Origin of the sequence: Cellulophaga baltica (genome assembly GCF_018861125.1) — a bacterium.
GTDB classification, from domain to species: domain Bacteria; phylum Bacteroidota; class Bacteroidia; order Flavobacteriales; family Flavobacteriaceae; genus Cellulophaga; species Cellulophaga baltica_A.
This window is the reverse complement of the sequence record NZ_JAHKQN010000019.1, coordinates 158,849-274,191: the sequence shown is the minus strand read 5'-3', so window position 1 is coordinate 274,191 and position 115,343 is coordinate 158,849. Positions and strand designations below refer to the sequence as shown.

General features: G+C 30.0%; 93 protein-coding genes (1 of these 93 cut by a window edge). 29 read left to right on the top strand and 64 right to left on the bottom strand.

Annotated features, from left to right (window positions below; translation table 11 throughout):
- Together KO500_RS10295 and KO500_RS10290 are read left to right on the top strand one after the other, a co-directional pair.
- On the top strand, positions 1–725 hold the 3' end of the coding sequence (locus KO500_RS10295; protein WP_215956456.1) for a DUF294 nucleotidyltransferase-like domain-containing protein. 1,207 nt of this gene lie to the left of the window's left edge; only the last 725 of its 1,932 coding nucleotides appear in the window; its start codon lies beyond the left edge, outside the window; it ends in the stop codon at positions 723–725.
- Positions 725–1,384 (top strand): 3'-5' exonuclease, encoded by a 660-nt coding sequence (locus KO500_RS10290; RefSeq protein ID WP_215956455.1) that lies wholly within the window; start codon positions 725–727, stop codon positions 1,382–1,384. The genes KO500_RS10295 and KO500_RS10290 overlap by 1 nt, the downstream gene beginning before the upstream one ends.
- A gap of 283 nt (positions 1,385–1,667) precedes the next feature.
- On the opposite strand, the gene KO500_RS10285 is transcribed toward KO500_RS10290, so the two are convergent.
- Both KO500_RS10285 and KO500_RS10280 read right to left on the bottom strand, forming a co-directional pair.
- Positions 1,668–2,618: a phosphoribosylaminoimidazolesuccinocarboxamide synthase gene (locus tag KO500_RS10285; protein WP_215956454.1), complete on the bottom strand. Its 951-nt coding sequence runs from the start codon at positions 2,616–2,618 to the stop codon at positions 1,668–1,670.
- Between the two features lie 34 nt (positions 2,619–2,652).
- Positions 2,653–3,606, bottom strand: coding sequence for a PhoH family protein (locus KO500_RS10280; RefSeq protein WP_215956453.1), 954 nt, complete (start codon positions 3,604–3,606; stop codon positions 2,653–2,655).
- A 128-nt stretch (positions 3,607–3,734) separates the two neighbouring features.
- Between KO500_RS10280 and KO500_RS10275 the strand changes: the two genes are divergently transcribed.
- Both KO500_RS10275 and dnaN read left to right on the top strand, forming a co-directional pair.
- Positions 3,735–4,565: an SAM hydrolase/SAM-dependent halogenase family protein gene (locus KO500_RS10275; protein WP_215956452.1), complete on the top strand. Its 831-nt coding sequence runs from the start codon at positions 3,735–3,737 to the stop codon at positions 4,563–4,565.
- A 325-nt stretch (positions 4,566–4,890) separates the two neighbouring features.
- Positions 4,891–6,009, top strand: coding sequence for a DNA polymerase III subunit beta (dnaN, locus tag KO500_RS10270; RefSeq protein ID WP_215956451.1), 1,119 nt, complete (start codon positions 4,891–4,893; stop codon positions 6,007–6,009).
- A gap of 84 nt (positions 6,010–6,093) precedes the next feature.
- Here the strand turns inward: dnaN and KO500_RS10265 are convergent, their stop codons facing one another.
- Complete coding sequence (locus tag KO500_RS10265) at positions 6,094–6,432, bottom strand: DUF4870 domain-containing protein (protein ID WP_215956450.1); 339 nt, start codon at positions 6,430–6,432, stop codon at positions 6,094–6,096.
- Positions 6,433–6,501: 69 nt separating this feature from the next.
- A complete protein-coding gene (locus tag KO500_RS10260; protein ID WP_215956449.1) occupies positions 6,502–6,993 on the bottom strand; it encodes a hypothetical protein in 492 nt (163 codons plus the stop codon).
- Positions 6,994–7,195: 202 nt separating this feature from the next.
- Here KO500_RS10260 and mnmE point away from each other — a divergent pair, with 202 nt between their 5' ends.
- Positions 7,196–8,608, top strand: a complete 1,413-nt coding sequence (gene mnmE / locus KO500_RS10255) for a tRNA uridine-5-carboxymethylaminomethyl(34) synthesis GTPase MnmE (RefSeq protein ID WP_215956448.1) — start codon at positions 7,196–7,198, stop codon at positions 8,606–8,608.
- 120 nt (positions 8,609–8,728) lie between these two features.
- Here the strand turns inward: mnmE and KO500_RS17345 are convergent, their stop codons facing one another.
- From KO500_RS17345 to KO500_RS17500, 13 genes are all read right to left on the bottom strand, one after another.
- Positions 8,729–9,820 carry a hypothetical protein gene (locus tag KO500_RS17345; RefSeq protein WP_252732478.1) on the bottom strand — a complete coding sequence of 364 codons (1,092 nt, stop codon included), beginning with the start codon at positions 9,818–9,820 and terminating at the stop codon, positions 8,729–8,731.
- Positions 9,821–10,114: a hypothetical protein gene (locus KO500_RS10245; RefSeq protein ID WP_215956447.1), complete on the bottom strand. Its 294-nt coding sequence runs from the start codon at positions 10,112–10,114 to the stop codon at positions 9,821–9,823.
- A 284-nt stretch (positions 10,115–10,398) separates the two neighbouring features.
- Positions 10,399–10,962, bottom strand: coding sequence for a DUF6642 family protein (locus KO500_RS10240; RefSeq protein ID WP_215956472.1), 564 nt, complete (start codon positions 10,960–10,962; stop codon positions 10,399–10,401).
- Between the two features lie 85 nt (positions 10,963–11,047).
- On the bottom strand, positions 11,048–11,830 hold the full coding sequence (locus tag KO500_RS10235) for an alpha/beta fold hydrolase (protein WP_215956446.1): 783 nt from the start codon (positions 11,828–11,830) through the stop codon (positions 11,048–11,050).
- Between the two features lie 126 nt (positions 11,831–11,956).
- On the bottom strand, positions 11,957–13,648 hold the full coding sequence (locus KO500_RS10230) for a bifunctional alpha/beta hydrolase/class I SAM-dependent methyltransferase (protein ID WP_215956445.1): 1,692 nt from the start codon (positions 13,646–13,648) through the stop codon (positions 11,957–11,959).
- Positions 13,645–14,955, bottom strand: a complete 1,311-nt coding sequence (locus KO500_RS10225) for a phosphatase PAP2 family protein (protein ID WP_215956444.1) — start codon at positions 14,953–14,955, stop codon at positions 13,645–13,647. The genes KO500_RS10230 and KO500_RS10225 overlap by 4 nt, the downstream gene beginning before the upstream one ends.
- A complete protein-coding gene (locus tag KO500_RS10220; protein ID WP_215956443.1) occupies positions 14,937–15,692 on the bottom strand; it encodes an SDR family NAD(P)-dependent oxidoreductase in 756 nt (251 codons plus the stop codon). The genes KO500_RS10225 and KO500_RS10220 overlap by 19 nt, the downstream gene beginning before the upstream one ends.
- 42 nt (positions 15,693–15,734) lie before the next feature.
- Positions 15,735–16,796 carry a patatin-like phospholipase family protein gene (locus tag KO500_RS10215; RefSeq protein ID WP_252732477.1) on the bottom strand — a complete coding sequence of 354 codons (1,062 nt, stop codon included), beginning with the start codon at positions 16,794–16,796 and terminating at the stop codon, positions 15,735–15,737.
- Between the two features lies 1 nt (position 16,797).
- The gene (locus KO500_RS10210; RefSeq protein ID WP_215956442.1) at positions 16,798–17,610 is read right to left on the bottom strand and encodes a phosphatidate cytidylyltransferase; all 813 of its coding nucleotides are present in this window, start codon (positions 17,608–17,610) and stop codon (positions 16,798–16,800) included.
- Positions 17,600–18,202, bottom strand: coding sequence for a CDP-alcohol phosphatidyltransferase family protein (locus tag KO500_RS10205; protein ID WP_215956441.1), 603 nt, complete (start codon positions 18,200–18,202; stop codon positions 17,600–17,602). The genes KO500_RS10210 and KO500_RS10205 overlap by 11 nt, the downstream gene beginning before the upstream one ends.
- Positions 18,203–18,404: 202 nt before the next feature.
- Positions 18,405–20,195 carry a ribonucleoside-diphosphate reductase subunit alpha gene (locus tag KO500_RS10200; protein ID WP_215956440.1) on the bottom strand — a complete coding sequence of 597 codons (1,791 nt, stop codon included), beginning with the start codon at positions 20,193–20,195 and terminating at the stop codon, positions 18,405–18,407.
- Complete coding sequence (locus KO500_RS10195; RefSeq protein ID WP_215956439.1) at positions 20,196–21,470, bottom strand: ribonucleotide-diphosphate reductase subunit beta; 1,275 nt, start codon at positions 21,468–21,470, stop codon at positions 20,196–20,198.
- On the bottom strand, positions 21,412–21,534 hold the full coding sequence (locus KO500_RS17500; RefSeq protein ID WP_289847663.1) for a hypothetical protein: 123 nt from the start codon (positions 21,532–21,534) through the stop codon (positions 21,412–21,414). The genes KO500_RS10195 and KO500_RS17500 overlap by 59 nt, the downstream gene beginning before the upstream one ends.
- A gap of 374 nt (positions 21,535–21,908) precedes the next feature.
- Here KO500_RS17500 and KO500_RS10190 point away from each other — a divergent pair, with 374 nt between their 5' ends.
- The 3 genes from KO500_RS10190 to KO500_RS10180 all read left to right on the top strand — a co-directional run bounded on the left by KO500_RS10190 (position 21,909) and on the right by KO500_RS10180 (position 25,739).
- A complete protein-coding gene (locus KO500_RS10190) occupies positions 21,909–23,138 on the top strand; it encodes an imelysin family protein (protein ID WP_215956438.1) in 1,230 nt (409 codons plus the stop codon).
- A gap of 92 nt (positions 23,139–23,230) precedes the next feature.
- Positions 23,231–24,667, top strand: a complete 1,437-nt coding sequence (locus tag KO500_RS10185) for a di-heme oxidoredictase family protein (RefSeq protein ID WP_215956437.1) — start codon at positions 23,231–23,233, stop codon at positions 24,665–24,667.
- A gap of 1 nt (position 24,668) precedes the next feature.
- Positions 24,669–25,739 carry an imelysin family protein gene (locus KO500_RS10180; protein WP_215956436.1) on the top strand — a complete coding sequence of 357 codons (1,071 nt, stop codon included), beginning with the start codon at positions 24,669–24,671 and terminating at the stop codon, positions 25,737–25,739.
- A 75-nt stretch (positions 25,740–25,814) separates the two neighbouring features.
- Here KO500_RS10180 and KO500_RS10175 read toward each other — a convergent pair whose 3' ends face one another.
- The 16 genes from KO500_RS10175 to KO500_RS10100 all read right to left on the bottom strand — a co-directional run bounded on the left by KO500_RS10175 (position 25,815) and on the right by KO500_RS10100 (position 45,864).
- Positions 25,815–28,253, bottom strand: a complete 2,439-nt coding sequence (locus KO500_RS10175) for a TonB-dependent receptor domain-containing protein (protein WP_215956435.1) — start codon at positions 28,251–28,253, stop codon at positions 25,815–25,817.
- Complete coding sequence (locus KO500_RS10170) at positions 28,234–29,595, bottom strand: HTTM domain-containing protein (protein WP_215956434.1); 1,362 nt, start codon at positions 29,593–29,595, stop codon at positions 28,234–28,236. Before KO500_RS10170 ends, KO500_RS10175 begins: the two co-directional genes overlap by 20 nt.
- Before the next feature lie 2 nt (positions 29,596–29,597).
- Positions 29,598–30,740, bottom strand: coding sequence for an imelysin family protein (locus tag KO500_RS10165; RefSeq protein WP_215956433.1), 1,143 nt, complete (start codon positions 30,738–30,740; stop codon positions 29,598–29,600).
- Between the two features lie 29 nt (positions 30,741–30,769).
- Positions 30,770–31,990 carry a DUF4856 domain-containing protein gene (locus tag KO500_RS10160; protein WP_215956432.1) on the bottom strand — a complete coding sequence of 407 codons (1,221 nt, stop codon included), beginning with the start codon at positions 31,988–31,990 and terminating at the stop codon, positions 30,770–30,772.
- 134 nt (positions 31,991–32,124) lie between these two features.
- Complete coding sequence (locus KO500_RS10155) at positions 32,125–33,609, bottom strand: cryptochrome/photolyase family protein (RefSeq protein ID WP_215956431.1); 1,485 nt, start codon at positions 33,607–33,609, stop codon at positions 32,125–32,127.
- 5 nt (positions 33,610–33,614) lie between these two features.
- Positions 33,615–33,743 (bottom strand): DUF2256 domain-containing protein, encoded by a 129-nt coding sequence (locus KO500_RS10150; protein ID WP_215956430.1) that lies wholly within the window; start codon positions 33,741–33,743, stop codon positions 33,615–33,617.
- 17 nt (positions 33,744–33,760) lie between these two features.
- The gene (locus tag KO500_RS10145) at positions 33,761–34,879 is read right to left on the bottom strand and encodes an FAD-binding domain-containing protein (protein WP_215956429.1); all 1,119 of its coding nucleotides are present in this window, start codon (positions 34,877–34,879) and stop codon (positions 33,761–33,763) included.
- Between the two features lie 191 nt (positions 34,880–35,070).
- Positions 35,071–35,259 carry a hypothetical protein gene (locus KO500_RS10140; protein ID WP_215956428.1) on the bottom strand — a complete coding sequence of 63 codons (189 nt, stop codon included), beginning with the start codon at positions 35,257–35,259 and terminating at the stop codon, positions 35,071–35,073.
- Between the two features lie 12 nt (positions 35,260–35,271).
- Complete coding sequence (gene larC / locus KO500_RS10135; RefSeq protein WP_215956427.1) at positions 35,272–36,543, bottom strand: nickel pincer cofactor biosynthesis protein LarC; 1,272 nt, start codon at positions 36,541–36,543, stop codon at positions 35,272–35,274.
- Positions 36,540–37,199 (bottom strand): nickel pincer cofactor biosynthesis protein LarB, encoded by a 660-nt coding sequence (gene larB / locus KO500_RS10130; protein WP_215956426.1) that lies wholly within the window; start codon positions 37,197–37,199, stop codon positions 36,540–36,542. Before larB ends, larC begins: the two co-directional genes overlap by 4 nt.
- Entirely contained in the window at positions 37,192–37,989 is a 798-nt protein-coding gene (larE, locus tag KO500_RS10125; protein ID WP_215956425.1) for an ATP-dependent sacrificial sulfur transferase LarE, read from the bottom strand. Before larE ends, larB begins: the two co-directional genes overlap by 8 nt.
- Before the next feature lie 53 nt (positions 37,990–38,042).
- Positions 38,043–39,509 carry an aldo/keto reductase gene (locus KO500_RS10120; protein ID WP_215956424.1) on the bottom strand — a complete coding sequence of 489 codons (1,467 nt, stop codon included), beginning with the start codon at positions 39,507–39,509 and terminating at the stop codon, positions 38,043–38,045.
- Positions 39,510–39,741: 232 nt separating this feature from the next.
- On the bottom strand, positions 39,742–41,073 hold the full coding sequence (locus KO500_RS10115) for a TolC family protein (protein WP_215956423.1): 1,332 nt from the start codon (positions 41,071–41,073) through the stop codon (positions 39,742–39,744).
- Positions 41,074–41,102: 29 nt separating this feature from the next.
- Positions 41,103–44,198: an efflux RND transporter permease subunit gene (locus tag KO500_RS10110; protein ID WP_215956422.1), complete on the bottom strand. Its 3,096-nt coding sequence runs from the start codon at positions 44,196–44,198 to the stop codon at positions 41,103–41,105.
- 2 nt (positions 44,199–44,200) lie between these two features.
- A complete protein-coding gene (locus tag KO500_RS10105) occupies positions 44,201–45,259 on the bottom strand; it encodes an efflux RND transporter periplasmic adaptor subunit (protein WP_215956421.1) in 1,059 nt (352 codons plus the stop codon).
- 2 nt (positions 45,260–45,261) lie between these two features.
- The gene (locus KO500_RS10100; RefSeq protein ID WP_215956420.1) at positions 45,262–45,864 is read right to left on the bottom strand and encodes a TetR/AcrR family transcriptional regulator; all 603 of its coding nucleotides are present in this window, start codon (positions 45,862–45,864) and stop codon (positions 45,262–45,264) included.
- 222 nt (positions 45,865–46,086) lie between these two features.
- Here KO500_RS10100 and KO500_RS10095 point away from each other — a divergent pair, with 222 nt between their 5' ends.
- Positions 46,087–47,049, top strand: coding sequence for an endonuclease/exonuclease/phosphatase family protein (locus tag KO500_RS10095; RefSeq protein WP_215956419.1), 963 nt, complete (start codon positions 46,087–46,089; stop codon positions 47,047–47,049).
- Positions 47,050–47,185: 136 nt separating this feature from the next.
- Positions 47,186–48,157, top strand: a complete 972-nt coding sequence (locus KO500_RS10090) for a helix-turn-helix domain-containing protein (protein ID WP_215956418.1) — start codon at positions 47,186–47,188, stop codon at positions 48,155–48,157.
- Positions 48,158–48,175: 18 nt separating this feature from the next.
- On the opposite strand, the gene KO500_RS10085 is transcribed toward KO500_RS10090, so the two are convergent.
- The 10 genes from KO500_RS10085 to KO500_RS10040 are packed head-to-tail and all read right to left on the bottom strand — an operon-like array spanning position 48,176 to position 60,719.
- Positions 48,176–49,084 carry a sterol desaturase family protein gene (locus tag KO500_RS10085; RefSeq protein ID WP_215956417.1) on the bottom strand — a complete coding sequence of 303 codons (909 nt, stop codon included), beginning with the start codon at positions 49,082–49,084 and terminating at the stop codon, positions 48,176–48,178.
- 1 nt (position 49,085) lies between these two features.
- Complete coding sequence (locus tag KO500_RS10080; RefSeq protein ID WP_215956416.1) at positions 49,086–50,126, bottom strand: alpha/beta hydrolase; 1,041 nt, start codon at positions 50,124–50,126, stop codon at positions 49,086–49,088.
- 1 nt (position 50,127) lies between these two features.
- Positions 50,128–51,225 (bottom strand): heparan-alpha-glucosaminide N-acetyltransferase domain-containing protein, encoded by a 1,098-nt coding sequence (locus tag KO500_RS10075; protein ID WP_215956415.1) that lies wholly within the window; start codon positions 51,223–51,225, stop codon positions 50,128–50,130.
- A 9-nt stretch (positions 51,226–51,234) separates the two neighbouring features.
- Entirely contained in the window at positions 51,235–51,816 is a 582-nt protein-coding gene (locus KO500_RS10070) for a nitroreductase family protein (RefSeq protein WP_215956414.1), read from the bottom strand.
- A gap of 51 nt (positions 51,817–51,867) precedes the next feature.
- On the bottom strand, positions 51,868–53,679 hold the full coding sequence (locus KO500_RS10065; RefSeq protein ID WP_215956413.1) for an IucA/IucC family protein: 1,812 nt from the start codon (positions 53,677–53,679) through the stop codon (positions 51,868–51,870).
- Between the two features lie 9 nt (positions 53,680–53,688).
- Complete coding sequence (locus KO500_RS10060; protein WP_215956412.1) at positions 53,689–54,258, bottom strand: GNAT family N-acetyltransferase; 570 nt, start codon at positions 54,256–54,258, stop codon at positions 53,689–53,691.
- 5 nt (positions 54,259–54,263) lie between these two features.
- A complete protein-coding gene (locus KO500_RS10055; protein ID WP_215956411.1) occupies positions 54,264–56,681 on the bottom strand; it encodes a GNAT family N-acetyltransferase in 2,418 nt (805 codons plus the stop codon).
- A 3-nt stretch (positions 56,682–56,684) separates the two neighbouring features.
- Positions 56,685–57,863, bottom strand: coding sequence for an MFS transporter (locus KO500_RS10050; protein ID WP_252732476.1), 1,179 nt, complete (start codon positions 57,861–57,863; stop codon positions 56,685–56,687).
- A gap of 10 nt (positions 57,864–57,873) precedes the next feature.
- Entirely contained in the window at positions 57,874–59,199 is a 1,326-nt protein-coding gene (locus KO500_RS10045; RefSeq protein WP_215956410.1) for a lysine N(6)-hydroxylase/L-ornithine N(5)-oxygenase family protein, read from the bottom strand.
- Between the two features lie 2 nt (positions 59,200–59,201).
- Positions 59,202–60,719, bottom strand: coding sequence for a pyridoxal phosphate-dependent decarboxylase family protein (locus KO500_RS10040; protein WP_215956409.1), 1,518 nt, complete (start codon positions 60,717–60,719; stop codon positions 59,202–59,204).
- A gap of 145 nt (positions 60,720–60,864) precedes the next feature.
- On the opposite strand from KO500_RS10040, the gene KO500_RS10035 reads away from it, so the two are divergent.
- Entirely contained in the window at positions 60,865–61,458 is a 594-nt protein-coding gene (locus KO500_RS10035; protein ID WP_215956408.1) for a DUF6134 family protein, read from the top strand.
- Between the two features lies 1 nt (position 61,459).
- Here the strand turns inward: KO500_RS10035 and KO500_RS10030 are convergent, their stop codons facing one another.
- Both KO500_RS10030 and KO500_RS10025 read right to left on the bottom strand, forming a co-directional pair.
- Positions 61,460–62,374 (bottom strand): hypothetical protein, encoded by a 915-nt coding sequence (locus tag KO500_RS10030; RefSeq protein WP_215956407.1) that lies wholly within the window; start codon positions 62,372–62,374, stop codon positions 61,460–61,462.
- Between the two features lie 231 nt (positions 62,375–62,605).
- Positions 62,606–64,021: a carbon starvation CstA family protein gene (locus KO500_RS10025; RefSeq protein ID WP_215956406.1), complete on the bottom strand. Its 1,416-nt coding sequence runs from the start codon at positions 64,019–64,021 to the stop codon at positions 62,606–62,608.
- 409 nt (positions 64,022–64,430) lie between these two features.
- Here KO500_RS10025 and KO500_RS10020 point away from each other — a divergent pair, with 409 nt between their 5' ends.
- The 3 genes from KO500_RS10020 (at position 64,431) to KO500_RS10010 (ending at position 70,689) form a co-directional block, all read left to right on the top strand.
- Complete coding sequence (locus KO500_RS10020; protein ID WP_215956405.1) at positions 64,431–69,422, top strand: DUF4132 domain-containing protein; 4,992 nt, start codon at positions 64,431–64,433, stop codon at positions 69,420–69,422.
- 120 nt (positions 69,423–69,542) lie between these two features.
- Positions 69,543–69,959, top strand: coding sequence for a hypothetical protein (locus KO500_RS10015; protein WP_215956404.1), 417 nt, complete (start codon positions 69,543–69,545; stop codon positions 69,957–69,959).
- 109 nt (positions 69,960–70,068) lie between these two features.
- On the top strand, positions 70,069–70,689 hold the full coding sequence (locus KO500_RS10010; RefSeq protein ID WP_215956403.1) for a hypothetical protein: 621 nt from the start codon (positions 70,069–70,071) through the stop codon (positions 70,687–70,689).
- Positions 70,690–70,756: 67 nt separating this feature from the next.
- On the opposite strand, the gene KO500_RS10005 is transcribed toward KO500_RS10010, so the two are convergent.
- From KO500_RS10005 to KO500_RS09990, 4 genes are all read right to left on the bottom strand, one after another.
- Positions 70,757–72,673 (bottom strand): OmpA family protein, encoded by a 1,917-nt coding sequence (locus tag KO500_RS10005; RefSeq protein ID WP_215956402.1) that lies wholly within the window; start codon positions 72,671–72,673, stop codon positions 70,757–70,759.
- A gap of 11 nt (positions 72,674–72,684) precedes the next feature.
- Complete coding sequence (locus KO500_RS10000; RefSeq protein WP_215956401.1) at positions 72,685–73,605, bottom strand: PorP/SprF family type IX secretion system membrane protein; 921 nt, start codon at positions 73,603–73,605, stop codon at positions 72,685–72,687.
- Between the two features lie 57 nt (positions 73,606–73,662).
- A complete protein-coding gene (locus KO500_RS09995; RefSeq protein WP_215956400.1) occupies positions 73,663–76,686 on the bottom strand; it encodes a gliding motility-associated C-terminal domain-containing protein in 3,024 nt (1,007 codons plus the stop codon).
- Positions 76,687–76,903: 217 nt separating this feature from the next.
- Positions 76,904–77,398: a CAP domain-containing protein gene (locus KO500_RS09990; RefSeq protein WP_215956399.1), complete on the bottom strand. Its 495-nt coding sequence runs from the start codon at positions 77,396–77,398 to the stop codon at positions 76,904–76,906.
- Between the two features lie 469 nt (positions 77,399–77,867).
- Here KO500_RS09990 and KO500_RS09985 point away from each other — a divergent pair, with 469 nt between their 5' ends.
- Positions 77,868–79,652, top strand: coding sequence for a hypothetical protein (locus KO500_RS09985; RefSeq protein ID WP_215956398.1), 1,785 nt, complete (start codon positions 77,868–77,870; stop codon positions 79,650–79,652).
- A 79-nt stretch (positions 79,653–79,731) separates the two neighbouring features.
- Here the strand turns inward: KO500_RS09985 and KO500_RS09980 are convergent, their stop codons facing one another.
- The 9 genes from KO500_RS09980 to KO500_RS09940 all read right to left on the bottom strand — a co-directional run bounded on the left by KO500_RS09980 (position 79,732) and on the right by KO500_RS09940 (position 90,173).
- Entirely contained in the window at positions 79,732–81,156 is a 1,425-nt protein-coding gene (locus KO500_RS09980) for a TolC family protein (RefSeq protein WP_215956397.1), read from the bottom strand.
- Positions 81,143–84,361 (bottom strand): efflux RND transporter permease subunit, encoded by a 3,219-nt coding sequence (locus KO500_RS09975; RefSeq protein ID WP_215956396.1) that lies wholly within the window; start codon positions 84,359–84,361, stop codon positions 81,143–81,145. Before KO500_RS09975 ends, KO500_RS09980 begins: the two co-directional genes overlap by 14 nt.
- A gap of 16 nt (positions 84,362–84,377) precedes the next feature.
- Entirely contained in the window at positions 84,378–85,463 is a 1,086-nt protein-coding gene (locus KO500_RS09970; RefSeq protein ID WP_252732475.1) for an efflux RND transporter periplasmic adaptor subunit, read from the bottom strand.
- Between the two features lie 158 nt (positions 85,464–85,621).
- Complete coding sequence (locus tag KO500_RS09965) at positions 85,622–86,035, bottom strand: hypothetical protein (RefSeq protein ID WP_215956395.1); 414 nt, start codon at positions 86,033–86,035, stop codon at positions 85,622–85,624.
- A gap of 223 nt (positions 86,036–86,258) precedes the next feature.
- Positions 86,259–87,284: a transporter gene (locus KO500_RS09960; RefSeq protein ID WP_252732474.1), complete on the bottom strand. Its 1,026-nt coding sequence runs from the start codon at positions 87,282–87,284 to the stop codon at positions 86,259–86,261.
- Positions 87,244–88,281 (bottom strand): cytochrome-c peroxidase, encoded by a 1,038-nt coding sequence (locus tag KO500_RS09955; protein ID WP_215956394.1) that lies wholly within the window; start codon positions 88,279–88,281, stop codon positions 87,244–87,246. Before KO500_RS09955 ends, KO500_RS09960 begins: the two co-directional genes overlap by 41 nt.
- A 71-nt stretch (positions 88,282–88,352) precedes the next feature.
- On the bottom strand, positions 88,353–89,144 hold the full coding sequence (locus KO500_RS09950; protein WP_215956393.1) for an MbnP family protein: 792 nt from the start codon (positions 89,142–89,144) through the stop codon (positions 88,353–88,355).
- A 168-nt stretch (positions 89,145–89,312) separates the two neighbouring features.
- Complete coding sequence (locus KO500_RS09945; protein WP_215956392.1) at positions 89,313–89,522, bottom strand: hypothetical protein; 210 nt, start codon at positions 89,520–89,522, stop codon at positions 89,313–89,315.
- Positions 89,523–89,714: 192 nt separating this feature from the next.
- Complete coding sequence (locus KO500_RS09940; protein ID WP_215956391.1) at positions 89,715–90,173, bottom strand: COG2426 family protein; 459 nt, start codon at positions 90,171–90,173, stop codon at positions 89,715–89,717.
- Between the two features lie 71 nt (positions 90,174–90,244).
- Here KO500_RS09940 and KO500_RS09935 point away from each other — a divergent pair, with 71 nt between their 5' ends.
- The gene (locus tag KO500_RS09935) at positions 90,245–90,985 is read left to right on the top strand and encodes a tyrosine-protein phosphatase (RefSeq protein ID WP_215956390.1); all 741 of its coding nucleotides are present in this window, start codon (positions 90,245–90,247) and stop codon (positions 90,983–90,985) included.
- 47 nt (positions 90,986–91,032) lie between these two features.
- Here KO500_RS09935 and KO500_RS09930 read toward each other — a convergent pair whose 3' ends face one another.
- The 4 genes from KO500_RS09930 to KO500_RS09915 form a co-directional block, all read right to left on the bottom strand.
- On the bottom strand, positions 91,033–93,393 hold the full coding sequence (locus KO500_RS09930; RefSeq protein WP_215956389.1) for a GumC family protein: 2,361 nt from the start codon (positions 93,391–93,393) through the stop codon (positions 91,033–91,035).
- Positions 93,394–93,479: 86 nt separating this feature from the next.
- Complete coding sequence (locus KO500_RS09925; protein ID WP_215956388.1) at positions 93,480–94,232, bottom strand: polysaccharide biosynthesis/export family protein; 753 nt, start codon at positions 94,230–94,232, stop codon at positions 93,480–93,482.
- A 33-nt stretch (positions 94,233–94,265) separates the two neighbouring features.
- Entirely contained in the window at positions 94,266–96,182 is a 1,917-nt protein-coding gene (locus KO500_RS09920) for a polysaccharide biosynthesis protein (protein ID WP_215956387.1), read from the bottom strand.
- The gene (locus KO500_RS09915) at positions 96,183–97,310 is read right to left on the bottom strand and encodes a DegT/DnrJ/EryC1/StrS family aminotransferase (protein ID WP_215956386.1); all 1,128 of its coding nucleotides are present in this window, start codon (positions 97,308–97,310) and stop codon (positions 96,183–96,185) included. It abuts the gene before it with no gap.
- Positions 97,311–97,563: 253 nt separating this feature from the next.
- On the opposite strand from KO500_RS09915, the gene KO500_RS09910 reads away from it, so the two are divergent.
- From KO500_RS09910 to KO500_RS09890, 5 genes are all read left to right on the top strand, one after another.
- The gene (locus tag KO500_RS09910) at positions 97,564–98,850 is read left to right on the top strand and encodes a nucleotide sugar dehydrogenase (protein WP_215956385.1); all 1,287 of its coding nucleotides are present in this window, start codon (positions 97,564–97,566) and stop codon (positions 98,848–98,850) included.
- Between the two features lie 20 nt (positions 98,851–98,870).
- Positions 98,871–99,884, top strand: a complete 1,014-nt coding sequence (locus KO500_RS09905) for an NAD-dependent epimerase (RefSeq protein ID WP_215956384.1) — start codon at positions 98,871–98,873, stop codon at positions 99,882–99,884.
- A gap of 22 nt (positions 99,885–99,906) precedes the next feature.
- Positions 99,907–101,235 carry a UDP-glucose dehydrogenase family protein gene (locus KO500_RS09900; RefSeq protein ID WP_215956383.1) on the top strand — a complete coding sequence of 443 codons (1,329 nt, stop codon included), beginning with the start codon at positions 99,907–99,909 and terminating at the stop codon, positions 101,233–101,235.
- Positions 101,236–101,405: 170 nt separating this feature from the next.
- The gene (locus KO500_RS09895; RefSeq protein ID WP_215956382.1) at positions 101,406–102,041 is read left to right on the top strand and encodes a hypothetical protein; all 636 of its coding nucleotides are present in this window, start codon (positions 101,406–101,408) and stop codon (positions 102,039–102,041) included.
- 19 nt (positions 102,042–102,060) lie between these two features.
- Positions 102,061–103,941, top strand: a complete 1,881-nt coding sequence (locus KO500_RS09890) for a right-handed parallel beta-helix repeat-containing protein (protein WP_215956381.1) — start codon at positions 102,061–102,063, stop codon at positions 103,939–103,941.
- Between the two features lie 244 nt (positions 103,942–104,185).
- Here KO500_RS09890 and KO500_RS09885 read toward each other — a convergent pair whose 3' ends face one another.
- Complete coding sequence (locus KO500_RS09885; protein ID WP_215956380.1) at positions 104,186–105,577, bottom strand: right-handed parallel beta-helix repeat-containing protein; 1,392 nt, start codon at positions 105,575–105,577, stop codon at positions 104,186–104,188.
- 181 nt (positions 105,578–105,758) lie between these two features.
- Positions 105,759–107,030 (bottom strand): right-handed parallel beta-helix repeat-containing protein, encoded by a 1,272-nt coding sequence (locus tag KO500_RS09880; protein ID WP_215956379.1) that lies wholly within the window; start codon positions 107,028–107,030, stop codon positions 105,759–105,761.
- Positions 107,031–107,199: 169 nt separating this feature from the next.
- On the opposite strand from KO500_RS09880, the gene KO500_RS09875 reads away from it, so the two are divergent.
- The 8 genes from KO500_RS09875 (at position 107,200) to KO500_RS09840 (ending at position 115,287) form a co-directional block, all read left to right on the top strand.
- Positions 107,200–108,306 (top strand): glycosyltransferase family 4 protein, encoded by a 1,107-nt coding sequence (locus tag KO500_RS09875; protein ID WP_215956378.1) that lies wholly within the window; start codon positions 107,200–107,202, stop codon positions 108,304–108,306.
- Positions 108,307–108,313: 7 nt separating this feature from the next.
- Positions 108,314–109,654, top strand: a complete 1,341-nt coding sequence (murJ, locus tag KO500_RS09870) for a murein biosynthesis integral membrane protein MurJ (RefSeq protein WP_215956377.1) — start codon at positions 108,314–108,316, stop codon at positions 109,652–109,654.
- On the top strand, positions 109,647–110,765 hold the full coding sequence (locus tag KO500_RS09865) for an O-antigen ligase family protein (RefSeq protein WP_215956376.1): 1,119 nt from the start codon (positions 109,647–109,649) through the stop codon (positions 110,763–110,765). Before murJ ends, KO500_RS09865 begins: the two co-directional genes overlap by 8 nt.
- Positions 110,740–111,273, top strand: coding sequence for an acyltransferase (locus tag KO500_RS17495; protein WP_215956375.1), 534 nt, complete (start codon positions 110,740–110,742; stop codon positions 111,271–111,273). Before KO500_RS09865 ends, KO500_RS17495 begins: the two co-directional genes overlap by 26 nt.
- Before the next feature lie 8 nt (positions 111,274–111,281).
- Positions 111,282–111,866, top strand: a complete 585-nt coding sequence (locus tag KO500_RS09855; RefSeq protein WP_215956374.1) for a serine O-acetyltransferase — start codon at positions 111,282–111,284, stop codon at positions 111,864–111,866.
- A gap of 1 nt (position 111,867) precedes the next feature.
- Entirely contained in the window at positions 111,868–112,929 is a 1,062-nt protein-coding gene (locus KO500_RS09850) for a glycosyltransferase (RefSeq protein WP_215956373.1), read from the top strand.
- A gap of 9 nt (positions 112,930–112,938) precedes the next feature.
- Positions 112,939–114,039 carry a glycosyltransferase gene (locus KO500_RS09845; RefSeq protein WP_215956372.1) on the top strand — a complete coding sequence of 367 codons (1,101 nt, stop codon included), beginning with the start codon at positions 112,939–112,941 and terminating at the stop codon, positions 114,037–114,039.
- Between the two features lie 111 nt (positions 114,040–114,150).
- A complete protein-coding gene (locus KO500_RS09840; protein ID WP_215956371.1) occupies positions 114,151–115,287 on the top strand; it encodes a glycosyltransferase family 4 protein in 1,137 nt (378 codons plus the stop codon).
- The last annotated feature ends 56 nt before the right edge of the window (positions 115,288–115,343 follow it).

Genomic DNA, 115,343 nt, shown 5'->3' with positions numbered 1-115,343 from the left:
TACCAAAAACTACGCACTATTTTTTAAATTTAGCCAAGGCTATTACAAAAAGACTAAATACCATTGGTTATGATTACTGCCCTGCAGAAATGATGGCTTCTAGTCCGCAATGGTGTTTAAGTTTAAGTGAATGGAAAAAAACGACTTCACATTGGATTATAAACCCAGGTATTGATGAAGTTTTACTAGCCGCCATATTTTTTGATTATAATGCTGTTTATGGTGACAACACCTTGTCTCATAAACTATCTGACCATATATTCTATACAGTAAAAAAATACCCAATATTCTTTGTACATTTAGCAAAAGGAGCATTACAAAACCCCTCGCCTACTGGATTCTTTAGACAGTTTTTAGTAGAACAAGATGGAGCTCACAAAGATTCTTTTGATGTTAAAAACAGAGCATTGAGGCCTCTGACTGATGCTGCAAGAGTACTTATATTATCCCACTCCATAAAATCTATAAACAACACAGCTGAACGTTTTGAAAAATTAGCAGAATTAGAACCGAATAATAAAGACGTTTATTTAGCCTGCTCTTACGCATCAAAAGCATTACTAAAATTTAGAACAAAACAAGGGTTACGACATAATGATTCTGGTAGGTTTATAAACTTAAAAACACTATCAAAAGAAGAAAAAATTAAACTAAAACGGACTTTTAAAACAGTTAAAGCTATTCAAGATTTAGTTACATTAAGGTTTCAATTAAAAACAATTTAATGTTCAATTTTTTTAAAAAAACACCTGCTGATTTACCCGATTATTGGAAAGCTTATGAGAAGTTGTTTCTACAAAAAACACCCGACCAACTTGATGAGGTAAGGTTTGTGGTACTTGATACTGAAACTACGGGTTTTGATTACGAAAATGATCGCGTACTCTGTATTGGTGCTATTGAACTAATAAACAAAAACATTCCTATTAAAAACGGATTTGAAATCTATATTCATCAAGAAGTATACGATAAAGAAACAGCTAAAATTCATGGTATTTTAAAAAAAGGAGTCATACCAAGACTGACAGAGCTTGAAGCTTTAAAACAGTTTTTAGCCTATTTGGGCAATAGCATTATTATTGCTCACCATGCCATTTTTGATATTACCATGCTAAATAAAGCTCTAGAAAGAAATGGATTACCTAAACTTAAAAATAGGTATTTAGACACTTCTACACTATATAAAAAAACCATTATAAAAAGTAATTTGCTTTACAAAAAAGAAAGTTATTCTCTTGATGATTTGGCAGATAACTTCAGTATATCAAAAAAAGACAGGCATACTGCAATGGGAGATTCATATATTACGGCTATTTTATTCTTGAAAATAGTGCAAAAATTAAAAGCCAAAAAAGAGATTACACTTAAATATTTATTCAAATAACAGACTTTAAATGGAAAATTCACTGAATTTCAATCGTTTAAACACTTAATTATTGGTTAAAATACACTTTTCTTTAACTTTTTTAACTATATTCACAATCAATAATTAAAAGTACGATTATGAATACCCCCCTAAAATTGAGAAGTTTAATCTATTTATTATGCTTTATAGCATCTGCAGTTTTATATCATTTTGCGATATAAATACAAAATCAAATGATATAAAAAAAGCAGGCTAATACTTAGTTATTAGTCTGCTTTTTTATGGTATTATTTTAAGCTTATTATTTGGCCAAATAAGCCAATACATTTTTTTCAATTCGTTCTTGAATATTTGAAATATCAGCTTTTATAAAAGTTTCTCCTGTTATGTTTTCAAATAACTCAATGTACCTTTCTGAAACAGAAGTAATATATTCATCAGTCATTTCAGGTACTTTTTGCCCTTTTAAGCCTTGAAATTCATTAGAAATTAACCATTGACGAACAAACTCTTTAGATAATTGTTTTTGAGCTTCGCCCTTATCTTGTCTTTCTTTATAACCTTCAGCATAAAAATAACGAGAAGAATCTGGCGTATGAATTTCATCAATCAATACTATCTTACCGTCTTTAGTTTTTCCGAATTCATATTTTGTATCTACTAAAATAAGCCCGCGTTTTGCAGCTATTTCCGTACCTCTTTCAAATAAAGCTTTAGTATACTTTTCAAGAATAATATAATCTTCTTCTGAAACTATATTATTTTTTAAAATATCTTCTCGAGAAATATCTTCATCATGATCACCCATTTCTGCTTTGGTAGCAGGGGTAATAATAGGCTCAGGAAACCTATCATTCTCTTTCATTCCTTCAGGCATAGGCATACCACAAAGCATTCTTTTACCAGCTTTGTATTCGCGTGCCGCATGACCAGACATATAACCTCTAATTACCATTTCTACCTTAAAAGGCTCACATGCATGACCAATTGCAACATTTGGGTCTGGTGTAGCAGTCAACCAATTCGGTACTATGTCAGCAGTATCTTCCATCATTTTTGTAGCAATCTGATTTAGAATTTGCCCTTTATACGGAATTCCTTTGGGCATCACCACATCAAAAGCAGAAAGCCTATCTGTAGCAATCATCACCATCATATCATTCTCAAGGCGATAAACCTCTCTTACTTTCCCTTTGTAAACATTTACCTGACCTGGAAAATTAAAGTTTGTATCTATAATTGTATTGCTCATTATTCGTAATTATTCTGTTTTCAGATTACTAAAATTAATTTTGATGTTCTATACCTTTATAAGCTTCAATTACTTTCTTTACTAATTTATGACGAATTACATCTTTATCATCTAAATAAATAATTGAAATTCCTTCTAAATTCTGTAATACAAGCAACGCTTCTTTTAAACCAGAAATAGTTCTTCTTGGCAAATCTATTTGACCAGGATCACCAGTGATTAAAAAGCGTGCATTTTTACCCATTCTAGTTAAAAACATTTTCATTTGGGCATGCGTAGTATTTTGTCCTTCATCTAAAATTACAAAAGCGTCATCTAGGGTCCTACCACGCATAAAGGCTAAAGGTGCAATTTGTATGGTACCGTTTTCAACATACATTGCTAATTTTTCTGGAGAAATCATATCACGTAAAGCATCATACAAAGGTTGCATGTACGGATCTAATTTTTCTTTCAAATCACCTGGTAAAAAACCTAGGTTCTCCCCTGCTTCAACCGCAGGCCTCGTCAATATTATTCTCTTAACTCTTTTTTCTTTTAATGCTTGTACAGCTAAGGCTACACCAGTATATGTTTTACCAGTACCAGCCGGGCCAATAGCAAAAACCATATCGTTTTTACGCATGGCATCAACCAATTTTCGTTGGTTTACTGTTTGCGCTCTAATTAAACGACCACTTACACCATGTACAATTACTTCACCACTACTTTCTGATGATGTTAAATCATCATCATCAGTACTCATTAATAAACGCTCAATGGCATTCTCAGTAAGTTTATTGTATTTTAAATAATGCGCAGTTAGCATTTTAAAACGTTTGTCAAACTCTTCTAAAAGTTCATCGTCACCGTAGACTTTAATTTTACTTCCTCTTGCTACAATTTTAAGCTTTGGAAAGTACTTTTTAATTAAGTCAATGTTTTCATTTTGCTGTCCAAAAAAATCTCTTGGACTAATTTCCGTAAGTTCAATTATCAGTTCGTTCAAAGATTCTCGGATTTAATTACTAGCCTTATAAATATTAATTTTTGTTACTTTAAAAAATGTGTAATTTTGTTTAACAAACTTAAGTAAAAATCAGTTTGATAAAGTAAAAAACATATCAACAGTCATATATGGCAATTATTACATTAACTACTGATTTTGGGTATAAAGATCATTTTATTGGCGTTATTAAAGGAACTATTTATAGTGAGTTAGCTGATGCTAAAATTGTTGATATCTCAAATGAAATAAATCCTTTTAACATACCCGAATGTGCCTATATTTTAAAAAATTCATATAAAAGTTTCCCAAAGGGAAGTATACATATTGTTGGTGTAGACTCAGAGCTTACACCTGAAAATCAACACATTGCAGTATATGTTGATGGACACTATTTTGTATCTGCAAATAACGGAGTTATCTCATTAATTACATCAGAAATTACACCAGATAAAGTGGTGAAAATTGATTTAAACTTACAAGAATCAAGTGCATTCCCTGAGCTAGATGTATTTACAAAAGTAGCTTGCCATATTGCACGTGGTGGCACGCTTGATGTTGTTGGTAAAAACTTTGACAACTTAAAAGATATTAGAGAATTTGCTCCTAGAGTTCTAGAAAATGGCAAGATTATTATAGGGAGTGTGATTTACATTGATAATTTTGGCAATGTTATTACGAATATTCAAAAGCATGTTTTTGAAGCTTACAGAGGTGGTCGTGATTTTGTTTTAAATGCCCGAAATAAAAAAATAACCAAAATACATAACAAGTATAGTGATATTATAAATTTTGATTTGGAAAAAAGTAAAAGAAAAGCTCCTGGAGACCTTTTGGCTTTATTCAATTCATCAAAATATATTGAGCTTGCTATTTATAAAAGTGATTTAAATACGGTTGGTGGTGCATCAACCTTATTAGGTTTAGATTATAGAGACACAATCAGTATAGAATTTATTTAATAGAGCCTTATTGCCTATAATTTTGAGATACTTATAAACATCTCTAAAATTTAATAACAAAAACGAGACGGAATAATTTACGGTCAATAATAAGTTTTTACTTTGATTTACAGTACTATTAGCGTCTTTTTCATACATTTATATGTATAAAAAATAGATGTTTTAAAGGTTGAATAGTGTTAATAAGTTTGTTTCATTAAAAACAACAATTAAAATATCTTTGTTAATCTAGCAAAGCATATGTTTTTGAAGGTTTTTCTTATTAAGACAATTCAAATTTCAAGTGTTTTTTAGAACTAAAAAGAGAAACAAAATATATAAAGGAATGAAATTTATAGTATCTAGTACATATTTACTTAAACAATTACAGGTTTTAGGTGGTGTTATTAACAATAGTAATACCTTGCCTATTCTAGATAATTTTCTGTTTGATTTAAAGCAAAACGAATTAACAGTTTCTGCTTCAGATTTAGAAACAACCATTAGCGCAGTATTAAATGTAGATTCTGATAATGAAGGATTAATTGCTGTACCTGCGAAGTTATTATTAGATATTCTTAAAACATTTCCTGAACAACCATTAACTTTTGTAGTTGATGATAATAATACTGTTGAAATTAGTTCAAACCATGGTAAATATGCATTAGCATATGCTGATGGCGCTGAGTTCCCTAAAGCAGTAGAACTTTCAAACCCAAGTTCAACTACTATAATAGGTGATATTTTAGCAACTGCTATTAATAAAACAATATTTGCTGCAGGTAACGATGATTTAAGACCTGTAATGAGTGGTATTTTCTTTCAGTTTTCACCTGAAAGTTTAACATTTGTAGCAACTGATGCGCACAAATTAGTAAAATACCAAAGAACAGATTTAAAAGCTTCACAAGTAGCAGAATTTATTATGCCAAAAAAACCTTTAAACCTTTTAAAAGGTATTTTAGGTGGTAGCGAATCTGATGTTACTATTGAGTATAATGAGAGTAATGCTAAATTTAGCTACGAGAATATTGAGCTTATCTGTCGTTTAATTGATGGTAAATATCCTAATTACGAAGCTGTAATACCAAAAGAGAACCCTAACATGCTTTCTATTTCAAGAAATCAATTGTTAAGTTCTGTTCGTAGAGTTTCTATTTTCTCAAATAAAACAACACACCAAATACGTTTAAAAATAGCGGGTGCAGAATTAAATATATCTGCTGAAGATATTGACTATAGCAATAAAGCAGAAGAACGTTTAACATGTTCTTACCAAGGTGATGATATGCAAATTGGTTTTAACTCAAGATTTTTAGTTGAAATGTTAGCCAACTTAACATCTGACGATATTTCAATTGAAATGAGTTTACCAAATAGAGCTGGTATTTTAACACCAGTTGACGGATTAGATGAAGGGGAGTTAGTTACAATGCTTGTAATGCCAGTAATGTTGAACAATTAACCAACCATTTTTATATATTCTAAAAAATCCCAATTACAATTGTAATTGGGATTTTTTTATTCATTAAAGCGTATTATTTCTGTATTACAAAAACTTAATACTCATTGGGTAATAAGGTTCTTGCCCATTACTTACACGTACCGCATTCACTATTGGGAAAACAAATAATAGAATACTAACACCTAGTATTCCTAAAAGTCCTAAACCGAACAATAGTATTAACGGAACACTTAATATTAAGTATAGAAACATGCTAATTCTAAAATTAAGAATAGCTTTTCCGTTTTCATCCATATTTGCAATGGAATCTTTTTGTGTTAACCATATAATTAATGGAACAATAAACCCACCACAACCAGTAATTACATCTAATAACTGACTAAGGTGGGTTATAATTAAAAGTTGTTTGTTTTCTTTCTGCATGATATTAGTTTTTAGATTGATGTACTAATAAGACGCACCAGAAACAATTTTGTTACATTAAATTTTAAATTATAGTTTACTTTTCAACTTTCTAAGCTTCTCTTTGTCTTTTAAAATAGAAGTCTTTTCTTTTGAAATTTTCTCGTTTAACTTAGCTTCATCAACAGGAGATAACTTACCCTTAATTTTATTTTTTTCTAATTTAGTTTGAAGACTTTGTATTTTCATCTCACTTTTAGAAATATCACCTTTTTTACTCTCTATGCTCTTTTTAAGTTTAGCTGTTTTTTTTGCTTCATTATCTAACTTTTTTTGAGCTTTTTCAGCTTTTTTCTGTTCTTTAGCTTCTTTTTTAGCCGCTTTAGCTGCCATTTTTGCTTCCTCTGCCTCCTTTTCTGCTTGAGCTATCTTTTCTAAAGCTATGGCTTCTTCTGCGGCCGCAGTAGTCACTAATGAATCTTTTTGTTGTTCTGTAACAGGGTTTGGCACCTCTGATTCTTGGCCAAATGTTGCATTTAATGTTGCAACTGTTAGTATTGCAAATAAGAATACTTTCTTCATAATTTTAATTTATTTTAATGTTAATGGTTAGGCGAAGATATAAAATAGTATTCCATAATAATTTAAAAAATTACAATGATTTTATCGTATATATTCACATCCAACAAATCAAAAGCTATGCCAATCATTCTTTTAAAAACTAAATAACACAACCATTTAAAGCCTCATTTCTATTTCTTATTTTTGCATCTAAATTATTTCTATGTTTTCAAACGAATCTATTATTGCATTAGCAACTCCTGCAGGTGCTGGCGCAATTGCAGTGATACGTATTTCAGGAAAAGATGCGATAAAAATTGCATCAAAACACTTTCTATCAAAAAGAGGTAAAAAACTTGAAGAACAAAAAACGCATACTATTTTATTAGGTCATATTGTAGATGGCGATAGAATATTAGATGAAGTTTTAGTTTCCATTTTCAAAGGCCCTAATTCATATACAGGTGAAAACATAGTAGAAATATCATGTCACGGTTCAACATATATTCAACAAGAAATAATACAGTTGTTTTTACGTAATGGTTGTAAAACTGCCGATGCTGGTGAATTCACTCTACGTGCTTTTTTAAATGGAAAAATAGATTTAAGTCAGGCAGAAGCAGTTGCCGATGTTATTGCTTCTGATAATGCTGCAAGTCATCAAATTGCCATGCAACAGATGCGTGGTGGTTTTAGTAGTGAAATTAAAGAATTGAGAGCTGAATTAATGAATTTTGCCTCACTTATTGAATTAGAACTTGATTTCGCAGAAGAAGATGTTGAGTTTGCAAACAGAACCCAATTTCAAGATTTAATTAATAGGATTACACTTGTATTAAAACGATTAATTGATTCATTTGCGGTTGGTAATGTTATTAAAAACGGAATTCCTGTAGCCATAGTTGGTGAGCCTAATGTGGGAAAATCTACACTTTTAAACTCTTTATTAAATGAAGACAGAGCCATAGTTTCTGATATAGCAGGTACTACGCGTGATACTATTGAAGATGAAATTTCTATTGATGGTATAGGTTTCAGATTTATTGATACTGCAGGTATTCGTGAAACAAAAGATGTAGTTGAAGGTATTGGTATAAAAAAGACTTTTGAAAAGATAAAACAAGCACAAGTTGTGCTATACTTAGTTGATGGTTCTTTACTTTCTACGGCAAATGAAATAGAAACTCTAAAAATAGAAATTGAAAAAATTAAAAATCAATTTCCGCAAAAAGCAATTTTGCTTCTAATAAATAAAGCTGATAAAATTTCTACTTATAACACGACTTTAATTACTTCAGAATTAACCTCAATATCTAAACAGTTAAAAACAATATTTATTTCAGCAAAAACTGGTCAAGGTGTTGAAGATCTTAAAAGTGAATTATTGAGTCTTATTAATACCGGCGCACTTAGAAACAACGAAACAATTGTTACCAATACACGCCATTACAATTCATTACTAAAAGCTTTAGAAGAAATACAGAAAGTACAATTTGGAATGGATTCTGGTTTCTCTGGCGATTTATTAGCTATTGATATTCGTCAAGCTTTATTCCATTTTGGTGAAATTACTGGAGAAATATCTAGTGATGATTTATTAGGCAATATTTTTGCTAATTTCTGTATTGGAAAGTAATTTATCGAGTTAGTAAGCTACATGTTTTTGTCACAGTATTAAACATTACTAAAAATAATGAGGCAATAAGAATTTGTTTTTTAATAATTATATATAATTTATTTGGGTGATTTTTTGTTTTTATATTGATTTTTCTTTTTCAAAAATATACAATGTGTTATCTCCGCTAAGTTGATATAGCTTATTATTGGCTAGTTGAGGAATATCAGTTTTTACCCAATCTCCTTCAAACCTATAGTGCCAATCTATTTTTAGTGTTTTTTTATTAAATGCAACAATACATTGCGGTATATAGTCTAAACCTAACTCTAAACGGTTCATTTCTGCTATAGTATAAATGTGAGTTTCATCTTCTGCATAGCCAGTACTCCATCTAAAACCAGAAAATATGTGCTCTTCTAAAGTTTTTTTTAATGATTGATAATCTGCTCTGCCTGTAACTAAATCTATTGTTACTAAAAAAGCACCTGCTAAGTGGTATAGGTACGATTTAGAGATATCTAACTGAAAACCATCAGTAGAAGGTATTTTATGTTGCAAACGCCCTTGAAAAGCAGAACTTCCATAACCAGGCAATGCTTGCCATTTTCTATTTAGTTCACCTGTTTTACTATTAATATCTAAAACCAATTGTCCAGAACACGCAACTAGTATAGAGTTCTGCCAAGCACCTATAAATTTATGAACTTCATAATTTTGCAAGTTGCCATCTCTGTCTTCAAACTTACCTAGGGTTTCTAAATTGAATTGCCAAAGAAGTTCTGGTAAATCAATAGTTTTTAAAGATATCGTCTTTTTATTTTTTATTTGAATTAGAAAATTTTTATGTCTGTAAAACCCGCCAATTACATTAGGGAGTTGTTTAATTTCTGAAAAATTTGAAGTTGAATATAAGAACAAATCACTCTCCCATTCATTATTTGCATTTTTGAAAATTTTTTTCGAGGTCAAAAAATCACCTTCAAATTCATTTTTTTTATAAAAAATACAGTTCGTAACTTTCTTTTTATTAGTTTTTAAATCAACAAAATTAGTTGTATTATTTTTAGGATGATAATAAAGATAATTTTCAAAAAACATCCCAGAGAATTGATAGTTATCATCTATTAATTTATCATTTAAAAAAAGCTCTCCTTTTATGTTTGAATAAGATAAACTTTCATTTTTAACATTATACTCTTCCACATTTTTTATTATCATTATAAATTTCATCTATTGGGTTTTAATAAAATTATATATTTTAGAATTTACATTACCAACTAAAGTTATAAAATCATTTTCTGCTAAATTTTTAATTTGACTTTGCGATAAATTTGGAGGGTAATTTGATAAATCAAAGAGATCATTTTTTAAACTGTTATTACTCCAAATAGTGGTAAAGATTTGTTCTTGAGTTAGCCCATTTTGTTTATTGTTATTTAAAAATGCTTTTTTCCAAAGTTCTTTTAAATTATTTTTATCAGCATTTTTTCTAAGAGGATTTACTTTCCATTCATAATCTGACAATTTAGTTTTTACAGAAAATGCACCCTCTGCACCAAGTACCTGTTCTATTTCTTGTTTTGATAATTTGCCTCCGCTAGCGCAATCATCTTGCTTGTTCCGTTAAACCAACTAAAAGTTCTATTAATAATCATATATCAATATTTAAAATGGTTTGGTCATCTTGGTAATTTCTAGCGCTATTATATTACCTGTCTACAGGATTAGTTACAAAACCAGACTCCACAGGTTAACGTACTGCTTAATCGTTACAGAACAAGCGTGACGTTCACATTAGTGGGTGGTATTTAATAATACAACCTAAAATCGAGTAGCTTACATAGTTTAAAATGCTTTTGAAACATTAGCTCTACAACTTCTGATAAATCATCATTTTCTTGGTAGGCGCTAAAAAAGAGTCTATCAATAGTATTTACACTTGATATTTCATTTACGTTAGTTCCGTAACCTGAAATAGCTCGCGCTCCTGTAACATCTAAAAAATACTGAGATTCTTCATCAGTTAAATCTAAAATTTTCTTATTTGAAAAATGAATCACTTTACCACTCATTCTACCTTCAAAAATTTCGGCAACCTCTTCTATACTGTAATAATAATCATTCAACAGAATGTTATTAGGTGCACCATCCATAACAAGGTAGATAATCTCATAATCTTTAAAATTATGGTCATCATAAAGTAAATTATTCAAACTATCTTCTAGACCTTCAATTGTATCACAAGCTTTATAAATGCTTGATATTTTTTGTTTTAAAGCAATATCTTCAAGTGTATTTATAACTTCAGTAGTATCATCAACATCAATATCAGGAACACCTTCAAGACAGAAAATAAATTTTTCAACATCCATAAATTCAGTTTTCATTTAAGTTTCAAAAATATAATATTATCATTTTATGATGTTGCAGCTAGCCGATTTAATTAGCTATAATTATTTAATATTTCAACTTAGAGATTCGTTTAATTTGTCTTGCCAATTTTCTTGGAGATTCCATCGGTATCAAATGCCCTACTCTATTCAAAACTAGTATACTTGGTTTAACTAGGTTAGGCATCACTTCTTTATAAATAGCATCTATTGAAATTGCAGGGTCTTTTTTTGAACAAATAACAAAAGTTGGAATATCTAAAGTAGCTATCCTTTCTGAAATATCCTCATTCATACCTTCTGTAATCCACCATTTCCACGCTTTACTATCTATTCGCAATTGAGACTCAATAGCATACTCTCTTTTTTCTTTTTTTAATTTTCTCTTTGTTACTTTCTCAACAGTATTAATAGCCTCTTCCCTATTCGGATGATTCAACATGCGCTCTTTTTCTTCATCTGGCATATTTTCTACAGTCGGTGGAGACGGAGCTATAAGAACAATTTTTTTAGGTTTTTCACCCATCATTATTTGTGCCGCATATAAAGCAAGCTTACCTCCCATGGAATGTCCACAAAGTATATAGTCTTCAACACCTAATTTTTCAATCTGTTGATTTATAAAGTTTGCATACGAATAAATACTAAGCTCCTCTAAATTCTCTGTATTATTAAACCCTGGAAGGTTAAGTAATACGCAGGTATATTTTTTTGAGAGTCTTTTTACCAACCACTTCCAACTACCAGCATCGCCACCAAAATAGTGTACAAATACTATGTGTTTTTTTCCTTTCCCTACTATTTTATAAGGTGCTTTTTGCGGTGTATCAACTTGTATATCTTTATTCATCTTCAATTCTTATTTGCTTTAAAATTTGAAGATAAATTATAAAACAACAACCATTAACAGTAATGGTGTTTCGTGTTAAAGAATGATTGAAATGAGTTATATCTAGATAAATAATGAAAAGTACATCTAATTAACCTTAGCTGATGAAACTGTAAATATTCCAAAATCATCAATAAGCATAGTTTCTTTTGCTATGTTATTATAAGACATTAATCTATCTAACTCTTTCTGAGAACGTCTTCGCATTACCCAGCTTTTCTTTTGATGACTATTTAAAACATAGGCAATCATTTTCAATTGCGGATGCCAAGGTTGCCCTGTATATATAACATTTGAATTATTTTCAGTGATAGCTTCAATTCCTGCAAGCGCTATACTTGCTAACTCATTATCTCCGAAAAGCTCTAAAATACCCGATATAATTACAATATTAGGTTCAAAATCAATCTTTTTGTAGGTTTCTGAATCAAAACAGTCATAATTAGTAAATCGTACATTTTGATATTTTTTCGCTTCAATAACTTGTTGCCCTATTTCAATATTATCTTGAACAAATTCGTTAATTACAATTTCAGCAGCTGGATATTTATCTTTTATATCAAAAAGATAATTACCCGTACCACCAGCAATATCTAATATTTTTATTGAACGACCTTCTTTTTGTAACTTCTCAATATTTTTTTCAAGCAATTGTAGTAAATGTTGCTTTCTAATTCTGATACCTCGCCAACCTATAGCTTCAAGATAGTTTTTATCCATCATTTTACCAAAGCCTAATTTTCCTTTTGGTGTATTATGATATACATAATCTAAAGAAGCTCCAGAATCAAAACCATGTTTTATACCAATTGCCATTCCGTCACTAAATTTGCCAATTTTACTCAGAGACCATTTTTGAAATTTAAAGTTCAAATTATTCCCCTCATTATTTTGTAAGCTTATATTTTCGGTTACAGAAAATTGATCAGGCAAAAGACTTGCCTGTTTTTGTGGTTGATTAAATGCTTTTACTGTAAAATCTTTAATTTTAGTATACACTAAATCTTTTTCTTTCTCAAATAATATTCCGTGAAAAAAATTAGGTAAAACTTCTAGCTCTTTTAATTCTGTATCTAGTTTATTAAAAAATATTTTCTGATCAATATTAAAAACAACTTTATCTTTTTCTGCTGATAAAATAAGTGTTGGCGTATCAATTGCTGCCGCATCTTCTACTAAACGTTTTCCCGCATCTGCTAAATCAATTAATAATCGCGCATCAATTTCTCTTGTTATTAGCGTATCAGTATCATACGCTTTCTGTTGTTCTACATCATGCGTAAGCATTGTAGATTTTACATAACTTTTGATAATTAAGTTTTTATTTAATTTAGTACCTAGCGTAATCATTTCATTTGCTAAGGGAACTATTAAATTAATTCTAAAAGCAGGTGCTAATAAGGCCATTCCTGCAATATTAGGTGCATAGTCATGTACCCAAGCTGAAGCTACAACACCACCAATACTATTAGCTACTACAAAAATATCAGTACTATTTATATTATAATTTACTTCTAAATACTGGGAAAAAGCATCTAAATCTCTCACATAATCCATAAAAACAGATGATGTCTCTGTTTTTGTATGGCCGTGCCCACGAAGGTCAAATGCAAAAATATTATAATCTGAAAATATAGAAGCTGTAGCAAAATCATTTAAACGTTCAGAATGTTCATGTCCGCGATGAATAACAACCATACTTTTCTGTGATGGCTTAAAATTCCACTTGCGATAAAAAATTTCACTTCCATCAAAACTATTAAAATGTCCTGTGCTCATATATTAAATGTCTTTAAAAAATCGTGTAAATAACTATGTAGTATAGCGTTTTTATGTGTATGTTTTATTTTTGCGATTGCTTGTGTTGTAGGTAAAGATAAAATATTTTTTATTAGAAGAATTCCTACAAAAGTACTTCTTGTAAATCCCATTGTACAATGAACAAGTATCTTTCCATTATGCGGAAGGTGTTTATAGTTTTTGGATATTTCTAGTACTATTCTTTTAATCTCTAACGCATCAAAGGCACCTACATCTAACATAGGAACAGAGAAATATTGAGCTATATTTTTGATTTTATTATCTTCTTCTAACTCAGCAGAAAAATCGTAAACTAATGTATTTTGATTCACTTTAAAATTCAGAATCTCCTCTTTATCTAATCTTGATGAGATGTATATTTTAGGTAAAATTTCAATAGGTTTTTTATTCTTCCTTAAAAATTTCCAGAATAACCAATAGACTGCTAAATAAGGAAAATAGAATGTTTTTTTATACCAAATAATACTCCCTGATACATTTTTTAAAAAACGAGTAGTATTCTTTTGATAATGATACCCAACTATAAATAAGACCAAAGAAGGCCAAAATAATAGTAACCAAAAAGAACTACAAAACTCAAATAACAATAAGGCAACCAGAATGATAATCCATCCGAAGAGAAAATAATAATTAGCGATATGAAAATTTCTAAATTGAAAATTATTCTTCTGAGCTGGAAAAATAACGAAGCTCACTTGAGCCAAAATAGCCCCAGTTACAACATCAAATAAATGGTGTTGGTATGTTGTAAGTGTTGACACCCCTAATAAGACAAACCAAATAGCTAATACTGTACGCCATTTTGTTTTATAAACCCTAAAAACTGACCAAAAAATAAACGCAAAAGCAATATGTAATGAGGGGGCTTCATTATAAGGGGAATCTGTTATTTCTATAAATTGAAAGAACCATTTAAAAAAAGTATCACTGGTTGCTGATTTTATCAATGAAAACTTTAAAGGATATAAAAAATAACATATTCCTGCAACTGTAATGATAAATAGTATTCTTTTCGATAGTACACTTAATTGCTCTTCAGTTTTACAACAGAAAAAAACAGCAATAAAAAAAATACCACTTGATAAATAAGGGATTACTGTCCAAGGTAAAAAAGGAGTGTATTTTTCAAAACTAAAAACAAATGAAGGCACATAAGTTAATGAAGAAGTATACCAAGTCATAAAATTATAAACTACAGAAAAAAAGATTGAGCTTATAATAACTGACGTAACTTTTTTCTTTAGATCTATTTTTGTTTCATCCATTTGGCTTTTCTAAACATTATTAGATTAAGTAATGATGAGGGCAAAATGGACAAAAATTGCATTAACCATTTCATTTTAGTTGGAAAAATAATTAGTTTTTTTCGTTTATCAATAGCATCTGCAATAATTAAAGTTGCAATATCTACATCTACTATAAATGGTTTTTTAGATAAGTCTCCGGCATTTAAATCTCTTAATTTTTGAGTATTTATATACCCAGGAGCAATAGTTGTTACGGAAATTCCGAATGGCTTTAATGCACGATTATAAGCACTTGCAATTTGAATCACAGAACGTTTTGTTTTTGTGTAGAGACTAGAATTTTTATAATCCAAAATTCCGGAAACAGAAGCTATAACTGCGATACATCCTTTTTTTTGACGAATCATAATATTTCGTGCAACTTCAAAACAATTAGTCGTTCCTAAAATATTGGTTCTAAGCATTTGTGAGGCTTCATTATAGCTAATTTCTCCTGCAACATCTTCTGCATAACTACCCGCACAATTAATAAATATATCTAAAACATCACTGCTATTTACAAACGTTTTAACTACTTTTTCTACTGAAGTTATATCAGATACATCTGCTTCATATATATTTAACGCTAACGAAGATTTTTTAGAAACTTTATGTATATCCCTACCACAAACACCTACACGATTACCTTTTGACAGGTAATGCATGGCTAACGAATATCCTATTCCAGAAGTGCCGCCAGCAATAAACACATTCATATTATTTGTAGTGTTTTCATTAATTTATAAATATATAATTTACTAAATACTTTCTAATTTCTTTTGTTGTTTAATACTCTCAATGGTTTGTTTATATCCATAATTCCACTGCAAATCCATATCCTTTTTAAACGCTTCATAACTTTTTGGGTAATCAAAACAAACTTCTAAATTTTTCCAATCTATTTTCTTTTTTATATAATGACCTTCTAATTCATTTTTAATATTTCTAGTATCAATTTGAAAATCAGGTTTCTGATTTTGAACCTCGGTTAATCTCTTATTTCCACTATATCCTAAAACAGCACGAATTAATGATTCTTCTACAGTACTATATACTTGTTTGTTTTCTATAACGACATTTTCAGCAATATGACTAGCCAATTCAATTGGGATCAAATCTATCGCTCCGCCCGCATAATGCTTATTTTCTAACACAGCTGGAGCTACATAAAACATATCTGAAACTGAAACCCGTGTACTCATTAACATAGATACATCTGTTTTTAATTTTGATGCCACTGTTACTGCACTATTTATATAATTATTGGTGGTTATAACAATTTTATCTAAATTAATCTTTTTTGCTGTTTCTGCATCTGTGAAAATTACCTTCTGATATAGTTTTTTGTTATTCCTTTTTTCTCCTTTTGATTCTATATTAAATAATATTTCAGAACCAATAATAAGTGTTGGAATATTTATAGAAAACTGTGTGTGTTTTAATGACGGAAAATCTTCAGTAAAATCATCTGATATTTCAGCTAGGTAAGTACTAAAAACATCTTCAGTAAATGGAGCATTTCGTTTATCAAAAACTTTTTTTAGTGAAAGAAGACCTATTTTAGACAACTTTTTTTGTGCTGTTAATCGTGGTCTCGTAGCAAAACGATAGTACTCTTCTGATTTTAGATATTCTTTACGTGACTGGTTGCTAGGGAATGTATTGATTACTGTTGACGCAAAAGCTCCACCACATGTAGCTATAAGAACATCTGGTTTCATATTCAATTGTTCTAAAGCTGCATACATGCCTAAATAAATCATCACTCTTGTTCCTCCACCAGATACTATAAAAGCAGTATTAAATTTAGTATCCATCATGTTAATAATTTAAAAGTAATGGCAACATCCAAAAGAAAATTGGAGCATTAAAAATAAGGCTATCCATTCTATCTAACAATCCACCATGACCTGGTAGTAAATTTCCGGTATCTTTTACATTTGTTTTTCTTTTTATAAAAGACATAAATACATCTCCAAAAAAGCCAAAAACTCCTAATATGAAACTTAATACTGTATTGCTAATTATTGATGAGGGTAATAAAAAATAACCTAAAACATTACTCAATAAAATGGTTACAAACACACCACCTATTAAACCTTCCCATGTTTTATTCGGACTAATTTTTGGCATTACTTTAAACTTGCCAAAAAGTTTACCCATAAAATACTGAAACACATCATTCAATTCAGTAACTACCACTAAAAAAACAAGTGCTTTTACTCCCAAAAAACTCTCACGCACCAATAATAAATGAGGAAAAATAGTGAGACTTAAAAGAAACCCTAAAACTATACCTAAAAGTTGTTTTCGTGTGACTTTCTTAGCTAATATAATGACAATCGCACCTAGCACTAATTGAAACGGAGAAATAAAATAAGTATTAAGATCTAAGAACAGTAACAAAAATAATTCTGAAATTCCTATAATCAGAGATGTTAGCATCAAATTAATTTTAATGTCAAACATTCTCAAAACCTCATAAAAAACTTGATAACCTATCCAAGCTATAAAAAATTTCATAGCAATTGGGTGAGAAATAGAAACTGTAAAAACAAATACAATGTATAGCCAAGTTTTAACTCGTAATGGAACATCTGCAAATTTGTTTTCAGTAATAATTTCAGGCTTCATTCAATGCTTTCTTTAAACGTGTAAAACTGCTCACTATCAATAATAAAATTATTATCCCAAATATATAAGTAGAAAAACCTGAAACATCTACACCAAAAAATAAAATAAGGCCATAAACCCCTAAAAGTAAAGCTCGGTCACTTTTACCCATTGGGCCATCGTATCTACGCTCACCTCCTATTGCTTTGCCTAATAATCCTGCAAATTCATTTATAACACTAAGTGTTATAAATACTACCACTAAATACAAACTTTCTGATTGAAATTTTAATAAAGGAAAAAATATAATTACATCAGAAACTATATCTCCGACTTCATTTAAAATCTCACCCAATTTACTCATTTGGTTGAATTTTCGTGCCATCATACCATCTAGGGCATTTAAAGCCATTCGCAATAAAAGGCCAATTGGTAAACTCAAGAAAAACCAATTATAAGCATCTGCATTCCAAAATAATAATGCTATAATTAAGGATAATATAACAGAGCCAATCGTAATCTGGTTTGCTGTTATTTCTCGTTGGTGCAAAAAAACTAAAACAGGATTTAAGAGTTGTTGAAACTTGGGTTTTAATTTATATATCGAAATCATTAAAACAATTGTTTAAACTCAAATGTAAGTCTTTTACTAATAAAAGCATAAAATACTATTGCACCTTCTATAATTCAACTCATTAAAAAAACAAGGCATTAAAATAATACAATTCAAAAAAAACTGCTTTATAAACTAAAACAAGTATAAATACCAATTATAGCTTACAAAGCAGTCTGTATAGAATTTTTTAAGATGTTAATTACGCTTCACAACTAGCACAATCTTTCTTTTGTTTAAATTTTTGTGCGGCATTCATACTATGCTGGTAGTAAAGTGATTTTAAACCAAGTTTCCATGCGGTAACGTGGATTTTATTAATCTCTTTTACTGGCATATCAGGATGCACAATTATGTTTACAGATTGACCTTGGTCAATATGATTTTGTCTGTTTGCTGCTTGATAAATGATATCCATCTGATCAATTTCAGAATATGTTTTAAACACTTCTTTCTCTAAATCTGATAAGAAGTCTAAATGCTGTACTGAACCATCACGCTCTCGAATGCTATGCCATACTGCAGTTACATTCTGGCCTTTTTCTTCTAACAACGCTACTAAGAAAGGATTCTTAATCGTAGTTTTTACTTTAGCAATATCTTTCACATAAATATTAGACCAAATTGGCTCAATACCTTGTGATACTTGACCTAAAATAAACGCTGAAGATGTTGTTGGTGCTACTGCATTTAATGTAGAGTTACGTCTTCCGTACCCTTTAAGAACTGCAGGCTCACCAAATTTACCAGCTAACTCTTCAGATGCTTTGTATGATTTAGATTTTATAGTTCTAAAAATCTCATTGTTTAAATCGTAAGCTTCTTGGCTATTAAAAGGTAACATTTTAGATTGTAATAATGAATGCCAACCTAATACACCAAGGCCTAATGCACGGTTATCTTTAGCAAAATTATAAGCACGTTCCATAAACAAGAACGTTTGTCTATCTTCTCTACTATCAGAGTCACGATATACTTCTAATTTTTCAAGAAACTCTGTAATTACAGCATCTAAGAAATATACCATTGTTTCAACAGCATCGGTATCTTTCCATTTATCATAATGCATAACATTTACAGAAGAAAGTACACATACGAATGACCAATTGTCATTTGAAGGTAACATAATTTCAGTACATAGGTTACTTGCATAAACAGTATGGTTATTATCTTTATAAACATCTGCAGCACCTTCGTTAGCATTGTCTTTAAAGAAGATATAAGGGTATCCCATTTCACCTCTACGTTGCAATACTTTTGCCCAAATAGAACGCTTTTCAGTATCACCATCAACCATTTGTTGCATCCACTCGTTGGTTACCGTAACACCATGTGTTAATTCTTGAATAGGATTACCTTCAGTACCAATTTCTAAGAACTCCATAATGTCTGGGTGCTCAACTGGTAAATATGGAGAAAAACGTCCACGACGAACAGAACCTTGACTAACAACATCTACCATTGATTCGAAAAGTTGCATAATATGCACAGCACCAGAAGCCTGACCATTATTTTTAACTTCCGCACCTCTATGTCTAATTTTACCAAAATAACCAGAAGTACCACCTCCCATTTTAGACATCATACCAACTTCCGACTGCGTATATAAAATATTACCCATATCATCGTCAATATGCGAACCAAAGCAACTAATTGGTAAACCTCTTTCTTTACCAAAATTAGACCACACTGGCGACGCTAAAGAATAATACCCTTCAGACATATAACCATAAAACTTATCTGAAAAACCAGGCATATCTAATAGTTTTTCTGCTCTATCAGCTATTTCACGTATACGTTGTTCAGCAGTTTCACCTCCTGTTAAGTAGCCTGAATCTAAAAAATTACGGCTATGTTCTGTTAACCATTCAAAACCACCTGATTCTGAATTTTGCTTATGACTTTTAAGCGCTTCAATTCTTGCTTTTACAAGTTGTTCGCTATCGCTAATTTTTGTCTCTGTGTTCCCTTGGGTAGTGTTTAAGTCTTTCATCTAAAATAGGTCGTCGCTAGTTATACTTTGTGTTCTTTTACTATAATTGATAGATCTCTTCACGAAGAAATCACCATGCTTAGTTCCAATAATTTCATCATCAAACCATTCTGTTTGTGACAATAATTCTTCATTTACTTCAAATACTTTATCAATACCAATACTCTCTAGTGAGTTATTAAATCTGTTTTTAATAAATTCATTAATAACATCTTTTGGCAAGAAATCAAGTTCTCCTTCTTCAAAAATCCAATCAACAACATTACTTTCTGCAACAAAAGCATCTTTACATATTTGTTGTATTAATTTGTTATAATCTGCATCAAACCAATCTGGATTTTCATCTTTAATAATTTTGATAATATCAATACCAAAATCACCATGTATTTGCTCTTCTTTTGAAGTTGCTTCTACTACATTAGAAACTCCTTTTAGCATATTCTTATGCTTATTAAAGGCCATGATAATTAAGAATTGAGAAAATAATGATACGTGCTCAATAAACAGAGAGAATAAAAGTATAGACTCTGCATACTCCTTATTATCTTCACTTTTAGCATTTTTTAATGCAGTTTCTAAATACTGCACTCTTTTCATTATTACAGGCTTTTTCTTTAAATTTTTGAACTCATTATTTAAGCCTAAAATTTCAAGAAGATGTGAATAAGCATCTGCGTGGCGCACTTCACTTTCTGCAAAAGTTGCTCCAACAGATCCTATTTCAGGTTTTGGCATTTTGTGATAAATATCACCCCAAAAACTTTTAACAGCTACTTCAATTTGAGAAATAGCCAACATTGTATTTTTAATAGCACTCTGTTCAACACCTGTTAAACGGGCTTTAAAATCTTGAATATCACTTGTGAAATTAAATTCTGAATGTATCCAATATGAGTGACGTATTGCTGGTACATATTCATACAACTGTGGATACTCATATGGTTTTAAATTAATACGCTTTTCAAATATATTTGTCTTTCTTTTTTGTGTTTGTTCGTTACGATATAGTATGTACGCTTTTGCAACATCAAAAAAGCCAGCTTCCATTAATTTTGTCTCTACAAAATCTTGAACTTCTTCAACAGTTGGTGTGTAATTTTCAACAGAATTATTACGCTCTAACAATGCTTCATGCACCGTATTTGAAATTTTTTCTGCATCAGAAAGGTCACCATGATCAACTGAAGTCATTGCCTTTAATATAGCATTTGATATTTTATGTAACTGAAAGGGTTTTGTTGTAAAATCCCTCTTTATAAGGTGCGTAATTTTCATGTGATGATGCCGGAATTAAAAATGGTTCTGTTTTGAGAGTATAAAGGTCTAAAGTATTTGCCATTTTTCAACCAAAAGTTGCATTAGCTTTTCCACAGTTTTATTAACAATTTGTAAATAAAAAATTAAACTCACTTTAAATCAATACATTAAACAGAACAAGTAAAGTATTAATCGAAGTATATTTTTTTTCATTAAAAAAAATTATATTTTAAAGTTTTCACCTTAACATTTATGTATTATAGTATAAAATCGCCTTAAAAACCTAAGCATTTAGGTATGAAATAATTGCAAAAAATATGTTAGAATAATTAAATAGTTATATCTAAATTTTAACATAAATACACATACTTTTTTTAACTTTTATTTTTATAAAGTCTAAATAAGCATTAATATTGCTTAAAATTATTTTAACTCAGTCTAAATAAGAAAAAATAAATGACTAATTATCTTAAACTTTTAGGAAAGTCTTCATTAGTAATGGCTTTAGTATTTACTAGCTGTAGTAGTGACGATGATAACTCAACTGATGACGACTCATCATCAGCAGTTACAAACACAGAATTTATTGCAACTTATGCTACAATTGCGGCAACAAATTACAATGATTCTTATACATCAGCAGTAAGTTTACAAACTGCAGTAAATGCATTTTTAGAAACACCTTCAGAAGAAACACTTGAAGCTGCAAGAGATGCTTGGTTATATGCTCGTGATTTTTACGGACAAACAGAAGCTTTTAGAGAAGCTAACGGACCAATTGACAACGAAGAATTATTAGCTACTGAAGGGCAAATTAACGCTTGGCCTTTAGACGAAGGTTATATTGATTATGTTTCTACAGGAGATGGTGAAACAGTACAAAACGGAATTATTGGTGACGAAACTTTTGAATTAACAGAAGAAAACTTGATCAATAATAATGAAACACCTAATGATGATTCTATTTCTGTAGGTTGGCACGCTATCGAGTTTTTACTTTGGGGGCAAGATTTAAACTACGACGAAGAAACTGGAAACTATGATGATTTTTCAGGATCAGGTGAAAGACCTTTTACTGATTATACTATCGAAGAAAACGCAGACAGAAGATCTATTTACTTACAAATTGTAACTGATTTATTAGTGAATGATTTAAAAGATTTAAGTGATACCTGGGAAGATGGTGGATCGTACAGAGTAACTTTTGAAAATTTAGAAGAAGAAACTGCTTTAACTAATATTTTAAATGGTATAGGTTTTATCTCTAACGGTGAAGTTGCTTTAGAAAGAATTGATCCTGCTATTGATGAAGGTCAAGAAAATGAGCACTCTTGTTTTTCTGATAATACAAACCAAGATATGTGGGCTAACGTAAACGGAATTAACAATGTTATACAAGGTTCTTATACTTCATTAAATGGTACAGTTATTACAGGAACTTCATTAATTGACTTAGTTGCTGTTCAAAATGAAACTACGTCTGATGATCTTGAAACTGCAGCTGATAATACACTATCTAAATTAGATGTATTATTAGGTCTTGATAAAAACTTTGATGAAATTGTAAGTGAAGAGACTTTAGGTTCTGGCGGACCTGCAGGTGAATTATCTTCTGCTTTAAAAAATCAAGGTACTGCAATAGCAGATGCTGCTTCAGAATTAGGCATAAGCATCACTATTAACTAATTATACTTTTAAGGGTATATTTTTATAATTACTATGTTTAGTGAAAACTGAAACCTTTTATTAGGTTTCAGTTTTTTAAGGTTAAAATAACTATGAGGAATATTTACATTACCATCTTTATATCATTACTTATATTTTCATGTTCTAGTGATGATGGTCTTGTTTCTATAGATGAAGAAGCAGAAGAAGCAACATTTATTGCATTAAATTATGTTGAAGGAGAAGAGAACTTAGTTTCTGACCTTTCAATTGAAGCTTTCACGGCTGATAAAGCCTTTGGTAGAGCTATTCCTGATTTAAGCGAATTAGAACTTTCCTTTTTTGGTGTTGGTAACGCCATGTTTGATCAAAGTTGGGTGTCAGCACCTGCAACTACAACATCAAGAGATGGATTAGGACCTATATTTAACGCAAGGGCATGTAGTGCTTGCCATTTAAGAGACGGTAGAGGTATGCCAATTACTGAAACAGGTACTGCTTCTGAAGGGTTTTTATTGCGTTTAAGTGCTGGAAATGATTTAATTACAGGTCCTATTAAATTTTCAGGGTATGGTGACCAACTACAAGATGATGCTAACTTAACTTTTGATGCCGAAGGAACAATTAATGTTACTTTCGAATACATTAACGGTACTTATGATGATGGTGAAACCTATGAGTTAAGAAAACCAATTTATACTATTACCAATGAAAATTATGGTAGTATAGCGGGTGCTGAACAATCTCCAAGAGTTGGACAACAAGTTATTGGTCTTGGTTTTGTTGATGCACTTTCTGATGCAAGTATTCTTGCTAATGCAGATGAAGGTGATTCGGATGGTGATGGTATTTCTGGTAAAGCTAATTATGTATGGAATGTTAGTGAAGAAAAAACAACTATTGGTAAATTCGGATGGAAAGCAAATCAACCCTCACTAGAGCAACAAATTGCAGCTGCTTTTAATGGTGATATGGGGTTAACAACTTCTATTTTTCCTGAAGAAAATTGTCCTGATGGAGTTGATTGTTCAGAATTATTTAACGGTATAAACGAAGGTGAAACTGTAGAAGTAAATGACACACAGTTTAGCAGAATAATGGTATATCAAGCTGCTATTTCTGTTCCTATCAGAAGAGATTATCAAGATATTGATGTTTTAAAAGGCAAGCTTCTTTTTAATGATTTGGCTTGTGTAAAATGTCATATTGATGAATTTACTACTAGTGATTATGAATTGTTACCGCAGATGTCAAATATTACTATAAGGCCTTATTCTGATTTTTTATTGCACGATATGGGTGATGATTTATCTGATAACAGAGCAGATTTTTTAGCAACAGGAAATGAGTGGAGAACACAACCTTTATGGGGCTTAGGGATGATTGAAACAGTCAATGATCATACTTTTTTACTACATGATGGTAGAGCTCGTAGCATAGAAGAAGCTATTTTATGGCATGGTGGCGAAGCAGAACAAGCTAAAGAAGATTTTGTCGCATTATCTGCTATTGAGAGACAACAACTACTAGACTTTTTAAACTCATTATAAAATGAAAAAATACCTATTATCAAGTTTTTGCATCTTGTTATTTACATTTTCTTGTAAAAATGACGATACAACTACCACAGCAGAGCCATTAGATGATTTTTACGAAAATTTTTACACAGCAAACATCTACCCTGCCATCATTGATTTTCAAACGAATATCTCAACAGAAATTGATTACATCAATCAGTTTAACGAAAATCAAACGGCAGAAAACTTAACACTATTACAAGATCAATGGTTGATAAGTGCACAATCTTATTCAAAATTAAGAGCTTATAATTATGTACCCGTTAAACAAAACTTTTATGACACTAATATTTACAATTTTCCGGTAAATACAGCTATTATAGAAACACTTATCGAAGAAGAAGCTACTTATGACACAAGTTATATTAGTGTAAAAAGCACCACTTCAAAAGGCTTAGGTGCTATGGAGTTTTTATTATTTAATGAGCATGATACAACTGAAGCTTTAGCGTTGCTGCAAGATAATGAATTTAGAGTAAATTATTTGCTTGGTGTTGCATATGAAGTTCTTAGACAAACAGAATTATTACTAGATTTTTGGGAGAATGATTATAAAACAGAGTTTGCAAATTCTGATGGTGATGCCTGTACAAGTAATGCACGTTGTTTAGCATTCAACCAATTAATAAACATATTAGATGTTATTAAGGTAACTAAAATTGGAAAACCTGCAGGCTTAGAGAGTTCTGATAATATAGATCTTGAAATATTAGAGGCCTTTAGAAGTAAAACATCTTTAGAGCTTATTAAATCTAGTATTGAAGAAGTTGAATATATTTATAGTTTAAGCGATGTGAACTTTGCTAGTATTGTTGATGAAATTGATGATACACAAGAATTATCTGGCTTAATTGCTTCAAGCTTTGAAGATGTATACACCAGCATTGATGCTATTGATACTAGCTTATACGATGCAATTACAGCAAACCCAGAAAAGGTTGAAACTTTATACAATGCGCTTGGTGATCTTACTGTATATTTCTCTGTAGATGGCGCTAGCTTATTATCTGTTACGGTGTTACCTACTGATAATGATGGTGACTAATTAGATAAAAACATTTAAAAAAAGCCTGTTGTATAAGTTATACAGCAGGCTTTTTAAATAGAATACAATAGCTTTTTAAAATTTAATTTCTAAAGTAGCATAATAGTTTCTTGGTGTCGCTGGTATAATTCCAGGACCAGGATAACCAGTTGCTCTACGCGTAAAGTAACTGTTATCTAACAAATTATTTATACCAGATTCCAAACGAAAATTACTAGAAAATTTATACGATAACGACAAATCTAAAATATCATAACTAGGTATTGCACCAATCACGTTTACATTATTTTCTGGATCATATGGTGAATTTGTTACATCAGTAAATTGTTCACTGACAAAAGTATATTGTAAGCTTGACAATAGGTTTTTCCACCCAAAACTAACTCCCGTTTTTAAATTAAACCTTGGTATATATTCCACCTCATTACCAGCTACATTTACTTCATCTGATTTTAAGTATACAGACTCTGTAATTGCTAAATTTGAAAATACATCAAACTTGATATTATTGTTTTCCTTAAAGTAAGTTTCTTTAATACTCCATTGTAATAAAGACTCCAAACCGTAAATTAAAGCTGTACCTGTGTTTTTTCTAACCCATTGAGCTCTATCATTTAGCACCTGCCCTATTCTATTATTATAATACAAGGCAAACACATTCGCATCATATGAAAAACTTTTATCAATACGACCTCTAACGCCTAAATCTGCTGTAAACCCTTTTTCATCAGTAATATTCTCATCAATAAGAAAAGATGGATTTACTGTTCTAATATCAGAAAAAGTAACAGATCTATAATTTTGAGATATATTCCCGTACAACTCAAATACCGTTATTGGTTTATAACTCACTCCTAAACCAAACAACACAAAGTTTCTAACAAATAGATTGTTATCATCAATAAATGTATCAGAAGTAGCATCATAATAACTCCCTTTAGATTCCGTCTTAATATGTTCAAACCTAAAACCTGGTGTTAAACTTACAAACTCAGTTACATTAAATATATGCTCACCAAATATTGAAGCATTGAAATTAGGAAAATCAAAATCGTTTTGATTTGGGTAAGTTGCGTCATCAACAAAATTAAAATCAGCATCAGCTCCTGTGCTTCCCGGCCCTTGTCTTTGGCTATTGTTAGCCTTGTAAATTTTAGCTCCTAGTAAGTAATATTGTTTTTTATCAGCAATAGTATAGCTTGATAAAAACCGAGCTTCTGCTCCGTAATTATTAAAATTACCCACTAATAAATCACGTTCAAAAACATAATTACCATCTTCATCAATTTCATCAGCATTGGTACTAAATAAATTTGGAGAAACTTGATACGGATTTCCTCTAAAACCAACAGCTTTTCGTGATGCATCTAAAGCAAATAAACTTAAAGATAATTTTGACACTTCGTTAAAATTGTGATTGATTTTAAAATTATATAATTTCCAATCTACATCAAACCAATTACGTTCTAAATAACTTTGTGTTGGGTCTTCTAAAAATTGAACATCAGATAAACCACCAGGTTGATGTGCTAAGTAATTAAGCGAAGATATTTCAAAAGCAACATCGGTTTTATCATTAAACTGATAATCTAAATGCACAAAATAATTATCAGAATCATAATCTGAATTAGGCCTGAATCCATCACCGGTTTTTCCATTATAATACGCATAATATCCAAACTTTTTTACGGTACCACTTAATGATGTAAAGTTTGAAAAAGTACCATAAGAACCCAACGTATTACGAGTTATAAATTCGATAGGCTTATTTTTTACTGGAGATTTTGTGATAAAATTAATTAAACCACCGAATTGTGTCCCGTATTGTAAAGAAGCTGCACCTCTAATTACTTGAATTTTTTCTAAGCCCTCAGTTGGTGGTGTATAATAACTTTCAGGATAGCCCAAAACATCAGCACTAATATCATAATCATTCTGGCGTGTATTAAAGTTTGCTGTTCTATTTGGGTCTAAGCCTCTACCACCAATATTTAACTGTAAACCACCATCATTACTATCATAAATATTTAAACCTGCCACTTTAGAAAATACTTGCCTTGGATTGTTCGAGGCTTTATTTCCTTGTATTAAATCTAGGTTTACAACCTCACTTTTTCTACCTGCATAAATGTGTGTTCCTTCTACAGGCTTTAAAGTAGTTAACGCATAGTCCTCTTTTTTCTTTGCGATAATTACTACATCATTTAAATTCTCAACTAAAGGTAATAAACTAACTGTGAGGTTTTGATTATCATTCCCTATATCAAAATTTTCTTCTGAAGTTATGTATCCCAATGATTGAAAGGTTAAGCTAATTTTACCTGAGGCATCAATAACTAAAACACCATTGACATCTGTGAAGCCAATAAATTCATTTTTATCTTCAAATATATTAACACCAGCAATAGGATCTGAAGTATCAACATCTAAAACTTGTATGGTTGCATTTTGCGCATAGTTATATTGTGCACAAAAAAAGAATACTGCTATTATTTTAAAATCCTTTAATCTCATCTCGTAATGGTACTATCCAAGTTTTGTTATTAAAATTTTCTTTTTGACTGTATAAATCTACAGTCGGGTCAACAAATTGTTGATTTAATCTACCGTTTAATGCCACATAGCACTCAGCAAATATTTGTATATTTTTATGACCTTGACTTTTAAAATGATCACCTAACAAGTGCGCATATTCCAAAATAAAATCAGGCTGAAAACTCATTTGTTTAATTTGAAGTGGGGTTAAAAAGTCTGAATTTTTTACTTGAAAAAACTTTCCCGTATCACTATCTCTAACCGTATACGTTATTAAACCTACTTTTTCAATTAACATCACACGCCATGAAAAACGAAATCCTTGTTCTGTCCAAAACAACTCTCCCGGATACAATAAATTCCTAAAAGGTAATAATAGTTGAATTGCGAAAAATAGACTTAGAGCACCTAATACAAGTTTAGACGATTTAAATTGATAAACTTTCTCCTGTAACAATGTCGTAGCTTGTTTTGTGAAAGGCACTATTCTTTTTACCAAGTTCAAAAGTTCTTGATGAAATTTAGCATCGAAAAAAATCAAAGTAATGCAAATCATGATGTATGGAAACATACCAATATTAAATAAGATACGTGTAAATACATGAAATATTACCACTACTACAAAAGCGTAAGGTCTAGTTTTTCGTGTCCATAATAAAAATGGAATTGTTAAATCATAAATAGCTCCACTCCAACTCATCGCATAGTGAAACCATGTATCGTTCATTAAACTTCCAATTATAGGTAAACTCGTTTTTGTTGATAACCAAATCTTTAAAGGTTGCGCTCTCAATAGCCAATCAGAATTCAACTTAGCCAAACCTGCATAAAAATACACGATACTCAATAGTATTTTTATGGAATCAACTGTCCAACTGGGTACAAACTTAAATTCGTAACCTTTTTTATAAGCATCTAAAGAAAACTTAGCATTTAGTGGTAAAAAACAAAGTAAAAAACTAAGCACGCTAACAAAATAGTAATGATTTAAATAAGTGGTTTTATCAATCAGTTCTATATAAGTGAAAGTTAAAAAGAAAGTAATTATTGAAAGTCTGTACTTAAAACCCAAGATAATACCTACACATGATATCATGCACAATGCAAATAAACTATAAGTATAAACCCCCAAAGTTTTTACCCAACTAAATCCATAATATGTAAAGTGCCATTTGGGCAAAATATAAAATTGCTCAACCCAACCCATAGCAACAAATCGGATTAGACTAAATAACATTAAGGCACCAAATAGAATACGAAAAGCAGCTAAACTAGCTGCTTCTGTATTATTATTAGTGAAATATGCTTTTATTTTATTCATTATTAATCACCATCGCTATCTGCAAAATCAATAGTTACACCTATAGTTTGAACAACATTGGTTTTTAAAAACACCACATAATTTTGAATCACTGTAAACGTGTCAATCATATTATCATTGTTATTTTCAACATCAATAGTAAAGTCATCATTTAAAAGATCAACTTGTTCATCAATATCAGAAAGCTTAAGGCTTATAAAATCTGAGAAAGAATAATTTTGCAGTGTTACACTATCAAAAATAGTATCCGGATTTAAAAATTCAATATAAGAATCTATACTTTCACCATCAGAATTACCATCAAATGATATTCCGAAATACAAATTCTCAACAGCTTCATAAGCTTCTAAAAATAATATTTTTGAATTTTCTGAAGTATAAAAAGATTCTACAAACATTGGATCTTTTGAAGCTCCACCTGTTCTAGATCCAGAAGGTGTTGCAATTTTAGCTTCTCTAAAACCTTGCTCTACATAAAACAGATAATCATTAAATAATATATTGAATGAAGAGGTTGCCGATGACCCACCGTCACTTTTAATGCTTACTGCATTAGTATTCCAATATGATGTTACATCAGAAGTTAACGAAACTATTCTATCAACTACTTTAGTTACGTATGCACTATACACTTCACTTTGATCATCGGTAGTGTATTTATCTAAATCTACTCCATTTAACAAGTAATCCAAAGTTGGTAAACCTTGTTCGTCTGCTCTTATAGAAAGATCAAAACTAATTATTGCAATATCATCTACTGTAGTATCTAAACTAGCATCAACTTCAGTTACATCAACAGGATAAGAGTTCATAAACTCACGATATGTTGCAGTTGCATTAACGTCTAAACCTAAATCAAACATTGCCACATGTTGCCATGCTTTTTGCGTTTCAAATAATGATGTTTGAAAAGTGGTCAATGTTGCCTCACTAGGTGAAGAAACAAAAGCAGTTTCAGCGGTTTTCAAATTTGAAACTTCAGCCTCAAAAGCATCATAAGCTGGTAAAATAATGTTATCTACCCAGTTGTTTAAAATTAATGTTCTATCAAAATCATCTGAACCTTCTGTCGTATTATCATCATTTTCCTCAACACAAGAAAAAAGCAACATAAATACAACTACTGTGCTTATTATTTTTTTCATTTTATGAACTCTAGTAAATTATAATATAATTATTGTTCTAATGCTTGTTCTAAAGTAAAGTCGTAAGCACTAACAATTTGGTTTATTAAATCATCAATATCATCAGTAGACAAATCATAAAAACCATCACCTTCTTCTAATACTGCAATCATTGCATCTACTTCAGCTTTTGCAAAATAAGGTTCACCTGTTGAAGGGTTGTATGTAAATTGCAATGAGTAAATAAAACCATATGCTTCAGAAAGAGAATGAAATGCATCTCTATTATCTGTAGTTTCATCTTCAAAAATAGTTTTAGCATCATCTAAATAATAAATAGCTCTAGCACTTGGAATTTTTGATATTTGGTATCTAATAACCTCAACAGCTTCATCTCTCACTTCATATTCCTGAGCTACAATTGCTGCTCTACCAATTTTAAAAGCCTTAAATACATTTTCAGCAATATCATTAAAGTTTACTTGATTAGCGATATCATTTAAATACTTCTGTATTAAGTTATCTTCATCAGCATCTAAACCATATACATACCCATAAGCTTCATCCCAGTGATGCTCCATAGTGGTATAGTTTTCATCTGTAGCCAATGTTTCAGCATCATTTTCAGTTCTATAAGAAAGTGTGCCGTCAAAATTATCATCCAATCTATTAAAATAGTGATTTAAAGATTGGTCCATTGCTAAAGCACCAATTAAACCTTTGTAAAAAGCTTGTTGGTATTCTAAGCCTTGCGCATTAAAATAACGAGGTGTATCACTATACGTACCAGCAACACCAACAGATGCTTCGTTTGTACTACTTAAAACAGCTATTTGATTTGTTAAGTATGAATCAAAATCTTCTTTTATTGATTCGCTATCGGCAGCATTACTTTGAAATAAACCAACAGAACTACCTGTTTTACTTCTTACGTTTTTACTTCCGTTTAATGATTCATCTGTAAAAGAAACCGCTTGGTTAAATCTATTTGTAAAATCGTCTTGCGTTGGAACAGGGTTAGCACTAAGCATTAAAGCACCAATTTCGTTAACTTGCTTAAGTCTTGTAGTTTGCCCTGAAAAATCAATAGTAGTATTACCATCTCTTTCAAATTCATATGTTGCTGGTTCTGTAACTACGGAATCATCTATATCTGTAAATTCTTGTGCAAAGTCTACACTATCATTAAAATCATCACTATCATCACTACATGATGTAAAAATAGCAGTTGCAAAAATTGTAGCTACGAGGGAAATTTTTCTAATATTCATTGAGTTATGTGTTAGATTGTTAATCTAATAATTGAGTTTGTTGGGCAAATATACTCTCCAAATCTAAATAAATAAAGCTTATTTTAATTTATTCTAAATAAATTAAGACAATTTTGTTAATTTTTAATTATCAATTAATTATTTAAAGAAAGTAAATATGTTTCTCCATTTTCAATGTGTGACTGTCTCTTTTCTGCTGGCATTTTATCAAACATGTGCACTAACATTCCTAAACGAGGATTTGATAAAAAGAAGTCACGATGCTTATCCATAAATGTCCAGAACAAACCGTCCCATATACTTTTCCATTCTCCATTTTTATAATTACTCATCTTTTTTAAATAGTTACTACCACTTATGTATGGCTTAGTAGCCATTAACCCTCCATCGGCAAACTGGCTCATGCCATATACGTTTGCAACCATAACCCAATCATAAGCATCAATAAAAAGTTCCATAAACCATTTATATACTTCATCAGGATCAAATTCACACAACATCATAAAGTTACCTAAGACCATTAACCTCTCAATATGATGACAATAGCCAGTTTTCAAAATTTTCTTTATTGTATTATCAATAGGGTCAATACCTGTTGTACCATCATAAAATGATTTTGGTATCTTATTTTTAAATTTCCAAAAGTTAGTCGTGCGTATTTGCGTTCCTTTCACCTTATAAATACCTTTGACAAATTCACGCCAACCGATAATTTGCCTAATAAAACCTTCTGTAGAATTTACTGGTATATTATTTTCTTCTGAATACAACAAACAAGCATCAATTATTTCTTTAGGTGTCGTTAAACCCACATTAAGCATTGGTGTTAAAACACTATGATTTAAAATGGAGTTTTCTGCAACAATGGCATCTTCATAAGTACCGAATTCCATAAAACGGTATTCAAAAAATTGATGTAACCAATCTTCTGTTGCTTTAAAACTTGTAGGATATAATGGATTAGCTGTCAACTCCCCCAAATTATTAGCAAAATTCTCATCAACGTATTGCTGTGCCTCTTTAAAATAAGTATCTACATCAGGGTAATATATTGGTGGTGGTGTTTTCTTAGCAGGATATTTTTTTCTGTTTTCATCATCAAAAGACCATTTACCACACACTGGTCCACCTTTTTCATCTAATAATATTCTATATCTTTTGCGTTGTTTTATATAAAATGTATGCTGATGGAATTTCTTTTTATCTTTTTTAAAAAAATCTGCATCGTCATCTTTCATATTTAAAAACAACGGAGAATCGTAAACCGTAGTGGTGATATTATGTTCTTTACAAGCGTCCTCTATTCGTTTTTCAAGCCAATTATCTGTTGGATCTATATAATTAATATGTGTTACCCCTTCATTTTTTAATTCCGGAATTAATAAACGTATATCTGATTTCTCATCTGAAGACGCTATGTAATAAGCCTCCAAACCTAAATCGTTTAAATAATCATAATAGCGCTTCATAGTCGCTCTATGAAATGCTATTTTCTGTTTGTGAAATGAATACTGTTTAAAAAATAAAAATTCTTCAATTAGGTATGTAGGTAATTTATGTTCAAAAATTGGTGAATCTTTAAATAACTGATGTGGAAAAATTAGATTAATTGCCTTCATAATTTTTATTTATTTCTTCTACAACGCTCACTACAATACTTTACGGTTTCCCAGTTCTTTTCCCACTTTTTTCGCCAAGAAAATGGTCGCTCACATACCATACATATTTTTTGAGGTAAATTTTGTTTTCTCATAAGTTCAAATTAATTGTTTAAAACAAAAGTTCTTTTTTACATTTTTTCCAAAAAGCAAAAAATGATGGATAATATCCTTTTACCTGAAACATCCATTCTCTAGGTTCTTGGATACCTTTATAATTTTTATTGAGCGGATGCTCTTTATAAATTATTTCTTTACTCAAATTATAAGTACTTACCAAATTATTAAACTCTCCAATATATATTTGAATGTTTGGTATATTCTCTTGTGCTAAACTTAGCATAAAGTTTATCGTTTTTTGTGATATTGGGTATTCACTAAAAACTGAAGGCTCTAATAATAAAACTTTATTTACCAATTCATCTTTCTTCCAAAGAGGATCAAGATTGTAAAAATTATAAATACAGGTTGGTAAGTTGTTATCAATAAAAATACTATTTGCAATAGGTAATGATGTTTTAAGTCCTAACTGTACTGTTTCTTTTAAAACATTAGGTGTGGTTAATGAACTGAAATCTTCATATGCTATATCTAAAAATGTATTTTGTTGTTCAGAAGAACAGTATTTATTAATATTTTCTTGATTCGCAACATACTTCTTATTTGCATTTGCTCCTGCAACCCATTGCCAACTTAAAGCATTACTTGCCCAATCAGCATCTAAAAGATGGTAATACATCCAATGTGCAGGATATTTCCAATGACTTCCCGCTACGTTACAAGTTATACTTGCTATATACATTCTTAAGTGATTATGTAAATAGCCTGTTTTGTAAAATTCTTTTATTGCGTTATCAATTGCATTAATACCTGTCTTAGCTTCAAAAACAGCTTTAGGAATTAACGTATTTGAAACTGGTAGTTGCGCATGCTTTAAATCTGAATTAATAGTATCTCCTTTTTCAATCCATATTTGTTGCCAATAGTCCCTCCATGCTAATTCTTGAATAAACTTTTCTATCTCTCTTACATTATAACCTCTATCTAATACTTTTGATAAAACAAACTTAGTTGAAATGACACCTCTAGAAATATATGGTGATAAATATGAGACAGCACCATCAATATAATTACGTGTTAAACCATAATTAATAGGATCAACAGCTTGTACACTATCTAAAATATCAGAATATAGAACTGGAAATAAGGATGTATTGGTGTTAATAGGCATTAATTTATGGTATAATTGTCGTAGACAAGTTCGAAACCAAATATAACAATGTTCAACTTTTATTAAAAATAGTTAAACAAAAATTATTAACTGTATCACATTACACAACAAAAAAAGGTTTGAAAGAATTTCTTTTTTAAGAAACACTTTCAAACCCTTCAATAAACCAATTGTACTAAAATGTAAGTAATTTAGTTTTTAAATTTCTTTATTTTCGATTTAGAAAATTTCCAAGCAATAAGACCTATTGCGATTAAAGGTAATATTAGCCAGGCTAATTCTCCTGTAAAAGAATCATGTGCATGATGTTCTGTTTTTGGATGTGCAAGTAAAACTTGTGAACCAATTACAAATAAGAAAATGGAAAATAATTTTTTCATAGTGTTTTTTATTTAAGCGTTAATATTTAATTTATTAATTACCTGAAAAGGCGATGTATTGGTCTCTAAAGACAAACGTTTTACATCGTCAAATTCGGGTTTTATTTTAATTTTGTTTGTAGGTGTTGTAACTTCTTTTACTTGAATCTCACCTAAAGCTGAAGCTGTTTTTTTTTGAACTCTAGGCAATTCAATACGATCTATCGGGTAATAGCGCACACCAATAGTACTGGTATTATCAAATATGTAATTAGAAACATTTTCTAAATTATCTAACGGAAGAATGATACTTAACAAAAATGCAAAGCGTCCTTTTTTCATTAACTGCTGTGTTATACTAAAGTCTAAAGCACCTGATGCTAACAATCCATCTTGAAAGTCAGTTCCCAAATATTCAGGAGACATATCATCAATAGAAGCTTCTAATTGCAAATAGCTTTCTTTATTTTTTTCCACCGCTACTTTCAACAACGAAATACGAACCACATTTGCATTCACAAAATCTTTTTTACCTGGGCCATATGCTGTTTTTAAAGGCATATAACCTCTATTCGTAAAATCAGGATTCAAATATCTTAGAATGGCTGCACCCGTAGGTGTTATTTTTTCTCCTTCTTCCGTACCTGCATATAATGGCATTCCTTGTAGCAATTCTGCTGTTGCTGGCGCAGGAACTGGCAACATACCGTGTTGTGTTTTCACAATACCATAACCGGTACAAATTGGGCTACTATATACTTTTGAAATCTTAAGCTTATCAATTAAAACAGCACTGCCAACTATATCAATAATAGAATCTACACCACTAATTTCATGAAAATGAATAGTCTCTAATGGCATATCATGAATTTTTGATTCTGCCTTACCTATTAGAAGAAAAATTTCGTGCGCTATTTTCTTCGCATTATCACTAATATGAGCCCTATCAATAATTTTTTTAATATCACTTAAATGACGATGTACTCCGTGATGGTGATCATGAGAGTGGCTGTGAGCATGCGAATGTCCATCATCATGACTATGCGTATGAGAATGACCGTGATCGTGAGTATGATTGTGGTCGTGCTCTGAAGCTTCTTTACCAATGTTTAAATCAATAACCTCAACATACTTACAATTAATACCGTTTTTATCTACTAATTTAACTTCAATTTTACCATCGGGTAAATGCAATTTCTTAGGCAAATCAGTTAATATATCAAAATCACCAAGCAACTCACAAAAAGCACTTAAAAACATGTTTCCTGAAAGCCCAGAAAAAGGCTCTATATAAATCGAATTCATTTATTTAATAATTTAATCATTCTGAATGCACTCATGGCGGCACCATAACCATTATCAATATTTACTACTGTAATTCCGTTTGCGCAACTGGTGAGCATAGCATGCAATGCTGTTTCACCTTCTTTAGCTGAACCATACCCTACTGACGTTGGAACACCAATAATAGGCTGTGGTAACAATCCACCAACTACCGTTGGCAAAGCACCTTCAAAACCTGCTACTACAATAAGTACATCAAAAGTTTTTAAGTCATCAAGTTTATTAAGTAACCTATGTAAGCCAGCAACACCAACATCATGTACAATTCGTGAGGGTACACCCATATAATTAAGAGTGTAATATGCTTCGTTAGCTACGCCAATGTCTGAACTACCAGCAGATATAATTCCTACTTTGGCAGTATCACTATCAAGTGTTTCTATAGCCTGCAAAGTAAATATGCCCGATTCCGTATCGTAAAAAGCATTTTTATAAATTTCTAATAAGGCAACTGCCTTTTCTTCTTGTAATTTTGTGATTAATACATTTTCGTTTTTATTGGAATAGGCTTTTAAAATATCCGTTAGTAAAGCAACACTTTTTGAAGCTCCAAAAATCACCTCATCAAAGCCTAAACGTTGCTTTCGATCTTCATCAATAATAAATGTTTTATCCATTCAATATTCTGTTTAATTTTCCTGACACAAATCCTTCTTCATCAATAATTACATTTGAGAAACCTAATTCTTTTATTCCTTCTGAAATATCATCAAAATGACTTTTTAGCCGTTCAATTTCAAACTCAGGTACTTCAATGGAAGCTTCCTTACCCAAATGCCGAACGCGAACATCAAAAAAACCAAATTTGTTTAAATGATATTCTGCCTGCTCTACTTGTTTTAATCTTTCATTGCTAACAGCTGTGCCGTACGGAATTCTAGAACTTAAACAAGGGCTTGGAGGTTTATGTGCAGTTTCTAAACCCAAAGCTTCGGCCATTTCAATAACTTCTTTTTTACTTATTTGAAGTTCCGATAATGGTGAGCGTATTGCATGGTTTTTAGCTGCTTGTAATCCCGGACGGTAATCACCTAAATCATCTTGATTCGTACCATTTAAAATAGTGTATTCTGGGTATTCCTCTTTTATAATATCAACCATTGCCTCGTACAAATGTGTTTTACAAAAAAAGCATCTATTTGCTGGGTTGGCTGTATAATTAGGATCATTCAATTCATCAGTTTTAATAACTCGTAAATTGATATTGTGTGTTTTACAGAAATCGGTCGCTATCTTATAATCTTTAGATTTTAGACTTTCAGAATTAGATATTAACCCTATGGCTTGATTACCAAGAACCATTTTGGAAACATACAGCACTAGTGATGAATCTACTCCACCAGAAAATGCTGTTACTGTACCTTTATGTTCTTTAAACCAATTTTTTAGCAGTGCTAGTTTTGACATGCATTAATTTTTATGAATTAGCTGTTAGTTGAATTTGCTAAAACGATTAAACATTAGGCTCTAGAACCAGCTTCATCTACCGTATGAACAGTAATAGCATCTAAATCCATCTCAGTAGTTTCAAAAACAAATGGTTCGTCTTTCAATACTTGTGGCTTATGCTTAACTGTACCCAATACTTTATCATTCGCTACAATCTCATAATGTGAAATTGGACTAGCTGCCGCATATGCAGTTTGCCATGTAATTTTAGCTTTGCCATCAACAACTTCTTTATTAACAGCTCTAGGAGGCGTCATATCTATTTTATCTAATTGAAAGAAGTTAGTTCTACCGCCTGAAATTTGTGCAGTTTTGGCTTCTACCTCTTTGCGCTCTTCTATAGACATAGATTCAGGTTTTACTTGCGAGGCGTAATAGTTTTGCGTTAGTTGACATTTTAAAGGATCTTCATCTATTTGACCTATACCAATAATTAATGTATCAACCCCCTTAGTGGTTAACACATATTCAATAAGCTTATCACTTGGTAGTGAAGGAGAACCAACTTTGCGATAAATTTGATCTGGAGTTCTTGAAAATGCTCCGACTTCATTATACATCGTACCGGCACCAAACACTTTCATACCAATAACACCAATTCCCTTGGCCTTAGCTAACGGAATTACATTATTCTTCATGTTAAAATATAAATGGTCATTAGAGTTTATGGAAACTAATAAAGCATCTAACAATCCATATTTATCGCGTTGCATAATATCAATCATCGCAACTGGGTTTTTATGCCCCGAAAAACCAATATGCTTAATTAGTTTCTCTTTTTTAGGATTAGTTCCTGTAAGGTTAGTACCATCTCTAAAATCTCGTAGAACGACTAAAGCTCCAAAATTTTCATCTTCTTTTATGGACGTTTCAATTCCCTTATATAAAACATCAACCTCTTCAACAGTTTCAAGGCTATGTATTAACATAATATCTACATAAGAACCCTCAGGGTAGTTTCCATTTCCATCACCAAAAATTTGAGACATGGTTCTTCTTACATCTTCTGCTGCTGTTTGGATTCCTTCTCCCTGAGATTTATTTCTAACATTTTCAGTTTCTTCCCAACCTGGCTTTCCCCAACGCATTAGTGTTTTACTAGTTAACGTAATAGATTCCCTTAATTCTTTATTATAATTTGGTTTCCCCGGAATTAAATCGAGTTTTTCAAATGCTTTATGGTAATGTGTTTGACTTGGCCCGTATACGTTTGAAGTATCAAAATAATTAATACCTAAGTCAAAAGCTTTCGTAATAATTGATACAGGATCAACACCTTCTGGTGTCCATTGTATGGATGCTTGTCCGCCAAGGCCTAAAGTAGTTACTTTATTTTTTAAACGACCAAAGTTTCTCATCATTGGAGCAGGTGCCTTATCAGAAAAGCTAACACCTAATGGTAAAACTGTTGCCCCTAATGCCACTGTGCCTGATAATCGGATAAAGTCTCGTCTTGTAACTGGATATATCTTTTTCATATTTCTAGGTTTTCGTGTCTCATAAATTTATGAATACTTAACCCAGTCTAGCATCGTTTAACAAAACTTTAGACTACTTTTTAAATGTTAAAATCTTACAATTAAAAAATTAACAGTATTATTAAAATAATCTGATTTTCAAGTACCTAATTTTATCTATATAAAAAAAAGAGGTTTCAAGCATACACTTAAACCCCTTCTATTTCTTACAAATAATATAATTTTATATAGCTTATTCATTAAGGTTCACAGGAACCTCAATTTGATTAATACTATATAAATAAGTAGCTTCTTTTTCTTTATAATTTGCAAAGGCACTAACCAAATCAGCATCAGCTTCTTCTTTTGTTTGCCTTGCGCTTAACAAATCGGTTAAATTGCTTAAACCACTATTATAATTATCTCTTTGCGATTTTAAATTTTCTGTTGCGTAAGCCACCTTGTCTTGTGCGTATTGAATTTGCTTAAATGCACTTTGCAAATCATACCAATTTTTCATTATATACTTTGTCAACTGATTTTTAGTATCATCAAAATTATTCTCTGCTATTTTAAGATCTACTTCACGTTGTTTAATTTGCTTCTTTTCTTTTCCCCAAAAAGCAGAAATTGGTATTGTTACTGTTCCAAAAGCAATTGGTTGCGTTACTCCATCAAATTGGTTGTTAAATGAACTTACATGTGATGCACTTACACCTACAGCTACTTGTGGTAACAAATCTGCTTTTTCATTTTTAATTTGTAAACTAGCTGCGCTTACTTGTTTTTCGGATAACTGATACAATTTATTACTTGGCAAATCTACTTGAGGAGTATTATACTTAAATGCTGAAGCCAATATATCATCATAACTTTGTTTTTTAGCAACCATAGTCGTATCAAAAGGAATACCTACATAAAGGGATAAATCTAAAAGCGCTATTTTTCTTAAATTAGATAACTCTAATTCATTTAGTAAAACCCCACTCTTTTCAACTTTAACCTGTAGCATTTGACTTTCAGATATTAAGCCAGCCTCTAATAAATCTTCTTGCTGTTTTAAAAGTTCATTCAAATATGCTTTTCCTGATTTTACAACTTTTTGTTTTTCTTGTATTTGAATAAGTTGCCAAAATTTTAATTCTGCATTAAGCATAACAGAATCAATTGAAGTTCCATGACTTATTTTTTGAGCATCTAATTGTAAATCTGCTAGTTCGTTTCCTATTCTAATTTTTCCGCCAGCATATATGGGTTCGGTTGCGGTTACTCCAATACTATATACATTATCAATACCATCAGGCAAATATGTTGGTATCTCAGGCACTAAATAATCAAAACCATATAAGGCAAAACCACTCGCACTTACTTCAGGAAAGTAATTGTCAAAAGCTTCCTTTTTTACCAATGTAGCCCTGACTACTTTTAATGAATCATTTTTAATAGTCTTACTATACTTTAAGGCTGCTACTTTTATTTTTTCTAACTCTAACTCTTTTTCTTGAGCATTACTTGTTGTAAAACTTAATAGAAACAGCAGTAAGCTTGCTAGTAATAACGTTTCTGATTTATATGTAAAATTCATAATTTTAAATACTATTTATTTGAATAAACTTATTCTTTATCTGACTTATCTTCATCTGCTCTAAAAAACAACCAATAAAGAATAGGTAATACATAAAGTGTTAACACCATAGATACTAATAACCCAAAAGCTATTACTGTACCTAATGGACCCCATAAACTTGATCTACTAATAATCATTGGTGTTACACCTACTGCTGCAGCTGCTGAAGTCAAGAAAATAGGTCTCATTCTTCTTTCTGCCGATAAAATAGCTGCCTTTTTAAAGGTTTTACCATGGTGTAAATGCAATTCATCAGCATAATCAATTAAAATAATCCCGTTTCTTACAACAATACCACATAAGGCTAAAATCCCTAAGAAAGAGGTAAAACCAAAAGGATATTGCATAAGTAATAAACCAGTTGCTGCACCTAAAATACTCAATGGCATAGTTATAAAACTTAACATAGCATGTTTAAAAGATTTAAAGTGCCAAATAAGAACCAATATTATAAGTACTACACTTACCAATAAAGAAATACCCATGGGCCCTAAGTTTTCTTGTGACATTTCATATTCTCCACCATACTCAATAGCAATATGATCAGGTATATTTAAAGCATCAATTTTTGGAGTGATTTTACTTAATACTACATTAGCCACAGCTCCTTTTTCAATATCTACCCTAACAGATAAACAACGCATACCATTTTGCCTAACAATTTGTTGTTGTTCCCATTCTGGTTCAATTGCTGCTACTTGTGTTATTGGTATATTTTTACCAGTTGAAGGTACAATTACAGAGAGTTGTTTAAGTTCAGAAACTGTATTTGCTTTATTACCTTCAGATTTTATTTTAATATTAATAGCATAATTTTCATCATAAATTTGGGCCGCTTGTAAACCTTCCATATTCATGGCTATAGTATTGGCTATATCTTCTTTGGTAACCCCTGCTTGTGCTGCTTGATCTTCTTTTATATTAACACCAATTTTATTGTAAACTTCTCCAAAATCGGTACGAGACCAAATAGCTTGTGGAGTTTGCCTTGCCAAATTAATTATTGTATCTCCATATTTCTTAATCTCTGATAAATCATCACCATATAGTTTAATTTCAATAGGTGCTGGCTTACCAACCATATTAAGTTGTTTCATTCTTAAATAAGCATTCGGAAACATTTTGGCATACTTTTTATCATACTCCTCTAACACTTCTTCAGTTGCTTCTTCAGATGTTGTTGTAACCAATATTTGAGCATAATTTTTTGCTGGTAGATTTGGTGCATAAACCATATGGAACCTTGGAGAACTAGACCCAATAAAGCTTGTGTAGTTTACAACACGCTCATCTTTAGCTAAAACTTTCTCAAATTCAGTAACAACTTTTGCTGTTTCATCTAAATTGCTCGATTTATTTAAATTTACTTCAATAGCAAATTGATTTCTTTCGACAATAGGAAACAACTCTTGACTTACATTTGAAAATATAACCATACCTAAAACAACAGATAAAATACCTACCATTACTGTTATTCTATAGTGTTCCATTGCTTTATTCACACTGTTATTAAAGAAGGTTTGAATTCTATCTAATACAGATTTTTTATGCTCTTCATCTTCTTTTTTATCTGCATGTAACCCATTTTTTATAAATACCGTATTTAGGTGAGGAACCAATAAAATAGATATAGTAAGTGATAAAAATAGAGCTATAGCAATGGTCCATGGAAATGTACTTAAAAAATCTTTTGCTGTACCGCTCATAAAAAACATTAAAGGAAAAAATGTTGCGGAAATTGCTAATGTTGCTGTAAAAACAGACGGGAATAGCTCTTTTGCACTTTCAAGGGCTGCATCCCACCTAGTTTTTCCTTCGTCAAGTTTTTCAATATAATTATCAATTACTACAATAGGATCATCAACCACAATACCTAAAACAACAATTAATGCTGCTAATGTTACGGTGTTTAACTCCATACCAAAAAGAAACATTACTGCTAATGTTGATGCTATGGTAATAGGAATTGTTGCTGCTGCTAATGAGGCCACACGAAATGGAAGCAATAACATACTCACCAAAATAACTCCCATTAATGCATACCCAAACTCTTTCATAAAATGAGAGATAGACTCATCTACCGCTTCTGGTTGATCTGCAATAACCTTTACATTTATATCACTAGGTAAATTTTCTTCTAATTGTGTTAAATGCTCTACTATTTCTTCTCCAAACTGGACAATATTGTTGCCTTTAGCCATTTCTAAAGTTATAATAATGCCTTTATTACCATTGGTTTGGATAAAAGAATCAGGATCTTCATATTCTTTTTTTACGGTAGCAACATCGCTTACTCTAATTACATTACCGTTTTCGTCTGATTTTACAATATGTTGTGCAACATCGGCAATATTTGTTAATCCTGCGTTTACATGTATAGGGTAATCAAGTTTATCTGTCTCTAAATCACCTGCAACTTTTATAGAACCTTGTGTGTTTAAACTTTGCATTAAAACAGCAGGACTGATACCAAATTCTGCTAATCTATTTTGATCTACATAAACCGCAATTTGCTCTTTAACTCCACCAGAATAACTGATTTTTGCCGTTTCTTCGATACCTCGTAAATCATCAATAATTTCTTCTACATGTAATTGAAGGTCTTTATATGGTCTGCTTTCAGATTCTACAGTTAAAATCATAGCAGCAGTGTTGCCAAAATCACTATTAACAACTACACCCTGTACTTCTTTTGGTAAAGAAGTTTGCTGAAATATGAATAAATTATTTTTAAGCTTATTCCAAAACTGTTGCGTTTCGTTTTTATCTATTCTACTGGCAACTTCAACATATATATAACTCATTCCGTTTTGAGAGTATGAGTATGTTTTGGTCTTATCAACTTCATTAAAACTAAATAAGTACTCTTCTAGTTTAGAGGTAAGTTGTGCTTCTACCTCAGCAGTACTAGCTCCAGGATAATACCCAACAACAAGACCAGTTCTGGTAGTAAAATCAGGAAACTCATTTCTCGACATCGTTGTGAGTCCTAAAACTCCTATTATAAAAAACACTACTGCTAAAGCTATAGGAAAAGCAGTGTTTTTCATTCCCCATTCAATAAGTGAACCTTTTTCTTTCATTTTTATTTACTTAAAATGTTTACAGGCGTTTTATTGGTAAGCTTATGGTAACCAGATGTAATTACCTTATCACCTTTGCGTAAACCATTTTCAATTGCAATGCCATCATTGTAAAGTTTTCCAACTTTTACTATTTTTTGAAGTGCTGTATTATTTTGTTCATCTACGATATAAACAAAATTTTCTCCGTCATTAGAAACCGAAACAACATCTACAGGTAGTTTTATAAAATCAGAATTTACTTTTTCTGCAGTAACATTATCTGATTCTTCAATGAAATTTGAACAAGTCATTCCTGGTTTTAAAATCAGATTTGGATTTTCAACAGTTATTTTTGCTGTATATACAGGATTTTGCTTACCCGGTTGAACCGCAATTTCCGTTAGTGTACCTGCAAATTCTTTTTTTAATGCAGGAACATAAACATTTGCACTGTTACCAGTACTGTAGTTATTTATTTCTCCGTCTGACAATGAAATTACAGATTGAACCTTAGATAAATCAACTAACTCAATCACTGCCATACCTGGCGAAGCAACGTCTCCAGCTTCCATTAATTTATTACCAACATAACCACTAAATGGTGCTGTAATTGTGGTATGTTTTAAATTTTTATATGCTGCATTAGCGGCTGATTGAGCCTGCTCGTAATTAGATTTTGCTTCAATCATTCTAATTTCAGCAATACTTCCTTTTTGATACACATTATTTATACGTGTATAATTTTCTTTTGCTAAATTTTCTTGAGCTTTATTTGCTTCATATTGTTCTTTATAAATCGATGGGTCTATAGAAGCTATTACTTGCCCTTTTTTTACAAAATCTCCTAAATTCACATTCAATTTGGTAATATCTCCAGACACTTGAAAACTTAAATTAGTTGATTTTAAAGGTTTAACAATTCCTGGAAAATTCTCTGCACTATTATTCTTTTTTTGATCTCCTCCTACTGTTACTATTTTAACATCAATAGGATCAACTTTTTTAGTTGTTTCTTCTTCACCGCAAGAGATCATAAAAATCCCCATTAATAATGAGGCTAGCCATAGTTTGTTTGTCATTTTTAATTAATTTTTAGTGATTTTATAATTAATTGATTAATCCATTTAATTCTTGAAGTAATATCGCCTTGAATTGTTTCATATATATAATATTCTTGCACAAGATTTTCATTAGAAGTGACAATTGCTAATGCTAAAAATTTGATATCATCATTATCTAAAGGAGTAATTTCAAGATTACCAATAGCCCATTTTATACAATCTTCAATATGGCTAACTACCTCACCTCTAATTCTTACCATAATTTTACGAGTAAAATCAAAACCGACTTTTAATTCTTTTAAAAATACTTCGAAAGTATTTTTGAGAATGTTAATGCGTTTTAAATGCTCTTCACTATAAATTCTAAGGTTTTTTTCAATTGTATTTCGTTTGGTAAGTCTTACACTTAAACTTTCTATCAAAGGTTTAATTAAACTCAACATAAGAGCTTCTAAAACATCGTCTTTGTTTTTAAAATAGTAATAAAGGGTGCTTCTTCCTTTATCTGATGCAGCAGCAATCAACATCATATTTGTTTTTTTATAACCATATTCTTGAAACACCTTTTTTGATGCTTCTATAATCTGATTCTTTACAAATTCATCTTTTTTGCTTTTCGACATAAATTAAAAATATGTTTGATTTTCGACAAAATTAATATTTTTGTCGAAATGAAATAAACTTACGATCTTTTTAACTTAAATTTAAACTCTGTAAAAGAACAAATTTTCGATAAAAACATTTGATACAGTTACATTCAATGTTGATTCAAATACGAGTATAATTTCTTAAAATAAAATCTTTTCTATCGTTAACTATCAATAAATCATTACTTTTAAATAAAAATGGCTACAATATTTGATACCCCTCCACTTGAAATTCAAAAAAATTTAAATAACTTAAAAGAAGATCTTGATGCTAAAATTCCTGCTAAAAAATTAGATAAGAATCTATTAATTGCTAGTTGGAATATTAGAGCTTTTGGAAATTTAACTCGTAAATGGGTTTCAGAAGACGACGACAGTCCTAAACGAGATTTACAGTCCATCTTATCTATAACCGAAATTATAAGCAGGTTTGATGTAATTGCTATACAAGAAGTAAAATCTAACCTTAGAGCATTAAGAGATACCTTAAAGCTATTAGGTAATAATTGGTCTATGATTTTAACTGATGTAAGTAAAGGAAGTTCAGGTAATGGAGAGCGAATGGCTTATCTATTTGATACACGAAGAGTACAGCTTTCAGGTTTAGCAAGTGAACTGGTTGTACCTAACGAATGGACTGATGGTATAGATGATAATGCCTTAGATGAACAGTTTGTAAGAACACCCTATGCAGTTAGTTTTAAATCAAACTTACAAACCTTTATATTAGTAACACTACATATTAAATACGGGAAAAGCTCTAAAGACAGAATTAAAGAATTAAAAGGTATTGCCACTTGGCTTGCCGATTGGGCCAGTAATACAAATGCTTATCACCAAAACTTAATAACTTTAGGCGACTTTAATATTGATGAGCGAGGAGATTTATTAGATCAAACATTTTTATCTGAAGGTTTATTTGTGCCACCACAATTACAAAACGAAGAAGTGACTAGATCTATATTTAATGAAACTAAGTATTACGACCAAATTGCTTGGTTTATGAACAGTAAAAATATTCCAAATTTAACCATGGATTTTATTACTGGTGGCAATTACGATTTCGTACCAACTGCCTTAGCAAAGAGAAATATAACAAAACAAAGCCTATCTTATTTAATATCTGACCACTACCCGCTTTGGGCCGAATTTGAACTATAATTACTCTCTTTTATTTTCCAAAAATATTTTTCAAAAGACTAAATTATTCGATGAAAGGTCACATTTTAGCATAAATATTACTTTTATTTAGTCTAAATATAAATTATTTTTACTCCGCCATAGTAAAAATGAAAAATTGAAAATAAATATTACTAGCATAAAAGAGAGTAATACACTTGAAGATATTTTTAAAATAAAATACCATAATAAAAAATGTGGTATCTACACAAAAAAGCAACAATTAAAAACAAAATATGGTCTAGGCACTGTGTATAGTCACTCATTTGAAGGTTTAACTGTTATTCAGTTAGATGTGATACTAAAACAAAATCTTAATTTTAGCATAACTACAAATACACTAATCTATTCTGCCCTGTTTGAAGGCGAAAAAAAAGTGATTGATTACGCAAAGTCTAAAGAAATTTTACAAGAAAGTACAGAATATTATATTTCTCATACAAAATTTAACTCTTGCAACTTTATATATTCAAAACAAAAAAAAATTAGAGAAATATTAATTATTATGAATCCTTTATTTATTAATAAGCATAAACTAAATTTACTTTTGCCTAATTATATTAAGTTTAAAGGTGATTCTATTATTGATCATAATACACACTTACTAACTAATAAAACTTTAGACATATTAAATGAAATAATACTAGACAAACGCAATGGAATTTTAAAACGTTTATTCTTAGAATCTAAGACATTAGAATTATTATCATCTAAAACAGATTTAAATAAAAAAGAAAAAAATAATAGTACTGCAAAAAAAATATATTCTGTAGAAAAAATAATTTCTTCCAATTTAAATAAGCAGTATACCATTTCTATGTTATCTAAGCAGATATTTGTAAATGAAAATACTTTAAAAAAAGAATTTAAAAGATTGTTTGGAGAAAGTATTTTTAAATACTCATTAAATATAAGAATGGAAGAAGCTAAAAAATTACTTTACCAAACCAATAAACCTATATACGAAATAGCTGAGCTAGTTGGCTATAAAAATGCAACACATTTTACTGCAGCATTTAAAAAAAATCAACAATTAACTCCTAAACAATTCAGAAAACAAAATTTAATAAGTAATGAGATTTATTTGTAATAAAGTTGAATTTAAGGCTTACAAAATACGGTCTTTTATAGCTTCCGAACGATATACTCCTGCTTTTTTTCCACCATCAATATGATTCCACCCTGGAGGCATAAAAACATATTTTACCTTATCACTTATTGTTGGTGCATTTTTTACATCCAGCCACAATTCTTTCCACATTAAAAACTGAATATGCCAAAAACTTTCACTATTTAACTTATCATGCATAATTCCGTATTGAATTTTTTCATCGTCTAATTGTGTTTGAAAAGTTTTAAAAATACGATCCCAAATAGATAAGGTTTCACCATAATTTCTATCTAAATATATGTGGTTTTTAGCATGATGTACGCGGTGTACTGATGGTGTAATAAAAAGAAACTCTAACCATTTTAATCTCCATACAAAATTTTCATTGGTATGGGTGAGTGTTGCATATAAGCGAGCTAAAGGCTCTATCACAAAAATCATAAAAGGATGAAACCCTAAAATGGGCAACCAAATAAAATTAAAAGGTGTAAAAAACACATCGAATATAGAGCCTCGTGCTACAACGGTTAAATTCATTTCTTCTGCCGTATGGTGCACTCCATGAATACACCACAAAACACGTACTTTATGACCTAAAAAATGGATAAAAAACACTGTAAAATCATATAATAAAAATGCTATAACCCAAGAATACCATTTAAAATTCATATCAAAAAAACGATGATTATACAACCAAAACATACTACCTACTATAAAAACTTTAGACAGTAAAAAATATGGTATACTTTGTATTAAGTACGATAAAATACTTACCAAGCCTTCTTTTTTCTTTTCTACATAATTAGTAACAAAGAGTACTATTATTTCTATAACCATTAACACTAAAACAATTACAGTTATATGTTCTAAATGCCCTGAAAGGCTCTCTATTGATGATAAATTCATTTTATAGGTTATTTTGGGGTTTATTTTTATTATTTTTTAAGAAATCGCATACTTGCTCTAAGGCTGCTTTTGATGGATCAGTATTGCGTAAATAATTTAAAACAAAAAAATCATGTATTGTACCGCCATATCGTGCAGAAACCACTGGCACTTTTGCTTCTCTTAATTTTTTAGCATATTCTTCTCCTTCATCTCTTAACACATCATATTCTGCTGTAATAATTAATGCTTTAGGTAAATTGCTCAGCTCGTTAATACTTGCTTGTAAAGGAGCTACCGTTGGCAGATTTCTAGAATTTAAATCTGGAGCATATATTTTCCAAAACCATTGCATACTGTCCCTTGATAAATAATGCCCTTTAGAAAATTGCAGGTAAGAATTTGTATTAAAGTTATCATCTAAAACTGGATTAATTAAAACTTGTTTATTAATTATTGGTTCTTTTCTGTTTTTTGCCATCATGGCAATTGCAGTTGCCATGTTTGCTCCTACACTATCACCACCAACAATAATCTCATCAGAATCTAATCCATATTTTTCTGCATATTTAGATAAATAAAGAGTTGCAAAATAACCTTCTTCATTTGCAATAGGGTATGTTACTTCTGGTGATTTTGTATACTCAACAAATACAACTGCTATGTTTGCTTTTAAAGAAATATCTCTCATTAAGCGCTTATGAGTATTAAAACTATTATAAGCCCAACCGCCTCCATGAAAGTATACAAGTATTGGTAACAATACATTTTGAGTCTTTACTGGCTTTACAATAACTACATTTACTTTTTTGCCATTTTCTTTAAAAATTTCTTTTTCAAAAAACACATTATTGTATGTTAAAGTAGAATCCATTTGTAGGTCCTCCATTGCTCTACGCGCAATAGCTATCGGCAAATCGTGTATTGGTGGCCCAGTGTAGGAATGAATTTCTTCTAAGAATTCTTGAACTTTAGCATCTATACCATAACTACCAGCATATTTATTTTGTGCTACGGTTTTAAAATGACAAAACACAAAAAAGTAGATTAATAAAACTCTCATTTTACACAGTCTGTTTTATTAATTTTGGCTTACTTTTTCTTAATGTATTGGTTTTGTTAAATAAGTACAATAATAAAAAGACTCCTAGGTTTATAGCCAACATAATTGTTAAAACCATAGGTTGATTATAGACTGAAAAATTAGTAAAAGCTAATAACCAATATATTAATACCCATTGAAACATATAAAAAGGCGTTACTTGCTTACTACAGTAGAAAAACAATTTACTTACATAATTGTTAACTGGCAATAAACGCTCTATATGATAATACAACCAAAATATAATTAAAAGAACTCCCATTAATCCCATGGTTCCGCCGGGGCCTAAATGATAATAATCTCCAAAATGATATTCGTAATTATAATTACATAATAACTTTCCTATCACTAAAAAAACTGTACCTATATATGACATTGGCATAAATAAAGATTTGTTTGCATCTTCTTTATTCTCTAAATAACTTAAACCTAAAAACAATCCCATTAAAATAAATGACATCCAAGGAAATAATGGAAAGTAAACATCAAAATTATTACCCCAAATCAAATTCAAAATATAGTCTACACTGGGTATTCCTAATTGAATACCACTCACTACTTTAGATAACCACATAATTATTAAAGAAAGTAGTAACACTACATATTTGTTTCTTTTTAAAAAGTTAAAAATCAAACTTACTAGAAGCAACGAAATTCCCACTAACTGAAACATATCTCCCTTTAAAAAGTAATTTAACATACGACTTGGATTACTTAACTCTAATCCGCTTGCTTCTACAAAAGCTTCAGGAAAACCTCCCAAAAACAACAGAGGGGCTATAAATCGTAAAAAATTTAAAACATATCCTAAACCAATAATTAATAAGGCTTTTTTAAGAATCCCTGATTTTGTTGCGTTTCTAGAAAAGGCAAATGATATTCCCATTACAATTAAAAAAATAGGAGACCCCCTTTCTAATAATTGAACAAATTTACCTGTAAGCGTATGCTCCCATGTTTCTGCACTAGCAAAAAGCATCATTACATGCACAGGAATCATCATAAGAACACTAAAACCTCTTACGAAGTCTACCGCTCTTATTCTATTTTGTGATTTCATTTTACAACCTTAATTTTTATAATCATAACTTAATTTTTTTGACAATGATTTTCTTTTTCTTTTTCTAAATTGAATTTCATTTTTTAAGTGTCCCATATAAAAAATGCCTAGAAATTTTTCGTCTCCATCTAAATCTATGCTTTTCCCGTATTTCATAGTTGCTACAGAGGTATCCCAATAACAACCAATATTTAAGGCTGTACAACTCAACCACATATTTTGCACTCCACATGCTATTGCTGCTAATTCTTCCCATTCTGGTAGTTTTGCTTTTTTATTAGGTTTAAAAATTACAGCTAATAAAGTGGCATTTTTACTATAGTTTTTAGTTGCTTCAAAACGTTCATTAGAAAACTTTTTTTCTGTATACATTTCTCTATAGTAATCAGCCATAAATTCTCCTAACTCTTGCTGATGTTTTCCTTTTAAAACTATAAACCGCCATGGTTGTGTATGTAAATGTGTTGGTGCCCAAAGTGCATTTTCAACAATATCTTCAATGGTATTTTTAGGAATCTCTTTTTCTGAAAAATCATAAGCATACGTGCTTTTCCTTTCTTTTATAAGCTTCGTTATAGCTTTAATAGTCATTTTAAAATTCTTCTTTATTTCTCTATAGCTAGAGAAAAATATTTTACTTTTTTAAATACCTGTCTCTATCTCTTCTGTTATTACCGCTTCTCTTTTAAACTTCGCTAAAGGATTTTGTAAAACTCCTTCTAACTTCAAACTTTCTATTGGATCAGCTAAACGTAGCATTTGCTTGGTATTTTCTAACTGCAAACGGTTTAAACAACAACGATCAAACTCATAAACAAACAAATCGTATTGTTTGTATTTATCTGAAAATTCGGGGTGTGTATCTTGATATTCATACACACAATTTGCCACTAATTGCCAAAATTCTTCTTCAGGTAAACCAGCGTAATTAGTTAAATGTGGTGCTAAGAATCTAAAGAAGCAATCAAAAACATCTGTGAAAATTGACAATACTTTCATTCTATCTGATGTTTCTGTAAACAACCTATCTACATGTTCAGGTAAATGCATTTCTTTATTAAATACTATTACTTCTTCCGTTATATCTTTCATTAAAGAATACACAGGCGTGTTATTTTCTAATACTATAATCAGGTTTTCACCATGGGGCATAAACACAAATTCATATTTATAAAAACAATGTAATAATGGCGACAAATAAGCTTTTAAATAATGTTGCAACCAAGTACTAGTGTTATACGGAGAAACTTCTATTAAAGAAGCAACTAAAGAACGCTCTTGATAATCGACATGTAAAAAAGCAGCCATAGTCATTACCCGTTGTTTGGCTGTAATTTTTGTAAACGGACTTTCTCGCCACAATGCAGAGAGCATTTTGTTATGCGGATTCGTCTTCCCTAAAGCCTCATAATAATGATTATGATAACCGATTGTAGCAACTTCACCTAACATGGTAAATCCGTTAGCTAATAAATAATCATCTTTAGCTAATAAATCAGTAATCCATTTAGTTATAGGCGGTGTACTTTGCATGTAATAAGGTGAAAGTCCACGCATAAAGCCCATATTTAAAATAGATAAGGCAGTTTTTGTATATAATTTTTTAGGATGTGTTACATTAAACAAGGTTCTAATAGATTGTTGTGCCGAAAAATCGTCGTCACTCTCTCCTACAAAAACAATATTTCCCTGAGCGATGTCAGCTCCAAAAACTGGAATTATTTTATTAATCCATTGCCAAGGATGCACAGGCATAAATAAATATTCTGTTATCACTTTTTTGGCATTACTTAATCGTTTCTTAAAATCTGCTATTTTTAATACTCCTAATTCATTTTCTAATAAACTTTCGTATTCAAAATCTGCAACACTAGTAAAGGTTGCAAATTTTTTATGTACGGCAATCCATATAATTTTAAAAGGTGCATTTGCCTCTGGTGCATACAACTGAAAATCGTTGCTATTAAATCCTATTCTTCCATTGTTCGCTATAAAACAAGGATGTCCCTCTGTCATTCCGTGCTCTATATCTTGAAAACTATGTAAAGCTAATTCGGTTGCTGAAAATTGTTGGTTTTCATATTTATAACAAGCACCAGATAATGTACTTGTAATTTCTTCTAAATAAGTCGCTAAAAACTTATCTGGTATACCTAATGTTTCTTTAAACTCTGTAATAAAATGCAATGCGTCTAACACCACTTCTTCTGAAGCTTCATTTACTTTTACAATACTTTCTGTATCTACCAACCAATGATCTAAAAAGAACTTTTTGGCCTTAAAATGATAGGTAAACTGCTTATTATCTGAAACAATTTCATATACTTCATCTTGTATCAATATTGGCTTTAAAATTGACTCATGTGAAAACTCACTAATCGCTTTTCTTATCAACTGACGGTTTATAAATTGCCAGTTACTAGGTTTTAAATGTGTTGTTTTTATATTTATCATTTTTATTCCCTACAATACAGATTGATAAAAAGCTTCTTTTGTGCAAAATGCTAACGATGCTATTTTATGATCTAAGTTTATATTTTTCTGATACACAAAACCTGCTTTTTTATTTAAAACATGAATCTTTTCGTTATTAATATCTGGCTCTACTACTACCCTATTTACAAATGGTAAACTGAAAAAATAAGCCATCACAGTTGAGAAAACATGCCATGTAAATTTCGGAATCTTCTTTTCTGCCGGAGCAACTAAAATGTGCATTCCGTAATCGTTATCTAAAGCATCGTAATGTTTTACTATTACATCTTCGGATGTTTTATAGCGTTCCATTAAAAAAATGGGTTGCTTATTTAATTCTCCTATATATGTATGATGATGAGAATTGTCTTCTAGTTTTTTATACTCATTAAAAACCTCCTCTTTTGTTTGCTCTAACATTCCCCAATACTTTGCGTATGGTTTAGAAACCCAACTGTACAACATATCAATATCGTTTTCTAAATTAATAGGTCGAATACTAATTTCTCCTAAACCTTTTATTTCCTTTTTAAAAACTACTTCACTTGTTTGCACCATAACTACTAAGCTTCTTGCGTTTTAAATTGTGCAATAGGGTTCTCTAACTTTCCTGCAAATTGTAATAATGCTACAGGATCATCTAAATCAATCATTTGCATATGATTATTTAATTGTAATCTGTTTAAACACGATAATTTAAAATCATCTGCAAACATGTCGTACTTCTTAAACTTTTCTGATAATTGCGGAAACTTCGCTTGATAATCAGTTACATTTTCTGCTACCATTTCCCAAAAACGAGTTTCACTATAATCTGCTTGCTCTTCTAAAATTGGTGCTAAGAATCTGAAAAAACCATCAAACATATCTGTAAAAATGGATAACAATTTCACATCTTCGGGTACCGGTGCGTACATTCTTTGTAAATGCTCTGGCAACACTACATCTTCACTTAAAATACAAGCTTCCTCTGTAATATCTTTTAATAAAGCATATACAGGAATATTATCTTCTAACACTAAAATAATGTTCTCGCCATGTGGCATAAATACCAGGTCGTAGTAATAGAAACAGTGTAACATCGGACTTAAATAGGCTTGTAAATATTTACGCAACCAATCATAAATAGATAAACCTGAGTCTTTAATAATTTCTGGTAGTAAAGCATTTCCGAAATGATCTATATGTAATAAAGCTGCCATTGTTATAGGCTTCTGATTTTCTTTTACTACAGAATACGGACTTTCTCTCCACAAAGAAGCTAACATTTTGTTATAATCGTTATGAGGTCCGAATTCTTCGAAATACGGATTCACATAACTTACTGAACCGATTTCACTTAACATTCTGAATCCGTTTTCTTGAATGTACGTATCGTTGTATAATAGCTCTTCTAACCAAACCGCCATTTTAGGAGCTGTTCCTAAATAATACAACGGCAAACCTCTCATGAATCCCATATTTAAGATTGATAAGGCAGATTTTGTATAAAACTTATGTGGGTTTGTAGTATTAAATAATGTTCTGATAGATTGTTGTGCCAAATACTGATCTGGACCATAACCCAAACAGATTAAATCTCCTTTAGCTACTTCTGGCGAAAAAATATTAGCTAGTTTATTAAACCATTGCCATGGATGAATGGGTAAGAATAAATAATCGTTAGCATCATGTCCTTTTTCTTCAATAATAGCATTGAATTTAGAAATGGTTGCCGCATCTAATTCTTGTTGAATTAAAGTTTCGTATGGTAAACTTTCTATTGCAGAAAACACTGCTTTACTTTTATGACCCGCCATCCACAATAATGAAAATGAATTTCCTGCTTCTGGTGCATACGAACGATAATCGGTACTATCAAAACCAATTCTTCCGTTGTTTGCCACAAATCCAGGATGTCCTTCGGTCATCGATTGTTCTATGGTTTGAAAATCTGCCGTTGCCAACTCTTTTGCTGTTGGATTTCCTTTGGTTATTTTAAAAGCACTACCATATAACGTACTTATAATTTCTTCTAAATACACTGGCATTTTTTCTTTAGCAATACCTAATATATCCTTAAACTCTTTTATAAAATAAACCGCATCTAAATCCGCTAAAGTATCTCCTACATATTTTTTAATAGACTCATCTATTATTAAATAATGATTTAAGGCTAATGGTTTCGCTTTAAATTCGTACCTAATTTCTTTTTTATCGGCGTACACTTTATAAGTATGATAACCATTTTCATGACTTTCTATAATTTCTGGGTTGATTAACAACTCATGCGAAAACTCACATAATGCTTTTTTTACCAATAATAAATTTGATTGTTGCCAAACTTTTGGTTGTATATGCTGTGTTGATTGTTGTGGAGAAACCACATTATCTAATGTGTTCATAGTACTTCTTTTTGAAGGTGAAAATGAATTTATTTTTTGTTGATAATTAGCTTTGGTTAAAAAAGCTAATTGTGCTGTTTTATGTGGTAATTCTACTACTTCGCCCAACGTAAAACCGATACGCTGACATAAGGCAAACATTTTTTTATTTCGAATATCGGGTTCTACTAAAATTCTATCAATAGAAGAATTTGCAAACGTAAAATCCATAATAGCACGAAACATAAACCAAGTAAAATTTGCCGTTATTGGTTCTGATGGCGGAGCAACAATAATATGTACACCACTATCTGAATCTCTTGGATTATAAAACTGATTTATAATATCTTTTTTAGGATTGTATTTTTCTAATACAAATGCAGGCTTGTTATTAAACACTCCAACAAATACATCGTAATCTTTTGGTACAGTTAATTTCGTGTACTCATCTTCTACATCTTGTAAAGTTGCGTTTTGCATTTCCCAAAAAACTGCATATTCTTGGATTACCCAATTGTGTAAAAACACACTGTCTTCATTAACCTTAAAAGGCCGTATAGATATGCTACCAAAACCAGCATACTCTTGAGTGAAAATATTTTTATTTTCTGCTGACATTTTTTATATTTTTGCTAATTTTTTATGAAAAACTCGTACGGATTTAAATATAAAAAAGTATAATACTAGCGTAAGTATGAATCCACCTAATGCAATAGTAAATGGTAATTGTAATCCGAAATTTTCTACCACGACTCCAACACTTAATGAGGCTAATAAAACACCTAAATTCTGAAAAAAATGCACCTTACTATAATCTACTGCATACGATTCTGGTGAGCTTAATTCAAATAATAAAATATCGAATTTTACGACGCCTTGAAAAATTGCCCATCCGTAAATAATTCTACCAGTTATAACTGCCATTTCAGATGGAATTCCTTGTAAAAACAAACCTATTAAACCAATACATAAAGCATTAATAATACCTTGGTATCCTTCTGCTGTTTTTCTTTTATTGTTTATCCAAAGTGTAATTAAAGCTACAAAACCTGGAATTGCATAAATAGCTCCTGATACTAGTTTGCTTTTAAAGTCTGAAAAACTTTCCCAGTACAATGAAAAGAATGGTCTAATTAAAAAATCACTGAAATAAAGGATTAAGGTGATTAACCCTAGTTTTAAAATAAATCCTTTTGGCATTATCTTTTTATCTTTCAATTCATCTTCTTCTACAACCACAATACTTGTATCGTATTTTTTGCTTTTTAATAAATAACCACTCATTGCCATTTGTACAAAATCGCCCAAAGCCATTATTAAAAAGATGCTACTCGGGTGAATATAATCTACCGTAAACCCACCTAAAACCGCACCTAAAATTCCGCCTAAGTGTACTACCACAGATAATAACCCTATTGTTTTTGGCTGTTCTTCCTTCGTAATTATTTTTAAGATATATGGATACACTAATAGATAACTTCCTTTAAAAAGCACCATAATTAGCGATATTACCCAAAAATTGACATATGATGTGGTGTAATAACAATAGAGTGCTAAAAGCCCAGCAACAGCTTGTGTGTATATTAGAATATTTAGTTCTGATATTTTTTTAGATATATATGCCCAAAACGGAAAGGCTAGCATTACCATAAAACAAATAGCTGCAAAATAATAACCAACATATTCCGGATTGGTAACTCCAAAACGTATCTCAAAAAACTGCGGATAAAATGGATGTAGTAAATAATCGCTTACCACGGCTACCAGCGTAATTACTATTAGAAAGTTTTTTAACTTCATAGTTTGTTTATTAACTCAAAACATTCATAAAAACCTCTTCTTCTTGAGATACTCCAAATTGTTGAAAAGCAATACTTTTTTCTATTGGATAATGCTCTACTCCAGTTATTTCTTTAATAATGTATGAGTTTCTATATGCTGCCATTCCTAAATCTGGTGTTACAAAACCATGCGTATGTAATTCAGCATTTTGAACAAAAACCTCTTTTTTATTCTTATCTACACTATAATTTCTTGCCACATCAAAACGACCTTTCTCATCCCATTCAATCCTATTAGAAATTCCTTCCACAAACTCTGGTAATTGATAGCTATAACCTGTAGCTAAAACCAAACCCTCCGTTTCTTGTTTAAAATATTTGTTTTGTTCTATCTGATGGAATTCAAGCTCAATTGTACTTTCTTTAAGCGTTGTATTTTTTAATTCTGAATTTGTCCTTAAAGAAACTTTTAATTCTTTTTTTGCCGTGATTCTTTTTGCATATAAAGTGTCATGAATAGCTGAAATTAAATCCGAATTAATTCCTTTATACAAATGCTTTTGGTTTTTAATTAAATCGTCTCTTTTCTCAGTAGGTAAATCATAAAAATAATCTACATATTCAGGAGATGTCATTTCTAAGGTCAACTTAGAATATTCTAGCGGAAAGAAACGCGGAGAACGTGTTATCCAGCTTAATTCATAATTTTTTGTGTCTATCTCTAATAATAAATCGTAAAAAATCTCAGCGGCACTTTGACCGCTACCTAAAACAGTTATCTTTTTTTGCTCTTGTAAATTTTCTTTAGCTTTTAAATACTGAGATGAGTGTACAGCTTTTCCTTTTAATTTTTTGCAACTTTCGGGTATATATGGTGGTGTACCTGTACCTAAAACTAATTTTTTAGCTTTATATATTTTCACTTTTTTTGTCTTCATACAAATACTTGTTACTACGTAAATACCTTCTTGCTCATCATAACTAACATGTTTAACCTCTGTATTAAAGTAAATGTTGGGTAATTTACTAATTGCCCATTGACAATATTGATTGTATTCATTTCTTAATAATAAAAAGTTTTCTCGAATGTAAAATGAATACAACAACCCTTTTTTCTTTATATAATTTAAAAAACTAAACGGACTTGTTGGGTCTGCCAAGGTTACCAAATCTGCCATAAAAGGTACTTGTAAAGTTGTATCTTCTAGTAACATACCTGGATGCCAGTTAAAACTTTCTTTTTTGTCTAAGAAAACTCCGTTTAAATTTTTGATTGGTTCTGTTAAACATGCTAAACCTAAATTAAAAGGTCCTACTCCAATAGCTATAAAATCCATTATATTATCTTGACTCATCGTTATGCTGTTTTTAATTGTGATTCGTATGCTACCCCTTCTTTTTCTATCATCTTAACAATATTTAAAAGATTCTCTACTGTATTTTTTGGATTCAATAGCGTAAATTTCAAATAGGTTACTCCGTTTAATTTTGTACTTGCTACAGAGGCTTTTCCTGATTTATACAATGTGTTTTTTATATGTAAGTTAATTTCATTGTGTACAATATCATCAAGTACATCTTTGTGTTTATATCTAAAAACTAAAGTACTTAAGGCTGGTACATGAGCTATTTCAAAAGCATTATTTAACTTTACGTTTTCATATACATTTTTTATTATAAAATGAACACTTTCTAAATAAGAAGCTATGGTTTTTGTACCTAAAGTTTTTAAAGTTAGCCATACCTTTAATGCATCAAACCTACGTGTTGTTTGCATAGATTTTTCAATTAAATCTGGTCGTTCTTCATCTTTACTTTCTAGTGGATTTAAATAATCTGCATAGTATGAAACGTATTGTAAATGTTGCTTGTCTTTTACTAAAAAAGCACTACAACTTACAGGCTGAAATAAGGTTTTATGAAAATCTACAGTAACAGAATCTGCTTTTTCAATAGCTTTAAAATAATGATTATGAGTTTCTGTTAATACAAAACACCCTCCATAAGCCCCGTCTACATGTAACCACATTCCATTTTGTTTAGCTAATGTTGTAATTTCTTCTAATGGATCAAAACTACCATAGTCTGTAGTTCCTAAGGTAGCCACAACAGCAATAGGAATATTTCCTTCTTTTTTGACTTTTTCTATTTCTAATGCCAATTCAAAGAGGTCCATTCTCATTGTATTATCAACTTTTACAGGTATAACGGCATCAAAACCTAAACCTAATAAACCTGCATTTTTTTTTATACTAAAGTGTGATTTCTCAGAACAAAAAATTCTAAATTTACTAACGTCATCAGACCAACCATTTTGTTTTATATTAATTCCTAAATTTTTATATGCATAATGATCCCTTGCTAACAATAAGCCCATAAAATTTGATTGAGTTCCGCCACTTGTAAAAACACCATCTGCACTTTCATTAAAATTATACTCACTGCAAATCCATTTTATTACTTCTTGTTCTATAAAAGTTGCTACATTGCTTTGATCCCAAGTTTCAATAGCCGTATTTATACTTGTTGCTAGTAATTCCGCAACTATAGATGGTAAAGTGATAGGACAATTTAAATGTGCTACATAATTAGGGTTATGAAAAGAAACAGCATTTTTTATATACAATTCATTCAGCTCTTCTAAGACATTATCAATACTATGAGTTTGACTAATGTGCTGTAACCTAGCTTTAATTTTATTTTTTTTTATTTCATCAATATTATCTCCCTTGTAAAATTTTCTTTGAGATAAAAACTGCTGAATATAATTTAGAGTTTTATCTATATATTCTCCGTACAACTTAGCAGATTCTTCATTAAATAAATAATTATTTGATGATAACTCTTTGAAAGAAGATGGCTTATTTAATTGCATTTATTTTTATTTAGTCTTAATAAGAAATCAAAACTAAAAGTAAATAAGTAGACTAAAAGACTAAATAAGGATAATAAAAGACGTAATTGGATATTAAATTACTAAGATATAAAGTACCTTTAAAAAGTATTAAAAATCATAGAAGATGATATTGTATTTTTTTATTTTGAATTTGATTTATTCACAGAATAACAGCGAACTAAACTCAAATAAAATTCTTTTGTATGATATTATTTATAAAAACAAAAATATAGGTAGCTTAAAGGCTACTTATTCAACAAAAGGCGACAAAACTATTTATCATACCTCTAGCACTATTGGTATAAAAATTATTAAACAGATTGATGTTAACTATACTTATGAAGTAAGTATGGAAAATAACCTTTTAAAAAAAGCTAATGTTGATATTTTGGTTAATGGAAAACAACATGCAAAAACAAATACACATTGGCAAGAGAACAAATATTTAATTACTAAAAACAATAAAGTTCAAGACCCTATTAATACAACTATTAAATACAGTACCATTTTACTTTATTTTATTGAGCCTATGAATATAACTAAATGCTATTCAGAGCAAGATGGAAGTTTTAATTCTATAACTTCTTTAGGAAATCATACGTACAAAAAGACTAATTCAAAAGGTAAGGAAAATAACTATACATATAAAAATGGAATTTTAGAAAGTGCAATTGTTGATGGTGGTATTATAGAATTTGAGATGAAACTAAGACATTAGATTACATGTTTTTTAAAAATTGTAATTTCTCTATTTCTAAAATTTCTGCTTTGCTTATATCATTAGAAGTTGGCTTATAATTTATATATTCTAATTCTTGATTTTTAATATTCCAATAGCTAACAATATAACCTGTAATAGGCGAAATCCAAACTCCTTTTTCTCTTTCTTTAAATTGTTTTTTTGTTTTTTTTGCTTCAGTAAATTGAATAAACAAAACTTGATTAAAATTTTGTTGCGCTACAAAACTCCCATAATAGTCATACAATTTATTGGTTTTAAAGTTCTCTTCAAGATACTTTTCAAACTGTTGTTCAAGATTACTTTTTAAAATTTTAAATTCTTTTGACTCTTCATTCAATTGCAAGTCTTTATAAACCCAAAAATCATTTTCTTGTTTAATATCTAAAGCTAATTGAGGTTTATTTTCTGAAACAAAACTTAATACTATTATGGCTTCATGATAATAGCCAACTTTATTAAAATCTTCCGCATTAAAAAGTTCTAAGAAGTAAGCTATTTTTTCAAAAATTTGAATTTCAGAATATTCGTTAATAAATTGAAGATGAATCAAATTATATTCCCATTTTAAGTGTACACCAAAGGGTTTAATTCTATTAGAAATTCTATCTTGAGTTTGTACAATTTCAATTTTTTCTAAATATTGATTATGAAATGATAATCCGTCAGGGTATTGAGACGCAACATCAGATTGAGTTTTTATATGATTAGCATCAAAGTGTAAAATAAGTTCAACTCTAGGATCCTCTTTTTGATAAATTCTGGCCCAAAAACTATTGGGGTTCATGGTTGCCGTATTAAAAAAACGAGTCAATTCACTAAAATCCAATTCATCATTATAATTGTTTTTTAAAAATGTATTTAAGTTTTCAGATGCTTTTCTATTAGATATCATGTATTTCGTTTTTAAACTATAAAACACAACAGCCAAAACAATTATAAAACCTATTAAAATCTCTTTAGAACCTATATCCATAAAACAAAATTACTATGTTGATTTCTATTACTTATCACGGTAACCAGTGAGTTTTTATAAAAAAATCTGATATACACCTATCAAAAACAAACAATAAAAAAAGTCACCTAAACCAGGTGACTTTTATAAAGCGAAAACTATAGTTTTTTATTATGCTTTTAAAGGTTTTCTTTTTTTCATGACCGTAAAAAACAATAAGGTTAACAAACACGTAAATATTAAACCTAACCAATTTGATAACATCGGACTTAAGTTAAATCCAATTGTTGGATCATAAAAAATGTATGAAAGAATTACTGAGGTTATAAAAAATGCAGGTACTAAAGCCATTATATAATATTTTTTATTCTCATATAAATATACAGCTCCAATCCATAAAGCAATAGATGCGGTTACTTGGTTAGACCATGAAAAATAACGCCATAACATTTGAAAATCCATATTAGTAAGTATATACGAAATGGCAAATAATGGAATTGCAACTGCAAACCTATTTCTTAACACTTTTTGATCTATTTTCAAGTAATCTGCGATTATCATTCTTGCCGCCCTAAATGATGTATCACCAGATGTTATTGGCAAAACTATAACACCAATTACAGCAATGGTACCACCAACACTACCCAATAGAATTATTGCAATTTTATTTACTACTGCTGCTGGGCCACCTTCTGCTAAAAGAGCACTCAACTCTTCTGTATTTAACAAACTCATTGATGCTGCCGCCCATATCATAGCAATAAAAGCTTCTAATATCATCATACCATAAAAGACTTTTCTTCCATCTTTTTCATTATCAATAGTACGTGATATAATTGGTGATTGCGTAGCATGAAAACCAGATAAAGCCCCACATGAAATGGTTAGAAAAATTACTGGGTAATAGGGTATGTTTTGCGGATGCAGATTTTCCAATGTCAACTCTGGTAATGGATTACCATAAATAAACATACCAATACAAATGCCAATTGCACTGATTATTAACAACATACCCAAAATAGGATATATTTTTCCTATAATTTTATCAATTGGTAATACTGTAGCAACAATATAGTAAAAGAAAATAAGCAGAATAATAATTTTTAAAATACCGGTCTCACCATCAATTAAGTGATTAATCATTTCAGCAGGTGCAGTCACAAAAACAGTACCTACTAACACTAATAATAGTAAAGTAAATAAATTTACAACATGACTAAATGATTTTCCTAAAAAATGAGAAGCCATTGCTGGCAAATGTGCTCCGCCTAATCGTATAGAAATCATACCCGTTAAATAATCGTGAACTCCACCTGCAAAAATAGACCCAAAAACAATCCATAAAAAAGCTGAAGGACCATACAAAGCACCTAATATTGGACCAAAAATTGGTCCTACTCCAGCAATATTTAATATTTGAATAAAAGAGTTTTTATTACTGTTCATGGGTACAAAATCTACACCATCTTCTAAAGTATGTGCTGGTGTTGTTTTATTAGCATCTGATTTAAAGGTTCTATCAACAAATTTCCCATAAGTGAAGTATCCTATTATTAATAGAATAAAAGCAGTAATAAAAGTAATCATAAATACTATGTTGCTGGTAAGCTATAATTTATACCAATTTAATTTTTTATAAAATTCCTTTAAGCGCTATTAAACTTAATAGATTGCCTGTATGGAATATGTTTTGGTTTAAAATTGGTCGTACGTTATAAAGAGTGTGCTAATTTACAAAAGATTCTTTTTCTAATACATAAGTATTAAATTGTTTTTCATTTTATAAAAAAACTTTATAAATTTTAAATATCCCCTAATTCAGGGATTCAAAACTAAAATTCAAAATCTAACTTGCAAAAGATTTTAATACCAATTAAAATAAGACAAAAAGGTTTTAGTTAATAAGATATGTATTCGTTTATATTATAATAAATATAGCTTATACAAATTTTAGATTTCTAAAAATACAAACAACGCGAAAAAGATTAGCATACGTATGATCCCATTTGAAAAAGCACAAGAGTATATTAATAGGCATAAAAAAGCAGCTTTAAAATTATCAGACTTCAATAACTTTTCAGAACCTTATAAAATATTCGGATTATTATTATCTGGTTTAAGTGATGAAAATCGAAACCAAGCATATATTACACCCTTTATTAATGCCTTTAAAGATGCTGAAACCATAAACCCTTGGATTAATTCAGAAGGTGCGCGTTTAGGAAAATTATTATTTGGTGATGTACAAGCACATTATTTAGCCGTATTGTGGAGCATGTTCGATACACTACCTTACCAAAGTGGCTACAATAGAAGAGCTTTTAGAGCAAAAGTAAACTCAACACATTTATACAATAAAATAAATTATTTTAGAAAACTCTTAGCATCAAACCGTGCTGGTTTTGGTGCGTTAACATTAAAAGAACAGTTTCAGTACAGCACCTATTTTGATCATAAACATAGCTATTTTTTTGGTGTAGTTTTGCAATATAAAGGTGAGTTAGTTGATGAGGTTGTTAATGATATTCTACAAGCTGAAGATGAAATTGGTGGTGTAAGTAAAGACATTATTAAAGGTTTATTACTTACTCAAAAAGAAGAGTATTGGGAGCTTGTTTCAAAATTATTAATTGCTGCGCAACGCCAAGAAGGTTTACGGCAAACAATTTTAGAATCATTAGATGAAACTAGTCATGGTGCTTTAAAGTATATAATAAACGTTATTTTAGAAAATGATTTAATGCGTTTTAGTAGTGTTGTTAGAGCCGTAGATACTTGGTTTGGTTTTGGTTGGGAGGCTCCTAAAAAAACTACTATAAAAAGAGTTTTAGAAATAAGTAAAGACTACATTTTAAAATTAGATGATATAGATACGCTTTTAAAAAGCAATGATAATTTGGAAATTTATGTAGGTTTATGGGCTATAGGTATCATTGATGTTGATGTAGCTAATAGTAAAGCACTAGAACTTGTTTATGGTACAGATAAATTAGAAAAAAAATTACTAGGATTATACTTTATAAGTCAAACAGGTAGAACCAATAGTACTATAGTTGATTATTTTAAAAAAGAGTTTGGTGAAAATGCTGCATTAGATTATTGGATGGTTGTTAACCTGCCTAATATTGATGTAGACAATAAACTTTTTAAACGTTTTCAAAATGTAGCTGAAGCATTACCGAAAGAGGGTAAAGTATTTGAAAGTAAAGTGTTCTCTTGGCATAACTTTACAGTACAACCAAATTTTTTCTACAATTTTATTATAAAAAATGCGACTGAAGATCATTTGCATTTGCTTTCAAATAGCTTAAATAAATTACCTTCTGAGATTAGAGAAAATTATATTAGAAAAGTATTTCCCGAACATTACACCTATTCTTTTGGTTACAACTATGGATACAAAAAACCAGAAAAGCTTATTCTATCTAAAAATGCTTGGCGCAGACAATTAGCACACCAAGCTATTAAAGACAGGAATGAGTCTGTAATGTCTACAGGTTTAACCGTTTTTCATCATATGACTTTATTTCAAGAAGATTTAGATGTTATGGAAGATTTATTTGGCCGTAAAAACAAAACGCTCCGATCTGGCTTAATTAAACTTTTAATTAAGCAACCAGAGGATGTATTTAAAAAAAGTACACAAAATTTAATTACGGCTAAGGCAGTAGATAAGCGTTTGGCTGCTCTTGAAATATTAACGTTAATAGAGGAAGAAGAACAATATCCGGCATTTGTAGAAGAACAAATTAACTTGTACAAAGAGCGACCAAAATTCACTAAAAATGAAAGTGTATTTTTAGATAAGTTTTCTAAAACTAAAATAGGATTTACATATAGCAATGGCTTTGGTGCAGTAGATTATTCTAATTTATCCTCATTATATACACCCCAAATTCAGTTTGATAATAGCAAAGGCTTTTTAGATAAACTGGGTATTTCTAAAGCAAAATTTAAGTTTTGCAATTTTATAGATGAGCGTAAAACAGTTGCAGCTATAAATAATTTAATAGCATTAGTTTATGAGCACAGAAATTACGAATATAAATTAGAGGCTTATGATGGTGGTACAACCACAGCTTTATTAGCCAATTCTATTCATGAAATTAAAAAATATAAAAAAGAGATGTCTGCAGAGGAGCATTTGCATAATATACCCTTAGCAGATGTTTGGATAAAATGGTACAATGAAAGCAAGCTAAACGATTTTGAAATGTACGCTGCTATAAACTACATAAATACGTATACTGCTCCTTATGGTAGTTACGAGAAACTTGAAGATTTTGTTAAGCAATACATTCCTAATTTAGAAGGAATAAAGCTAGATCTATCAGACCGTAGCTATTACAGCACAAATACTAGGTATACTAAAATACTAAAGCGATTGTTTAGGGCTTATGCAGATAGGCCCGCAATTTTAAGCTTTAAATTAAGTGTATGGGAAGATGCTATTGCAAACTTTCCTGAGAAATTAAAAAAAGATAAATTCACCTATGGTACAGGCTATAGGTACAACAATTATAATTGGGTTGATGTTATTAATGGTTTGGTTGTTGTTATTGATGAGCAAGAACTTATAAAGTTTGGAGACCTGGATCAACTAAAAAAATATTGGGATATAAAAATGTATATCTTAGCTCAATATATAGGCTTTCCTGAACCAATTACAGATATAAATGCTATTACTGAAAAAAGAAATACCAATAGAGGTCTACAATTACCTTTTTTAGATATTTCATTAATTCTCTATCAAAAAAACTTAATTACTAAAGATGATTTACTTTTTCAGGCGCTAAACTCGAACGAACTAATGTCAATTTTAGATGGCACTCAAAACTACAGAATACGTAATGGTAATTTAGATGTAGCATTGGTTCCTTACAGAGTCTTAAATTCTTTAAAAACTAACATACTTTCTACAGAGTTAGAACGTGGAGATTTAGCAACAGACGCTACGAGTTATATTTCTAGTCTTTCAAAAATAGAGGGAGTAGACTATCTTTTTAAGGTGTTGCAACGTATGGGTAAAGATACTTTTGAACGTGGCTATAGTTACTACGGTGACACTAAAAAATCTACTTTTAGTTCTATTCTAAAAAAGAGTGCATTAAAAGAAACAGAAAGTTATGCAGATTTTGTAGCAATTGCAGATGAAACTAAAATTGCTAAAAAAAGATTAATAGAGCTTGCTTGCTATGCAACACAATGGGCAGGTTTTGTTGGTGAATACCTTGGTTTAGAAAAATTAGAAGATGCTGTATGGTGGTTTCAAGCACATGCATCAGATTATATGAGTAGTGAGAAAGAAACCATAATATCTAGGTATTCAAACATTCCAAAGTCTGACTTTGCAATTGGTGCGATTGATATAGACTGGTTTAATAAAGTGTATAAAAATATTGGTAAAGCTAATTGGAAAATTTTACATGAAGCGGCAAAATATATTACAGATGGTAATGGTCACAGACAAGTAAAATTATATTCAAGTGTGATGTTAGGTGAAGTAAAAATCACTGAAACATTAAAAAAGATTACAGAAAAAAGAGATAAAGATTATGTTAGAGCTTTAGGGCTGATTCCTTTAAGTAAAACAATACCTCAAAAAGATTTATTAAAACGATATAACCTATTGCAAAAGTTTTTAAAAGAAAGCAAGCAATTTGGTGCGCAACGTCAAGAGAGTGAAAAAAATGCAGTAGAGATTGCGTTAGACAACCTGTCTAGAAACGCAGGTTTTCAAGATCGCGTTCGTTTTAGTTGGGCAATGGAAAGTAAGGCAACATTAGCCATTATGGAAAATGCAGTTTTAAAGTTTGATGATGCCGTTATTGAGTTAGTAATTACAGATCAAGGTAAAACCGATATTTTAGTTACTAAAGGTGATAAAAAACAAAAATCTATTCCTGCAAAATACAAAAAAGACAAGCAGGTAATGGCTTTAAAAGAAGGCAAGTCTTATTTAACAAAGCAATATAGTAGAACTCGTTTATCACTAGAAAATGCAATGGTTAACGAAGATGAATTTACTGCAATAGAAATTCACAAAATAATGCAACATCCAATTGTAAAAGCAATGCTTAGCAAATTGGTGTTATTCGCACCTGAAAAACAAATTTCTGGTTTTTATACTGATGGAATTTTAACTGATACAGAAGGCAAAAAGCATAGCTTAGAAGAAAACGATATTTTAGTTATTGCTCACTCTTCACATTTATACAAAGCTGTTCAATGGGATTTGTATCAGAAATATTTATTTGCAGAGCGTTTAGTTCAACCTTTTAAACAAGTATTTAGAGAGCTTTATTTGGTTACTAAAGATGAAGAAGAATTGGGTTCTAAATCTGAACGTTATCAAGGTCATCAAATTCAACCTCAAAAAACAGTAGCATTATTACGAGGTCGCGGTTGGACAGTTAGCCATGAAGACGGACTTCAAAAAGTATATCATAAAAAAGGGTTAATGGCCACTATGTATGCAATGGCAGATTGGTTTTCTCCTGCCGATATAGAAGCTCCTACTTTAGAGCATGTTGTTTTTTATTCTTTAGAAAATTACAAACCAATACCTCTTAAAAATGTACCGTCGGTAGTTTTTAGTGAAATTATGAGAGATTTAGATCTTGTTGTTAGTGTTGCACATGTAGGCGGTGTTGACCCAGAAGCAAGTCATAGTACCATGCAAATGAGGGCTGCTTTAGCAACAGAATCTGCTCAATTATTTAAACTCAAGAACATTACTGTTAAAGAACGTCATATAATAATAAAAGGTACTTTAGGAGAATACCGTATTCATTTAGGTAGTGCTCAGGTTAGTAAAAATGGTCTCTCATTAGCAATACTACCCGTTCACAGTCAACATAGAGGGCGCATGTTTTTACCTTTTGTAGATGATGACCCTAAATCAGCCGAAATAATTTCAAAAATGAAACTACTCTCTGAAGATAATAAAATTCAAGATCCAACCATTTTAGCTCAAATAAACAGTTAAAATTAGTTATAAAATACGGGTGTTCCCCACTTAGGTGGGGCGGGCTTTTGTTTCAAGTCCTCGTGCCATTTGCACTGTGGGCTTTACACGACAATCCCTAACGCATAAAAGAAAAAAACTATGCCAGAACTAACATTGCAATTAAAGAGACTAGGTAAAAAAAAAATAAAACAAATACCATTAACCTTAGCTACAATACCAAAAACCTTAGAGGAACTTTTAGTGGCTTGCGTAAAAAACCAAGTAGAAGCATTTAATAAAAAGAGAGAAGAAGTAAATATCGTAGGTTTTTTAAGTCCTACAGAAATACAAGAACAAGCTGAAGATGGCAAGGTAGATTTTGGTGACCTCGCTAATAAAGATTTAGCAGTTGAGCAAGAAGCTATTGATAATGTTTTAATAGCTTTTAAAGATGGATTATTTGTTGTTTTTATTGATAGTGATGAGGTTACAACCTTAGAATCTCCTATAAATTTAACTAAAGAAAGTACTATTGCCTTTATTAGAATGACTTTTTTAGTCGGTTCATATTGGTAGTAGTTGTTCAAATATAAAACAGATAGCTACACTTATAAAAAAGACTAAATAAACCTTATTGATATTCTATAACTTTAATAAAAAATCTGTTATAATTAAATAAAGTAACATGAGTAATACCATTTCAGGAAACGAAAAAACAAAAGAAGAAATTGAAAAAATTGCAACACAAAAAAGAAGTGGCAATCATAAAATATACCCTATTTTAAAACCAGGAAACTGGGGTGGATTAAGAGCTGGTGCAGTTAGTTCTACCTTAATTGGCGATAATGAAAACCCTCAAGTTGTTGTAGGCTATGGTTATGATACACCTGAAAATTTTGTTTTCTTAACCAATCAAGATTTAAAAACAATGGATGGTAATCAAATTATAGCTGATTCATTTAAAAACCTTGAAGAATTTGTTACTGATTTTGAATATTCTGAAGCTTTTGAGAACAAACTATTAACTTCAAGCGGTCGTGATTTTTCTAGTGAGAGAATACTCTCTGTAAATCACATGCTAAAGGCTCACAAAATGTTAGAATCTGAAGAGTTACTTGTAACAATTCCGAGAAGAACTTGTATGATGGTAATTTCTAGAGATGCAGAAAATAAATTATTAAATGCATTTGTTAATTTTCATCAACAAGCTTGGGAAGACGATAGTTATGGGAATGCTCCAATTGCTAATATGTTGTATGTAGTTAAAGAAGGTAATATTGTTGGTACCATACCTTTAAATAAATAATTTCATATTATTAAAAAAGAGCATCATTTAAAACGATGCTCTTTTTTAATATAACCACTTATACTTTTTATTTTGAAACAATAATAAAATCAGATCTTCTGTTCATTAAATGTTTTTGTTCTGTACAACGAACACCATTACTACATTCATTTTTTAATTGGTATTCACCATAACCATTTGCACTTTCTATTCTGTCTGGAGCAATACCTTTTGATATTAAATATGCTCTGGTAGACTTTGCTCTGTTATCTGATAGTTTTAAGTTATATATATCTTTACCTCGAGAATCTGTATGTGATTCTATTTTAATTTTTATTTCAGGAAATTCATTTAGTACAAACAATACTTTTTCTAACTCAATTTCTGCTCTGGTTGTTATATCAAATTTATCATAATCAAAGTAAATAGGTTCTACTTTAATTTTTTCTACACCATCATCTTTTACGACTAAACTTTCAAAAGGAGTTAAATACACTTTATTATTTTCAGAAGGAGCTTTCGGGTTTTCGTCTGTAAAAACTTCTACTGATTTTTTTGAATATTTTTTCTTAGAAAACACTAATTTATTGGTTGTATTACATGGGAGTATAAAGTTATAATACCCCAACATATCCGTTTTAGTAGCCAAAACTAAGCCTTCTTCAGAGTCGTATATTTCAACTGTAGCTTCTCGCAAAGGCTCCCCTGTTTTTTTATCAAACACATTACCTGAGTATTCTAAACAATCTGTAGGTTTAATTCCCTCATAATAGTAGATATCATCATCACCAACACCACCAGCTCTATTTGAAGCGACATACCCATTGTTTGAAGCTACTTCTCTAATATATGAGAAATCATCCATGTTACTATTTATGGGTTCTCCCCTATTTAACGGCAATGAATATTCTGTTTCAGACATAATTACCGAAGCAAAAACATCTAATCCGCCTAAACCATAATGTCCATCAGAAGAAAAATATAATACATCATTTACTACATAAGGAAACATTTCACGACCCCGTGTATTTATTATTGGCCCCAAATTAACAGGCTCTTTTCCCGCATCACCAGAAGAGTTTAATTCTACCATATAGATGTCTGAATCACCATAACCGCCGGGCATGTTAGATGTAAAATACATGTAATTACCATCAGCTGTTATTGCTGGGTGACCACATGAGTAATCATTGCTATTAAAACTTAATGAAGTTACATTAGTCAATTCATTATCAACTATAGTACCTTTTAAAATTTGCATGTTTGAAAGCCCATCAGAATTTGCTGTAAGTTTATTTTTTTTTATAAAATTACGTGTAAAATAAACTGTTTTTGCGTCCCAAGTCATAGCTATTGTAGCGTCATGAAAATCTGATTCTAAATTTTCCAAAAACTTTTCTGGTTCATATTCATCTTGATGTGGATTTGTAATATATAAATCAAGATAAGGTTGTTTATTCCAAGGGTATAATTTGTTTGATTTTATGGTATCTCTTGCTGAGGCAAAAACTAAACCATTGGTATACAAGTACGGAGCAAAATCAGACTTCTTACTATTAAAAGACAAATTCTTAATAGTATACTTAGGCTCTTCTTTTGATATACTATCTAAATAAACCTTTTGAGCCAAAATCATTTTTAGCTTTTGCGGTTTTGTATAATACTCATTAAGTAACCTATCAGCCTCTTCAATATCTAAATCTGCTTTTAAACATTGTACTAATTTAATAAGGTTACCTTCTTCTATTTTTTCACCTTGAATTGTGTACAATTTGCTATACCACTTTTTAGCATTATGATAATCATTTATGTTAAAATAACTATGTGCCAAATGCTCTATAATGTGCAAAGATGGTTTCTTTTTATCCGATGCTAAACTTTCATACAATTTTATAGCTTCACTAAACTTAAAGTCTTTAAAATTAGCATCTGCTCTCTCTTCTTTACTTTGAGACATCCCAATAGTTGAAGAAAAAATAAGTACTATTAAATATATATTTTTCATGCTATTGTTTTTTAAAAGAATCTTGGAGACAGCGCTCTTTTGTATTTATCAAAAATGTTATATCTTAAAATAATTTCATGAGAACCATTATTGTAATCATTTAATTCTGTAACCGTATAATCGTAGGCATAACCTATAAAAAATTGTTCTGTTATACTAAAACCAGCCAAAGCACTAATTGCGTCATCATACCTATAAGCAACACCTAAACTTAATTTTTCTTTTATTAAAAAATTTCCTGAAACATCAACAGTCAATGGTGCTCCAGCAACTTCTTTAGCTAATACTGTTGGTTTAAACTTTAAATTTTCTGATAATTCAAAAACATAACCTCCCATTAAATAATATTGTGTTTTTCTATTGGTAACCATCTCATCATCACTATAAATTTGAGAATTTAATAGGTTTTGAGAAGATAAACCTACATACCAATTTGTGTTATAGAAAAAAGCGCCTAAACCAAAAACTGGACGTGTAGAGTTTAAGTTTTCTTGAAATAAAGGATCTAAACCATTTGAGTAAATACCTTTTGAATAATCTACATTCAAAATATTCACACCTGCATTAAGTCCTAATGAAAGTTTTGAATAATAACCGGTACGTATTTCATACGCAAAATTACCATTAATTTCTACGGCATTTGATGCTCCTAAATTATCGTTAGTTACACTTAAACCAAGCCCTACTCTTTCTTTTAATTTACCGTGTATTGAAAAAGATTGGTTTTCAGGAGCCCCATCAATACCCACCCATTGTGACCTGTGTAATAATAATGCTTCTATTTTAGAACTTGTTCCTGTATAACCAGAATTTAAGACCATAGTATTATACATGTATTGAGTATACTGTGGCGGTTGCTGACCATATGTCATATAACCTGATAATACTACAAAGAGTAACAGAAAGTTTATATTTATTTTAAATATTTTCATGAGGGTTTGGATTTGGGTTTGGGTTTGGACTAAATTGATTTGAAATTGCTTGGTTAGTTATCTAACTAATTGTAACCACCCCATTAAATCTCTGTCTAATTCTGGAATATTTATTACATAGTAATATGTTCCTGAAGGTAACTCATCACCTGAGCTTAAAACTCCAGACACATTTGCAATTCCATTCCAATTGTTTTGGTAATTACTAGTTTGAAAAACAAGATTTCCATTTCTATTATAAACCTTAAGAACAGATGAAGAATATGTTAATATTCCTTCTACTTCAAAGAAATCATTAAAGCCATCATTATTAGGTGTAAACTCATTATACACTAATAAGCCAAATTCTTCACCCAATACTTCACCACAACTAGTAGTGGCAATATCTTGTGTAATTGAAGAACCACAACTCAAGGTATTATCATAACTTACACCAACCGAAGAATTCTCTAACTCACTCCATGTAATAATTATTGAATTATCGGCAGTAGTTCCACCATCAATAATTATTCCTCCTTCAACTGTCCAAATATAGTTTTCGCGATCTTCTTCAGTTGTGTAAGTATACTCTCTTCCTATGCAAGCTTCTTCAATAGTTCCTGAAATGGTAGCAGATTCACCATCAACCACAGTTACTGTAATTGCTAACCTTTCTGTACTTTCACATTCTCCTTCTACATTTGCAACATAGTAAGTCCTATTTTCTAATTCACTTGATGGATCTAATATTGAACCACCTGTTTCACTATCATAAAAAACAATATCAGATTCATTCACTTGTATATCTCCAATTGTAGATAAACTAGTTGCACAAAATTCTTGAACTATGCTATCGGTTGTAGGTGCATCAACTAAAATAATATTAACTGTAACGGCTACTCTTGCCAATATTGATGTTGGAATATTCTCTATTCCTGCAAAATACACATCACCATCAACTAAAGGTGTATCTAAGTCAACAGCAATACCTGAAAGTAAATCATCAAAAAGAGAAAGGTCTGCATCAATCACTATATCTGCTAAAGTTGGAGTATCAGAGGCACAGAATACTTGCAACACATCATCTACAATTAACTCTGGTAAATCAATATTAATATTTCCTGAATTAGAGCAAAAAGCACCCGAAACATAAACATCAAGTGTAGTATCCATATCTGAAGCTAAATCAATACCATCAATAGCAATATCAAATTCTAAATTAGTGTCTAAAGCTCCTGTATAAATTACATCATTAATTAAAACATTTACGATATCTCCTGGGTTTACATCTCCCGAAACAGACCCAGAAACATTTGTATCATTATCTCCATTAAAAAAATTAATCAGTTCATCAAGTACAATTATATCTGTACCTGCATCTAAACTAATAATTGAAGTCATAGAGGAATCTACAACTGTTACAGTAACCTCTTTTAAATCACCTGCTTCGTTTTCACAACCAGCAGTACTTTCTGTTATACTTGTATAATATGTATATGGACTATTTAACTCATTTAACCCAGTAATAGTTAATGTTCCTGTATCATTATCAATAGTATATGTTACATCACCAGAAACCAATCCGTCAGTAATTTCCATAAGTTTATCTTGATCAAAATACCACGAAAACTCACCCTCTGTTTCACTAGAAGGAGATAAAACAACATCATTTGAAGAGCAAAGGTCAAATTCATTACCTGTAACCGTAATATCATCCGCAGTTGGTGTCTTTACAACAGTAACTTCTACTGCTACTCTTGAAGATTCTAAAGTACAACCAGTGCTAGCACTTGCTACGTAATAAGTTTGAGTAGCAGTTAAAATTGGTGTTGTAAAGGTGTCGCCTGAATTAACTGTTGCTAATAAATTTCCGCCTGTTTCTGCGTCATACCATCGTAACTCAGAGGTACTGTCTTTTGTATACGCAATTAAATCAGCTGTATTATTAATACATATAGCAACATTTTCTGTTGAAGCATCTAAAACAGGAGCTTCTGGAGCCGTATAAATATCATAAATATTTATACTTTGAATTAAAGACACATTCAGTAATGAGGATAAGCTTATAGTAACTTTATCAACACTACCTTGCGGATTTATAGCTATCGTTGTTGCATCTCCAGTTTCTAAAAGACCTAAGAGATCTAAATCAATTAAAGTTGATAAGTCTCCTGAATATAATTGATCAGTACCATTATAAGTTTCGACATTTATATTACTTAATAAGCCTAGATCTAATAAAGATGGATCTATTCCTAAGGTTAAATAAACTTGATCAGTTGCATTTGACACGTTATCAAAATAGAAGGTTTGCTCAATATCACCCAAAACTGAAATTATACCTAAACTTAAGTTTGATGCCGTAGTAATATCATCATCAATTGCATATTCCGGATTTGTAACTCCAGCACCACCAATACCTAATAAATCTAGATTTAAACCATTACCGTCATACGAGGTGAATGAAGGTGTTCCACAATTTAGGGTCCCATTTCCATAATAACTGCCATAAACATATAAATCTTTACTATTGTTTAGTCCAACTAATGAACCTAAACTATTGCTAAGGCGAATATTGTCATAAGCAACAGAAGGTGTAATTGCTAAAAAGTAATCTCCAAATTCATTAATAACTGTTCTTAAATTATTGGTTGAAAAATTGTTAGAATCATTTGAATTGCCTTGAAGTACTGTTATATCTCCATTTTTTGCTTCTACTATAAATTCTTGATTTCCTAAAAGAACAACTCCACCTATATTTGCTAATAAATTACCTAAGTTACCACCTAATAAATACTGAAGTAATTCATCATCAGAATTTAATTTTATATAGCTAGTTGTATTTTCTTGAACGATACTTGGATATTGAAGTTCTAAATGACCTGAATATGCTCCCAAACCAAGGGCTAAACCAGAATTTGCTTTGACAATTGCGTTTGTAATTAAATCTTCATCAACACTATTATTTGAATTTTCTACATTACTTTCACTAGACACAATATTAGCAAAAGTTCTACTCTGTGAAAAAACATTTGTATTTGTTATAATTAAAGAAATAACAAAGACAAAAATGGTCTTATTATTTAAAAGTGAATTAATCATAGGTTAAAAATTTGGTTAATTTGTAGGATTTGGATTACAATTATAACAATATTTTCTTATATTTCTATGAAATGCGTATAATATTCGATGAAATACACTTATCTGTAGACGAATAAAATGACAAGAAGTGAGAAGTGAGAAGTGAGAAGTGAGAAGTGAGAAGTGAGAAGTGAGAAGTGAGAAGTGAGAAGTTTAAGCTACAAAAATACTTACTGAACTATTTGAAAAATAATTGAGTAAAATATAAAACTCCATCAGCATCTTCTTCAACACTTATTCCTGCAAAGTCAAAGTCACCTTCCATTACAGCTCTATGAGTATCACTATTAATCCATGCATTTACAATTCCACTTGCTGTTACATAATTTCTACCTACGTTTTCAGAAACAAAATCCGCACTAACTTCAACTGCTAAATCTGAAGATCTTTTATTAAAATTATCATGACTTATAGCATCTTCTGAAATCATATATTCATTATGATCAAATGCATAATTATATGCAACAGCACTAAATTCAACTTCAGTTAAACCTTGAGAAACTCTATACTCATTTACTAAAGTAAATACTTCTTCTTCAATATTTGATACACTAGCAGAAACTGTAACATTTTCATAAAGTTCAACTTCTTCTTCTAAAGATGTTGAAGAACATGAAGTTAATGACACTAATAAAGAAAGAAAAGCAAGTGATAAAATTTTAACTCGTAACATAATTATAAATATTTCTGTAGGTTAATTTCATGGCAAAGGAACAACCAACGAGAGTTTTTGTAAGAATAAAATACACGTACTACCACATTTACTCGTCAAAGTGTAAAAAACTGTATATCAATCTATTACAATTCTAAAACCATGTAATTCAACCTCATAAAAAGGTATTTAAACGCACTAATTACGGTTAACCCAAAGCAATTAACCATTCATCGCTGAATGTAAAAAAACAGGAATCGGTGAATGGTTTTTAACGAAAGGTGAATGAACAAAAAAAGTGAAAAACTATTTTTTACAACTTTCTGTCAGAAATGAAATTTTTAGTGAATATTTCTTTTAAGAAAAATATTACGTTACAAATTTTTATTAGAAGCTGACAAATATCATATTCTAATACATGTATTATTTAAAAATTTGCGAATACTAGTGTTTCTATAAAATAGCTACGCAGTTTAATTAAAATAATATTATGACAAAGATTCATTCATTTCATATTCCTGTTATGGGAATAGGCTTTACAATTGATTCTCCATTAAAAGTTGCTCATTTTGGTATTGATTCTGTAATCTCATTAGTAGATGATATTCTACTTGAAAAATTAAGAAAAATGTACTGCCAAAAATTTGAGCAGTCCTATGACGAAATATCTGAAAAAATTGATGATTTTAGAGCCAAAAGAATTACAAGCTATTTAGATCTTATTCATAATCTTGCACATAAGAATATTGAAAAACTCAAAAATACTACGGCAACTTCTGAAATAGTAAAATATTTCTCAATGTTACCAGATTCTTTGAGTGTAAAAAGAGAGTTTAATAAACTTATAAATGATGGTTTAGGTTTTGAAGACATTAAAGATTGGCTAAAAGAAAATATTCATTTAGGTAGTATTGATGTGAATATTATGACCAAAGTAGATAAGGAAAACTATGCTAATAAAGAAAAACTACCATCTACTTATAATGATGCACATGCTGCATTAAGAGGTTTTGCTAATAGTAAATTGAGTTCTTCTGTTATTCTATCCGCAGGTATGAATCCAAGACTATACAGTTATATGGAGAATTTTAAAGATTTCTACCCTGATGAGTATGGTTACATTAAAAAGAAGATAGTTTTAAAGGTTAGTGATTATCGTTCTGCATTAATACAGGGTAAATTTTTAGCTAAAAAAGGATTGTGGGTTTCTGAATACCGAATAGAATCTGGTTTAAATTGTGGTGGACATGCATTTGCTACAGATGGTTATTTAATGGGGCCTATTTTAGAACAGTTTAAAACAGAGAAAGAGAACCTAATACAAACTACTCATCAAGTATTTATCAAAGCTTTAGAACAAAAAAAAATCGCACTACCTAAAACTACGTTACCTATTAAAATTACAGCACAAGGTGGTGTTGGTACAGCTGAAGAACACAATTTTTTATTAGATTATTACAAAGTTGATAGTGTTGGCTGGGGAACACCTTTTCTATTGGTTCCTGAAGCAACTACTGTTGATAATAAAACATTGGATAGTCTAATAAAGGCTAAAGAAGAAGATTTATACTTAAGTAATATTTCGCCTTTGGGCATACCGTTTCATAATTTAAAAGGTAATACTAAAGATGATGAAAAATTTAAGAATATTGCCAAAGGAAGACCTGGTAGTGCTTGCCCTAAAAAGTTTGTAGCGCTAAATAAAGAGTTTAAAACATCAGGCGTATGTACAGCATCAAGAGAATATCAGCACTTAAAAATTAAAGAACTTGAAGCTTTAAATTTAAGCAAAGAAAAACATGCTTATCATTTAAATAAAATAATTGAAAAATCATGTACTTGTGTTGGTCTAGGTACATCGGCATTAATTGCCTATGGTTTAGATACTAAAACTGAGGGTTCTGGTGTTTCCGTTTGTCCTGGTCCTAATATGGCATACTACGACAAAAGTTTAGATTTAGCCACAATGATTAATCACATATATGGTAAAACCAATGTTATTTCAAGAACTGACAGACCTAATATGTTTATTAAAGAATTGAATATTTATATTGAGTACTTATACAATTATTGCAAAGACTTAGAAGTTACCACATCAAAAAAACAAGAGAAATACGCACTCACTTTTGCACATAATTTAAGAGAAGGTATTGGGTATTATCAAAACCTATTTAATGATAATACTTTTATTAAAAAACAATTAAGTGATGCTTTAATTTTATTAAAAGAGATAGAATTGAATATCAACACATTTGAGTTAAACACTGCTTCATGATTATAAATGAACAATAAAAAAGACCCCATTTTACATTGCTGTAAAACGGGGTCTAACTCACACACTTAATAAACTATATCTAATTCCAACCGCCACCTAATGTTCGGTAAACATTTACCATAGCGTTCATTTGTTTCTTTTTAGTTTCTACAAGTTCAAATTTGGCTTCTAAAGCATCACGTTGTGTTAGTAACACCTCCATATAATCTGCTCTTGCAGCTCTAAACAAGCTATTTGATATTTTAATAGATTCTGTTAAAGCTTCAACTTCTTTCTCTCTTAACTCATAACTCTTTTTAAGGTTATCAATATTTGAAAGTTCATTAGCAACTTCAACATACCCATTTAAAATAGCACGTTCATAATTATACACTGCTTGAATTTGTTTTGAATTCGCACTGTAATACGCCGCTTTAATTGCATTTTTATTAATTAACGGAGCCGTTAAATCACCTGCTAAAGAATACAATAATGATTCCGGAGTGGTTAAAAAATACTTGGTATCAAAAGCTTCTAAACCAAACCCTGCACTAATACCCAATGATGGATAAAAACTTGCTTTTGCTGATTTCACATCTAATTTTGATGCTGCAAGATCAAATTCTGCTTTTCTAATATCCGGCCGATTTTGCAACAACTGTGATGGCATACCACTCTTAATTGAATTAGGTACTAAATCAAAAAACTCATCAGAACTTCTTTCAATGTGTTGTGGAAACCTACCTACTAAAAAGTTTATTTTATTTTCCGTCTCAGTAATTTCTTGTTGGGTATCAAACAATAAACTCTTTGTTTTCAACACTTCAGCTTCAAATTTACGAACTGCTAATTCAGTTACACGAGCTGCTTGTTTTTGAATTTTCACAATACGCAAAGCATTACTTTGAATTTCAATATTGTTTGTAATAATCCTCATCTCATTATCTAAAGCCAACAACTCATAATATGAATTTGCTATCTCGCTAATTAAACTTGTTACCATAAAGTTTTTACCTTCAATACTTGATAAATACCTTGAAACTGCAGCTTTTTTGCTGTTTCTTAGTTTTTTCCAAATATCTAGTTCCCAAGTAGCATATAAGCCAACGTAGTAATCTTGCACGTTTTCTGGTGTTTCTCTACCAGGTACAATATCCGTTGTAGCTTCACTTGCTCCAGCAGTTGTATAACGAGAAACTTTATCTACTCCTGCCCCAGCAGCAATACCTACCGAAGGTAAATATTCCCCTTTCTTATCACGAACTTCATTCTTTGCAATTTCAATTTCTTGCATTGTGATGTTTAGTTCTTGATTATTAGCTAAAGCAGTATCAATTAATGCATTTAACTTAGGGTCAATAAAGTATTCTTTCCAATTTAATGATGCACTACTTACTGAATCTTTTACTCCGTTAAAACTATCTGGCACTGCTGTATTCACTTCCTTTTTAACCAAAGTGGGCGTTTTACAAGCTGCGAAACTTAACAGTACCAAAACAATTATTATATGTTTATTTTTTTTCATCTTCTGTTTTCTGTTGATTTTCTTTATACTCATTAAAATCATCTACTTGATGTACAAAATCGTCTGATAAAGAAGTATCCTCTTCATCTCTAATTAATTTTCTTCCATCTGCTAAACTTCCAAAAATAAAATACAAGCCTGGAACTATAACTACACCGAAAATGGTACCGAAAACCATACCACCTAAAGCTGAAGCTCCAATAGTTCTATTGGCAATTGCACCTGCACCTGTCGCTATAATTAAAGGTATTAAACCAGCAATAAAAGCAAATGACGTCATTAAAATAGGTCTAAAACGCACTTTTGCACCTTCAATAGCTGCATCAAGTATGGTGGCGCCTTCATGCCTTTTTAAAACAGCAAACTCCACAATCAACACAGCATTTTTACCTAATAAACCAACCAACATTATTAAACCAATTTGCGCATAAATATCATTCTGCAATCCCATTGTTTTTAGTAAAAAGAACGAACCAAATACACCCACAGGTAATGAGAATATTACAGCTAACGGAATTATAAAACTTTCATATTGTGCTGCTAATACAAAGTAAACAAACACCAGTACTACTAAGAATATATATAGTGATTCGTTACCTCTATTAGATTCATCATAAGAAAGACCTTCCCATGCAATATCATAATCTTTTGGTAAGTTTTCAGCTGCGACTTCTCTAATAGCTTGAATTGCATCGGCAGTTGTATAACCTGGTGCAGGTAATCCACGAATAGATGCAGAATTATACATATTGTAACGGGTTACCTCATTTGGCCCTTGTGTTTTTTTCAAGGTCATAAATGCAGAATAAGGTACCATTTCATCTTGATCATTCTTCACATACATTTTTAAAACATCAGAAGGCAATCTTCTATATTTAGGATCTGATTGTACGTAAACTTTAAAGAAACGACCGAACTTAACAAAACCTTGTTCATACGTACTACCAATCAAAATATTTAGGTTTTCCATAGCTTTACCAACAGAAACGCCTTTTTGCATGGCTAAATCGTTATTAATTTCAAGCTCATATTGCGGATAATTTGCGGCGAAAAAGGTAAACAACCCAGTAATTTCTTCTCGCTTTCTTAAATCATCCATAAACTTTTTATTGATTTTATCAAAAGCCTGATAATCTGTTGTTGTTGTTTTATCTAACAAACGCATAGAGAAACCACCAGAAGAACCAAACCCAGGAATAGCAGGCGGTTCAAAAAATTCAATTACAGCTCCTAGTCCTTCAGATTTTTCTTCCAACTCTTCCATTATTTCAGTTACGGTATGTTCACGATCAGACCATGATTTTAAGTTAATCATACATGTACCTGCGTTAGAACCACGACCTTCCGTCATAATTTCATAACCTGCTAATGATGAAACAGATTCAACTCCATCAATCTCTTCACAAATTTTCTGAAGTTTTTGAGATACCTCATTTGTTCTTTCTAAAGTAGCACCTGGTGGTGTTTGAATAATCGCGTAAATAGTACCTTGATCTTCATTAGGAATAAACCCTGATGGTAACACTTCACTTTCAAAGAGAATACCAACACAGAAGGCAATTAAAATTCCGAAAGTTAACCATCTTCTACTTACTATTCTTTTTAAGATGCCAACATACTTACCTGTTAACCTATCAAAAACTTGATTAAATTTATCAAAAGCTCTAGTTAACGCATTAGATTTATGCTCTTTACCATGATGATTTTTTAATAACATGGCACATAAAACTGGTGTTAAGGTTAACGCAATTAAAGCAGATATTACAATTGAACTTGCCATTGTAATTGAGAACTGACGATAAAAAGTACCTACAGGACCAGACATGAATGAAATTGGTAAGAATACTGAAACCATTACTGCTGTAATTGCTATAATTGCGCCACTAATTTCACCCAATACTTTTTGTACTGCTTTGTATGGTGTTATATTCGGATCTTCTTCAAACTTGGCGTGTACGGCCTCTACTACCACAATAGCATCATCGACCACAATACCAATAGCAAGTACTAAGGCGAACAATGTTATCATGTTAATGGAAAGTCCGAACATACTTATGACGAAGAATGCTCCGATTAAAGAAACAGGAACCGCTAGGATTGGAATTAAGGTTGAACGCCAATCTCCTAAAAATACAAATACAACTATTGCTACCAACAAGAAAGCATCACGCAAGGTGTGTATTACTTGTTGAATTGAAGCGTCTAAGAATTTAGAAACATCATAAGATATTTTATAATCCATTCCTGGAGGGAAACTTTTTTTCATTTCCTCTAATTGATCTTTTACAGAATCAATTACATCACTCGCATTACTACCGTAGTTTTGTTTTAATACAATTGCGGCAGAAGGATGCCCATCTAAATTGGAATAAATATCAAAAAACTCACTTCCTAATTCTGCTGTTGCAATATCTTTTAAACGAATACTTTCACCTTCGGAATTTGCTCTAATAATTACATTGTCATACTGTTCTGGCTCATTATACCTACCCTTATAGGTAAGTACATATTCTAATGATTGCGCTTGAATACCTGAGCTTCGACCTATTCTACCCGGACGACCAACAATACTTTGCTCTTCAAGAGCTTCCATTACTTCTTCAACAGATATATTGTATGCACGCATTCTGTCTGGTTTTAACCAAATACGCATTGCATACCTACGGCTACCTAAAATTTGTGATCTAGCAACCCCTTTAATCCTGTTGATTTCAGGAATCATTTTAACATTGGCGTAGTTATACAAGAACTTTTCATCCATACTCTTACTCTTAGAGTATAGGTTCACATACATTAACATACTTGGTTGCACTGGTGTTATAATTACACCTTCTCGCTGTACTAATTCAGGTAATAGTGGCATAACTTGATCTACCCTTGTTTTTACTCGAATTACAGCTTCATTTGGATCTGTGCCCGGTTCAAAAATAACTCTTAAAGTTGCTTCACCTGCACTGGTTGCATCAGTTGCCACGTAACGCATATCTTGAACACCGTTAATAGAGTTTTCAAGCGTAACTAATGTTGATTTTACCAATACATCTGCACTTGCACCAGGATACGCAATAAATATATTTACCGTAGTGGGCGCAATTTGGGGGAATTGTGAAATAGGCAATTGCTTTACTGATAACAACCCTATAAAAACTATAATGATTGATATTACAATGGCAAAGACTGGCCTACGTATAAATTTGTTAAACATTTTATATATTTTTTTATTACTCTGCAGTTAATTCTAAATGAGCTAATACTTCTTCAGGTTTTACAAATTCTGAATGTATTTCTTCATTTTCTCGTACTAATCCTAAACCTTCAATTAGTATTTTATCATCCTCTGAAAGTCCTGATGTTATCGCATATAAATGTGGTAACTCGGACCCAATAACTACTTCTCTTGATTGTATTATATTTTCATTATTAACTACATAAACATATTTTTTATCTAAAACTTCAAAAGTTGCTTTTTGAGGAATTAGCAATGCTTTGTTGAAAGGCATTTTCATTAAAATACTACCAGTTTCTCCGTGTCTTAGTAATCCTTCAGGGTTAGGAAAAGTAGCTCTAAATGGGATATTACCTGTTTCATTATTAAAATCAGCTTCAATTGTTTCTATTTTTCCTTCATGGCTAAATAATTGATTATTAGCCATTAACAAATTAACCTTACGATCATCTTCACTATCCATGTGAATTTTAAAGTCTAAATATTCAGCCTCAGGAACATTAAAATACACCCACATTTTGCTATTATCTGCTAGGTTTGTAAGTAATTCTCCTTCATCTACTAAACTTCCTGGTCGTACCAAAAAACGGTCAATAATTCCATCGAAAGGAGCTCTAATTTGTGTGAAATCTAAATGCACATTAGCTAATGCTAATTCTGCATTTGCTTTTTCTAACTGAGCCTTTGCCATTGCTAACTCATTAGGTGCTACTACATTGCTATCAGCTAATTTTTTGGTGTTTTCATATTCAATTTGGGCATAATCAGCTTCGGCTTTTGCTTTTTTCATTTCAGCCTCGTATAAGTTTGGCATAATTTGAAATAGCAACTGACCTTGTTTTACATGCTCACCTTCATCTACATAAATCTTTTTTAGATATCCTCTTTCTTGAGCTCTAATTTCAATATGTCTAATAGATTTTATCTGACTCACATAATCTTCAGTTATTGAAGTATCCATTTTTATTGGTGACGAAACTAAAAACTCAGCTTCCTCTTCTTTCTTTTCTTTTTTTTCTCCGCAACTAGTTTGTACAATTAGGGCACAAAAAGTCATTAAAATGAAAAATTTCTTTATCATAATTATGGTTTTAAAACGCAATATTTTTATTAATTAATTTGAAATAAGTGTGGGGAGTTTTGTTCTAAATCAATAATTATAAGACAAAACATCTTATTTCTTATCGAAAAGAAAAAACTTAAAATTTAGGTATGGTATACCTTATAAAATGAAGAAAATCAAATTCTAAAAACCCTAAATAACACGTAGAGTGTGTTATAGGCTTTGGCATTGATAAAATTATTACTTTGGTAATCTCTACTTGAAGTTTTATGAAAAAAACTAAATTGAGTAGCATTAAAAAATAAAGAGAAAAAATAGTTACTCCCTATTACTTTTCTTTTAAAAAAAACTGTTTTTACGTGTTCTTCTTCTTCCGAATCAGAAACCTCTGTATAAAAATGTTTTTCAAAAGGAGAGTTAATTTGACTGGAAAAAACAGCAGCGCTTTCTTGAAACTGATTTTCTAAAATTAAATTTGAATCTGAATATTTTTGTAGTGTATCTTCTGATGTATTTATATCATTTGAATTTGCAACTATCTGACCATAGCTACAAAACAAAAATATAAACAGAGGATAGAAATATTTCATAAATTCCTTTAATAATACGACCACGAAATTATATTAAGAGAATAACACACACAAATAGTATTCATTAAAAATTTGTTAACAAAAACACAATACATTGATATACAAACAAATAACTAACCATTATAATTGTAATTTGGAAGAATTACCCTATTAAAATAAATCCTAAAATAGAAAAAAAGCGATGTACATCCCCCAATGTACACCGCACAAAATATTAATTACATTAAAAATTAATATTCAAATAAATAGATGTTCTGTTCTTAAGTTCAACCTTATTACCGTTTAGGTTTTGTGATATAGGAGCCATAGCAACTACACCTAACGAATAATTATTAAGCGAGGCCTCTAAACTTAATTTGCCTAAAAATAAATCGCCTTTAGTATCAGCTACGGGTAAATTATATTCTTGATTTTCGCCATAGACTTCACCTGCTAAACCAGCAATTGGTGTTACACTAAAACTGTTAGATAAATAATAAGTTTTATATGCATTTATACTGTAATTAAATTGATTCCCGAATTGGTAATTATCAGGGTTTTCAGTTTTAATTGCATAATTTAACATGGTACTAATACCCCAATTCCGGTAAGAAAAACCATAATTTAGCCCTAAAACATAATCTAAACTTCCATTACCTAATTGGAAACTTGGATTAACACTACCTTCATTATTTTCTTGATCATAAGAACCTGTAGGTAATTTTAAACCGCCACCAATTTGCAAATAATGTTCTGGTTTAATACTTACAATACTATCAGGCTTTACTTTTAAAACATTATAAAAAGCTAGAATACTTACATCACCTAAACCTGAAATATGCTGTTCTGTATTGTCAGGAAAAATACGGTTATGAAATTGAAAGGGTACAATAGTATTAATTAATAATCTATCTGAAACAGGAATATTACCCCAAGCTTGAATAGTATTAAAATTTTCTTTAATCCAAGGTGAATCATTAAAAATTCCATCTCTAGATCTATATTGTTGGTGGATATATCTAATACCTATAAAATTATCATTTAACCCTGTACCATAACCCATACTTCCCCCACTACTACCGCAACCACAGGTATCACAAAAATCATCATCAAAACCAAGTATATGGTAATGGTTTTCACAAGGTTCTGGAATAGTGTTAAATTGCTTATCATTAGCTTTTACCACTGCAAAGCCTAGCAACATTATTATTAAAACGAGTATTTTCTTATTAAAATTCTTCAAATCTTTCATCATTAATATATTCATCATCTGTCAGTGTATACAGAAAAGCAATAATTGCCTCTTTTTCATCCTCAGTCAACGCTATACCTAATACTTCGTCATTAATTAATAATTCATCAAGTGTATCAGATGCTGTAACTCCGTCTGAATAAAAATTTAAGACAGCTTCAAGAGAACCAAAACGACCATCATGCATATAAGGTTCTGTCAATTCTACATTTCTTAAGCTAGGCACTTTGAACTTATACCTATCGGTTGCCAAACCTGTTACGGTTTCTCTACCCAAATCATTTAATGAAGGATCAGGTGCCAAACCATTATTTCTAAATGCATCGTCAGTAAAAATATCAGAAACGTGGCAGTTAGCACATTTGTTCTGAAAAAGTGCTAGTCCTTCTACTTCTAAATCAGAAAAATCACCTCCTTCTTCTCCCCTTACATATTTATCATATTTTGAGTTTGAAGAAATCATCATTACCATAAATTGAGAAAGCGATTTTAAAAAATTATCTAAATTTACCTCTCCATCATCAAAAGCTCTGCTAAATAAGTCTTGATATTCACTATCTGCTTCAATTTTAGCTAGAACGTTCGTCATAGTCTCCCCCATCTCAACCTCATTAGTAATAGGAATAATAGGAAAAAGATCTAAAAACTCAGTTGCGCCATCCCAAGTAAACTTAGTCTTAAAAGCTACATTTTGTATTGAAGGTGTATTTCTTGTCCCCTCTTGATCATCTACGCCATGACTAAATTGATGACCATGATGTGTAAACGCGGTATTTTGTTCATGACAAAAGCCACATGAAACAAAACCATTACTAGATAGATTACCATCGTAAAAAAGCTTTCTACCGAGCTCAAAGCCTACTTCTGTTGGTGGATTTGACTCTATATCGTAAGCTAACTCAGGAAAATTTGATGGTATTTCTAGTGTTAATACTTCATTTACTTCAACATAATCGCTATCATCATTACAAGCAACTAGAAAAAACAGCCCAATTATAATCAGTATATTTTTCATACATACATAGTTTAATCTGCCAGTATTTAAAATTTTACTGACAGATTATTTATGATAAAAAAATGATTAATTTAGTGACCACTACCGTTATGAACGTGATCAACAACAAACATTTCTGAAGCATTTTCAGCAATTAAAGGAGCTTTTTCTGCATCGGTCATTAAAGTTGCTTTTTCAGTAAGTTCAATACTAGTTACTGCAGTTAATATTTTTGAAGCATCAACTTCTAAATGAATATTAGAATCCATTTCATCACTAACTGTAATGTTTGTATCTAAATTTAAAGTAACTTCTTCATAATTTACTTGATCTCCTAGTCTACCTAAATGAATAGTGTAATCAGTAGCTTCAGTTATAGTTTCTGAAGTAAATGTACCTTCGTAATTAATATATTTATAACCAGCAGTCCAAGACCAAGTTAAATTATTAGCTTCAGCAAGTTCCCAAAACTCTTCTTGTATCTCGCCACCTTCTTGGTATTTTTCATCATCTACACCAACACCAAATTTAAGTGTAGTATATGTTCCTGCTGGAATATCACTTAATTCAACATCTTCTAGACCTTCTTCTTGATTGATAATAAAATAGCTGTCGTCTTTAGGAAAAATATATTCATTTCCTTCTTCATCAATTAGACTAAAATTACTAACTATGTAACTAAAACGGCTAACTGTTAAGCTTTCATCGTTTTCATTTTCGCTATTTTCTACATCTAAAATTAAGTCGTTACCATCGTAACCATTATCAAAAGTTACTGAAACAGTTCCTGTTCCTGTTAGTGATGAAGTATCGTCATCATTATTATCACAAGAAATTATTATAGTTGAAAATATTGCCATTAAGGCGATTTTGAAATTTTTCATTATTAAAAAGAGTTAACTTATCATGTTTTAATTAAAACATGACTTTATTTTTTTAAATTTTTAAATAAGTTAATTGACCATACTTTAAAAAAAGTATAGCATAAATTAATAACCTTGTTTTTAGTAATATTTGGAAACAAGACGTTAAATAATTTTATTTTTAAAAATTTAAGAAATTGGTGGTTTTATTAACTCTTCTTGAAAATTAAAAGAATAAGAATCTTTATTGAATAAAAAATTATTCAATGTTTTAAAATCAAAAATTATTGGAGAAAAAACATCTTCAATTTCACTAAAGTAAAAAAATGAAAATGAACTTTCTATAGGTGTTCTTTTATCAGACTGTTTTTTTTCTGATTCTTCAGCTAGCTTAGACATTAAATAACATTTACCATTACAGTTTAATGCTAAATTGTCTTTATTAACACATAATTCATTGGCAATATAATCATAATTAAATGCATATTCCAAAAAAGGAAATGCTGGCTTAAAGCAGCTTACACAAATTATTATGATTAACATTTTTTTCACAGAACAAAGATAGAATTGTTTTTATGATTTAAAAAAGATTTACGATGAACCTTTAATTGTAAGGTATGTTGTACCCCAAACAATTGCGGAAGAGAAAAATATACCTATTGTATTTGCTAGAAAAGCTTTTTTAGTATCCATTTTAAATAAGTAAGTAGCTATACTACCTGCATAAACACCTGTACCTGGAACAGGAAGCATTACAAAAAATATTAAGCCCCAAAAACCGTATTTTTTAATTTTATCACCTGAACCCACTTTTGCTTTTCGAGCCACATAAATAGCTGACTTTTTATAAAAATTCCATTTTAAGAAATAATGGTTTACTTTATCTAAAAAAAACATCATTAGAGGAAAAACCATTACATTTGAAATTAAACAAATGACAAATACGATATAAATATTTAGCCCCCTAAGCATGCCATAAGGTATTCCTACTTTGGCTTCCCCGAAAGGAGAAATACTCCAAAGCATTGCAATAATATAATCTATAATCACGTTATTTTTTTGTGCAAAAATAATGCTACTAAAACTATTTATAAGGTATTTTTGCTTAAAAATTAAATTACATGTTTAATATTTTTAATAAAAAAAAATTCTTAATTGATTATCTAAAAAACTTAGTTGATATTCATAATCATATATTACCAGGTATTGATGATGGCGCCAAAACCGTTGATGAATCAATCCAGTTAATTAAAGAGTTTTCAGAATTTGGTGTTACTAATTTCATAGCTACACCGCATGTAATGGATAATTATTACCCAAATACTCCAGAAACCATTCATGAAGCTTTCACAGCTTTAAAAAATGAATTAAAACAGCACAAAGACCTTAGCAAAACTTATTTAGATTATGCCGCTGAGCATATGATTGATGCTAATTTTGATTTGATATTAAATGAGTCAAAAATTCTGCCCTTAAGAAAGAAATATTTACTGGTTGAGATGTCATATTTACAGCCTTCAATAAACTTTAATAATGCAATAAATAATATTGGAAGTAAAAATTTATTTCCAATATTAGCACACCCGGAAAGGTATGGTTATTTACATAATAGCAGTAAATATGCAACTTATAAAAAAAATGGAATTATGTTTCAATTAAACCTACTATCCTTAGGCGAATATTACGGTAAAGAAACAAATAAATGCGCTTTGAAACTTTTAGATAAAGGCATGTATGATTTTGTGGGTTCTGACATCCATAATATGAGACAATTAAATGCCTTAAAAGGCATTAAGATTACAACAAAAATTGCAGATCAAATTGAACCTATTATAGAAAAAAATATTTATAACTTTTATTAATAAAAAAAGCTGTATGATTTTCATACAGCTTTTTTTTATTTCATTATTTAGAACTTCCACCATTTTTTCATGGTTTTCCCATAACCATAGCCGTACTTACCACCATAACCTAAATTACTTTCTTTAACGTCATTTACAACAAACGATAAATTGTGAAGTTTTCCTTCTTCTTGTAATTTCATAGGGAAATTAATAACATCAATTTCAGTCACACCTGCTCTAGTCACGTAAATAATATGATCTGCGTATTGACTAATTGTTAATGTATCAGACACTACCATTAGAGGTGCTGTATCGACAATTACATAATCATACGTTTCAGAAACTTCACCCATAAGTTCTTTTAAACGTTCACTCATTAATAATTCCGCAGGGTTAGGCGGAATTTTACCTGAATAAATAACATCAATAGTATTATCATGTACTAATAATGGTTTAACAATATCACTAGTTGAAATGTTTTTATCGTATAAATATTCTGTAAGTCCTAATTCTCCTCTTTGATTAGTTTTATTCAAACTATCAATTTTAGAGTTTTTATCATCGAAAAATGAGTATATCTTAGGGTTTCTAATATCAGCTCCAATAAGCAATACTTTTTTTCCTGTATTTGATAATATCATTGACAAGTTGGAAGACAAAAAGGTTTTTCCTTCACCAGATACACTTGATGTTACATAAATAATATTATTTTTTCCGGGTGTTTTTTTAGATTTCATTAAGTAATCTAAATTGGTCCTTAAAATTCTTAAAGACTCTGCTAAAACAGATCTATCATCTTTAAGCACCATTTTAGAGTTTTTCTTAGATAATTTTGGAAGTTCGGCTAAAACAGGGGTATTTTTAAGAATACCTTCTAAACTTGTTTTATTTGAAATTTTATTATCCAATAAATCTTTTAAATAGATAAATGAAAATGGGATAATAAAACCTATTATCAAACTAGCTAAATAAATAATTTTATTTTTCGGAGATACTGGAAAAATTCCATTATTATATGCTGCATCAATAACTTTTGAATTTGGTTCTGATGAAGCAAAAGTTATTTGAGCCTCTTCTCTTTTTTGTAATAAATATAGATATAAGGCCTCTGATGTTTGTTGCTGTCTTGTAATATCTCTTAACAACCTTTCATTTTTAGGCGCTGAATAAATTTTAGAATTAATTTTAGATCTTTGGTTACTCAAACTATTAACTTGTAGCCCCAAATTATTAGTAACGCTACTTAAACTACTTTTCATGCTCGTTTTTAAGCTTGAAAGCTCTTGATCTAAATTTTGAATTATTGGACTTTTTTCTGTAGAACTCTTCAAAAGTCGATTTCTCTCTAACACTAATTCATTATACTTTGCAGTCGTACTTGCAATGGAAGGATCAGACAAGCCCAAGTTTGATGGTAACACTTCATATCCATTTTGGGTATCTACCAAATCTTTCATTGATGAAGCAATTTGATATTGTGTATTAGCATTCATTAACTCTTGTTGATTTGCTGCACCAATATTCAAATTAATATTTGCTTCAGAAGAAATATCAGTTAAACCTCTTTCTGACTTAAAATTTTCGGCAGTTTCATCAACTCCACTTAATTCTTCTCCAATTTTTGTAATTCGGTCATTGATAAAATTTGAAGTCTTATCCGCAATAGTTTTCTTTTCTTCTATTCCATTTCTATTATAAACTTCAATTAATTTATTTAAAATATTTCTACCTTTTTCTTGAACAGGATCTTTTAAAGAAAAATTAATTATTTCAGAATTTTCACTATCTGGAGTAATTGAAACTTTTGAATTATAACTTAAATACAATAGTTCAGATGGCACAATTTCAATTCTTAAAGGTTTTCCTATATAACTTTTAAAAATTTCTTCATTTGGAGTAACAACTATATCTCCAACTTCAGATTTAATAGTTTTTCCAAAAGAAGATTTTTTATTAGGTAAATCTTCATCAAAAGTGTATGTAAAATCAGTTCCAGATTTTATATTTAAATAGATTGTTAAATCTTTTTTAAACATAAGCGAATCTTCACCTATAAAAGTAAATTTTAAAGGAGGCTTAGAATATAACTCTGTATCACGTATTCTACCTTCTGAATAAATTTTAGTATTAAGCTTTAGCTCTTCAAAAACTTCAAAGAAATTTGCTCTAGATCCAATTACATTAATTTCATCTATAACATTTGTATTACCTCCTGAAAACATGCCCAAATCTTGGAATACATCCATTCCACCCGAACTGGAACCTTTATCCTCGATTAATTGGATTTTAGCAGCTACTGCATATTCTTCTTGAGCATACCTTAAATAAATTATTGCAATAATCATTGTAATAATCATTGACAACAAAAACCATTTCCAATATTTTAAATATAATGAAATTGATTCTTTTAATTCATTATTAATCATCTGAATTATTTATTAAAAAAATTATAATTACACTTCACTAGGTACTTTAGAAAAGTATTTGAAATTAAAGTAAAAAAACAAATTAATTAATTCACTAATATCAATACAGTTGAAGTAATTAAAACCGAAGCTATTGATATAGCTATGCTCGCTCTATTATCTAACTGTGCTGAAGTTATTGCAGACTTGTTTGGTTCAACATAAATTACATCATTTTGAGTTAGATAATAAACAGGAGAGTTTAAAAAATCTTTAGATAATAAATTAATACGAGTAGAAACTTTAGTGCCTTGAAATTCTCTAATAACTAAAACATTTTCTCTCTTACCTTTTATAGTCATATCACCAGCTAAACCTAAAGCTTCTAGTACTGTGATTTGCTCTCCATTAACTGGATAAGTTCCTGGTCTAGAAACCTCGCCTAATATTGTAACTGTGAAATTTTTTAACCTGATGTTTACAATTGGATCTTTTATATATTCTTCTAATAGAGTTTTAATTTTAATTTTAGCTTCTTCTGAAGTTAAGCCAACAATATTAACTGCTCCTAAAACTGGAAAATCAATATTTCCTTGGTTATCTATAATATAATCTAACTGTTCAGGCCTTGTACCTACAGTTTCTGAACCTTTGTACAAATTAAATGGCTTACTTGCTAAATCGTTTAATGTTGAAACATTAATTTCGACAACATCATCGACTTTAAATTTATTAACATTTTTGCTTTCATTCACAATTGTTTCAAAATCTGGAGAATCTTGAAAGTAAACTACATCTTTCTTAGATCCACAAGAAGAAAGGAATATTACAATAATTAAAAAAGAAAAGAATTTATTCATAACTGTTATTTATTCTTAAAAATGGTTATTTATTTATATAACTTTTGAAGGTAAATTATTTGACTCTACTTTATCATCACAAATGTAAGAGTTTTTTGATTTATATTCTGGAACTATATTTTTAATTAAATTAAGTGTATTGTCCTCTAAATACATATTACTCAAGCACAATTCCTCGATTTTCGTTTTAGTAGCTACAATATCTAACTCTCTAATTTTACTAATCATAATTTTTTTATGATATGTAGGTAAAGTATTTTCACCAGTTGCTAACAATTCTTCATATAATTTTTCTCCCGGCCTTAAACCCACTACATTAATATCAATATCCTCTGGATAACGCAAGCCTGATAATTTAATCATATTCTTAGCTAAGTCATAAATTTTTATAGATTCCCCCATATCAAATATAAAAATTTCGCCTCCATTACCCATTGCACCAGCTTCCAAAACTAATTGAGAGGCTTCAGGTATTGTCATAAAATAACGTGTTACATCCTTATGTGTTAATGTAAGTGGCCCTCCTTGATCAATTTGTTTTTTAAATAAAGGTATTACTGATCCATTCGATCCAATTACATTTCCAAAACGAGTAGTGATAAATTTAGTATCATACATGTTTTCCGCACAACTAATATACATTTCCGCAACCCTCTTCGTTGCTCCCATTACATTTGTAGGATTTACAGCCTTGTCAGTCGAAATAAATATAAATTTATCAACTTTAAAATCACCTGATAAATCTGCTAAATTTTTTGTTCCGGAAACGTTTATTTTTACCGCCTCATAAGTGTTATTTTCCATTAACGGAACGTGCTTATATGCAGCCGCATGAAATACAATATTGAAAGAATATTCTTCGAATATGGCATTCATTCTTTGTTTATCTCTAATATCGCCTACAATAGGAATAAAATTATGAAATCCATTTTGTTTTAATTCTTGCTGCAAATCATATAAAGCAGATTCAGCCTGATCTACAACGATCAGAGATTTATAATCGTAAGTACATATTTGTCGAACTAACTCACTTCCAATTGAACCTGCTCCTCCTGAAACTAATATTACTTTATTTTTAAGTTCTTCTCCTATTTTTGAGTTTTCAATATTAATTGTGTCTCGGTTAAGTAAATCTTCAATTTGTATTTGTTTTATTTGAAAATCTTTCAATTCTCCATTAATCCAATCTTCTACTGGAGGTACAATTTTAACTAGTACAGGATAATCAACCAACCCTTCTACTAATTCTCTTAATTTACTATTACTAATATTTTGAATAGAAAATATTATTTCTGAAATGTCATGTTTAAGAAGAAAACTCTCAGATATTTTTTTTCCATCATATACCTCTACGCCATTAATTAATTTACCAATCTTCTTCTTATCATCATCAAAATAGCCTGTTACTTTCACCTTATTTTTCGTGCTATTTGTAAGTGCGTTATGCGAAATAATTCCAGAGTCCCCTGCTCCATAAATTATAACGTTTTTGACGTATTTAGAACCTGCAATTATATAAGTGTCAAAAAAAGCTTTGAAAAAATATCTTGAAGAAGTTAACCCTATAAAGCTTAATAAGCTATGAATTATAATTATTGTCAATGGGATAGTAAAGTCATCCATAAAGTTTAACTTTCTATTGCCAACTACTATAAGTATCATAAATATACTAAAGAGACATATTGCATTAAAAATATTATATACATCTCTTACACCTGTATGTCTAACCACACCTTTATAAGATCCAATTATTAAAAAAGAAATTAACGATAACCCTGAAACAATAGGTAATTGTATAAATAACTTATGGAGATCAAAACCTAAAGTAAGATTAAATAAAATTATATAAGACAACAAAAATGAAAAGCAAACAATAATTACATCTATAATTAATACTAGCCATTGTGATGCATATTTAACTGATTTATCAATTATATATTTTTTCAACATTTATTTACAAATTTTAATTATGCAGTTTATTACCCTTTGCAAATCTGTTTTTGATAAATTAGAACCACTAGGTAAACACAAGCCTTTATCAAATAAATCATCTGAAACTCCATTCGTATAAGAATCACTTTCAGAAAAGACAGGTTGTAAATGCATCGGTTTCCATAAAGGCCTAGATTCTATATTCTCAATTAATAATGCTTCTCTAATTTCCTCTCTTTTTTTAAATGAATTTGTTAAAATACATGTTAACCAACGATTAGAATAATAATCTTTAGGTTCATCTAAAAAAGTTATATCTTTTAAATGACTTAATGATTTTTTATAAAAATCATAATTCCTTCTTCTTGATTCAACTCTATCTTCAATAACATTCATTTGCCCTATACCAATTCCAGCTAGAACATTACTCATTCGATAATTATAACCAATTTCTGAATGCTGATAATGAACTTCTTCATCTTTTGCCTGTGTAGCCATATACAGAACTTTATCGCTAACACTTTTACTTTTGGTCAATAAAGCTCCTCCGCCTGATGTTGTTATAATTTTATTCCCATTGAAAGACAGTACACCAATATCCCCAAAACTACCACACATATTACCTTTATATGAACTTCCCAGAGCTTCAGCGCTATCTTCTAATATTGGAATATCATATTTTTCTGATATAGAATTGAGCTTTTCACTATTATATGGCATTCCATATAAACAAACTGCAATTATAGCCTTTGGTTTTTGCCCTTTTTCTATATATTCAACAATAGCTTGCTCAGCTAATTCCGGATCAATATTCCATGTTTCTTTTTCACTATCAATAAAAACCGGTATTGCTCCTAAATAATGAATAGGATTTGCTGAAGCTGAAAATGTAAAACTTTGACATAAAACAATATCATTTTTTTCAACTCCTAACATTTTTAACCCTAAATGAATCGCACTAGTTCCTGAATTTAAAGCAACTACGTTGATTCCATTGCCAATAAAACTACTAATTTCTTTCTCAAACATATTAACATTAGGACCCAAAGGAGCTATCCAATTTGTATCAAATGCTTCATTTACATATGAAAGTTCATCACCTCCCATATGTGGAGAAGAAAGCCACATTTTATTGTTTTTTGACATTGTTTGAGAAATTTTCTAAAGTAAAACTATATAACATTTTCCTAATTATAGTATTAAAAGAGTTTATTTCGTCTAAACTAAAAAATTCATCGGCTAAAGACCTTAATTACTATTAAGCGTGATATTTAAGCATATTAAGGATTAAATTTTATTTTAAAAGTTATTATTTATTAATTTGCGTGTTGAAAAGCCAATAAAAATAAAAAGTTAAAAATCTTTATAATTTAGAGTTTTAAGCTAAAACTCACCTTAAATGGAAGAAATAAAAATAGGAATTATTGGTTTAGGATATGTCGGTTTACCATTGGGCAGACTTTTTTCTTTGAAATATATGGTTGTAGGTTACGATATCAACCCAACTAGAATAGCGCAGTTAAACAAAGGTATTGATTTAACAAATGAAATTAACTCAGAAGACTTAGAATATGTTTTGACTAAAAACCCTTCTGATTTTAGAGGTTTATTTTGCACTAGTAACATTAACGAGCTAAAAGATTGTAATTATTATATCATAACTGTACCAACACCAATAGATCATAATAAAAAACCAGACTTATCAAAACTCTATAAGGCTACTCAGTTAGTATCTAAGCTTGTTAACAAAGGTGACTATATTATATACGAATCAACCGTATATCCTGGTGTCACAGAAGAAGAATGCGTCCCAATAATAGAAAAGAACACAGGCTTAAAATTGAATGTTGATTTTTATGTAGGTTATTCACCTGAAAGAATAAATCCAGGAGACAAAACACACACCGTAGATAAAATATTAAAAGTTACTTCAGGATCTTCACAAAAAGCAGCATTAGAAATTGATAATTTATACAAGTCAGTAATCACTGCTGGCACATACTTAGCCTCATCAATTAAAGTTGCTGAAGCAGCAAAAGTGATTGAAAATTCACAACGAGATATTAATATTGCTTTTGTCAATGAACTATCTAAAATTTTTAATTTATTAAATATTGATACTAATGAAGTTTTAAAAACTGCAAGAACTAAATGGAATTTTCTAGATTTTAGACCAGGTTTGGTAGGAGGACATTGTATTGGTGTAGACCCTTATTATCTAGCACAAAAAGCAGAAGAATTGGGTCATCATCCAGAAATAATTTTGGCAGGACGAAGAATTAATGATAGCATGAGTACTTATATTGGCTCTGAAATAATTAAGCTAATGATTAAAAATAATATTTTAATCAAAAACTCAAATGTTTTAATGCTAGGATTGAGCTTTAAGGAAAATTGTCCTGATATTAGAAACACCAAAGTAATTGACCTTATTAATTATTTGAAAGAATATGAAATAAACGTTGATGTTTACGATTATTTAGCATCAAATTCTGAAACATTTAAAGAATACAATATTAATTTATTAGACGAGATTCCTAAAAAAAAATACGATGCTGTAGTTATAGCAGTGGCACATAACAAATTTAAAGATTTAGATTTATCTCAATTTAAAAAAAATAACACTGTTATATATGATATTAAAAATATTACAACTGAAACTAATAAGAGTATTAAAAAATTATAATTAATTTTAAGAAAAAATAAATGAAAATATTAATTACTGGCGCAGCTGGATTTATTGGTTTTTACGTATCTAAAAAGCTTATAGAACAAGGAAACAAAGTAATAGGGTTAGATAATATTAATGATTATTATGATGTTAACCTTAAATTTGATAGACTAAAAGAATTAGGTGTAGCAAAAGAAGATGCTGAATTATATAACAAAAAGGCAAAAAGTAGTACATCATCATTTGAATTTATAAGATTAAACTTAGAAGATAGAGACAATGTACCTTTGTTTTTCAAAAAAGAAAAATTTGATATTGTTTGTAATTTAGCTGCACAGGCTGGTGTTAGATATAGCTTAGAAAACCCAGAAGCTTACATTGATAGCAATGTAACTGGGTTTTTAAATATATTGGAAGGTTGTAGAAATAACGATGTTAAACATCTACTTTACGCTAGTAGCTCAAGTGTTTATGGTTTAAATTCGAAAATACCTTTTAGCACCTCTGATAATGTCGACACTCCTGCTAGTTTATATGCAGCCACGAAAAAAAGCAATGAATTAATGGCTCATACGTATAGTCATTTATATAAATTTCCTACAACTGGATTGAGGTTCTTTACTGTTTACGGACCATGGGGAAGACCAGACATGGCCATGTTTCTTTTTACGGATGCAATGCTTAACAACAAACCTATTAAGGTTTTCAATGAAGGTAATATGGAAAGAGATTTCACCTACATTGATGATATAACCGAAGGTATTGTTAGAATAATTAATAAAAATTTAGAAGAAAGAAAAGATTTATATAGAGTTTATAATATTGGTAATAATAATTCCGTTAAATTGCTAGATTTTATTAAGTCAATAGAAGAAAATCTAAATATTACGGCTAAAAAAACGTTAATGCCAATGCAAGCCGGTGATGTTGAAAAAACATGGGCTAACGTTGATAGTCTTATAAAAGATTATAATTATAGTCCAAATACTCCAATAAATGAAGGAGTCAAAAATTTTATAACTTGGTACAAAAAATATTATAATAAATAAATACCCTTTAAATAATTAAAAAATGAATTTAACTGTAATAGGAACAGGATACGTTGGATTGGTAAGTGGTACTTGTTTTGCTGAAATGGGAAACAATGTAACTTGTATTGATGTTGACAAAAACAAAATTGACAATTTAGATCAGGGAATTATTCCAATTTACGAACCGGGCTTAGAAGCTATGGTTAAAAGAAATGTATCAAATAAAACATTAAGTTTCAGCACTAAACTTTCTGAAAATTTAGATAAGTGTGATATCGCTTTTATAGCTGTTGGAACTCCAATGGGTGATGATGGTTCTGCAGATTTAAAATATGTTTTGCAGGTTGCTAAAGAAATTGGAGAAAATATGACAACGCCACTTGTTGTTGTTGATAAATCTACAGTACCGGTCGGAACAGCTGACAAAGTTAAAGCAACTATTGAAAAAGAACTTGAAAAGCGTAATGTTTCTATTGAATTTCATGTTGTGTCAAATCCTGAATTTTTAAAAGAAGGAGATGCTATTAATGACTTTATGAAGCCTGACAGAGTAGTTGTTGGTTCTGACAACGAAGAAGCCTCTAAAAAAATGACAAATCTTTATACTCCATTTTTTAGAAGTACTAGCAATAGACTTATAACAATGGACGTAAGATCTGCAGAAATGACAAAATATGTAGCAAATGCTATGCTTGCTACTAAAATTTCATTTATGAATGAAATTGCAAATATTTGTGAACTTGTTGGTGCAGACGTAAATAAAGTAAGAATCGGTATAGGTTCTGATAGTAGAATCGGATATAGCTTTATATACCCTGGTAGTGGTTACGGTGGTTCTTGCTTCCCTAAAGATGTTAAAGCTCTTAAAAAAACAGCACAAGAAAATGGTTACAATGCTCAACTGATTGGTGCTGTAGAAGATGTTAATGACAAACAAAAACTTGTTATTGCAAATAAAATTTTGAGCAAATTTGGAAATGACTTAAAAGGTAAAAAAATTGCAGTTTGGGGATTAGCATTTAAGCCTGAAACTGATGATATGAGAGAAGCACCTGCTATCTATATTATTAAAAAGCTAGTTGAACATGGTGCAGAAGTTCATGCATATGATCCAAAAGCAATGGATGAAGCTCAACATTTTTACTTAAAAGATGTACCTAATGTAACTTATTACAATTCTAAATATGAAACCTTAAAAGACGCTGATGCAATGGTTTTATTAACAGAATGGAAAGAATTTAGATCACCTGATTTTGAAGAGTTAAAATCTCAAATGAAAAATTCAATCATATTTGATGGTAGAAATCAATATAATGAAGAATTATTAATTAGTAAAGGATTTGAATATTTTCAAATTGGAAAATCATAATTAAATAAAACAAAAATAGAAAGCCTCTAAATGTAAATTTAGAGGCTTTTTTTTTTAATAACTATTGTATAAAATTGAAAATTTATAACAAAAAAAAAGTATTAAACATATAAACATTGTATATTTTCGCAATTATAAAAATCGACGAAACGAACAATAAATTAGATGAAATGAAAATTACTACACTAACAACTATTTTTCTTACTTTTTCTGCATTAAGTGGGTTTAGCCAAATTACACCTCAAATAGAATCGACATTAGGCACTGAAGGCAACGTTTCAGAGAAAACCCATGGTGTTTATCTCGTATCTGAAAATTACTACGAAAGAAACATAAGATTAGGTGTTTCAAATGATAGCTATACTAGAGGTGAAATTGCTATTGAAAACAATAATTCTTCTGGCGCAAAAATAATATTTAAAACTTCAACAACTAAGGGAGGTGCAATTGATAGGATGACCATTAATGATGATGGAAAAGTTGGAATTGGAACAGATGAAACTGGCAACCACACTCTTGCTGTTGAAGGTTCAATTGGTTCTCGAGAAGTAATTGTAGAAGGTAGTGGTTGGTCTGACTTTGTATTTGAAAATGACTACCAATTACCTACGTTAAAAGATGTAGAAACACATATTAATGAATATGGTCATTTAAAAGATATACCTAGCGCTAAAGAAATTGGTACTGACGGTATTCCCTTAGGAGAAATGGATGCTAAATTGTTACAAAAAATAGAAGAGCTTACACTTTACATTATTGATTTAAACAAAAAAATTGAATCATTAGAAGCAAATTCTAAAAACTAACAATATAAATCCCCACTTTATGATTAAAATAAATTATAATAAAAATATATGGGTATTTTTATTAATATTACTCAATATCACAACACTTTGTGCCACTGAAATTGATGCTTCACGTTACGGGTTCAACAGTTCGGACAACTCTGAAGTTATAATAAGTGCATTACAATCATCATATGACACCATAATAATTGATAAACAATCTACCGATTGGATTGTTAGCCCTATACGAGTTAATTACGTTAGCAACAAAGTTATCATCTTTGAAAGCGGTGTAGTTTTAAAAGCAAAATCAGGTTATTATAATTCTAGTAATGCTCAACTATTTCAACTTGTAAGTCCAGAAAATGTTGAGATAATAGGTTATGGTGCCACTTTTAAAATGGATAGAGATGAATATCAATCCTATGATCCTGATGGACAATGGAGAAACAGTCTAAATATTACTAATGGTACAAATATTTCTGTTAAAGGTTTGACAATAGATGAAAGTGGTGGTGACGGCGTATATATTGGTGATACGAATGGAGATACTAATGGAATTACACTTGAAGATTTAACTATTACGAATCAATCTAGAGACGGAATATCAATTATTGGAGGCACAAATATTACAATTGATAATTGTTCTATATCTGGAACTAAAAGTAATATTTTAGGATGTGGAATAAATTTTGAACCTAATAATTCTTCGAACAAGCTAAAAAATATTGTTATTGAAAACTCAATATTTTATGATAACTATTATTATGGTATTCAAATAAGTACTTGGAACCTATCTAGTAGTTCTGAAGACATTTCAATAACATTTAATGATTGTACATTAAGTAATAATTCTTATAACAATTCAAAATCTGCTGGTGAAATTAAGTTAAGTGTAGGTACATCATCATTAAATCCTGTGGATGGAAATATTACATTTAACAATTTGGTTGTTGAAAACTCTACACAGAAAGTATTAAATTCAAGAATACCTAGTGATGCTTTTATGACAACATTTAATGATTGTACTTTTAGAGATGTTTGTTCTGAAGTAGACGAGCCACCTTTTTTACTTCAAACAACTGATTATTACGCTGTCGCTCCCTCATTTGGAAACACAGCATTTAATAATACAGAATTATCATATGATAACTCTGAGCCATTTATTAAATTTTCAGGAGCGTATAGTACAGAAGGATTAGAAAATATTAGTGGTGATTTTACAATAGCAAATGATAATTTAAAAAATGATGATGCAATTTACTACGGAAAGATAAATAAATTTATAAATGTTTCTCTGTCTTATAAAATTGTATCAGAACTACCAATTGATGAAGACGATGAGGATGAAAATAATGATAAATGTACAGATGAAATAAATATCGTATCTGATGAAGATAGCGCAACAAGTGTTTATTCTTTAACTTTAACCGAGGCATCTAATACTGTTGATCATACAAGCGGAATTGTAAAATATGCATCAGAAGGTAAAGTAATTTTAGAACCAGGCTTTTCTGTAAAAGCAACATCAAATGAGGTTTTTATTGCTACTATTGAAGATTGTGAAGGCGGTTCTTTAAATAGCACAGCATTAACATATGATATAAATAATCTTATAGGATATACGTTATGGTCTCCAGAAAACGAAACTATTAATAATGACTATGTAAATAGTCTTTACTTAAGTAAAAATCCTACTTATGATTTTTCTACACTATATTTCGAACTTGAACATAAAAGTGCATTTAAATTATATGTCTACAACACTAATGGTACTTTAATCAAAACCACAAATGTAGATTTATACAATGCAAATAATGGTAATATAGAATTAGACTTTCAATATTTAGATTCTGGAGTCTATATAATTAATGCTGTTGGAACAAATATTAATGAAAGTGTAAAGTTTATTAAGATGTAGTAATTAATTTAATAAACAAAACTTGAAAAGCTCTGTATTAAAAATTTAAATACAGAGCTTTTCTCTATAATATAACTCTACGAACCTAATATTTATTAGCATATTAAATATTAATCAAATTATATTTCAGAACGGTATCGTATGCTCTTCGCCTCTCAACTTAAAATCTAATAAAACGAGGTCTTCTTTCAAGAATCCAATATAACTTAAAATAAATAGTCTTAAATAACACAGAAGTTTTTTTTTAATCTAAATAATCAACATCAATACTGACATTTATATTTAGTAAAGAATCGTAATTAACATAATTTACGGGATAATTATTAGGCTCATCAACAGTAAAAGTACCTGTAATATCTTGTACAGAAGTTAAAGATGCAGCGCCGTTAATCCACATAAATGGCAAATCAGTATCGTATTCAATATAAGTGTTTTCAAAAGTAAATCCACCAAGAGATTCTGTTATATCAAAATAACTTCCTGTTTCTAAATAAATAGGAGATTTTGTTCCAGCCTGACTTACATTTTTAAAAGTACAATCTTCAAAAGTAGCATAAAATGCATCAGCTCTTTTTCTACTATAAACAGCGCACCAATCACTACCGTCTACTGTTAAGTTTTTAAAATAAACCTCTCCTCCTACTGGACTATCATTACTAGCTGTCAAAATAATTTCACTCTCAACATAGGCATTATCTTCTGAAGCATTATAACTTGTATCACAACTTTCAAAATTAATTGAAATAGGCAGTGAGCTTTCTGTCATTTGCCCTAAAGACAAAACAATACCTGCATGATTATTATTAGTAAAAGAACAATTTTCAAAATTTATATTTACCAACCTTTCTTCTGAATTATTAGGTTCAATATCTAAACCTGCTTCTGGCAAAATTCCATTTGTTTCAGTAAACACGCTATTTTTCACCCAAACGTCTTGAGCACTAATAATCGACATACCCTGCCTTTTATGGTTTGTACATGTAACATCTTCAACAAGAATATTCTCAGAATAACTACCTGTATCTGTTCCTGGTCCTATGTATATACCATCTCCCCCACTATCATTTAATTCAAGACCTCTAATAGTGATATTTTCAGACCCTTTAATTGAAAGCGTATGTCTCCACTCTCCTTCATCATATTCATCTTTATTCATTTGAAAAGTTGCTCCATAACCATCAATAGTGATGTCTGAACAATTTTTTAATTGCAAAAGAACATCACTCAAATCTGTAAACGAATTTTCTTTTGCCTTAACAACAACTCCATCTTCTATATAAATTCTTTTATTACTTACATCAACTAAAGTGGTAGGTTGTAAAACCCAATCAGAATCTTGTTTATCTATAATTAGGGTTTCATAATCAGAATTAACCGCTTCTAAAAAAGCTTCAGTAGAATCATCAGCAGAAAAACCAAATGTTGAAACTTTAATACCATCTGTTGGGTAACTAACTGTAGATTTTGAATCAATATCGATGACTTCTTCAAGATCTTCTTCAGTCTCTTCATCTACGTCAGTTACATCATCAACTGCTTCGACTTCTTCTAATATTAAAGATTGATATAAATCATCCGAAGAACATGATGATAGTATAAGAAATAGACATATTATCTTTATGCAACTAAATTTCATAAGTAGGTATATTTTAAAAGATATTAAATGGGGACAATACCTTTCATCGTTATTATCTGTCGTTTATCGATAACAATAACGTGAGAATAAATAAAAACAATACACAACTTTAAGTTTTTTCGATGAACTGCAATGTAAAAAATCAAATGAGTTAAAATTAACACGAAAAAAACTATAATTTCTAATTAATTCTTCTAATAATGTCAATATTTACATTCTCATTTAAAAACGAACTATAGTTAATATAATTATACAACTTATTATTTTTTTCGCTTAAAAGTATAATATTTCCGACAAGATTATCAACCCCTTTTAAGGTACCTAACTTAGACCCTCTTATTTGAATAATTGGAGAATTCATTTTTGTTTTTATAGTCAAATCTTCAAACTTATATCCACCTAAAAAATTGGTTTTATTTTTATAATCAGGAACTTCAAAACTTATTATTGGCATGTCTTTTTTTTGCGCAACATTTTCAACAAAGCAATTTTTAAAATGAACAGAATAAGCATTAGAAGTTTTACGACTATAAATTAATGGCCATTGCGAGTTTTTCACTAAACAATCTTCAAATAAAACATTTCCTTTTACAGGGCTATCTTTATCTGCCCCAAAAACCAATTCTGCAGGAGCATACCTATTACTTTCATTGTGATTATTTTCAATTAAACAATTTGTAAATAAAACAGCAATTTTTGTTGATTCAGCATTTAATTTCCCTAATGCTAATTTAACTCCAGCATGGTAATTATTGTAAAACTCGCAATTTTCAAAATTAATATTAACAACCAAGTCTTCCGAAGTATTAGGTTCAATATCTAATCCTGCTTCAGGTAAAGCTCCTTTAGTTTCCGAAAATTTTGAGTTTGAAACAAAAACATTCTTCGCACTAATTATGGACATACCTTGCCTTTTATTATTTACACTATTAACGTTATCAATATAAATGTTTTCAGAAAATTTTTTTTCTTTACTTCCTGCAATATAAATACCGTCACCACCAGAATCTCTGAGAATCATATTTTTAAAACTAATATCCTCACTTCCCCTTAAACTAATAACATGCCTCCATTCCCCTTCAACATATTCTTCTTTATTCATTTTTAAAACAGTACTATCACCTATAAAACTTAAATCTTTACAATTCTTTAGTTCAATCATAGCATCTCCTAGTTTAGGATAGGCATTATTTTTTGCTAGAACTGTAGCACCTTTTTCAAACAAAATAACTTTATTAGATGCTTTAACAATAACTATTGGACTTACTTCCCACGGCGATAACGACTTATCTACAATTATAGAGTCGTAATTAGATAATAAAGCTCTTTTTATAGTTATAGATTTATCTTCTCCTTCTTTATAAAAATCAGACATCTTTTTTACTTGTCCAAAAACTATAACAGATTTTAAAGTGAAAGAAACAATACAAAGCGTTTTAAAAAGTTTTGACATAAGAAGGCAAATAGAAATTAGTTTATTTCATTTTAGAATGAAATACAAAACTAAATAAATTCATTACAACGTATATTTTATCCGCCTATCAAAATCTGTTAAACTTTAGATATAAAATAATTACATTTGAACAGAATTTGGGAATTTTCAAATACACCAAACCAATAGTATGAAGAAAAAAATTGCATTTGTTGTTGGATCGTTAACCGCAGGTGGCGCTGAAAGGGTAATATCAACTTTATCAAATGAATTAATAGAGAGATACGAAGTTTCAATTATACAGCTTGTAAAAGAAAAACCTTTTTATAATTTAAACTCTAAAATTAAAATATTCTCTTGCAGAGAAGAAAAAAAAATTAGCTCAAATTCTATAGAGTCCATAACCAACAACTATTATTTTTATAAAAAAATATCTTCATATCTAAAAGAAGAAAAAATAGATATTGTTATTGGATTTATAACAAGCACTAATATACTTTCAATATTAGCAAGTAGAAAAGCTAAAATACCATGTATTATTAGTGAACGAAACAATCCTGAGATTGAAAATGCTCCAAAGAAGAAATGGAATTTTTTAAGAAATGTTTTGTACAAAAAGGCTAATTATTTAGTTGTTCAAACAGAGCAAATAAAATCTTTTTTTGATAAACTCTTAGAACCCAACAATGTTGTTATTTTGGCCAATCCTTTATCACAAGAAATTACAGAAAAATCATTACAAAAAAATACTAAAGAAAATATTGTATTAAATATTGGAAGGTTGACAGAGCAAAAAGCTCAACATTTATTAATTAATGCATTTAGTAATATTGACAATAATGATTGGAAACTTATAATTGCTGGCGAAGGAAAGCTAAGAGATAAATACCAAAAAATGATCGATGACTTAGGTATGACAGATAAAATTAGTTTAATTGGCAAAACTAAAAATGTTGTCGGCTTATATCAAAAATCTAAAATATTTGTAATGACCTCTAAATTTGAAGGGTTTCCAAATGTACTTATCGAAGCTATGTACATGGGGCTTGCGCCAATATCCACGAATTGCCCAACAGGACCTAGCGAATTGATAAATTCTAATGAAAACGGATATTTAATTGAAATTGATGATCAAAAAGCACTTGAAAACAAATTAATTAAATTAATTCAAAATGAAAATTTAATCCAAGATTTTGGTAGCAAAGCCCATATTGCAGCTAAACCTTTTGAAGCAACAAAAATTACTTCTGAATGGGAAATTTTAATTAAAGATTGTTTGAACAACACGTCAATTTAATTCATAAATGCTAAAAAAATACATTAACAAAATAATTGACTTTCTAAAAAAACCTGTCATTAGAAATATATTAGTTGTAATATCAATTACTTCTTTTATAAAATTTATAGGTTTTTTTAAAGAAACTGTTGTTGCTTCAGAATTTGGATTATCTATTTATATAGATACTTTTTTAATAGCATCAATAATCCCTGGGTTTATTTCAACTGTTTTCTTAAATTCATTTGCAAACGTATTTATTCCAAATTATATAGCTAATGAAAAAGCTAATGGAAGTATCAAATCTTTTCAATCATCAAGTTTTTTAATAACTTTTGCTTGTTCAACAGTATTTTTTATAATAGCAATTACATTTACGGATATCTATTTAGAAAATTTTATTCCTGGGCATACAAATGAATATTATGCATTGGTGAAAAAACAATTTAGGTACATTTCACCTTGTATATTAATATGGGGGCTTTCGTCTTTACTAACTGGTTTATTAAACATAAAAGGAGAATTCAAATTTTCATCATTTGGACCTATTTTTATACCATTAACTATTCTTTTCTTTTTAAAATTTAATAATAACCTAATTAATGATGATCTTGTATTAGCTATTTCGACCTTAATAGGTAGTATCTTAACATTTATATTTCTTTTATCAATCTGCCTTTACAAAAAAACATTATCACTAGGTAAAATAGATTTTAAAAATAAAAATATTGTTACAATGTTAAGAGAGTTTCCTCTTAAAATATCTTCAAGTTTATTGACTGGTTTAATTCCAGTAGTAGATCAATATTTTGCAGCAATGCTTGTTATTGGTAGTGTAGCAGCAATTAATTATGGTTTAAAAATACCTGCATTTATTTTAGGGTTTTCAATGGTAGGGTTAGGAAACGTTTTATTGCCTCATTTTTCAAAATTAATTAATGAAGATATAAATAAAGCATACGAACATTTATTTAAAGTATTAAAATATTTGTTCAGTGGGGCTTTAGTGGTTGTTATTTTATTAATAATTTTTTCTCCTACAATAGTAAAATTATTATTTGAAAGAAATGAGTTTACAGCTTCTGACACTTATAAAGTAAGTAATATACAAATGATTTTGTTAGCATACATTCCTTTTTATTTATGTGGCAATGTTCTTGTCAAATTTTTAACCAGTACTAACAAGAATAAGTTCATGGCTAAAATCTCTTTATTTAATTTAATTTTAAGTGTTATTTTAGATTATATTTTAATGAAGTCTTATGGTGTTTATGGAATTGTTTTAGCTACAACAATAGTTTATTCAATAAGCCCATTCATTTATTTAAATTTTTCCATTAAAGAATATAAAAAAATTAGAAATGCTTAATATTTTAAAATATATAATTTTATCGATTTTTATTTTAAATGCACCTGGAGCTTCTCTTCAATTTTTAGGTTCAGGTATCGGAAGTGCCTTAAGCTATTTGTCTTTTTTATTGCTTATTATATTTTATGTTTTAAATAAGCCAGGTAGACCCAATGCATGGATGATTTCAATTGGATTAATCTATTTTCTTATTAGTGGTATACAAATATACCAAGGTGAAACTTCTGATTTTTTAACGGTATGTATAAAATATTTTATAGTAATTATATGCGGTTCAGAAGTTATAAAAAAAACAACAGCAAATGACTTATATGTTTTTTTGTCAATTGGAGCATTAAGTATATTAATAAACGCAATATTTTTTGGAGGTGGATATAGCAGATACAGCGGATTGTACTTAAATCCTAATGCCGCAGGGTTTATTTGCATATCATGTTACACTTTATCTTATGCAGTAAAAAATAAAAGACTAAAAAATATTGGCAGAATAATTGCAGTCGTTTGTGGTATTTTAACTTTTTCAAGAACATTTATAGTGATACTAATTTTAGTAAATTTATTATCATTAATCAACTCCATAAAAAATATAAAATATTTTGCCATTGGTTTTGGGATATTAACATTGATAATCATTTTTGGCGACGCGCTTAACTTAGATAATCCAAGATTTTTAGTATTAAAGGCAGCGATAACTGGTGAACAAAATTCATCAAGAAATTATAATATTGATGAAGATAGTAGAACAGAAACTTGGGCGCATTTTTATGATGCTGTGGAAAACAGACCTTTTTTAGGTAATGGATATGGTGCATTCCAAAAAGGTGGTGTATGGACCTTAGGTTCTCACAACACCTTTTTATTAATTATTGGTGAAGCGGGTATTATTGCTTTCCTCTTTATTATACTGTTTTATATTAATTTTTTAATAAGTGGCATAAGATACTTTAAAATAGCACCCAATATTTTAATGCAAAGCATTGCTCTTATATTATTTTTAATGGCTGCACACAATTACTTTATTCTATATTATATATTGTTTATATCAATGTGGATCCAATATAATATTAAACAAAACAAAGAAGAGTATGAAAAAAATCTTTTCATTAATTAAGGAAAAATATAAAATAATTACATTATCCGGAGTTAATTACGCAAGGTACAAAGGTGTAAAAGTAGGAGATAATTGTAGAATACTTATAACATCATTTGGTTCTGAACCTTGGTTGATATCAATGGGTGATAAAGTAACCATAACCTCTGGTGTAAAATTACTCACTCACGATGGTTCTACATGGTTATTTAATGATGAAAAAGGGAGACGTTATTTATATCGAAGAGTGAAAATAGGAAATAATGTTTTTATTGGTTCAAACAGTATAATAATGCCGGGTGTAGTTATTGATAATAATGTTATTGTTGCTGCAGGTAGCGTAGTAACAAAATCAGTACCTACAAATAGTATTGTTGCCGGAAACCCAGCAAAAATTATTGGAAATTACTCAAGTTATGGTGAAAAAATACTAGAAACTTATATTTCTGACAGTGACTTAAATAAATCTAAAAATTACAAAGAAAGAATTTTAGACGTTTTAGATAATGAGAGCAAACCCTATTTATAAATTGAGCTATGATAAAATCAAAAAAAGACTTAAAATTATATATAGAGGCTGATAAAAACGCTAAAGGAATTAAAAATGATTCTTTAAAAAATAGACTAATTTTATTTCTAAAGCCTAATCTAATTTGGAAATTTCAAAAACTATTAAGAACTACTGAATACTACCAGAACACTAATAAAAACATTTTTCAAAAGTTTTATTTTTATTATTTAAAACACAAGTATCAAAAACTATCACTAAAGTTAGGGTTTTCAATACCTAGAAACGTTTTTGGACCTGGATTAGCAATTATTCATTACGGAACTATCGTTGTCAATAGTAAAGCACGAATTGGAAAAAATTGTCGTATACATGTTTGCGTTAATATTGGTGCATCAGGTGGCAAACCTGAAGCTCCACAAATAGGAGACAATGTTTATATTGGACCTGGGGCAAAAATTTATGGAGATATTAAAATAGCAAATAATACCGCTATAGCTGCGAATGCAAGCGTTGGTAAATCTTTTTTAGAAGAAAATACAGTTATTGGTGGTGTACCCGCCAAAAAATTGAAAGATTTTGACATTAAAACAATAATAAAACACCTTAAATAACTTGAAACCAAAAATATTTTTTATCATCCCATCTTTAAGAGCTGGAGGAGCAGAACGTGTGATGTCTTTTATTGCTCAAAATATTGACAAAAATAAGTTTAAACCTACACTTGTTGTTGTTGGTTTTAATAATAATGCCTCATACCTTGTAGATAAAGTAGATATTATTTTTTTAGAAAAAAATAAGGTCAGAGATTCATTATTAGAGCTAATAAAATTATTCAAGAAAGAAAAACCAAAGGTTGTTTTTAGTTCATTGGCACATGTGAACACACTTATGGCTGTAATTTCTGTTCTTTTTCCAAAAATAAAGTTTGTTGGTAGAGAAACTTTCGTAAGAACAGGATGGAAAGAAAAAAAGGGTAAGAGTTTTTGGTTTGCTGATTTTATGCAAAAAAAATTCTTAGACATGATTGTATGTCAGTCATCAGATATGAAAAATGATCTTATAAAAAATCTAAATTTCCCAACAAAAAAACTAAAAATAATTAATAATCCAGTTACTAGTCAATTTAAACTTAAAAAAGAGGACAGTGATAAAACAGCTATTAAATTAGTTACTGTTGGAAGATTGGTGGAGCAAAAAGGTCACTTAAGACTCTTAGAAGTTTTAGAAAAAATAAAAACACCATTTGAATTCACAATTATAGGTGACGGACCACTAAAAGAAGAATTAAACAAAAAAGTAATTGAATCTGGATTAACTGAAAAAGTAAAATTTGTTTCTTTCACTAGTGAACCACAAAAATACTTAGCAGAAAGCGATATATATATACATGGTTCCTATTTAGAAGGCTTCCCTAATGTTTTAATTGAAAGTTGCGCTGTTGGCACACCTGTAATTGCTTTTAATGCTCCAGGAGGAATCAACGAAATAATACAAAAAGGCATAAATGGATATATTGCAAATACTAAAGATGATTTTTTTAAGTTTTTAAAAGAGACATTAGCTAAAAATAATTTTGAAAAAAATAAAGTTAGAGATTCTGTTGTTAGTAGGTATGGAGAGGAAAAAATACTAAAACAATACGAAGAATTATTTTCAGAATTAATAGCTAAGTAATTTTAAACTATGAATTTACAGCAAACAAATTGGTTATTCATATTACCCACAGATAAGCTACAAGGTTCTGAACAAATAATTATGAATCAAGCAAAATTTGTTAAAGCAAATAAAGGCTCAGCTAACATTATAATTTTAACAAAAAAAACTTGTGATAGTTGGTCTGAATTTGAAGAAAATTCAAAAGTTACATACTTTCCTTTTTCGAATTACTTCATTAGTATATTTTTTTTAATTCCATATTTTATTTTTAGTGGCACAAAAAATTACACCCATACATTTACATCACAAACCATAATAAATGGAGTTTTAGGTTTTGCTAAAAGAATCAAATTTTTCAAAAAAACAAAAATTATTGTTCGCGAATCAAATTCAATATTTAAATTATTTTCAGGTTTTAAATTAAAAATATATCGTTTTTTTTATCATTTAGGTTATATAAAAAGTTCACTTGTAATTTGTCAAACAAATTATATGAAACAGGGTTTATTAGAAGGCCTTAATGGCTTTGCTAATAATTTAAATGTACATGTGTTATCAAACCCAATTAACTTTGAAGATATAGCCTTAAAATCAAAAAATAATAATACAGAAGTTATTTCTGGCAAATATCTGGTTGCTGCTGGCCGATTAATGCCTGTGAAAGGTTTTGACATACTTATAAAGTCTTTTAAAAGTATTTTGAAGGAACAACCTGATTTAAAATTAATAATATTAGGAGAAGGTAAAGAAAGAGCAACTTTAGAAAACCTAATTGTTGAATTAGAGTTACAAAAGAAAATAACGCTACCTGGTTTTGTTGATAATGTTTATCCTTATTTTAATAATGCAACAGCTTGTATATTATCTTCAAGGCTTGAAGGCTTCCCTAACGTATTGCTACAAATGATGTCTCAGAATACGAATATAGTAGCGACACTTAGTGCAGGAGATATAGATCAAATAGAAGGCATATTTACTTGTGAGCCTGAAAATGAAACTGAATTGTCAAATTGTATCTTAAAGTGTTTAAACGAAGACAATAAAAACAAAAGGCAAATTTTTGATAATTTTCTTTCAAATAGAACTATTGAAACTTTTAATTTAAAAATGTTAGATTTAATTAAATAAGGCCACACAACTATATAATTCGACTATTAATCGATTAACTACACAGCTATAACAGTTAACTAATAAAAAAAAATAGTTTTGAAAAAAACTTTAAAAAAAAATCAACCAAGCATGAAGATTAAAAAAATTATGGTGATGGGTTCACACCCTAAATCACTAGTTCACTTTAGAGGCGATTTTATAAAAAATTTGGTTGATAATGGCTACGAAGTATTTGGTGCTGCACCAGATATTGATGATGAAGTTGAAAATAAACTAAATTCATTAGGAGCTAAAACTGCAGGTTTTGAACTTGAACGTACAGGTTTAAATCCTTTTATGGATTTAAAGTCTATAAATAATATAAAGAAAATATTAATTGATAATGAAATTGATTTACTATTTCCATATTCAATTAAACCAGTAATATATGGATCAATAGCTGCTGCTAAATTAAACATACCTGTTATTTCTATGATTTCAGGGTTAGGGTATACATTTAGCGGTGCCTCTACTAAAGCAAAATTACTGCAAAAAGTAACCCAGACATTATATAGAAAAGCTTTAAAAACCAACCATACTGTAATTTTTCAAAATAGAGATGATTATCAGCTTTTTCTAGATAAAAATATTATAGCTAAATCAAAACCTGTTGACTTTATTGGTGGTTCAGGTGTTAGTTTAGACAAGTACCGTTATAGAGTTAATGAAAAAGTGACAGATAATATTAAATTTATGTTTGTTGCTCGTTTAATTAAAGAAAAAGGTATTGACATGTATGTTAATGCTGCAGAAAAATTAAAAGGTACCTATACGAATGCTGAATTTCATATTATCGGAGAACCAGACAATACTCCTTCAGGTATTTCAATTGACAGGATTAATGAACTTGTAAAAAAAGACGTTATAGTTTACCATGGTAGACAAAATAACGTTGAAGAACATTTATATAAAAATGATGTTTTTGTTTTACCAACTTACTACAGAGAAGGTATTCCTAGATCATGTTTAGAAGCTACATCTGTAGGTCTTCCATTAATTACAACAAATACACCAGGTTGCAAAGAAACGATTGTTGGTAATAATGAAAACGGAATTTTAATTCCCCCAAAAAATGAAAAAGCATTAGTTGATGCCATGGAAGCATTTTTAAAAAACCCATCAATGCTTAAAGAAATGGGTATTAAAAGTAGACAATTAGCTGAAGAGAAATTTGATGTTAATATAATTAATGCCGTTCTTTTAAAAAATATTAAAAAAGTAATTTAATATTATCATGCTTAAATTTTAAGTGTACTAAATCTTTAAAACAAAAAAGGATGAAA

What these genes read in the sequence shown, in the direction of transcription:
- KO500_RS10185 (WP_215956437.1), top strand. Translation starts at nt 23,231, where the DNA reads ATGAGGAATATTTACATTACCATCTTTATATCATTACTTATATTTTCA.
- KO500_RS10235 (WP_215956446.1), bottom strand. Translation starts at nt 11,830, where the DNA reads ATGAATAAAGATATACAAGTTGATACACCGCAAAAAGCACCTTATAAA.
- KO500_RS10120 (WP_215956424.1), bottom strand. Translation starts at nt 39,509, where the DNA reads ATGAAAAAGATATATCCAGTTACAAGACGAGACTTTATCCGATTATCA.
- larC (WP_215956427.1), bottom strand. Translation starts at nt 36,543, where the DNA reads ATGAATTCGATTTATATAGAGCCTTTTTCTGGGCTTTCAGGAAACATG.
- KO500_RS09855 (WP_215956374.1), top strand. Translation starts at nt 111,282, where the DNA reads ATGATAAAATCAAAAAAAGACTTAAAATTATATATAGAGGCTGATAAA.
- KO500_RS09975 (WP_215956396.1), bottom strand. Translation starts at nt 84,361, where the DNA reads ATGTTTAACAAATTTATACGTAGGCCAGTCTTTGCCATTGTAATATCA.
- larE (WP_215956425.1), bottom strand. Translation starts at nt 37,989, where the DNA reads ATGTCAAAACTAGCACTGCTAAAAAATTGGTTTAAAGAACATAAAGGT.
- KO500_RS10110 (WP_215956422.1), bottom strand. Translation starts at nt 44,198, where the DNA reads ATGAAAGAAAAAGGTTCACTTATTGAATGGGGAATGAAAAACACTGCT.
- KO500_RS10195 (WP_215956439.1), bottom strand. Translation starts at nt 21,470, where the DNA reads ATGAAAATTACGCACCTTATAAAGAGGGATTTTACAACAAAACCCTTT.
- KO500_RS09955 (WP_215956394.1), bottom strand. Translation starts at nt 88,281, where the DNA reads ATGAAAAATATACTGATTATAATTGGGCTGTTTTTTCTAGTTGCTTGT.
- KO500_RS10060 (WP_215956412.1), bottom strand. Translation starts at nt 54,258, where the DNA reads ATGGTGCAAACAAGTGAAGTAGTTTTTAAAAAGGAAATAAAAGGTTTA.
- KO500_RS09985 (WP_215956398.1), top strand. Translation starts at nt 77,868, where the DNA reads ATGACAAAGATTCATTCATTTCATATTCCTGTTATGGGAATAGGCTTT.
- KO500_RS10020 (WP_215956405.1), top strand. Translation starts at nt 64,431, where the DNA reads ATGATCCCATTTGAAAAAGCACAAGAGTATATTAATAGGCATAAAAAA.
- KO500_RS10095 (WP_215956419.1), top strand. Translation starts at nt 46,087, where the DNA reads ATGGCTACAATATTTGATACCCCTCCACTTGAAATTCAAAAAAATTTA.
- KO500_RS09880 (WP_215956379.1), bottom strand. Translation starts at nt 107,030, where the DNA reads ATGTCAAAACTTTTTAAAACGCTTTGTATTGTTTCTTTCACTTTAAAA.
- KO500_RS10055 (WP_215956411.1), bottom strand. Translation starts at nt 56,681, where the DNA reads ATGTCAGCAGAAAATAAAAATATTTTCACTCAAGAGTATGCTGGTTTT.
- KO500_RS10035 (WP_215956408.1), top strand. Translation starts at nt 60,865, where the DNA reads ATGATATTGTATTTTTTTATTTTGAATTTGATTTATTCACAGAATAAC.
- KO500_RS10215 (WP_252732477.1), bottom strand. Translation starts at nt 16,796, where the DNA reads ATGATGGATACTAAATTTAATACTGCTTTTATAGTATCTGGTGGAGGA.
- KO500_RS10225 (WP_215956444.1), bottom strand. Translation starts at nt 14,955, where the DNA reads ATGGATGAAACAAAAATAGATCTAAAGAAAAAAGTTACGTCAGTTATT.
- KO500_RS09945 (WP_215956392.1), bottom strand. Translation starts at nt 89,522, where the DNA reads ATGTCTAAGCTAGCTGAAGAATCAGAAAAAAAACAGTCTGATAAAAGA.
- KO500_RS09990 (WP_215956399.1), bottom strand. Translation starts at nt 77,398, where the DNA reads ATGTTACGAGTTAAAATTTTATCACTTGCTTTTCTTTCTTTATTAGTG.
- KO500_RS10025 (WP_215956406.1), bottom strand. Translation starts at nt 64,021, where the DNA reads ATGATTACTTTTATTACTGCTTTTATTCTATTAATAATAGGATACTTC.
- KO500_RS10180 (WP_215956436.1), top strand. Translation starts at nt 24,669, where the DNA reads ATGAAAAAATACCTATTATCAAGTTTTTGCATCTTGTTATTTACATTT.
- KO500_RS10170 (WP_215956434.1), bottom strand. Translation starts at nt 29,595, where the DNA reads ATGAATAAAATAAAAGCATATTTCACTAATAATAATACAGAAGCAGCT.
- KO500_RS10010 (WP_215956403.1), top strand. Translation starts at nt 70,069, where the DNA reads ATGAGTAATACCATTTCAGGAAACGAAAAAACAAAAGAAGAAATTGAA.
- KO500_RS10275 (WP_215956452.1), top strand. Translation starts at nt 3,735, where the DNA reads ATGGCAATTATTACATTAACTACTGATTTTGGGTATAAAGATCATTTT.
- KO500_RS09895 (WP_215956382.1), top strand. Translation starts at nt 101,406, where the DNA reads ATGAAAATTACTACACTAACAACTATTTTTCTTACTTTTTCTGCATTA.
- KO500_RS10140 (WP_215956428.1), bottom strand. Translation starts at nt 35,259, where the DNA reads ATGAAAAAATTATTTTCCATTTTCTTATTTGTAATTGGTTCACAAGTT.
- KO500_RS10115 (WP_215956423.1), bottom strand. Translation starts at nt 41,073, where the DNA reads ATGAATTTTACATATAAATCAGAAACGTTATTACTAGCAAGCTTACTG.
- KO500_RS17345 (WP_252732478.1), bottom strand. Translation starts at nt 9,820, where the DNA reads ATGAAATTTATAATGATAATAAAAAATGTGGAAGAGTATAATGTTAAA.
- KO500_RS09950 (WP_215956393.1), bottom strand. Translation starts at nt 89,144, where the DNA reads ATGAAAAATTTCAAAATCGCCTTAATGGCAATATTTTCAACTATAATA.
- KO500_RS10240 (WP_215956472.1), bottom strand. Translation starts at nt 10,962, where the DNA reads ATGGATGTTGAAAAATTTATTTTCTGTCTTGAAGGTGTTCCTGATATT.
- KO500_RS10265 (WP_215956450.1), bottom strand. Translation starts at nt 6,432, where the DNA reads ATGCAGAAAGAAAACAAACAACTTTTAATTATAACCCACCTTAGTCAG.
- dnaN (WP_215956451.1), top strand. Translation starts at nt 4,891, where the DNA reads ATGAAATTTATAGTATCTAGTACATATTTACTTAAACAATTACAGGTT.
- KO500_RS10045 (WP_215956410.1), bottom strand. Translation starts at nt 59,199, where the DNA reads ATGAGTCAAGATAATATAATGGATTTTATAGCTATTGGAGTAGGACCT.
- KO500_RS09890 (WP_215956381.1), top strand. Translation starts at nt 102,061, where the DNA reads ATGATTAAAATAAATTATAATAAAAATATATGGGTATTTTTATTAATA.
- KO500_RS10205 (WP_215956441.1), bottom strand. Translation starts at nt 18,202, where the DNA reads ATGATTTCGATATATAAATTAAAACCCAAGTTTCAACAACTCTTAAAT.
- KO500_RS10290 (WP_215956455.1), top strand. Translation starts at nt 725, where the DNA reads ATGTTCAATTTTTTTAAAAAAACACCTGCTGATTTACCCGATTATTGG.
- KO500_RS09915 (WP_215956386.1), bottom strand. Translation starts at nt 97,310, where the DNA reads ATGTCAAAAAACAATAAAATGTGGCTTTCTTCTCCACATATGGGAGGT.
- KO500_RS10175 (WP_215956435.1), bottom strand. Translation starts at nt 28,253, where the DNA reads ATGAGATTAAAGGATTTTAAAATAATAGCAGTATTCTTTTTTTGTGCA.
- KO500_RS10085 (WP_215956417.1), bottom strand. Translation starts at nt 49,084, where the DNA reads ATGAATTTATCATCAATAGAGAGCCTTTCAGGGCATTTAGAACATATA.
- KO500_RS09910 (WP_215956385.1), top strand. Translation starts at nt 97,564, where the DNA reads ATGGAAGAAATAAAAATAGGAATTATTGGTTTAGGATATGTCGGTTTA.
- KO500_RS10155 (WP_215956431.1), bottom strand. Translation starts at nt 33,609, where the DNA reads ATGAAGGCAATTAATCTAATTTTTCCACATCAGTTATTTAAAGATTCA.
- KO500_RS10065 (WP_215956413.1), bottom strand. Translation starts at nt 53,679, where the DNA reads ATGATAAATATAAAAACAACACATTTAAAACCTAGTAACTGGCAATTT.
- KO500_RS10050 (WP_252732476.1), bottom strand. Translation starts at nt 57,863, where the DNA reads ATGAAGTTAAAAAACTTTCTAATAGTAATTACGCTGGTAGCCGTGGTA.
- KO500_RS09935 (WP_215956390.1), top strand. Translation starts at nt 90,245, where the DNA reads ATGTTTAATATTTTTAATAAAAAAAAATTCTTAATTGATTATCTAAAA.
- KO500_RS10075 (WP_215956415.1), bottom strand. Translation starts at nt 51,225, where the DNA reads ATGAAATCACAAAATAGAATAAGAGCGGTAGACTTCGTAAGAGGTTTT.
- KO500_RS09970 (WP_252732475.1), bottom strand. Translation starts at nt 85,463, where the DNA reads ATGATAAAGAAATTTTTCATTTTAATGACTTTTTGTGCCCTAATTGTA.
- KO500_RS10015 (WP_215956404.1), top strand. Translation starts at nt 69,543, where the DNA reads ATGCCAGAACTAACATTGCAATTAAAGAGACTAGGTAAAAAAAAAATA.
- KO500_RS10160 (WP_215956432.1), bottom strand. Translation starts at nt 31,990, where the DNA reads ATGAATATTAGAAAAATTTCCCTCGTAGCTACAATTTTTGCAACTGCT.
- KO500_RS09965 (WP_215956395.1), bottom strand. Translation starts at nt 86,035, where the DNA reads ATGAAATATTTCTATCCTCTGTTTATATTTTTGTTTTGTAGCTATGGT.
- murJ (WP_215956377.1), top strand. Translation starts at nt 108,314, where the DNA reads ATGCTAAAAAAATACATTAACAAAATAATTGACTTTCTAAAAAAACCT.
- KO500_RS09930 (WP_215956389.1), bottom strand. Translation starts at nt 93,393, where the DNA reads ATGATTAATAATGAATTAAAAGAATCAATTTCATTATATTTAAAATAT.
- KO500_RS10040 (WP_215956409.1), bottom strand. Translation starts at nt 60,719, where the DNA reads ATGCAATTAAATAAGCCATCTTCTTTCAAAGAGTTATCATCAAATAAT.
- KO500_RS09905 (WP_215956384.1), top strand. Translation starts at nt 98,871, where the DNA reads ATGAAAATATTAATTACTGGCGCAGCTGGATTTATTGGTTTTTACGTA.
- KO500_RS09900 (WP_215956383.1), top strand. Translation starts at nt 99,907, where the DNA reads ATGAATTTAACTGTAATAGGAACAGGATACGTTGGATTGGTAAGTGGT.
- KO500_RS09845 (WP_215956372.1), top strand. Translation starts at nt 112,939, where the DNA reads ATGAATTTACAGCAAACAAATTGGTTATTCATATTACCCACAGATAAG.
- KO500_RS10210 (WP_215956442.1), bottom strand. Translation starts at nt 17,610, where the DNA reads ATGAAGCCTGAAATTATTACTGAAAACAAATTTGCAGATGTTCCATTA.
- KO500_RS09980 (WP_215956397.1), bottom strand. Translation starts at nt 81,156, where the DNA reads ATGAAAAAAAATAAACATATAATAATTGTTTTGGTACTGTTAAGTTTC.
- KO500_RS09920 (WP_215956387.1), bottom strand. Translation starts at nt 96,182, where the DNA reads ATGTTGAAAAAATATATAATTGATAAATCAGTTAAATATGCATCACAA.
- KO500_RS10150 (WP_215956430.1), bottom strand. Translation starts at nt 33,743, where the DNA reads ATGAGAAAACAAAATTTACCTCAAAAAATATGTATGGTATGTGAGCGA.
- KO500_RS10000 (WP_215956401.1), bottom strand. Translation starts at nt 73,605, where the DNA reads ATGAAAATATTTAAAATAAATATAAACTTTCTGTTACTCTTTGTAGTA.
- KO500_RS17495 (WP_215956375.1), top strand. Translation starts at nt 110,740, where the DNA reads ATGAAAAAAATCTTTTCATTAATTAAGGAAAAATATAAAATAATTACA.
- KO500_RS09925 (WP_215956388.1), bottom strand. Translation starts at nt 94,232, where the DNA reads ATGAATAAATTCTTTTCTTTTTTAATTATTGTAATATTCCTTTCTTCT.
- KO500_RS10030 (WP_215956407.1), bottom strand. Translation starts at nt 62,374, where the DNA reads ATGATATCTAATAGAAAAGCATCTGAAAACTTAAATACATTTTTAAAA.
- KO500_RS10100 (WP_215956420.1), bottom strand. Translation starts at nt 45,864, where the DNA reads ATGTCGAAAAGCAAAAAAGATGAATTTGTAAAGAATCAGATTATAGAA.
- KO500_RS10285 (WP_215956454.1), bottom strand. Translation starts at nt 2,618, where the DNA reads ATGAGCAATACAATTATAGATACAAACTTTAATTTTCCAGGTCAGGTA.
- KO500_RS10220 (WP_215956443.1), bottom strand. Translation starts at nt 15,692, where the DNA reads ATGAATGTGTTTATTGCTGGCGGCACTTCTGGAATAGGATATTCGTTA.
- larB (WP_215956426.1), bottom strand. Translation starts at nt 37,199, where the DNA reads ATGGATAAAACATTTATTATTGATGAAGATCGAAAGCAACGTTTAGGC.
- KO500_RS10080 (WP_215956416.1), bottom strand. Translation starts at nt 50,126, where the DNA reads ATGAGAGTTTTATTAATCTACTTTTTTGTGTTTTGTCATTTTAAAACC.
- KO500_RS10070 (WP_215956414.1), bottom strand. Translation starts at nt 51,816, where the DNA reads ATGACTATTAAAGCTATAACGAAGCTTATAAAAGAAAGGAAAAGCACG.
- KO500_RS10145 (WP_215956429.1), bottom strand. Translation starts at nt 34,879, where the DNA reads ATGCCTATTAACACCAATACATCCTTATTTCCAGTTCTATATTCTGAT.
- KO500_RS10260 (WP_215956449.1), bottom strand. Translation starts at nt 6,993, where the DNA reads ATGAAGAAAGTATTCTTATTTGCAATACTAACAGTTGCAACATTAAAT.
- KO500_RS10005 (WP_215956402.1), bottom strand. Translation starts at nt 72,673, where the DNA reads ATGAAAAATATATATTTAATAGTACTTATTTTTTCTTCAACTATTGGG.
- KO500_RS09995 (WP_215956400.1), bottom strand. Translation starts at nt 76,686, where the DNA reads ATGATTAATTCACTTTTAAATAATAAGACCATTTTTGTCTTTGTTATT.
- KO500_RS09960 (WP_252732474.1), bottom strand. Translation starts at nt 87,284, where the DNA reads ATGATGAATATATTAATGATGAAAGATTTGAAGAATTTTAATAAGAAA.
- mnmE (WP_215956448.1), top strand. Translation starts at nt 7,196, where the DNA reads ATGTTTTCAAACGAATCTATTATTGCATTAGCAACTCCTGCAGGTGCT.
- KO500_RS10230 (WP_215956445.1), bottom strand. Translation starts at nt 13,648, where the DNA reads ATGAGCACAGGACATTTTAATAGTTTTGATGGAAGTGAAATTTTTTAT.
- KO500_RS09865 (WP_215956376.1), top strand. Translation starts at nt 109,647, where the DNA reads ATGCTTAATATTTTAAAATATATAATTTTATCGATTTTTATTTTAAAT.
- KO500_RS10200 (WP_215956440.1), bottom strand. Translation starts at nt 20,195, where the DNA reads ATGAAAGACTTAAACACTACCCAAGGGAACACAGAGACAAAAATTAGC.
- KO500_RS10165 (WP_215956433.1), bottom strand. Translation starts at nt 30,740, where the DNA reads ATGAAAAAAATAATAAGCACAGTAGTTGTATTTATGTTGCTTTTTTCT.
- KO500_RS09840 (WP_215956371.1), top strand. Translation starts at nt 114,151, where the DNA reads ATGAAGATTAAAAAAATTATGGTGATGGGTTCACACCCTAAATCACTA.
- KO500_RS09885 (WP_215956380.1), bottom strand. Translation starts at nt 105,577, where the DNA reads ATGAAATTTAGTTGCATAAAGATAATATGTCTATTTCTTATACTATCA.
- KO500_RS09875 (WP_215956378.1), top strand. Translation starts at nt 107,200, where the DNA reads ATGAAGAAAAAAATTGCATTTGTTGTTGGATCGTTAACCGCAGGTGGC.
- KO500_RS17500 (WP_289847663.1), bottom strand. Translation starts at nt 21,534, where the DNA reads ATGGCAAATACTTTAGACCTTTATACTCTCAAAACAGAACCATTTTTA.
- KO500_RS10190 (WP_215956438.1), top strand. Translation starts at nt 21,909, where the DNA reads ATGACTAATTATCTTAAACTTTTAGGAAAGTCTTCATTAGTAATGGCT.
- KO500_RS10105 (WP_215956421.1), bottom strand. Translation starts at nt 45,259, where the DNA reads ATGACAAACAAACTATGGCTAGCCTCATTATTAATGGGGATTTTTATG.